Here is a 114,602-nt window from a genome sequence, read left to right as displayed (position 1 = left end):
CCGCGCCGTTTCAGCACTCTGTTAAAATGATCCAGCTGATTCTGATAGTATTCTTCCCGATCCATATAATCTTTGGAAGGATGATAAAATCCTGCAATACCTGACATAAATACATCTCCTTATATGTTTGTTTATTTCTGAAAAAAGCGTTTCCCGCAGAGGGAGTATGGCCGTAGAACCGGCCGCGCTCCGAAGCGGGAGTTCCGCAGGGGAACTCTTTGTTCCAAATGTCCTAGAGAAGGAAGCAGGCGACGATGAAAGCGGCTGTGAATCCGATAAATACAGGAACCAGATTCTTCCTAGCCAGTTCCAGCGGGCTGACATTGCAAATGGCTGCTACAGGGATAATGCCCCAGGGAACAATCGTGCCTCCTCCTACGAAGATGGCGGCAATCTGGCCGAGAGAAGCGAGCACCGGTACGGAAGCCCCAACGGCGGAACCGAAGGTGTTTGCGAGAGAACCGGTAAGCGGCAGCCCTGAGAAGCCGGAGCCGTCCAGGCCGGTGAGGCCGCCTACGATCAGTTCGATCAGGGCAGCCATATATTTGTTCATAGGCGCGTTGTGAGCCAGCCATACGGCCCAGTCATTCATGATTCCATTTCCGGCAAATGAATCGCCCATGATCTGGCCGATGCCTTCGCCGCCTAAAAAGAAAAATGCTCCGATAACGATAACGGGAGCAAAGATTTTGATAGCGAACAGAAAACCGTCGGTCAAATAATCCGTTACCTTTTCCAGAGCTCTTTTCTGGAACCCGAGAACTGCGCCTGCGCACATGAGCAGTACGGCAGTTCCTGATACGATACTCGTAGCATCACCGCCGTTTAAGTGGAAGACAACCATGAAGATGATGTCGCACAGGAAAGCGGCAGGAGTGAGAATGGCCAGAATGACAGCAGCTTTTTTCAGCCTTCCGGAGTCTTCCGGAATATCCGGAATTTCCTCCTCTTCATCGGCTGTCAGAGCGTGAAGAGCCGGATTTTCTTCTGAGAAAGCCATGGATTTTCTGTTGAGAAGAAAGGCTGAAATGACGGTTACGGCGCCCATGGCCCAGAAAATGTATTTTCCTTCACTGAGAATCTGCGAAGCGTCAATCCCTGCAGCGCCGGCAGATATAGCGGGAGCTCCCTGAATGACGAAATCATAGCTCAGCGCAATTCCGTGGCCGAAGAGATTCATGGCCATGGCAGCAGCCAGCGGCTTCAGGCCGGCCCTCACGGCAAATGGGAGCATAATGGCTCCGACGAGGGCGACAGACGGGGAAGGCCATAAGAACAGGGAGAAGATGAGCATGGTCAACCCAAGGATCCACCATGTGACCTGCGGAGTTTTCATTACCTTGGACATGGGGGTCATGAGCAGATAGTCGCTTCCAAGATCCATAAGGCATTTTGAAAGAGCTGTGACGAGGGCGATTGTGGCAATGATTTCCATGAACTGAATCGCGGCGTAGAGGATGGAGTTGAATACAACCTGAACGCCGCCGATAATGCTTCCAAGTCCGACTGCACCGATGAGAAACAAAAAACCGATGCAGACGGCCGGCGTGTCCTTTTTGAGAATCATGACCGTAAGGATGACAATAACGCCAATTATATACAAATAATGAAGCGGAGTCAGCGTAATGGCAGTTTCCAGCATGATGATTGCTCCTTTAGAATAGGATATATTTTATATATATGTTCAGAACGAAAATTGGGGATGTAAAATCGCAAAAAATACCTGCTATTGATAACGTCGGAAAAACGCGATATAATAACCGGAAAGAAAAAGGGGGTGCTGAATGGATAAGACAGAAACTGTGCTGGTGAGCGCGTGCCTTCTGGGACTGCGCTGCCGGTATGACGGAAAAGCGAAAAAATATGATGGTATTGAAGAGATCGGAAAACTGTGCCACCTTGTTCCGGTCTGTCCGGAGCAGCTGGGAGCCTTAGAACGCCCAGGGATCCGGCTGAGATTCGCGACGGCAGAGTGATCACGTGCAGCGGCTGCGATGTCACGGAGAGCTACAGGAAGGGCGCAGAGGAGGCTTTGAAGGCAGCTGAATTCTTTGGATGCAGGTACGCTCTGCTGAAAGAGCGCAGTCCGTCCTGCGGCTGCGGACAGATCCATGACGGCACCTTCGGAGGACGGCTGGTGCCAGGAAACGGAATTACGGCAGAACGGTTCCTCAAGAAGGGAATCGAAGTGGTGGGAGAAAGCAGCATCTCCCTCCTGAAAGAGAAATTAAGAAAGTAAGAAAGGATTAAAACCAATGAAAAAAACAGCAGTTACAAGAGAAGCAGCGATGGCGCTGGTAAAAAAATATAATCAGGAGCCGTTCCATATTCTTCATGCTCTGACGGTAGAGGCGGTTATGAGATGGTACGCCGGAGAGATGGGATATGGCGAGGAAGAGGAGTTCTGGGGGCTGGCAGGCCTTTTGCACGATGTGGATTTCGAAAAATATCCGGAAGAGCATTGTAAAAAGGCACCTGAACTTCTGGCGGAAATCAATGCGGAAGAAGACCTTGTCCACGCAGTCTGCAGCCATGGATATGGAATATGTTCCGATGTGGAGCCGGAACATGAGATGGAGAAGGTGATGTTCGCAGCGGACGAGCTTACAGGACTGATCGGTGCCGCAGTAAGAATGCGGCCTTCGAAAAGCGCGGCCGACTTGGAGGTATCCAGCCTGAAAAAGAAGTTCAAGGACAAGAGATTCGCAGCAGGATGTTCCCGTGACATCATAAAGACAGGGGCAGACCGTCTTGGATGGACGCTGGAAGAGCTGATGGAGAAAACGATTCTGGCTATGCGTTCCTGTGAGAAACAGATTGAAGAAGAAATGGAACGGGTGTAGCTGCTGTGCGGACAAGTGTCGCTTTGTGATGGAAAAACTCTTGACAGCCGGAACAAAATACGATATGATTTCCCGTAAATTGTCCTGACTTGTGTAAAAACCTTATTTTCAGGCAGATTTTGGCAATATGGGCAAAAGTTATGGATCTGAGGAGAGAATAGTATGAAGACGGTTGTGAAATTTGGCGGCAGTTCCCTTGCCAGTGCGAGACAGTTTAAAAAAGTAGGCGATATTATCCGTTCGGACAAGAGCAGAAGATATGTAATTCCTTCTGCTCCTGGAAAGCGGAATGACAAAGACGAGAAGGTTACGGATCTGCTTTACCAGTGCTATGATGCTGCAAGCGAAGGAAAAAGCTATAAGAAGATTCTGGATAAGATAGCCGGCCGTTATCAGGAAATCATCGACGGGCTGAATCTGAACCTGAATCTGGACCACGAATTCCAGACGATCGAAGAGAACTTTACAGGCAGAAAGGGAAGAGATTACGCGGCTTCCCGCGGCGAATATCTCAACGGCATCGTGATGGCCAGCTATCTGGGCTACGAATTTGTAGACGCGGCAGACGTCATTTTCTTCGATGAAAACGGCAATTTCCTGGCAGAAGAGACGGACAGAGAACTGTCGGAACGGCTGGAGAATACGGACAGGGCAGTCATTCCCGGCTTTTACGGTTCGGCTCCTGACGGAAGCATCCGCACATTTTCCAGAGGCGGTTCCGATATAACAGGCTCCATCGTCGCACGTGCAATTCATGCTGATTTGTACGAGAACTGGACCGACGTATCGGGATTCCTGGTAGGTGATCCAAGGGTGATTAAGGATCCCCAGGTAATTGAGACGATTACGTATAAGGAGCTGAGAGAGCTTTCCTATATGGGAGCCAGTGTACTCCATGAAGACGCCATTTTCCCGGTGAGAAAGGAAGGAATTCCAATTCACATCCGCAATACGAATAAGCCGGAGGACAAGGGGACTCTGATTGTAGAGAACACCTGCAGAAGGCCGAAATATACCATTACAGGCATTGCCGGAAAGAAGGGATTCTGCTCCGTATACATCGAAAAAGCCATGATGAATGCGGAAGTAGGCTTCTGTCGCAAGGTTCTGGAAGTGTTTGAGCATCAGGCATATCCTTTGAGCATATGCCGTCCGGCATCGATACGATGACCGTTTTCGTACACCAGACGGAATTTGTAGAACATGAACAGTCCGTAATTTCCGGTATCCACAGAGCGGTACAGCCGGACTTCATCGATCTGGAATCCGACCTGGCCCTGATCGCCGTCGTTGGCCGCGGGATGAGGGGCAACAGAGGTACAGCCGGAAGAATTTTTTCGGCGCTGGCACATGCCAGGGTCAACGTAAAGATGATTGACCAGGGCTCCAGCGAGACCAATATTATTGTAGGCGTTAAAAACTCTGATTTTGAAAATGCGATCCAGGCGATCTATGACATTTTCATCACGACAGAACTGTAGGAAACATACTGGACTTTTAAGAGGCATCCGTTTATACTATAACGCAGAGGTTTGATCGGAAAGCTTAATTCAGAAGAGGGTGTTGTAAAGTAAAGTAAGACATGCCCCGATACCGGATTCCGTTCCAAGGCAGTGGCCAAGTCACTGCAGCTGGTATCGAGGGCGCTGCTCTTTTCTTTTTGCAACAGCCTCTTTCTTCATTCCGCCGGGTCAAACATATAAAAGAAATATTACAAAAAAAACAAACCAGGAAAAGGAAACGAAAAATGGGCAGAATCGTAATTATAGGAGCGGCGCCGCCGGAATGGCGGCTGCAGCAGCCGCCGCCGGATGCGGCCATGAGGTTCATATATATGAAAAAAATGAGAAGCTTGGAAAAAAGATCTATATTACCGGCAAGGGCCGTTGCAATGTGACCAACAGCTGTGAAACAGAGGACCTGTTTTCCAACATGGTGACGAATGGGAAATTTCTTTACAGCAGCATTTACACCTTTACAAACAAAGATGTTATGGACTTTGTGGAAGCGGCAGGCTGCCCGCTCAAGACGGAGCGGGGTAACAGGGTATTTCCCGTGTCGGATAAATCTTCAGACGTGATCCGCGCATTTTCCGGGAAACTCCGGGAACTTTCCGTAGAAATCCATTATCACGAAGAAGTGGAAGGGCTGATCCTGGAAGACGGAGAATGCAGGGGAATCGTGCTTTCCGGAAATCACAAGAAAGTATACGGGGACGCGGTGATCGTTGCGACCGGCGGACTTTCTTATCCGACCACCGGATCTACGGGAGACGGCTACCGTTTTGCAAAAGCGGCCGGACTCGCCGTAACAGAGCTGTCTCCCGCTCTCGTGCCTTTTGAAACGGCGGAAAGCGTGGTGAAGGAACTTCAGGGACTTTCGTTAAAAAATATAGAAATCAAACTGTACAGGGGGAAAAAGGTGCTGTACCGGGAATTCGGGGAAATGCTTTTTACTCATTTCGGGGTCAGCGGTCCTGTGCTCCTTAGCGCCAGCAGCTATGCGGCCAAAGCGTTGAAAAAGGAGAACCTGGTTCTCTCTATCGATTTAAAACCGGCTTTGACGAAAGAACAGCTGGATGCCAGACTTCTGCGGGAATTCGAGCCGCTGCTCAACAAGCAGTTTAAAAACTCACTGGGAGGTCTGTATCCGTCCAAGATGATCCCTGTTATGGTGGAACGGTCGGGAATTGCACCGGAAAAGAAGGTCAATGAAATTACGAGGGAAGAACGCCAGAGGCTGATTGAGGCGACGAAGGATTTCCGGCTGACCGTCACCGGTCTGCGGGGATATAATGAAGCGATCGTCACACAGGGCGGCGTATCGGTTAAGGAGATCAATCCGTCTACTATGGAAGCGAAGAAAGTCCCCGGCCTTTATTTTGCGGGAGAGGTTCTGGACGTGGATGGAGTAACGGGCGGGTTTAACCTGCAGTTTGCATGGTCTACGGGATGGGCGGCTGGTCTGGCGGCAGGAAACAAGTAAAAAAACATATAAAATGTATAAAACAGAAGAGTCAGGAGAATAAATGGTCATGGGCAAAACATATAATATTGCAGTCGATGGTCCGGCAGGTGCCGGAAAGAGTACGATTGCAAAAAAGGTGGCAAAAGAACTGAATTTTATCTACGTGGATACGGGGGCGATGTACCGTTCCATGGCTCTGTATTTTCTGAGAAAGAACATTTCTGCGGACGACGAGGTTTCCGTAGCCGCGGCATGTGCAGAGATCGCGATCACGATCAGCTATGAGGACGGCGTGCAGCAGGTGTATTTAAACGGGGAAAATGTATCCGGGCTGATCCGCACGGAAGAGGTGGGGAATATGGCTTCGGCCGTATCCGCGTACCGTCCGGTCAGGGAAAAGCTTCTGGAGCTTCAGCAGGATATGGCGGCCAGAGAGAACGTCATTATGGATGGAAGGGATATCGGAACCTGCGTATTGCCTCATGCGGATACGAAGATCTATCTGACAGCCAGCAGCAGGGTACGGGCCGAAAGGCGCCATAAAGAACTGATTGAAAAAGGAATCAGGTGTAATCTTGAAGAAATTGAGCAAGATATAATAGAAAGGGACCGCCGTGACATGAGCAGGGAGATCGCTCCTCTCAAACAGGCAGAGGATGCAGTCCTGGTAGACGCCTCCGAGATGACGATTGAAGAGGTTGCGGCGAGGATTGTGGAAATAGCAAAAGAACACGGTCTCGGGGAATTGGGCGTATGAGTGTTACGGTAGCGAAAACCGCCGGATTCTGCTTCGGAGTAAAAAGGGCGGTTGACAGGGTGTACGAGCAGATCGAGGCGGGAAAAGCAGACGGAAAGAAGATATACACATTCGGCCCGATTATTCACAACGAAGAAGTCGTGCGCGACCTGGAAGACAAGGGAGTCACGGTGATCGATACGGAAGAGGAGCTGAGCAGCCTTTCAGAAGGGACGGTGATTATCCGTTCTCACGGCGTGAGCAGGCGCATCTATGAACTGCTGGACAGGGACGGAATCGAAGTGGTGGATGCCACGTGTCCCTTTGTAAAAAAGATCCACAGGATCGTAGAAGAGCAGAATGCCGCCGGAAGGCGCGTAATTATCATCGGCAATGAGAACCATCCGGAAGTGGAAGGAATTAAGGGATGGGGCGACAGACGGACATTCGTAGTAGATTCTCCGGAAGCGGCGGACAAATTAAGTTTTCCCGACGGAGAAAAGCTGTGCATCGTTTCACAGACGACATTTAATTACAATAAATTTCAAGATTTAGTTGAAATATTTTTGAAAAAGCGTTATGATATATGTGTTTTAAATACGATTTGCAATGCAACACAGGAGAGACAGGTGGAGGCAAAAGAAATTGCTTCGAAAGTAGATGCCATGATAGTCATCGGTGGAAAGAACAGTTCCAACACCCAGAAGCTTTATGATATTTGCCGGAAGGAATGTAACAATACGTACTTTATTCAGACACTAGGCGATTTCAATCCTGAATGTTTAAGTTCTGTGCGCAACGTAGGTATAACAGCGGGGGCGTCTACCCCAAATTATATTATCGAGGAGGTTCATACTGTTATGTCAGAATTGAGTTTTGAACAAATGTTAGAGGAATCATTAAAGACTATACGTTCAGGAGAGGTCGTAACTGGTAAAGTTATCGATGTTAAAGAAGATGAAATCGTTTTGAATATTGGATATAAATCGGACGGTATCATTACACGCAGCGAATATACGACAGATTCGAACGCAGACTTGACCAAGCTCGTTTCCGTAGGCGACGAGATGGACGCAAAAGTTGTAAAGGTAAATGACGGAGAAGGCCAGGTTGCTCTGTCTTACAGAAGACTTGCAGCAGAGAAGGGCAACAAGAGACTGGAAGAAGCTTTCAATAACCAGGAAGTTCTTACGGCTAAGGTGGCTCAGGTTCTGGACGGCGGTTTAAGCGTAATCGTGGAAGAGACCAGAATCTTTATCCCGGCAAGCCTTGTATCCGACTCTTACGAGAGAGATTTATCCAAGTACAAAGATCAGGAGATCGAATTCGTTATCACAGAGTTCAATCCTAAGAGAAGAAGAATTATCGGCGACCGCAGACAGCTTCTCGTAGCTAAGAAGGCGGAACTTCAGAAGGAATTATTTGAGAAGATCCAGGTTGGAGATACGGTAGAAGGTACAGTTAAGAACGTAACAGATTTCGGTGCATTCATCGATCTCGGCGGCGCAGACGGACTGCTTCATATCTCTGAGATGAGCTGGGGAAGAGTGGAGAGTCCTAAGAAGGTATTCAAGAGCGGAGATAAGGTTAAGACTCTGATCAAGGATATCAACGGAGACAAGATCGCTCTGAGCCTTAAATTCCCGGAAACAAATCCATGGGTAAATGCAGCTGAGAAGTATGCAGCAGGCAATATCGTTTACGGCAGAGTTGCACGTATGACTGATTTCGGCGCATTCGTTGAGCTGGAGCCAGGAGTGGATGCCCTGCTTCACGTATCCCAGATTTCCAGAAATCACGTAGATAAACCATCCGATGTTCTTTCAATCGGACAGGAGATCGAAGCACAGGTTGTTGACTTCAACGAAGCTGACAGAAAGATCAGTCTGAGCATGAAGGCACTGGAAGCTCCGCAGAGAGATGACGACGGAGATACACAGAAGAGAACTAATTGTATTTTTTTAAAAGCAATTGATACGTACGCAAAAAAATACTTGTATGCTTTCTAATCATATTTTATGATGGAAAAGGCTGCCAGAAGGCTCTGGCAGCCTTTTGCGTGTTACTGAACGAAATGATAGATAATGGGAGGATATGAGTAATGAAAGGATTAACACCGCAGCTGTTTCTGTCAATGAAAGGATATTCAGGGGAACAGTTTGCAAAGGATCTTGTTTCTGGTATTATTGTGGCGATTATTGCACTGCCGCTTTCCATAGCTCTTGCGCTGGCATCGGGAGTGACGCCGGAGCAGGGGCTTTATACGGCGATCGTAGCAGGATTTGTGATTTCATTCCTGGGGGGAAGTAAAGTACAGATTGCAGGGCCGACGGCCGCATTCGCATCGATTGTAGCAGGAATTGTAGCAAAAAACGGAATGGACGGCCTGGCTGTAGCCACTGTCCTGGCAGGAATCATTCTCGTTCTGATGGGCATTCTTAGAATGGGAAGTATGATTAAATTTATTCCATACACGATTACAGCCGGATTTACGGCCGGAATTGCCGTAACAATTGCTATTGGACAAATTAAGGATTTTTTAGGACTTACATTTTCCGGCTCTCCAGTGGAAACGATGGAAAAGCTGAAAGAAGTCATCAGCTGTATCGCCACATGGAATGTACAGGCATTTCTGGTGGGAATCCTTTCCCTGGCGATCCTGATCGTCTGGCCGAAGTTTTTTAAGAAGATACCGCCGTCCCTGATCGCGGTCATCGCAGCCGCGGCTCTTGTAAAAGGCGCAGGTATGAAAGTCAATACAATCGGGGATTTATATACGATAACATCGTCGCTGCCCTCCTTCGCCCTGCCGGAGATTTCCTATGATGTGGTCAAAAACGTACTGCCGGACGCATTTACCATCGCAATCCTGGCAGCGATTGAGTCCCTGCTTTCCTGCGTTGTGGCAGATGGCATGATCGGTGCAGAACACAATTCCAACATGGAACTCGTAGCGCAAGGAGTGGGCAATACGTGTTCCGCGCTGTTTGGAGGAATACCGGCAACAGGAGCGATTGCCAGGACGGCAGCTAATGTAAGAAACGGAGGCAGAACGCCTGTGGCCGGTATAGTGCACGCCGTTGTTCTGACAATGATTCTCGTGCTGTTAATGCCGTATGCCGCGCTGATCCCCATGCCGGCCATTGCGGCTATCCTGTTTATGGTGGCTTACAATATGAGCGGTCTGTCCACTTTTCTGGGAATCATTAGGACCTCTCCGAAGAGCGATACATTTGTCCTCCTTCTGACATTTGTTCTCACCGTTGTTTTCGATCTTGTAGTGGCGATCGGCGTAGGACTGATTCTGGCGTCGCTGCTGTTTATGAAGCGGATGTCAGATGTGTCCGATGTACGGGAATGGGAGTATCTGGACGATTATGAAGAAGGAAAAGATAACAGGGACTTAAAACATGTGCCGGATCACGTCATGGTATTTGAGATAACAGGCCCCATGTTTTTCGGTATTGCGGACAAGATTGGAAAGCTGAAATTCGACAGCGGAAAGCGGGCGATGATTCTCAGGATGAGAAGTGTGCCGGCTATGGATATCACAGCGCTTAACAGCCTGAAAAAACTGAGAAATGAGTGTATGAAGGAAAATGTCGTACTGATCTTTTCGCATGTCAATGCACAGCCGATGTCCGTCATGAAAAAGGCGGGATTCTGCCATGAGGCGGGAGAAGAGAATTTCTGTTCGTGTATCGACGAGGCCCTGGCAAGAGCGGCAGAAATAACAGCATGACAGATCACATGTGAATAAGAGGGAATGAAATACAAGAAAAAGGAGATTTATCATGAAAAGCAGTAATTGTATCTGGATTACAGGCGCAGGCGGCCAGGTGGGACAGGCCATTATTCAGGAACTGGACTGTGTGGAAAATGAAGTGCTGACTTCGGATCAGGATATTGACGTCACCGATCTGGAGGGAGTAATGCGCTATGCGGACATCAGCCATCCTGATATTATTATCCACTGCGCCGCGTATTCCGACGAAGGGCTTTGTGAGGAGAATGTGGAAACTGCGTATAGAGTCAATGCTCTCGGGGCCCGTAATATCGCGACCGCGGCCAGAAGAGTCAATGCAAAGCTGATCTATCTTTCAACAGATGACGTATTTGGAGGCGGAGGGGAGAAACCGCTGACGGAGTTTGATATGGTACAGCCGGAAACGGTCTATGGAAAGAGCAAGTATGCCGGAGAACAGTTTGTGCGGGAACTCTGTCCCAAGCACCTGATTGTGCGTTCTGCATGGATTTATGGAAACTCTCCGAACAATTTCCTGCGGCGTTTTATTCAGCAGGCAAAAGAAAGCGGCGCAGTTCAGGTGCCTAACAATGAAATCAGCTCTCCGACGAGTGCAAGGGAGCTGGCCCGCTTCATCGTCCGCCTGGCAGACAGTTTCGAATATGGAATCTATCATGCGTCCTGTGAAGGAATCTGTACCAGGTATGAATTTGCATGCGAGATCGCACGTCTGGCCGGACTTTCCGTAAAGGTGGAGCCTGTCGTAGGCAAACGTTCTTCGTATACGATGCTGGATAACCTGATGATGCGGCTGACCGGTATCTATACCATGCCGGAATGGAAGAAGGCGCTGGAAGAATTCATGAAAGAAAAGGAGAACCGGTAATCGATGGAAAAAAACAAAAAGAAAAAAATTGGTCTTACTACATGGATTTTCTTTGCTCTTCTTTTAGGAGCGGTTACCGGGTTGGGACTTCATTATGGCATGCCGGCCGGCCATCTGAGAGATGATATCCTGATGAACGGAGTATTTTACGTCATAGGGCAGGGATTCTTACGGCTTATGCAGATGCTTGTGGTGCCCCTCGTGTTCTGTTCTATCGTCTGCGGTTCTGCAGCGATCGGGGATACGAAAACACTGGGAAAAGTGGGGGTTAAGACGTTGGCTTTCTACATGGTTACGACAGCCATGGCGATCAGCGTTGCCCTTGGAACGGCGAGAGTAATCAATCCTGGAAGAGGACTGGACATGACGCACGTCATTACCCAGGATGTAGGCGAGGCCATGGCTAAGACCTCGCTGGCCGATACGCTTCTGAATGTAATTCCGAAAAATCCCATCGGCGCCCTGGCAAACGGAGAAATGCTCCAGATAATCGTGTTTGCTCTGATCGTGGGAATTATACTGGCAAAGCTGTCTGAGAAGACGGAGACGGTGCTGAACTTTCTGCAGCAGGGCAACGATATTATGATGGAAATGACGATGATGGTTATGCGGCTGGCTCCTTTCGGCGTATTCTGTCTGATTGCGAAGACATTTACGCAGATCGGCTTTGACGGATTTAAGCCGATGCTTCTCTATATGGCCTCTGTTTTCCTGGCGCTGGGAATTCAGTGCTTCGTCGTATATTTGGGCATGCTGAAACTGTTTACAGGATTAAATCCCATTATATTTATTAAAAAATTTATCCCTGTTATGGGATTTGCGTTTTCGACGGCCACGTCAAATGCGACCATTCCTCTTTCCATTGATACGCTGGCCAAGAAAATGGGTGTGGCCAGAAGAATTTCTTCCTTTACCATTCCCCTTGGCGCTACGATCAATATGGATGGTACGGCGATCATGCAGGGAGTAGCCGTCGTTTTCATTGCCCAGGTTTACGGCATCACCTTGTCGCCTGCCGCCTATATCACTGTAATCGCCACGGCTACCCTGGCGTCCATCGGTACGGCAGGTGTTCCGAGCGTAGGCCTCGTCACCCTGACTATGGTGCTCAATTCCGTCGGCCTGCCGATCGAGGGGATCGGCATTATCATGGGAATCGACCGTATTCTCGATATGACCCGTACGGCTGTCAACATCACAGGCGACGCCGTCTGCACGACAATCGTGGCATGTCAGGACAATTCCTGCGATAAGGACGTATTTTACGGAAAGAAGACCTTGCCGAACAGTTAAATTTTTGCTATAATAATCCAACGTATATCCTGAAAAGGATAATTACAGGATATCTTGGATGGAGGAACGGATATGGAAGAGAAAAAGCCCGCAGCTGAGGCCGGAGAGAAAGAAGTAGTATCTAAAAATTTTATCGAACAGGAAATAGAAAAAGATTTGGCAGAAGGAGTCTATGACCACGTACAGACGAGATTCCCTCCGGAACCGAATGGCTATCTCCATATTGGACATGCCAAGTCAATTCTGCTGAACTACGGATTAGCCAAAGAGTACGGCGGGAAATTTAATATGAGATTTGACGATACGAATCCTACGAAGGAAAAGGTGGAATTCGTAGAATCCATAAAAGCGGATGTGGAGTGGCTGGGGGCTGATTATGAGGACCGCCTGTTCTTCGCTTCCGATTATTTTGAGACGATGTATGAATGCGCAGTGCTCTTGATTAAGAAAGGGAAGGCGTTCGTCTGTGACCTGACGGCGGAAGAGATCAGGGAATACAGAGGAGACTTCAAGACCCCTGGAAAGGAAAGCCCTTACAGGAACAGAACTGTGGAAGAGAACTTAAAGCTCTTTGAAGAGATGAAGGAAGGAACGTATCAGGACGGGGAAAAGGTTCTTCGGGCGAAAATCGATATGGCCTCTCCGAACATTAACATGCGCGATCCTGTCATTTACCGTGTGGCTCACATGACTCACCACAATACAGGCGACAAATGGTGCATATATCCGATGTACGATTTTGCCCATCCGATTGAGGATGCAGTAGAACACATCACCCATTCTATCTGTACGCTGGAATTTGAGGACCACAGGCCGCTCTATGACTGGGTGGTAAAAGAGTGCGAATTCCCGAATCCTCCCCGCCAGATTGAATTTGCAAAGCTCTATCTCACAAATGTCATTACAGGAAAACGATATATCAAGAAACTGGTAGAAGACGGAATCGTGGACGGATGGGATGATCCCCGCCTTGTGTCCATAGCCGCTCTGAGGAGAAGAGGATATACGCCGGAATCGATCCGCATGTTTGTGGATATGGTCGGCGTTTCCAAGGCCAACAGCTCCGTAGATTATGCGATGCTGGAATACTGCATCAGGGAAGATCTGAAGCTGAAACGTTCCAGGATGATGGCTGTTCTGGACCCGGTCAAGCTGGTGATCGACAATTATCCGGAAGGTCAGATAGAAGAGCTGGATGTGCCGAACAACCTGGAGAATCCGGAATCCGGCGACAGAAAGGTTCCGTTCGGCAGGGAACTCTACATTGAGAGAGAAGATTTCATGGAAGAGCCGCCTAAGAAGTATTTCCGCCTGTTCCCAGGCAACGAAGTCCGACTGATGGGAGCTTATTTCGTAACATGTACCGGCTGCGAGAAGGATGAGAACGGCAATGTGACGGTCGTACACTGTACCTATGATCCGGAGACGAAGAGCGGTTCCGGCTTCACGGGCAGGAAAGTTAAGGGTACGATTCACTGGGTAGCCGCAGAGACGGCCGTTCAGGCAGAATGCCGCCTGTATGAGAACATCATAGATGAGGAAAAGGGCAAGCTGAACGAAGACGGAAGCCTGAATTTGAATCCGAACTCACTCGTTGTTTTAAAAGAATGCTATGTGGAACCGGCGCTTGCAAACGCGAAGGCATACGACAGCTTCCAGTTCGTAAGAAACGGATATTTCTGCGTAGACTGTAAGGACAGTTCTCCGGAGCATATGGTGTTTAACAGGATCGTGTCTTTGAAGAGCTCCTTTAAGATCAATAAATAATTAATGAATAGCAAATAATTAAGCAGCAATCAATAAGCAGCATATGGATAAAGAGTGCAGAAACAATCTGCCGGAAAGCCGCAGGACGATGACGTTTTGCGGCTTTTGCTGTATAATTGCAGAGACAAATACAGAATGGAGGAACAGCGCATGGAACTGATGATACCGCTGAACGTCAGAGCGCCTCAGCCGCTCTATGAACAGATCTACGAATACATAAAATCAGAAATAAAAAGCGGAAGCCTGAAATCCGGAATGCGGCTTCCGTCTACGAGGACGCTGGCAGAGCATCTGAAGGTGAGCCGCAGCACGACGCAGCTGGCGTATGACCAGCTCTGCTCGGAGGGATATGTGGAATCCGTGCCGTGCAGGGGATATTTTGTATCGCAGATTGACGATCTGCTGATCATGAGACACGAACACATGCCGGAAATACTGATTCCGCCAGTGGAAGAAAAGGATGGATGTGAGATCGATTTTTCTCCAAGAGGAATCGACCTGAACAGCTTCCCCTTTCAGACATGGAGAAAAATATCAAAAAATACGCTGATTGACGACAACAGGGAGATGTTCGCAGCCGGAGACAGACAGGGAGAAGGGCCGCTGAGAGAGGCCATCCGTGATTATCTTCATTCAGCCCGCGGCGTAAACTGCAGTGCGGAGCAGATTGTTGTTGGAGCTGGAAGCGAATACCTTCTCATGCTGCTGGGGCAGGTGCTGGATGACAGAAAAATTATAGCCATGGAAAATCCCACATACAAGCAGGCATACAGGGTCCTGGAAAGCATCGGCCGGAATGTGGTTCCGGTAGCTATGGATTCCCAGGGAATGAATCCGGAGAAGTTGGAAGGGACACAGGCCCAGGTGGCCTATATCATGCCGTCCCACCAATATCCCACGGGAATTGTCATGCCGGTCAAACGCAGACAGGAGCTTCTGTCCTGGGCCTATAGGGAAGAAGGGAGATACCTGATTGAGGACGACTATGACAGCGAATTCCGCTACAGAGGAAAGCCTGTACCGGCCCTTCAGGGCATGGATACGGGGGAAAGGGTCATCTATCTCGGAACCTTTTCCAAATCCATTGCTCCGGCCATTCGAATCAGCTATATGGTGCTTCCTGTGCCTCTATTAAAGAAATACAGGGAAAAAGCCGGATTTTACGCTTCTACGGTATCCAGAATCGACCAGAACATCCTGTACCGCTTTCTGGTGGACGGTCATTATGAGCGTCATTTAAACAGGATGCGGGCGATTTACAAGTCTAAGCACGACCGTCTTCTGGCGGAGCTGAGACAGCTGGAGGGAACATTTGAAGTCAGAGGTGAATTTGCCGGGCTTCATATCCTTCTGACTGCCAGAAACAAGCCGGATGGCGATATAGGAAATCTGGAACAGGATCTGACTGAGGCGGCTCTGAAGGCGGGGGCCCGGGTATACGGCCTGTCCTCCTGGCTGATCGGTGATGGAGAGGTGCCAAAGGAGTGGCAGGGAACGGTGGCACTTGGATATGCCAATCTGACGGAGAAAGAGATCGAAAGAGGAGTAGGTCTATTGAAAAAAGCATGGTCGTATCAGGCTTCATAGTCTGTCAGACCGGTCATAAAGGATAACGAGGTGTTGCCAAAGTATAATCAGCTATGCCCCTGATATCAGATGATGTGACCTGGCTAACGCCTTGGAACGGGATCTGATATCAGGGGCATAGTTTTAGTACCTTCATCTTTTTATGTATTACGCCTCTGCCCCGGTAAATGTGACAGATAAACAGCGCAAAACGAGAAGAGCATGTGAGAACGCACCGTTCTTTCGGCAGGTTATGGAAGGAAAAGACAGTGCACAGACGGAGCTTTAGGAGAAGAGACTGTATAAAGAGTATGAAGATAAGCAGTGGTTTTATGATTCAGCCCCAGCCTATCAGTCCGCGCACGTCAACGATGGAAACCTGCTTAATATCCAGGAGTATATTCCGTGTCTGCTATTATCACATGGACGCCGGCTTTTTCCAGGGCGGTAATATACTCTTTCTCCAGCGCGGCATCCGAGACCACATGCTGTATCTCGTTCAGTTCCGTCACCTTGTTAATATACGGCCGGATATGGAACTTGGTAGAATCGGCCAATATATAACGTTCTTTGCCAATCCGGCATACGGCGGCCTCAGTTCTGGGATCGAAATCTACGGAGGTCATTCCGAACTCCGGGTGGAGGGAATCCGTGCCGCAGTAGGATTTGTCGACGGCACTCAGGCCCTTAAAGAAATTTTCGGCATTAATTCCGCGGCAGGCGCTGTTACGGTGCATAATCCATCCGCCGCATACATACAAAGTGATCTGTTCGATACCTCTGAGTTCATAGGCGATCGGAATGGAATCCGTGACAATCGTAAGTTCCTGCTTATCGTGAAGCAGCGTGGACATTAAAAATGTGGTCGTTCCGCTGCCCAGCGCAATAAAGTCACCATCTTTAACCGTCTTGGCGGCTGCGGCTGCAATCTGCATTTTCTTTTCTCTATTCTCAATATGTTCATAATCCCTCTGATGCTTCGGAGGGGCGGCCTGATTTACCATGACTGCGCCTCCGTGCGTTCTCTGGAGCAGCCCCCTGTCATCCATCTTCTGAAGCAGCAGACGCGCGGTGGACGGCGAGATCCCTAACAAATCGATCACTTCCGATACGCGAATCTTCCCCTGCTTTTGTAAGAAATCCATGACAATCTGTTCCCGCTCTTCCGGAAACTGTGTAATTGCTGTTTTTGACATTTGCCAACTCCCTTTCTCTATTGTCTGCCTGCACAAACCACTGTTTTAATTAAACTTTACCGCGCGAAGCGCGCCGGCCCGAAGGGCCTGAAATACGGGGGTACCCTCGGGTAAACCTTATCGCGCGAAGCGCGCCGGCCCGAAGGGCCTGAAATACAGACTGCCCTACGAGTATCATTATAGACGATACGGAGGAATAAAACAAGTGAAAAAGCAGAAAAACGATTATAAACGATGAATGATTGGCGATAAATCACAAATAATGATTGAAAAAAGGAAAAACAAAGTGATTTTACACAAAAAAATGGATTATAAGTTGTCGATAATAACTGAAAATAATTAAAACGATCAAAAACGATTGTAAAAAATAATTAAAACGCTTATAATCGGATTATCAGGAATTACAGAGAGGAGAACAAGAGAGATGAATCCAGAGATCATTATCATGCTGACAAACAACGATATCACAGTCTCCGATGCGGAAGCGGTTTTTGACTCCTGCAAGGACCTTCCGGTTAAGAAGTGGGGGTTTAAGGACGTCGGCCTTGAAAAAGAGAAGATGAAAGCTCTTGCCGAAAAGATGAAAGGCGCGGGAAAAGAGACATATCTCGAAGTTGTCACCTACACCGAAGAAGGATGCCTGGAGGGAGCGAAGCTCGCTGATGAATGCGGATTTGATTATCTGACGGGAACGTTGCCATTTGACTCCGTATTTGAATTTGCGAAAGCACACGATTTAAAATACTATCCTTTTGTCGGAAACGTAGGAGGCAGTCCGGTAGCGCTTACGGGCACGATCGATTCCGTAATCGAGTCGGCAAAAAAAGCGGTTGCAAGCGGAGCGGACGGCGTAGATCTTACGGCATACCGTTATACGGACGGAGATCCCATTGAACTGACCAAAGCGCTGGTACAGGCTGTCGGGGCGGATAAAGTCTGCATCGCCGGAAGTATCGGCAGTGAGGAACGGATGGATCTTATGAAAGAGATCGGAGTGGCCGAATATACCATGGGCAGCGCACTGTTTAACGGAAACTTCGTAAAGGGCGGTACCTTCCGTGAAAATCTGGAATTTGTTCTGAACTATATCAATCACTGACACGATATCAATCCCAGAATAAGGTCAAAACCAAATAAGAGGAAACCAGATAAGGTCAACTCCACTCCAATACAAGAGGAAACCAACATTGAAATCACATCAAAATCACAGGAATAAGAAAGGAAAATAAAACGATGAAAAGAGAAGATATGAGCAAATTTACCCATGTATTTCCGGCAATGGTCACACCGATGTACGAAGACGGAAGTTTTAACTACGAAGCGGCAAAGAAGCACGCGGACTGGATGATCGAGAACGGAATCGGCGGGATCGGCGTCCTGATGGCAGCCGGAGAGTATCAGAGCATGTCCTTAGAAGAGCATAAGGCGTATGTGAATGAGATGGTGCCGTACATAAAGGCAAAGGGCGCCTCCGTAATCATCGGCGCTCCAGAGAACGCGTGGAGGATGTGGTAGAGCTGATGGAAAATGCCCGGGAAGCGGGAGCGGACGCGGCTATGGTCCTTCCGTCCTTCTACTACGGACAGTCTCAGAGTGAGATCATCGACCACTACACCTATATCAACGACCACTCCGGGCTGGACATCATGGTCTACAATAATCCGACGTCACATCGGGGATTACCACGGAAACGATGCGGGAATTATATAAACTGGAGCATGTGCGGATCGTAAAAGACGCCTCCATGGAGATCGATATCATGACTGACTTTATCTTCGAGGCTGATCAGACGGAGGATGTGGGCGTGCTCTGCGGCTGTGATTATCTCCTGTATCAGGCGTATGCGACAGGCGCAATCGGATGGATCAGCATGACGGCAAACATTCTGCCGAAATTATCAGCTATGTTCCATAACGCGATGATTGTTGAAAAGGACTATCAGAAGGGACTTGAACTGTATAAGAAGTTATATCCCGTAGTCAACATGACGGAACGTTTCCCGAAACCGACTCAGGCCGTGAAATATATCCTTCAGGAGGTTTATGGATTTGAGGAGGGCATATGCCGCCGTCCCCGCCGCGGACTGACGGAGGAAGAAAAGAAACTTGTGCTCAAGTGGAGCAACATTGCTGCGCTGTCAAAGGAGTAAAAAGGAGGAGTTTCTCGTGAAGCAAGCAGAATATTTGATTATCGGCGCGGGAATCGTGGGCTGCAGCGCAGCGTATTTTCTCGCAAAAGATAATAAGAAGGTAATGATTGTAGACAGGACGTATCCGTGTAACGAGGCGTCGGGTGTAAATGCAGGCGGGCTGGAGCTTCTCCAGCAGCCGCCCCGCTCCCTTCCCCTGCATAAACTGTCTGCAGAATTGTGGGATCAGTTTCAGAATAAAGAGGGAATTGATGTGGGGTACCACCGCACCGGCGGGTTATTCTGCATTTTGCGTGAGGAAGATCTCCATCTTCTGGACGAGCAGGAGGAACGATTTGCGTTAAACGGGCTTCCGGTAGAACGCCTGACTAAAGAACAGGTGCACGAAAAAGTCCCTTACATATGTGAAAATGTCATCGCGGCAAACTTCAGTCCCATGTCAGGATACTCGAATCCGCTGAAAGCGGGAGTCAATATCCTGATGGCGGCAAAGAAGCTGGGCGCAGAATTTATGGATCACCAGGTCATTACAAAGATCGAACCGGCAGAGGACGGAAAGGGGTATTTGGCATATTCCGACAATGAAGCGTTCCGGGCCGACAAGGTGCTTATTACCTGCGGCATCCGTTCTCCTAAATTATTAGATCCGCTGGGCGTACATATCGAACTGGAAGAAAAACACAACATGATCACGGTTACTGAGAAAGCGCCCCATTTCATCGACTATACCATTACGACTCCGACACTGACGATGAAGCAGACGGCCGAAGGCTCCTCCTGATCGGCGGAGGAAGAGAAGGATACGGCGACCTGGAGACCAGCGACAGAAAGGATGTTTCCATCAACGGACTTTGCTTCAACGTGAGAGAAGCGCAGGACATCATTCCATCCATCAGCAAACTCAATATATTGAGAAGCTGGTCCGGTTTTGAAGGATTTACTCCGGAGAGACTTCCGTACATCGGGGAGGTTGAAAACCATCCGGGAATTTACTATGCAGTTACCGGCTTCTGCGGATATGCCATCGGACCTGCGGCAGCTGCGCATTTAATCAAATGTATCAAAGGAGAGGAATACTTTAATGTTGCGAGCACGTAATGCCTGTCCTCTGGGCGCTTACGTACGATACATGAAAAATAGTTGGCAAGGCCCTTTCGAGCCTTACTATTTTTAAAAGTTCACGGATAGGGATATTGATACGGGAAATTTGGAGGAAATGAGATGTCCAGAATAGAAAATCATATTATATTAGGCGATCTGGAAGAGGCAAGAGAGGTCCGGATCACGGTAGACGGAAAGGAAATATCCGCAAGGGAAGGAGAACCAATTCTGGCTGCGCTTCTGGCGGCCGGGATCAAGGTTCAGAACATCAGTGCAAAAAAACATGAGCCGCGGGGATATTTCTGCGGAATCGGGCGGTGCACCAACTGTGTCATGACGGTGAACGGAGACCCGAACGTCCGCACATGTATCACTCCTGTGGAAGACGGAATGAGGATAGAGACACAGGATGGTCTTGGAAAATGGGAGGGGTCGAAATGAAGGACGTAATAGATATTCTGATCATCGGCGCAGGACCGGCAGGACTTTCCGCAGCCATTGAGGCGGCAAAATGCGGCGCACAAGTGCTGGTGGTGGATGAGAACAGCAAACCAGGCGGACAGCTTTTTAAGCAAATCCACAAGTTCTTCGGCTCCAGAAGACATAAAGCGGGAGTCAGAGGCGTGGATATAGGGACGGAACTTTTGGAGGAAGTACAGAAACTCGGTGTTGAGGTTATGCTCGACACGGTAGCCTACGGGATCTATCCCAATGATGAGGGCGTGGCGCTTGCGGTACATGGGGAAACAGGTGTAATCGTACATCCAAAGAAAGTAATTATGGCGACAGGGGCTTCAGAGAACCCGCTGGCATTTCCAGGATGGACCCTGCCGGGTGTGGTAGGAGCGGGGGCGATCCAGACGATGATTAACGTGCACCGGGTGCCGGTGGGAAAAAAAGTGCTGATGATCGGCTCCGGCAATGTGGGCCTGATCGTGACCTATCAGCTTCTTCAGTCAGGAGCGGATGTGGCGGGGGTTGTCGAAGCGGCGCCGACCGTAGGCGGGTATGGGGTACATTCTGCAAAGGTGAGAAGAGCGGGAGTTCCCATGTATACAGGGCATACCATTTTGGAAGCGGTTCCGAATGAGGATTTGAGCGGAATAAAGGGAGCTGTGATTGCCAAGGTGGATGACAGATTTCAGCCGGTAAAAGGTACGGAACAGTTCATAGAATGTGACACGATCGGTATAGCAGTGGGTCTTACGCCGGATATCGGCCTTCCGTCTATGGCGGATGTAGTGTTTGTAAATGGAGGAAGACTGGGCTCCCAGGTTCCGATGCATGACCGCGATATGATGACGACGAAAGACGGCATCTATGTGGCAGGAGATTCTTCAGGAGTGGAGGAAGCGTCGTCCGCGATTGAAGAGGGCAAACTTGCAGGTATCGCGGCTGCAGAGGCTCTCGGCCTGATGGACGAAAACGAGGCAAAAGAGGCAAAGCAAAACGTCTGGAACTCTCTGAATCAACTGAGAACCGGCCCGTTCGTTTAGCCGCGCGGAGGCCAAGGAGGAGATTATCAGACAGATGGAAGAATGGAAGGTGAGAAAAAATGCTTGCTAAAACCGGTTATTTAGAGATGGAGGAGGTTATGGATATTCCGGGTTTTCCCGGAAACGATACCCTGGCCCGTAAGAAATGCGTCGTGATCGAGTGTCGGCAGAATATTCCCTGTAATCCGTGCGAAGCGGCTTGTCCGCATCATGCGATCACGGTGGGGGAACCGATTACCAATCTTCCTGTAATCGATACGGAAAAATGCATTGGCTGCGGCTTATGCGTGGCGCTGTGTCCGGGGCAGGCAATCTTTCTGGTGGATCAGAGCGGGGAGCACTTTGACACGGTCACCCTGCCTTATGAATACTATCCGCTCCCGGAAAAAGGGCAGGAGGTATACTGTTTAAGCAGAGCGGGAGAGTTTCTTGTGATGGGGACCGTACAGCGGATTGTGATGACCAGAGCAAATGACCGTACAGCGGTGGTAGAAGTGAAGATTCCGAAGGGGTACGGAATGAAGGTCCGCAACTTTTCTGTAGATAAGAAACGAATGGCGGAAGAAAATCAGGAAATAATTTCCAGTCCGGTTACGACAGACGACGTAAAAGATGATACGATGTATGTATGCCGCTGTGAGGAGATCACAAAAGAGGAAGTAATCGAAGCGGTCAGAAATGGGGCCACCAGCGTCAATGAGGTGAAACGTCTGTTGAGAGCGGGAATGGGACTCTGCCAGGGGCGAAATTGTGCAAAGACGATCGAGCGGATTATTGCACAGGAATTAAAGACAGCTCCGGCGCAGATTCCCCAGGCCACCAAGAGGGGACCGGTGCGTCCGATCAAACTGACGGGGTATACTTCTCTGGAGATCGAGGCCGACGAAGAGTTCTTTGAGCATGATTGGTGATATGGTAATCGTTACGTAAGCGGTACTTCCTGCCGCTGAAAGGAGAGACAACATGGAGGGGTTAAGTAATCTATTTGTAACATTAAATAATCTGGTATGGTCGAACCCGATTATATTTCTGATTCTGGGGTCGGCGATCTATTTTACGATCCGGCTGGAAGGGGTACAGGTAAGAAATATCGGGCATCAGATTCATCTTCTGTTCAGTTCCGGAGGTTCGGATACAGGGATTTCACCTTTTGCCACGTTCTGTACGGTAATCGGATACCGTGTCGGGACGGCGAATGTAGCCGGCGTGGCGGTGGCTGTATGGAGCGGCGGTCCGGGAGCTATTTTCTGGATGCTGATCACATCGATTCTGGATACGGCGATTTCCTACGCAGAATGCGCTCTCGGACAGGTTTATAAGATTAAACAGGATGGAGAATACAGAGGCGGAGCTTACTATTATATTCAGAGGGGGCTGGGATTTAAACCGCTGGCTCTGATCTATGCTGCCATGACATTAATCTGCGTGCCGATTCTCACCGTTGCACCGCACGCGTTTTCCATCACCAGCGGATTTAAGAACAGCCTGGGTATCTCCCAATACATCACCGGTGCGATTGCGGCGGTCCTGCTTTTTATCGTTATCTCAGGCGGGATCCGCAGAATCGCCAAGACGGCGGAGATGGTAGTTCCCTTTATGACGATAGGATTTGTCATTCTTACAATTATTGTTTTGATTATCGATGCCAAAGAACTTCCCGCAGCGCTTTCCACGATCGTGACCAGCGCGTTCGGCGTGGATGCTGTGTTCGGAGGCATGCTTGGAACGGCGGTTCTCTGGGGCGTAAAACGAAGCGTAAATTCATCGGGAGCCGGTATGGGAGAAGCAGTTCCCGCAGCTTCCGCAACCGAGTGCAGGCATCCCGGAGTACAGGGCCTGGTAAATTCTTTCAGCGTATATATTGACGTGTTCGTGTGCATCTGTACAGGACTGATCATCATTCTGACAGACTGTTTCAATGTAAAAGGGGTGGATGGGACCATACTCCACCTGGGGCAGGGGTCTGCGATTATGGCTCAGCAGGCCGCAGAAGATTCGGCCGGAATCATCTGGGCGCAGGAGGCGCTTAATACGATCTTCCCAGGGGGAATCGGCGCGACAGTCCTTGCATTCTTTTTGTTCTTCTTTGCATTTACCACTCTGCTGAATTATTATTATCAGGGAGAGACGGCAATCGCTTATCTTCTTTATAATAAAACGCAGAATATCAGAAAGCGGATGATATGGGTGCTTAGAATAGCGATGCCTCTGGTATTTTTCTATTTTGCGGTTCAGAAATCATCCACCAGTTTTGCGTCGGGAGAACTGGGAGTAGGACTGATGGTATGGTTCAATGTGATCATTCTTTTACTGATGTCACCCACGATCGTCAAGGTCTACAGAGACTATAAAGAACAGAGGCGTTCCGGAGTGGAGCCGGTATTTAATCCTGAAAAACTGGGGATAAAAAACGCGGACATCTGGATGGAAATTAATGCGGATGTGATCTCGTCTCAGGCAGAGTCAGGCGAAGGCAAAAGCGGACAAGGCTGAAGCGGACAAGACACGGAACCGGGGATTGATGCGGCAGCCGTGCCGGCAATCAAAGAGAAGAGACGAAACAGGGAGAGGAGATGTAAGAAGGAGAAGAGATGAAATATATTCTGGGAATAGATATAGGAACCACCGCGATAAAAGGCGCGGTTATCGGAGAGGATGGGAACATATACGGCAGCAAAACCAGTGAATATCCGCTCACAACGCTTCCTACAGGAGAAGTGGAGGCCGATCTTCAGCTATATATTGACGCTTTTACAAATTCGGTCAGAGGAGCGATTCTGGACGCCGGGGTGGATGTAAAGGATGTAACATGTGCCGGTTTTTCATCGACGGCGGAGACATGTGTATTTCTCGATCAGGATCAGCGGCCGCTCTGCAAGGTAATCGCATGGATGGATACCAGAGCGACAAAAGAAGCCGAATACTTGTCGTCAAAATTCAGCAAAGAGGAGGTCATCCGTAAAATCGGTTTCGACGGAATTTATGCGATTCATCCGGTGAGCAAGATTCTGGCTGTCAAGAATCAGATGCCGGAGGTGTTTGAACAGACCAGAATGTTTGCTCAGATCAAGGATTACTTTATCTACCGGCTGACGGGAAAGTATGTGACCGATCATTCCACTGCCAGCGACCACGGGTATTTTGACATCACGAATCGATGTTACTGGCAGGAGATGCTTGATTTTGTGGGAATCAGGAAGGAGTATCTTCCGGAGCTTGCCGCCCCAGGTACGGAACTGGGCGTCATTACCCCAGAGGCGGCAAAAGAATTCGGCCTTGATCCAAAGACAAAGATCAACGTAGGGGCATTTGACCAGGGCTGCGGCGCCATTGGGGCGGGCAACGTGAAGGCGGGAGTGGCGTCGGAGAGTACGGGATCCGCTCTTGTGACCGTCGCAACCATCGACAGGCTGAATGAGGATTCGGACGGTTCGGTTCCGGCGCTCTGCAGCGGTATTCCGGGAAAATATCTGTATCAGCCATATTGCACAGGCTCTATCATTGTAAAATGGTTCAGAGATACATTCTGCGAGATGGAAAAGGAGATCGAGGAGAAGACGGGACTGAATGCCTACACGCAGATGGATGAACTTGTAACAGCGACGCCTCCCGGCGCGGACGGGCTGATTATGCTCCCCTATTTTCAAGGTTCCGGAATACCGGAACTGAATGAGAATGCAAATGGAGTCTATTATGGAATCCATGCAGGGCATACCAGGGGACATTTCATCAGAGCCATTATGGAGGGACTGGCCATCGCCCTCAGACGGATGCTGGAATGCGAAGCAAAGTTGGGCGCGTCGGCGACTGAGATCCGCTCGCTGGGCGGCGGGTCTCAGTCGAAAGCGTGGTGCCAGATCAAGGCGGATATCCTGGGGATTCCTGTTAAAGTGATTCATAACAGTGAAAGCACCCCGTGCATGGGATGCGCGATTCTGGCAGGTGTGGCAAACGGAATATGGCCGTCTATCGAGGCTGCTTCGGAAAAGTTTGTAACCATAAAGGAGACCTATTATCCCAATCCGGAGAATGCGGAAATATATGATAAGGTTTATAAGAAGTATGTTGAAATAACAAAAGCGCTGAATCCGACGTTTAAATGAAGTGACGCGGAGTAAAAAAGAATGCAATAGAAAATGAAAACATCCCTGCTAGAAAAGTGAAGGCTGTAAAAACCTCGATTCTAACAGGGATGTATTTGTTTTTATATTCTTACCATGACCCTTCTTACTATGATTCTTCCGTAATCGTAGCCGTCACCTTTTCGGCCTCTTTCGCCGCTTCCGTCACCCGCTCTACGACATCGTCCGCACTGTCTGCGGCAACTCTTGCAGAATCGGCAACCGCTTCAGCGATATCTCTGGCATCTTCAGAGATTTCGTCTACGGCCGTAACAGTCGCTTCCACCGCTTGATCCGCCGCCTTTTCCGCCTGCTCTTTTACGAAATCAACGGTATCTTCGAATTCATCTTCGGCTTCATCGAATTCATCGTCCATGTCTTCCGAAAAAGCGCGTTTCTTCGTATAGAATTTTTCCTTTAATTCATCTTTCTTTTCTGAAACCTTCTCGTGGATTCTGTCCTTGGCAACGACCGCCTTATCCTTGGCTGTCAGTGCGGAATCCTTGGCTATGGAAGCCACATCGCGGTAGGTATCGCTGACGATGGAAGAGGTATCTTTCACCATATCCTTCGCTGCGTGCACCATGTCCTTGGCGGCCACGACAAATTCATCTTTGTCGGAGCTGAGAGATACGTACTTGCGCTCAGATGCCATGGATTCAGAAGCTTCTACAGAAGAGTCGTCGTCCTCATCTTCGAAGTCATGAAAATCTTCCTCCAGCTCTTTGTGGAATGATTTATATTTTGTAAAATATGATATTCCGGCAGCAGCAGCCCCCGCAAGTGTTGCCAAAGCAATCCATTTTCCAACATGTTTTCCCATAATTCGTGCTCCCTTCCTGAAACTGTCTTAATGAATGTTCAATGATTCATTAACTTTCTTTCATTTTAATACGAAACGTATAAAAAAGAAAGGTATAAGTTGAGAAAATTTTTATAAACTAAGGAGTGGAGAGGAAAATTTGTAAAAAATGTGTAAAATTAGCACTCGACTATTGACAGTGCTAACAAACGGTGGTATAACATTACTTGTGAAGAAAAGGAAAGCCGGTTGGCAGGAACAGCATACCGGATAAAAAAGATTAGATTACAAGGAGGAATATCTCATGAAGTTAGTACCATTATTTGACCGGATCGTATTAAAACAGTTAGTGGCAGAAGAGACAACAAAGTCCGGAATCGTATTGCCTGGTCAGGCAAAGGAAAAGCCACAGCAGGCAGAGGTAGTTGCAGTTGGTCCTGGCGGAGTCGTAGACGGCAAGGAAATCACCATGCAGGTTAAGGTTGGCGACAAGGTAATCTATTCCAAATACGCAGGCAGTGAAGTAGAAGTTGATGAAGAAAAGTTTGTAATTGTAAAGCAGAGTGACATCCTGGCAGTAATCGAGCAGTAAGAACATTGACAGTTCTGAACAGAAGGATACCGGCAGTGAAAAGTAAATTAAGATAATTGAGACTGGAGGAGATTCATCATGGCAAAGGAAATTAAATATGGCGTAGAAGCCAGAAAAGCATTGGAGTCAGGCGTTAACCAGCTGGCAGATACCGTACGTGTTACATTGGGACCGAAAGGAAGGAACGTAGTTCTGGATAAATCATTCGGAGCACCACTGATTACAAATGACGGCGTTACGATCGCAAAGGAAATCGAATTAAAAGATCCATTTGAGAATATGGGAGCACAGCTTGTTAAGGAAGTTGCAACGAAGACAAACGACGTTGCTGGTGACGGTACGACGACAGCGACAGTTCTGGCTCAGGCTATGATCAACGAAGGTATGAAGAACCTGGCGGCAGGCGCTAATCCGATCGTTTTAAGAAAAGGAATGAAGAAAGCGACAGAGGCTGCTGTAGCTCAGATCGCAGAGATGAGCAAGCCAATCGACGGAAAAGCTCAGATCGCAAGAGTAGCGGCAATTTCCGCTTCCGATGACGAAGTAGGCGAGTTAGTTGCAGATGCGATGGAAAAAGTGTCAAAAGACGGCGTTATCACGATCGAAGAATCCAAGACAATGAAGACAGAACTGGACCTTGTAGAAGGTATGCAGTTTGACCGCGGATATCTCTCCGCTTATATGTGCACAGATATGGATAAGATGGAAGCAGTTCTGGATGATCCATACGTGCTGATTACAGATAAGAAGATCTCTAATATTCAGGATATCCTTCCTGTTCTGGAGCAGATCGTTAAGACAGGCGCAAAGCTTCTCATCATCGCTGAAGATGTAGAAGGCGAAGCTCTTACAACTCTGATTGTTAATAAACTGAGAGGAACATTCAGCGTTGTAGCTGTAAAGGCTCCGGGATACGGCGACAGAAGAAAAGAAATGTTAAAAGATATCGCAATCCTGACAGGCGGCACCGTGATTTCAGAGGAACTTGGACTGGATCTGAAGGATGCGACTATGGATCAGTTAGGCCGTGCAAAATCAGTTAAGGTACAGAAAGAAAATACAATCATTGTAGACGGCTGCGGCGAGAAGAGCGAAATCTCTGCAAGAATTTCACAGATTAAGGCTCAGATCGAAGAGACAACATCTGATTTTGACAGAGAGAAGCTCCAGGAAAGACTTGCTAAACTGGCAGGCGGCGTAGCAGTAATCCGTGTAGGAGCTGCAACTGAGACTGAGATGAAGGAAGCAAAACTCCGCATGGAGGATGCTCTGGCAGCTACAAAGGCAGCAGTTGAAGAAGGAATTATCGCAGGCGGCGGTTCTGCTTATATCCATGCGGCAAAGGCTGTTGCAAATGTAGTAGCAGGAATGGAAGGCGATGAGAAGACAGGCGGAAAGATTATCCTTAAGGCACTGGAAGCTCCGCTTTACCACATCGTAGCGAACGCGGGACTGGAAGGCTCCGTAATCATCAGCAAGGTAGCTGAAGCAGCAGTAGGCGTAGGATTTGACGCTTATAAAGAAGAGTATGTGGATATGATCAAAGCTGGTATCCTCGATCCGGCAAAGGTTACAAGAAGCGCTCTTCAGAATGCAACCAGCGTGGCTTCCACACTGCTGACAACCGAATCCGTTGTAGCTGATATCAAGGAACCGGCTCCAGCTATGCCGGCAGCTCCAGGCGGAATGGGCATGATGTAATATAGATCAATACTTCAGCAGCATGAAGGCTTAAAAAGGCTCCCGAACCATGTCAAAACGGTTCGGGAGCCTGTATTTTACTTTCCAGGAAAGCCTTCCGTACTGTTTTGGACCACAGAGAGGGATACATATGAAAAAGCTGTACCGTTTTGTTATTTACGCCGCAGGATTGCTCATACTGGCGCTGGGAATTACACTCAATACAAAGACAGGGCTGGGAGTGTCGCCGATTATTTCCGTTTCATACAGCATTTCCTATGTGTGGAATCTGAATTTTGGAGATACGACACTCGCGCTGTATACGCTGTTCGTAATAGCGGAATTCGTGATGAGGGGAAGACGTGCGCGTCCGGCGGATGTTCTTCAGATTCCGCTGAGCATCGTGTTTACCAGATTTCTCAACCTGTTTGCCGCAGTCCTGCCTGATGGGCCTCAGGTGTTGTGGCAGCAGTTCCTGCTCCTTCTGGCGGCGATTGTTCTGACGGGAATTGGAGCGGCGATGTCAGTGAATATGCGGTTGATTCCTAATCCGGGTGACGGGATCGTACAGACCATATCCGACTGTACCGGCAGGGAGATGGGACTTGTAAAAAATGTTTTCGATGTAGGAAATATTATGATTACGGCATGCGTCGGTTTTTTCAGCGGCCATCCCTTTGTGGGAATCGGAGCGGGAACCGTGGTGGCCGTGATTGGTGTCGGCCGCGTCGTATCCGTCTTTAACCGCTGCTGTAAGTCACAAATGGACGAGATGGCCGGAATTTCTTATTCGAAAGGGAATGGGGAAAACGTGGATGCGGACGAGGAGTTCGCTTAGAAGGGGCTTCGGTTCCATCTATCTCAGAAAAGAGAGTGCTGCATAAAAGTAATGATTTTTCTTTTATGCAGCACTCTCTTTTTATAGAAAATGATGTTGTAAATACCTGGTCAAGGCATTACCGTTTTGCATGGATTAATTTAAAACAGCATGGATTTCTTCCCAGATATCGTTAATTTCATTGAGTTTTTCCAGCCGTTCCTTCTGAATGCCGTTCTGAGCTTCCAGGGATTCCAGGGCCTCGTCATAATTTTTCTGCTTTTTATTCTCCTTTACAGAAGCCCGTTCGTTTTTCAGTTCAGCAGACGATGATTTCAGCGAGACGCGGAGTTCTTTAATCTTTTTATTCAGTTCGGCAGCCTTCTTGAAGTCTTCTTTTTCTACCGTGGTACTGCCTTCTTTTCGAGCCTTTCTGGCCTCTTTCAACTCAGCCTGATAAGATTTGTTTTCCTTCTGAACGGCTTTGATCTGAGCATTCAGTTCGCTCAGTTCATCTTTGATCTCAGAAGCGGACTCTCTGTATTCTTTCGCTTCCGGTGAAGCCTGTGCGGCGAATGAAGTCATAGTCATGCATCCGAGGAATGCGGCTGTAAATAATGCGGTTGTCAGTTTTTTCATATAAGCACCTCTTTCTATTTATTTTCAGAAACGATTTTGTTTCTGTGCCTATATGGTATCATATGGAACTGGCGAAATAATACGGAAGGAATGTGGCAAATGTGTGGCAGATGTTTACGAAAAAATTGCGGGATGATATACTGGGAGCACTTGGTGATGTGTTTTCGGTTCTGATGAATCGGGTATGATGATGAAAAGAATGAGCAAAGGAGAATATCATTGGACAGAAAAATATATATTGCAGATGATGAAGAAGCGATCCGAAAGCTGATCCGAAGCTTTCTTGTCAATGAAGGATATGAGGTTTGCGATTTTCCGGACGGTGTCAGTCTCATGGAAGCTTTCGAAAAAGAGGAGCCAGACCTGGTAATACTGGATGTGATGATGCCAGGTGTGGACGGATTTCAGATATGTGCGGAAATCAGGCAGAAAAGCACGGTGCCCATCCTGATTGTTTCGGCAAAGGACAGCCCTCTTGACAGAGTTACAGGAATAACACTGGGCAGTGACGATTACATGGTAAAGCCGTTTCTTCCGCTGGAACTGGTTGCCAGGGTCAGGGCCCTGTTCCGCAGAATGGATATGGGAAAGAGACAGCAGAACACGGAGGAAGAGATCAGGCTGGAATATGGAGATTTGTGCCTGGACTTAAAAACGAGACTTGTCTTTTTAAAGGGCGTGGAATTCCCGCTTACGCCGACGGAGTTTGACTTTATCGTCTACATGGCGGAGCATCGCGACAGGGCGGTGGAAAAGAAGGAGCTTTTGAAAAATATATGGAAATTTGACGGATATGAGACGGATACAAGGGCGGTGGACGATATGCTGAAACGCCTCGGAAAAAGCTGAGGGATAACGGCAGCCTCGTTCGGATCGAAACGGTATGGGGATATGGTTTCCGTCTGTCGGTTATGGAGGAATGAGATGAAAAACAGTATACGATTTCACATATTTCTGCCTGTCGGCCTTCTGCTGGTGCTGTTTCCCGTGATGACCTGGCTCCTGTTCGGAGCTATATCAGAGAGATACGTCATATCCGTGGCTGCAAAAGAGCTGGACAGCCTGCTGATCGATACGGACCAGATGATTCAGAATACGGAACAGGCGGCGGAGGAGGAGCTGGCCGGAACAGAAGCAGATGAGAGGCAATTGGAAAAAGAAAGGTCAAAACGCCTGCTTAGCGCTTTGAAAAGCTATATGAAGGACAGTACAAATCAGGCGGATATGATGGTATTCAACACGAAGCTCAAGAGGACGTATCCAAAACAGGAGGAAGAAGATAAGCTGACGGAGCTGGAAAACGGAATACGTAACCTGATCGAAAACAGTCCGCCGGAGGGCGGGAAAAGCATTCCGGCAAAACTGAATGCAGGAGGAGAAGAATACATTGTCGTAATCAGAGAGGGGACGGGAGAGGGAAACGTCCGGGCAAAATATCTGGCTGCATATGCGGCCGTGCTGGATGAAAAACAGCTTTTAGTGATGGCAGGCAGAATGGTCTTCTTTATTACGGCTCTTCTGGCTGTCTGTGCGGCAGCAGCAGTCTGGACGGTATCGGGCAGCATTTCCAGGCCGGTAAAACGGCTGTGCAGACGGGCGGAGGAGATCGGAAACGGCTGTTTTGAACGGGAAACGGGAGTATATCCGGTCAGGGAAATCAATGCGCTTCATCTTTCCATGGAGCAAATGGCTGGAGAACTGGAGCAGAGCGACCGGCTGCAGAAGGAATTTTTTCAGAATGTCTCTCATGAACTCAGAACGCCGCTCATGTCTGTGTGCGGATATGCCCAGGGAATCCAGTGCGGCGTATTTAAAGGAGAAGAGATGGAAAAAGCGGCTTCCGTCATTATGTCGGAAAGCTTGCGTATGAAGGAACTGGTGGACGGAATTCTTATGATCTCCAGAATTGACAGCAGGGAACAGAATCTGTGTATGGAAGAGATATGCCTGGGCGAATTCATCGAGGAAAGTCTGGAAAAGCTGAACGGGCTGACAGTGGGAAGAAAGACGGAAATTCATCTGGATAAGGAAGAGCAGGAAATCATGATAGAAGCGGACGGCTCTCTGCTGTTTCAGGCTTTTTATAATGTGGCGGCCAATGCCGTTCGGTATGCAGAAAAAGAGGTGTGGGTCCGTCTGAAAGAACCTGGCACGGTCATCGTAGAGGACGACGGGCCTGGCATTGCTCCAGAGGACAGAGACCGTATATTTGAGCGGTTTTACAGGGGAAAATCAGGAAATCATGGAATCGGCCTCACCATTGCGAAATCTTCTCTCGAATATATGGGAGGGAGCATAGAAGTGGAAAACCGGGAGAAGGGAGCCAGATTTATTCTTAAACTTCCCGGGACTATTTCATAAACGAACGGCAACTATTAAAGGAGATTAAATTAAAGCGCCAAAAGACGGGATATAAGCCTTCTGTGTTCAGTACCGGAAAATTAACCGGCTGTCTATGGAAAAAAGATGTGGGACATGGTACAATGACCGCAGAGAGGTCAATCATGGATATGGAATAAACATAGAGGAGGCATGGCTGATATGCAGAGAAAGATATGTCCGATATGCGATACGAAGCTGGCGGCGGGGAATTTCTGCCCGGTGTGCAGGCGATGGGTGAGGAAACCGTTTTATATGGATGTAGATTATTACCTGAATGAAAGGCATCCGGAATATGAAGACAAATGTGAATACCACAACGCTGGGGCGTACGAGAAAAAAGAAGATAGAAGGAAGCCTGCCCGCCTGTCCGCCGGTCCGGGCCGTACAGAAGGCCATTCGAGCCATTTAGGCCGCGGGGCAGATCGTCCGAATCGTACGGCAGTCCATCAGAACCAGACCGCAGACCGCCCGAGCCGTATGGCGGGTATTCCCACCCGTCCAGCGGAGAACGGGAAACGAAAAAAGAAGAGTTCAGCCGGGAGTCTCTTTATCGTTATCGCTGCAGTTATGATTATTAACGTCGTGGTGGGGCTGTCCGGCTCGATCCGGGGACTGTTGGAGGATTTTGGGGAAATGGTGCACGCCGGGGGAATGAAGGAAACGACGGAAAAGGTAGAACTGATAGAAGACCCGGTGATCGGAGATGAGCGGTGCAATGGATTCAATCATTTTCCGGCAGTTCTGGAAGACGTGCACCCGGCCGTTGAGAGCTGGCTGAAGGAACATGGATATGAAATTGCGGAAATGAGGACGGATGTATCAAATCAGGAGATGAGAACAGAGAGCCATACGACGACTTATTATGCCTCAACAGACCAGTTTGTTATTCAATCCGACACAGAGTCGCTTGATTCTTATGTAGAGATTGCTTACGATTCTGTGACAGAAGAGATCCACGCCCTGCGCAGCGTTCTGAAAACGAGAGAAGAGGCAGAATCCTTATGGGAGGCGGTAGGCCCTGTTCTGGGCATTTCTCTGAATATGGAAGAAATCAGAAACAGAGAACCAGATGAGGACGAATGGATCTGGACAGAAGGCGATGGGTATACCACGCTTCTTTACTACATAGGAGAAGAGGACGACGCGCTGTACGGAGTGGTTCAGCCCTATTAAAGCGTTTAATAAGTTTGGATAAGTAAAATTAATGATTGTATGTTTGACAAGAGAGGGAAATTCTGTTAAATTAAGTACTAATAACCTTAAAGTATTTATTAAAATATTTAATAATAAACACAGGAAAGTGAGGAAATTCTAATGAGTAAAATTATTGGTGACGGCATTACTTTCGACGACGTGCTGTTGGTGCCATCTTATTCTGAGGTAATTCCAAATCAGGTTGATGTGACTACACATCTGACTAAGAAGATTAAACTAAATATTCCTCTCATGAGTGCAGGAATGGATACCGTAACGGAACACAGAATGGCAATTGCCATGGCCAGACAGGGCGGAATCGGTATTATCCATAAAAATATGACAATTGAAGAACAGGCGGAAGAGGTAGATAAAGTAAAACGTTCTGAAAACGGCGTTATTACGGATCCATTTTATCTTTCGCCGGAACATACGTTAAAGGATGCAGATGAACTGATGGCGAAGTTCCGCATATCCGGCGTGCCGATTACAGAAGGAAGAAAGCTGGTCGGAATCATTACGAACCGGGATTTGAAGTTTGAAGAAGACTTCAGCAAAAAGATCAAGGAGTGTATGACTTCCGAACATCTGGTAACGGCGAAGGAGGGAATTACGCTGAAGGAAGCAAAGAAGATTCTGGCAAAGGCCAGAGTGGAGAAACTTCCGATCGTAGATGATAATTTCAATCTGAAGGGTCTGATTACGATTAAGGATATCGAGAAGCAGATCAAGTATCCGTTGTCTGCAAAAGACGAGCAGGGAAGACTTCTCTGCGGCGCAGGAGTAGGCATTACGGCAAACGTACTGGACAGAGTGGACGCTCTGGTAGAGGCAAAGGTGGACGTTGTGGTGCTGGATTCGGCCCATGGCCACTCCGTCAATGTCGTGAACTGTGTGAAGATAATCAAGGAAAAATATCCGGATCTGCAGGTGATTGCAGGCAACGTGGCAACAGGCGAGGCAACGGAAGCTCTTATTAAAGCGGGAGCCGATGCGATTAAAGTTGGAATCGGGCCAGGCTCCATCTGTACTACGCGTGTAGTGGCGGGAATCGGCGTTCCTCAGGTTTCAGCCGTTATGGATTGTTACGATGTAGCGAAGAAATACGGAATCCCGGTTATCGCCGACGGCGGAATCAAGTATTCCGGAGATGTGACAAAGGCCATCGCCGCAGGCGGAAGTGTCTGCATGATGGGCAGCATGTTTGCCGGATGCGATGAAAGCCCTGGAACATTTGAATTATACCAGGGTAGAAAGTACAAGGTTTACCGTGGTATGGGATCGATCGCTGCCATGGAGAACGGAAGCAAGGACCGCTACTTCCAGAGCGATGCCAAGAAACTGGTGCCGGAAGGCGTGGAAGGCCGTGTGGCTTATAAGGGATCCGTAGAGGACACCGTATTCCAGCTCCTCGGCGGTCTGCGCGCAGGCATGGGATACTGCGGGGCAAAGGACATTCCTACACTTCAGGAGACGGGCCGCTTCGTAAAGATTTCTGCAGCGTCCTTAAAGGAGAGTCATCCTCATGATATCCATATCACGAAGGAGGCTCCGAACTACAGCATTGACGAATGATGGAGAAAATGGTATTATAGATATAACTGAATGGAGAAATCCGGAGATACGGCTTTGGCCGCAATCCGGATTTCTCTTTGGTTGAAGGCGGTGACATGCGAGCGGAGCGTACATGTTATGCCTGGTTAGACAAAAGAATTCAGAATGGAGAATGGATATATGGACAGAAAAGAAATACCAAAGACGGAAAATAAAATGGGTACCATGCCGGTGCCGAAACTTTTGATCAGCATGTCCCTGCCGATGATGATTTCCATGCTGGTACAGGCCCTGTACAATATCGTGGACAGCATGTTCGTCGCAAGGCTGAATGAGAATGCACTGACCGCGGTTTCACTGGCATTTCCCGTACAGAACCTTATGATTTCCGTGTTTTCAGGAACAGGAGTAGGTATCAATGCACTGCTTTCCCGAAGCCTAGGAGAAAAGAATACGGAAAAAGCGAACAGCGTGGCAGACCACGGAGTTATTCTTGCAGGAATCAGCTATATCGCGTTTCTGGCATTCGGGCTGCTGTTTGCAAATTCCTTTTACACGATCCAGACAGCAGATACACAGATCATCGAATACGGCCGTGATTATCTGCTGATCTGCTGCGTTTTCTCGTTTGGAATGGCATTTCAGATGACGTTTGAACGCCTTCTTCAGTCAACAGGAAAAACAATCTATACGATGGTAACGCAGGGAACGGGAGCGATTATCAATATTATCCTGGACCCGATTATGATTTTCGGACTGTTTGGCTTCCCGAAGATGGGCGTCTCAGGCGCTGCTGCAGCAACTGTAACGGGACAGATGGTAGCGGCTGTGATGGCATACTGGTTCAACAGGGAGAAAAACAGGGAAATCCATGTTTCTCTGAAGGGATTTTCATGGTCCGGCCACACGGTGCGGGGAATTTACAGCGTGGGGATACCATCCATCATAATGATGTCCATCGGCTCTGTCATGACATTTGGAATGAACAAAATTCTGATCGCATTTACATCTACGGCAGCGGCAGTGTTCGGCGTTTATTTCAAAATACAGAGCTTTATATTTATGCCTGTATTCGGAATGAACAATGGCCTCGTTCCGATTATTGCATATAATTATGGAGCGAGAAAGGGAAAGAGGATCAAGCAGGCGATTTTTTCCGGTATTGTCTGTGCAATGGTGATCATGGTTGCGGGATTTTCTGTTTTCCAATTGTATACAGGCGGTCTGCTGGCCATTTTCAATGCCTCCGACAACATGATGGAAATTGGAGTTCCGGCACTCAGAATCATCAGCATCAGCTTTCTGCTGGCCGGTTTCTGTATTATCTGTTCATCCGTTTTTCAAGCTATGTCACATGGCTTTTTAAGCCTGATCGTTTCGATCGTGCGTCAGCTTCTCGTACTGCTTCCGTCAGCGTATATCCTGGCTAAAATTGGAGGGCTCTCTGCGATCTGGTGGTCTTTCCCTATCGCAGAACTGTTTTCCTTCGGCTTGAGCGTGCTGTTTTTAAGGAGAGTAGTGAAGCGCCAGGTGAATACGTTGGAAGAGAAAATTCCGGAATCAAATTAATCCTGCCGGTTTCTCTCGTAATAGAATATGTATTGCTGCATGACGCCGGCATAGCCGCGGTAGCGTCCGAAATGCTCCTGAATGATCGTATCATATACTTTGCATTTTGGAAGCTTGTCATATTTTTTTAAATAGTATTCCCGCTGAAGGATCTTCTGTATCCATGTATCTACAGGAAAAGCGTCGATATGATGAAGGCCGAAAAGGCAGATGCAGTTGGCGACCTTCCGGCCGATTCCGTAAAAGCGGGAAAGATAGTCCATAGCGCTGTCATAATCCATGGTGGAAAGAGAGGCGATGTCGAGAACGCCGTCTTTTGTATCGCGGCACGTCCTGTATATGTATTTTGCCCGGTAACCCAGTTTCAGGTCCATCAGATCCTGGACAGAAGCAAGTGACAGTTCCTCAGGAGTGGGGAAGGAATAGAAGGTGCAATCCTGCACCTTCTTTTTCTTTCCGTAATGCATGCTCAGCTGCTCCACTGCTTCCTTGATTTTCGGAATGGTCTTTTGCTGGGAAATAATAAACGTGATGATCATTTCCCAAGGATCCTGCTTCAGAATGCGTATGCCCTTTCCAAATTCAGCAGCCTGTTTCAGGTAATGGTCATGAGGCAGGACAGAAGCGGCCATCCGGCGGTAATCACCGTTTAAATCGAAATATTCATGCCAGAAAGGGACGTCTTCTTCCGGGCAGTCGAAGGTAATGGAAGTTCCTTCCTGTGAAATTTTCAGGAAACGGCCGCAGCTGATTACCGAATAGCCGCCTTCCGGGAGGGGATTCATGCGGAAGCACTGGCCGGAATCGGCAATCTGGTCAATCTGGAAATAATCGGTTGTTATTTTAATCATATTCAGACCTGTCTTTCTTATCAGAATGTGTATAATCGGTTTCTCTTTTTACGTAGTATACTGTATCTGTAAAAGTACGTCAAATCGATTTCCACAGCTGATTTGAGCGCCTGTCCGCTGAAGCTTTAAGGCGCAGCAGGAATATCCAGGGCTTTTAATTAATGAGAGGCCTTGTCGGTATGAGGCAGACGCCCGCGCAGAAAACGCTTGCGTATTTCATTCCAGCTGAATGGCATAATCGGATATATATAGCTTTTTCCTGCTATGGTTTTGTTAAAGACGACGGCACATACGGATAAAATTACTCCGGCCGCAAATCCCCATACGTTGAAAACAGCTGTGAGGATCAGGATGATTACGCGCATGAATTTCAGCGCATAGCCCAGTTCAAAGCTGGACTGGGAATAGTTGGCAATGGTCACGAAGGCCATATAGAGCATGGTTTCGCTGTTGAACCAGCCGGATTTCACCGAGTATTCACCCAGAACGATACCGGCGATAACACTCAGAGGCGTAGTCAGCATGCTGGGAGTGTTGACGGCCGCCAGCCGAAGGCCGTCGATGGCAAATTCCAGGATCAGAAGCTGCCATATGATCGGCACGTGCGTTTCGTCGGCCAGCTGTATGAATTCCAGCCAGGATGGAATATAGTCGGGATTCTGGATTAAAAGCAGCCAGATCGGGGTCAGCAGCAGGGAAAGCAGGGATATTGTCATCCTGGAAAGGCGCAGATAAGTACCTGTCACAGGAGGAAAATAGTAATCGTCTGCTTCCTCGATAATATCGAATACAGAGGAAGGCAGGATCATGGCGGCAGGAGAATTGTCCACCAGTATGATGATATTGCCTTCCAGAATGGAGGCAGCTGCCGTATCGGGCCGTTCGGAAAATTTGAATTTGGGGAACGGATTGTACCATTTGTGCGGATAGATGCACTCGGCAAGGCTTTCCTGGTTCATTGTCAGGGCGTCCACATGAAGGTTTTCGATCCTGGTCTTAATCATGTAGAGCAGGTTTTCGTCGACCCTGTTTTTCATATAACATATGGCGATATCCGTATGGGAGCTCTCTCCGGCTGTCATAATTTCCATCGTCAGTTTTGGATCACGGATACGCCGCCGGATCAGCGCCGTATTAAAAATCAGAGTTTCCACAAAGCCGTCTCTGGAACCCCGCAGGACCTTGTCTTTTTCTGGTTCGCCCACACTGCGGGCAGGATATGTTCGGCAGTCAATCGTCAGGCAGGAATCATATCCGTCAATGAAAAGGCAGGTGATGCCCATAAGCAGCTGGGTAACCATGGTATTTTCATCTTTAATCAGTCCCACTTCACCATAGGGAAGATATTTTTTGGAAAATCCGTGGGCATCTTCCGGCATATCATCTGGTTTCAGGCTGGTAAAGCCCTGAATCAGGCGGAGCAGGACCTCATCCTTTGTAAAGCCGTCTACAAAATACAGACATGCTTCCCGGCCGCCGATCTGAATGGTACGATAGACGACGTCGAAGTTGGTATCCACCTGCAGGGTTTTCTGTAATTGTTTCATATTTTCAGATAAGTTCTTCGAAAACTGCATAATAAACTCCTTTTATAAACTTGGCATAGAAGAAGTATGTGCAGTTTTGGAGAAATTATGAAAAATGAATTTATAAATAAAAAACAAAAAAGTATATTCTGAATACCAATATTTGTGCAAAAATCACAATGAAACGGTTGACAAAAGCAGGTAAAAGAGCTATATTATTACACAGGAAACACAATGCTGAAAATTGTGTTTCACAAATTCGGGGTAACAAATATAGTGTTGTTGGGTTGTTCGTGACTAAGGGAGTGCTTTTTGGGGGAAAAGCGCTTCCTTTTTTAATTATATCTTATATAAATTATATGTTGTTATTAATGCGAAAAAAGGGTAGAATGTGAGAAGAGAAATCCTTTACGGAGAAATAAATATGTATAATGAGGCAGGAACATTTTATGCTGGAGAGATGGAAGAACATTAAAAAAGATATCCGTGTTCGATATACGATTACTTTATTTGCAGTGATTATTTCCGCAGTTCTGCAGACGTATGTGATTCAGGCATTTATTAATCCTGCGGGACTGCTGTCCGGCGGATTTACTGGGATTGCCATACTGCTGGACCGTGTTGCAGAGCTTCTTGGATTCCACTTTTCCACATCGCTGGGCATGGTGCTCCTGAACCTTCCTGTAGCAATTCTCTGCAGCCGAAGTATTAATATGAAATTTACGGTGTTTTCCCTTGTTCAGGTATTGCTGACGAGTGCGCTCTTAAAAATATGCGATTTTCAGGTGATGTTTCAGGATCAGATCCTGAATGTACTGTTCGGAGGCGTGCTGATGGGATTTTCCATCGTGATCGCCCTTCGCGGCAACGCCTCTACAGGAGGAACCGATTTTATTGCACTTTACGTTTCCAATAAGACAGGAAAATCGATCTGGGGATACGTATTCGCGGGCAATGTGCTGATTCTCTCGATTTTCGGGCTGATTTTCGGCTGGAAGTATGCAGGCTATTCCATCCTGTTCCAGTTCGTGTCCACAAAGATCATATCGTCCTTCCACCACAGGTATGAGAGGGTGACGCTTCAGATTACTACCCGGAAGGCAGATGAAGTAATCCGGGCATATGTGGGGAAATTCAGGCATGGAATTTCCTGTGTGGAAGCAGTGGGCGGATACAGCAGGAAAAAGATGTACCTGCTCCATACGGTCGTCTCTTCTTATGAGGTGGCGGATATCGTACATCTGATCCATGAGACGGATGAAAATGCAATTATCAATGAGTTTAAGACGACTAATTTTTATGGGAAATTTATCAGGCGCCGATCGAGTAGGCGCCTGATTCTTTTGTTACATAGGAAAGTTCTCCGAATTATCCTATGTAACAAAAAAACCCTCCGGGCAGGATCGCCCTGCGGCGGTAAGGAATGATGTCGCTGAAGCGACCCTCCGCAGGCGGAGAATCCCGCGAGCGGGATTCTTTCTTAATTATTCAGATAGCGGAACAGGACTGTCAGCCTGTAGCTATGTTTAAAAGGCTGCAGGTCCGTCAGTACAGTTCATCATGCATTACGTTATTTCAAGAAGACCGCGTATGACTTCTCCTGCGATCATCAGGCCGGCGGCCGGAGGAACGAAGGAAATGCTGCCCGGAACGGCACGCTTACCAGGAGAAGCAATCTCTTCTGATGAGTGGGGTTTTAACGGCAGTTCTCTGGAATATAAGACCTTTAAAGATGGAATGCCTCTTGACTTCAGTTCCCTGCGCATGACACGGCACAGGGGACAGACAGAAGTTTCATAGATATCGGCGATCTCAAACATCTCCGGATGGAGCTTGTTGCCGGTGCCCATAGATGCGATGAGGGGGACGTGATGCGAAGAGGCATATTCTGCGATCGCAAGTTTGGCCGATACAGTGTCTATGGCATCTACGATATAGTCTGCCGGATCATGTTCCGGCCGGTTAAGGAACATCGCCGCCTCCTTAAGCAAATCTTCCAGGTTGTCCGCAAGGATAAAGGACTCAGATGTAAGAACCCTGGCTTTGGGATTGATCTCCAGGATGATTTCTTTCATGACTGCTGTCTTTTTCCGGCCGATTGTGGAATGGTAAGCAACAGCCTGCCGGTTCAGATTTGTGACGGCGACTTCGTCATTGTCCACGAGGACAAAGCTGCCGACGCCGCAGCGGGCCAGCGCTTCTATGCAATGAGAACCGACGCCTCCGACTCCGAATACGATGACAGAGGAGCGGAAAAGCTTTTCCATATTTTCCCTGCCAAGAAGGAGTTCGGTTCTGGAAAATTCATAATCCATCATACAACTCTCCATTACTCCATAAATTTGTTTTACAATTGTTCTATTTCTGTTCTATTCCTGCGGACGGGAATTCTGTTCGTCTAGGAGATCCTGGAGGGTGATGCCGTCTACGACGCCGTTGATAGCCGATTCCAGTTTCCTCCATACACTGACGGTAGCGCAGCAGGATGAGCGTCCGCACTGGTTCACCTCGTCTTCCAGACACGGTACGGGAGCAAGACTGCCTTCTGTAAGCCGTAGAATCATGCCTACCGTATACTCAGACGGGGCGCGGGAGAGGCGGTAACCCCCCTGGGAACCGCGTATGCTCTTAACATATCCCGCCCTGGTAAGGACGGTTACAATCTGTTCCAGGTATTTTTCAGAAATCTGCTGGCGTTCTGCAACCTGATTAATTTTCGTATATTCGTCGGGATGAAGAGCGAATTCCAGCATCATCCGCAGGGCGTACCGCCCTTTGGTGGATATTTTCATGAAAATCATGCTCCTTCCTATTATTCTTATCTGTTTAGTAGGATATAGAACCATTTTACACGATACCGATGTAAATGTAAAACAGTTTCGTAAGAAAATGTAAAAGATTTGTAATTTCATTTTGAATCCGTTTGTGATATTCTTTATTTAGACAATATTCTAAACGTCTAAATATACATCTGTTCGGATCGTGAAACTTCCTTCACAATCATGTGTCCGAAATTTTGCCGTCCGAAACAGCTGTATTAATATTAAGAAAACGAGGTGACACCATGGGATTTGGAGACAAATTTAAAGCACTGTCTGATCCTACGAGGCGGGAAATCCTGATGCTCCTGCGAAAAGGCCCCATGTCGGCTGGTGAAATAGGAGCCTGTTTTTCCATGACGGGTGCGACCGTTTCCCATCATCTGACCGTCCTGAAGGGCGCTGGAATCATAGATGATGAAAAACGTGGGAAGTATATATACTATACGCTGAATACTTCCGTAATCGATGATATTTTAAACTGGGTTCTGGAACTGAAAGGAGAAGAAGGACATGAAAAATAAGAAATTGAGAATTATAAATTATATGATGCCGGTTCTGGCTACAGCCGTTGTAGGGATAGTATATGGCAGCCTGCCTGCAGAAATACCTCTCCAGTGGAGCGTTGACGGGACGTGCTCCTACGGCTCAAAAATTCAGATCTGGATGATGGTAGGGATGATGGCTGTGCTGGCGGCTACATTTGACGTGCTTCCGCATATAGACCCGAAACGGAAGAATTATGAGAAATTCGGCCGCTTTTATGATGTTTTCTGCCTTTTGATCCAGGCTGTGATGATATTTGTCATTTCCATAGTAATCAGCGAATCGTTTCATCCGGGAAGAATTTCCGTGGGAAAGTGGACGAGCGTTGTGATCGGAGCACTTCTTATGGTGATCGGAAATTATATGCCTAAGATCAAAAGTAATTTCTATATGGGAATTAAGACGCCCTGGACGATTTCCAACGAAGAGATATGGAGAAAAACACACAGGCTGGGAGGAAAGATGATGTTCTGGGCAGGCCTCATTATGGCTGGTTCGATGTTCATTCTACCGGAACCTGCGGCATTTGCCTGGGGATCACGGCGGTGATGGCTTCGGCATTCGTTCCATGTATCGCCTCTTATCTGTGGTGGCGTAAATTATTTTAGTTTTACAATTATAGAAAATATGATATTATGTAGCTACAGGAAAAACGGATACGAAAGAAGGCGATGACTTGACACAGGGGGGAACGGCATCATCCCAGCAGGGCATGAATATGACGGAAGGGGTGATATGGAAACAGCTTCTGGCATTCTCCCTGCCGCTTCTTGTGGGCAATCTTTTTCAGCAGCTTTACAATACGGTGGATTCCATCGTGGTAGGAAACTTTGTAGGCAAGCAGGCCCTGGCGGCTGTAGGGACAAGCAATCCGATTATCAACCTGGTGATCGGCATGTTCCTCGGGACGGCGACGGGAGCCGGGGTTATTATTTCACAGTATTACGGAGCGGGAGACGATAAGAAGCTTTACTGGGCGGTTCATACGTGTATGGCCTTCAGCATCATCGGCGGGATTGTGCTTACGGCGGCGGGATATTTCCTGGCACCGGTGATTTTGCGGTGGGTGAAGACTCCGGCAGATGTGCTGGACAGCTCCATCCTTTATTTTCAGATATTTTTCTGCGGTTCCCTGTTTAATCTGGTCTATAACATGGGCGCAGGAATCCTGCGCGCGGTGGGGGATTCCAAGAGACCGCTGTACTATTTGTGTGTGTCTTCTGTTGTAAATATCATTCTGGACCTCGTATTTGTAATCTGGTTCCGGATGGGGATAAGCGGTGTAGGTTATGCGACGGTCATTGCCCAGGCTGTTTCCGCAGTTCTGGTGATGAGGGCTCTTGTCAGATCACAGGGCCCTTACCGGGTCGTGCTGTCGCAGATTAAAATCGACAGGCGCATGATGAGGCGGATTCTGGCAATCGGTCTTCCCAGCGGCCTGCAGCAATCCATTATCAGCCTTTCCAACGTAATCGTCCAGGCAAACGTCAATGTCTTCGGCTCTGCGGCCGTGGCTGGATACGGGGCTTATTCCAAGGTAGACGGCTTCGTGCTCCTGCCCCTTCAGAGTACGTGTATGGCTGCGACCACCTTTACGGGACAGAACATCGGGGCCGGCAGGGTCGACCGGGTAAAGAAGGGAATTATTCAGAATATTATTATAAGCGCGTCCTATACGCTGGCTGTTTCCATAGCCCTTTATTTCGGAGGCAGGCAGATTATCGGCATTTTTACAGACGACGTGGAAATCATTGAATACGGCTGTAAAACCATAAGGATTATTTTGGCGTTTTATGTGACTATGGCTGTACATCAGGTGCTCATGGGAGCGTACCGCGGAGCGGGAAGAACTTTTGCAGCCATGATGATCGGAATTGGGAATATGTGCGTGCTGCGCATGATATATATTAATTTCTTAGTACCTCATTTTCCAAGCTATGAAGCGGTTATGTGGTGTTACCCGATTACATGGATCACCACGGTGCTCATGGATTTCGTATACTGCTGGAAAGTGCACTGGCTTCCGAAAACGGAGGATGGCATGAGGGAACAAACAATACAGAGCAGGAGTTAATCATATGAAAGACGGTTTTATAAAAGTTGCTGCGGCAACTCCGAAAGTTAAAGTGGCCGATCCTTCCTGGAACAGGGAACAGATCAGCATAATGATGAAAGAAGGGCAGGAAAGGCATGTCAAGATTATGGTGTTTCCGGAGCTGGCCCTGACGGCATATACATGCGGAGATCTGTTCGGACAGAAGGCGCTGATCAGAAAGGCAAGAGAGGAGCTGCTTTTGCTGGCGGCAGAGACGAAAGGTTCCGATATGATATCGTTTGTAGGCCTTCCATGGGAAGAAAACGGCAAGCTGTACAACGTGGCGGCAGCCTTGCAGGACGGAGAAGTCCTCGGGCTTGTGACGAAGCGCAACCTTCCGAATTACGGAGAATTCTATGAGGCCAGAAATTTCGAGTCGGGAGAGGGAAAAGTCAGGCTGGTCAGCTGCGGCGCAGGAAAAGTACCTTTTGGCGGCAATATCCTTTTTACGTGCAGGGAAATACCCGATCTAGTGATCGGTGCGGAAATCTGCGAGGACGTATGGGTGGCATGTCCGCCCAGTATCGCTCATGCCCAGGCGGGAGCTACAGTGATTGTCAACTGCTCGGCAAGCGATGAGACCACGGGAAAGAGCAGCTACCGGGATACTCTGATCTGGGGGCAGTCCGCGAGGCTGGTATGTGCCTATGTTTATGCCAATGCAGGTGACGGTGAGTCCACACAGGATCTTGTTTTCGGCGGCCACAATATCATTGCGGAGAATGGAACGTGCCTCTCTGAATCGAAGCGGTTTGAGACGGGCATTCTGACGGCTGATATCGATCTGGAACGGATTGAATCAGAAAGACGGAAAATGAGCACATTTAAGATAAAGGGCAGGGAAGAATACTGGATGGCAGAATTTTCCCTCCATGTGGAAGATACAGTGCTGGAGCGGTTTATCGATCCGGCCCCCTTCGTGCCGGACAATCCGGCTGAACGGTCAAAACGATGTGAGGAAATTCTTTCCATCCAGGCGATGGGACTGAAAAAGCGGCTGGAGCACACCGGATGCAAAACTGCTGTTCTCGGGCTTTCGGGGGGACTCGATTCCACCCTGGCCCTCCTTGTGACAGCCAGAGCCTTCGACCTCTGCGCCATTCCCAGAGATCAGATTTTATGTGTTACCATGCCCTGTTTCGGAACGACGGACAGGACATATCAGAATGCATGTGTCATGGCCGAAAAGACGGGTGCCAGACTGCAGGAGGTGGATATCAGAGAAGCCGTTACCCTGCATTTTAAGGATATCGGACACGATATGTCAAACCATGATGTCACATATGAGAATTCCCAGGCCAGAGAACGGACGCAGGTACTCATGGATATAGCCAATCAGATGGGCGGAATGGTCATCGGCACCGGAGATATGTCGGAACTGGCTCTTGGATGGGCGACGTACAATGGAGATCACATGTCCATGTACGGGGTCAACGCATCGGTTCCAAAAACACTGGTACGCCATCTCGTCCGCTACTTTGCAGATACATGCGGAGAGAAGGAACTGGCTGCGGTACTGATGGACGTACTGGATACGCCGGTGAGCCCGGAACTGCTTCCGCCGGAGGACGGCGATATTTCGCAGAAAACAGAGGACCTGGTGGGACCATATGAGCTTCACGACTTTTTCCTCTATCAGATACTGAGGTACGGCTATACGCCGTCTAAAGTCTATCGCCTGGCGCGGACAGCCTTTGACGGTTTATATGAGAAGGAAACGGTTCTGAAATGGCTGAAGGTGTTTTACCGCCGCTTCTTCACACAGCAGTTTAAGCGTTCCTGTCTGCCGGACGGACCAAAGGTTGGTTCGGTGGCAGTCTCACCGAGAGGTGACCTGCGCATGCCAAGCGACGCATCGGGAAGGCTCTGGATGGAGGAAGTGGAAGAACTGGAGAAATAACGGAGAAAAGATAAGCATATGATAACGAGTACAGCAAACAGTCAGGTAAAGCAGGTAAATGCGCTGGCAAAGAAAGCAAAGCTCAGAAAAGAAACAGGGCTTTTCCTGGCGGAAGGCCCGAAGATGTTTGAAGAGGCCCCAAAAGAATGGATCGAAAAGGTATATGTTTCAGAGAGCTTTCTGAAAAACCACGAATCGGTTGTCTCAGGATACAGGTATGAGACGGTCTCCGGAGAAGTGATGAAGTACATGGCCGATACGCAGACGCCTCAGGGAATCCTGGCGCTGGTCCGGCAGCCTTCCTGGAAAATGGAAGATCTGATACGGAGAAAGCAGACCGGTCCGGCTCTTGTCATCGTATTGGAGACGCTTCAGGATCCGGGAAATCTCGGTACGATTATCCGGGCAGGAGAAGGGGCAGGAGTTACAGGAGTTGTGATGAACCGGGAAACGGCGGATATATTCAGCCCAAAGGTAATCCGTTCCACGATGGGAGCAGTTTACCGTGTCCCGTTTATCTATACAGATGATCTGAAAGAAACGGTGAATTCCATGAAAAGAGAAGGAATTCGCTTCTATGCAGCCCATTTAAGGGGAAAGAGCGACTATGACGAGGGAAATTATGCGGCGGATTCAGCGTTTATGATCGGCAATGAGGCAAAAGGGCTTTCGGAAGAAGCCGCTGATTTGGCGGACTGCTGCATAAAAATACCGATGTTGGGAAAAGTAGAATCCCTGAATGCGGCTGTAGCGGCTTCCGTTTTAATGTTTGAAGCCGCAAGGCAGAGAAGGAGGAGGTAGCAGATGACGACCATTTACTGGCTGATTGGTTTTGTAATCTTAGTCGGCATTGAAGCGGCTACAATGGCCCTAACGACCATATGGTTTGCAGGCGGCGCGCTGGCAGCATTTTTCTGTTCCCTGGCGGGAGCAGGCATTAAGGTCCAGCTTTCCGTATTTGTGGCAGTATCATTTATCCTTTTGTTTTTTACAAGGCCGTTCGCTGCAAAGTATATTAACCGGGATACGCCTAAGACAAATGCCGACAGCCTTGTGGGAAGAAAGGCAAAGGTCACGGCGGACATTGACAATGACGCCGGAACAGGAACAGCCGTAGTGGATGGCCAGGAATGGACGGCCAGGGCTGCGGACCCGATGAAGAAGTACAAAGCCGGAGACATGGTGAAGATCATGGAAATCAAAGGCGTGAAACTGATGGTAGCTGATTTGACAGATCAAGGAGGAAAAGAAAGATTATGATGGGATTTTTTGGAGTAATTGTTTTATTTATTATTGTTTTGATACTGTTGGCTTCCTGCATAAAAATTGTTCCGCAGGCGCATGCCATCGTCGTGGAAAGACTGGGAGCATATCTGGCGACATGGCCGGTAGGACTGCACTTTAAAATGCCGTTTATCGACAGGGTAGCAAAGCGGGTGGTTCTGAAGGAGCAGGTTGTAGATTTTGCTCCGCAGCCTGTTATTACGAAGGACAATGTCACCATGCGAATTGACACGGTTGTATTTTTCCAGATTACAGATCCAAAATTGTATGCATACGGCGTCGAAAATCCAATCATGGCCATTGAAAATCTGACGGCTACAACGCTTCGTAATATTATCGGTGACCTGGAACTGGATCAGACACTCACTTCCAGAGAGACGATCAACACGAAGATGAGGGCTTCGCTCGATATGGCAACAGATCCATGGGGAATTAAGGTAAACCGTGTAGAGCTGAAAAATATCATTCCTCCGTCGGCAATTCAGGATGCAATGGAGAAGCAGATGAAGGCGGAGCGTGAAAGACGAGAGGCGATCCTGATTGCGGAAGGCCAGAAGAAGTCTACCATCCTTGTGGCAGAAGGTAAGAAAGAATCGGCAATCCTCGACGCGGAAGCGGAGAAACAGGCGGCGATCCTTCATGCAGAGGCAGAGAAAGAAAAGCGGATTAAAGAGGCGGAAGGCCAGGCAGAAGCGATTCTGAAGATTCAGCAGGCGAACGCAGACGGTATCCGTATGATTAAAGAGGCGGGAGCGGACAGCGCCGTTCTTCAGATCAAGAGCCTGGAAGCATTTGCAAAGGCTGCGGACGGTAAGGCCACGAAAATCATTATTCCTTCCGATATTCAGGGAATTGCAGGCCTTGTGAAGACAATCGCAGAAGTAGGCGGAAAAGACGATCCGCAGTAGACCGGCCGATTTAAGAAGCAGATTATAAAAATATTCGATTCATTAAGATAAAAGGAAAGAGGGTAATCATCATGAACTTAAAGGGCAGAAATTTTATAACACTGAAGGATTATACGCCGGAGGAAATTGAATATCTGATCGAACTGGCAGCAAAGCTGAAGGCTGACAAGAAGAAGGGCATTACGGGCAGTTCCCTGAAGGGAAAAAATATTGCGCTGATCTTCGAAAAGCCGTCAACGAGAACGCGGTGTTCCTTTGTAGTTGCATGCGTGGACGAGGGCGGCCATCCGGAATATCTGGGAAAGGATGATATCCAGCTGGGCCATAAGGAGAGCGTGGAAGATACGGCGCGCGTTATGGGAAGGCTTTTTGACGGCATCGAATTCCGCGGCTTTAAGCACAGCACCGTAGAGGCGCTGGCCGAATATGCAGGCGTCCCTGTGTGGAACGGCCTGACTGATGATTACCATCCGACACAGATTCTGGCTGATCTGCTCACCTTGAAAGAACATTACAAATATCTAAAGGGCCTGAATTTCGTTTATGCAGGGGACGGACGCAACAATATGGCCAACAGCCTTATGATCGGCTGCAGCAAGGTAGGCGTTAACTTTACCATTCTGGCGCCTAAGTCCCTGTGGCCGAAGGAGGAGCTGGTAAACCTTTGCAGAGGTTATGCAAAAGCGGCAGGAAGTACGGTTGCAATCAGTGACGATATCGATGATGTAAAGGGAGCAGATGCCATTTATACGGACGTGTGGTGTTCCATGGGAGAAGAGGATAAGGCTGCGGAGCGTGTGGCTCTTTTAAAACCGTTCCAGGTGAATGCAGAATTGATGGCCAGAACGGGAAAGGATACGACTATCTTCATGCACTGTTTGCCGGCAGTTAAGGGAAATGAAGTAACAGAAGAAGTATTTGAATCGAAAGCTTCCGTAGTATTTGACGAAGCGGAAAACCGTATGCATACCATAAAAGCAGTCATGGTTGCTACGTTGGGAGATCAGTAATGTTTGTTCAGGATAAGAAAAAAAATCCCAGGAATACGACGATGTTTCTGGATATCCTGCATATTGTCATTGGAGCCGTAATCGTTATCCTGGCAGTGATTTCGTTTCTGAATCCGGAAGATCACATGGTCATGTTCCCGGCGATTTTTTTGCTGGGAGCGGTTCTGAATCTCACGACCGGCGTTTGCCATATAAAAGGCGGAGGCCATGACAAGCGGTCCAGAAGAGGCGGCTATGCGCAGATATCCGTCGGCATGCTGCTCATTATCATCAGCATTGTGAGTGCTGTCAGCATTTGGGGGTGATGGCTTGAAAACAGAGATATTAAAACTTTTAAGGGAGACGGACGGATATGTATCAGGACAGGAGCTGTGTGAGCATTTCCAGGTTTCCAGGACAGCCGTGTGGAAAGTCATCAACCAGCTGAAGGAGGAAGGCTATCAGATTGAAGCCGTCAGAAACAGAGGGTATCATCTGCTGGAAGCGGCTGATGTCATGACGGAAGCGGAATTGGAAAGCAGGATGAAAGGCCAGTGGGCAGGAAGAAATCTCGTCTATTATCAGGAAACGGATTCGACGAATGACAGAGGAAAGAAGCTGGCCGAGGATGGATGCCCCCACGGTACGCTCGTAGTGGCCGACTGCCAGAACGCGGGAAAAGGAAGGCGTGGAAGAAACTGGACGTCTCCCTCCGGAGAGGCCGTTTACATGAGCCTTGTGCTTCGTCCGGAGATTCTTCCGTCCTGCGCTTCAATGGTGACGCTAGTAGCGGCTATGGCGGTAGCGGAAGGAATTCGTCAGGTTACCGGCCTTGATCCGATGATTAAATGGCCCAATGACATCGTGGTAAATGGAAAAAAAATATGCGGCATTCTGACAGAGATGAGCGCTGAAATGGACTGTATCCATTACGTCGTAATCGGGATCGGAATCAATGTAAATCAGAAAGAATTTCCGGAGGATATCCGTGATAAGGCGACTTCTCTGCTGCTGGAAAAGAAAGAGAGCCTTTCGCGGAGCGAGATCGCCGCGGCGGTCATGGAATCATTTGAGGAATTTTACAGCCGCTATGAGAAAACGGGAGATCTGACCCTGCTTATGGAGGATTATAACAGGATGCTGGTCAATACCGGCAAAGAAGTGCTTATTATGGCGCCGTCCGGAAATTATTCCGGAACTTCCCAGGGCATTGATCGAAACGGAGAACTCCTGGTTCAGATGGACGATGGTTCCGTACGCAGGGTGATATCCGGAGAAGTCTCAGTCAGAGGGATTTATGGCTATGTGTGATATTCGCAGGAAAAGTGACGTCATGGAAGGGATTACGGCCGGCCTGTACGACAGGATCCAGGTGCTTGCCGAAGATTCTTTTACGGCAGAAGACAGGCTGCGGGCGATGGAAAAACCTCTGCTGGCCTGGTACAAAGAACATGCGCGAGTTCTGCCTTGGAGGGAGAATCCCCAGGCTTACCGCGTATGGATATCGGAAATCATGCTGCAGCAGACCAGGGTAGAAGCAGTGAAACCATATTTCGAACGGTTTATGAAGGAACTGCCTGCGGTTAGGAATCTGGCAGAAGTGGAAGACGACCGGCTGATGAAACTGTGGGAAGGCCTGGGATATTACAGCCGGGCCAGAAATTTAAAAAAAGCGGCAATTGAAATAATGGGGCGCTACGGCGGAGAAATCCCGTCTTCTTATGAAGAATTAATAAAACTTCCTGGGATCGGAAGCTATACGGCGGGAGCGGTAGCGTCAATCGCCTATGGAATACCTGTCCCGGCTGTGGACGGCAACGTCCTCCGGGTGGTCTCCAGAGTGACTGGGAGCAGAGAAGATATTGCGAAACAGTCGGTGAAAAAGAAAATTGAAGAAATGATCGGGAAGGTTATGCCGCCCCATTCCGTTTCTTCCTATAACCAGGGCCTTATTGAGATTGGAGCTGTCGTCTGTGTTCCGAACGGCGAACCGCACTGTAAAGAATGTCCTCTGCTTTCCGTATGCGAAGCTGCTGAAAAGGGACTTACGGGAGAGATTCCGGTAAAGACGGGAAAAAAGGCCAGAAAAATCGAAGAGATGACCGTTTGCCTGATCGAATGGGAAGGAAAGTATGGAATACGAAAAAGGAGCAGTCAGGGACTTCTCGCTTCTCTCTACGAACTGCCGAATACAGGAGGATACCCGGAAGGAAATGAACTTCTTAAGGGATTCGGCCTGGATGAAGAAACAGCGGTCATTACGGAGAGGCTGCCGGACGCAAAGCATATATTCTCCCATGTGGAATGGCATATGAGAGGGTATAGGATCGAAATATCAGGCAGAAAGCCGAATGGCTTTATTTTTGCAGATAAAGACGAGCTGAAAACAGAATACCCCCTGCCAAATGCATTGCAGGTATATGAAACTGATAAAATGAAAATAATGAGATGGTGAAGGCATGAAAAAACTCTTATTTATCGTCAATCCCCGCTCCGGGAAGGGAAAGATACGCAGCAAAATGCTAGAAATTCTGGATATCTTCATCAAAGCAGGCTATGAGGTGCGGGTTTACATTACCCAGCAGCCCCTGGATGCCAAAAATGTGGCTGCCCAGAAGGGAAGAAAAATGGATCTGATTGTCTGCAGCGGAGGCGATGGGACGCTCAATGAAACGGTTTCCGGTCTCATGGAACTAAAGGATCCGCCGCCGCTCGGATATATTCCCGCCGGTTCGACCAATGACTATGGTACGAGCCTGAATATTCCCAAACAGATGCTTCAGGCCGCAAAAGTTGCCGTCACAGGCGAGAATCAGATGGCAGACGTTGGAAAATTCTGTGATGAGAAGTATTTCGTCTATATAGCAGGCTTCGGAGCGTTTACAGAAGTCTCCTATCTCACGCCTCAGGATAAGAAAAATGTTCTGGGCCATCAGGCTATATGATCGAAGCCGTTAAGAGGCTGGCCGCTCTGAAAAGCTATCACATGAAAGTAGAATGGGATGGGGCGGAGGAAGACGGGACGGAAGGCGGAGAACTGGAGGGAGATTTCCTGTTCGGGATGGTGACAAATGCGATCAGCGTAGGTGGCTTCAAAGGCCTTGTTAAAGAAGAGGTAAAACTGGATGACGGTATTTTCGAAGGACTGTTCATCCGCATGCCGAAGACTCCGCTGGAGTTAAGCAATATTGTTTCATATCTGCTTGTCCATGACGGAAAGGAAAACGAATGTGTGAAACGGATTCGTTCCGGAAGAATCCGCGTACACAGCGAAGAGCCGGTCGACTGGGTCCTGGACGGTGAATTCGGAGGTACAAAGACGGATGTGATCATTGAAAATCTTCGTGAAAAGATAGAAATTCGCAGAATTCCGCTAAAAAAGCGCTAAAACATGTTGAAATCTGTAATTCAGTGTTATATAATGACTCAATGTGTAGATTTCTATGCGAAAGGACGTTAACGAGTGGGAAAAGAAAGTAATGAAGTTGTTAACAACAACAAAAATGTGTTTCTGGAAAAGCTTCACAAGCTTGTAGAGCTGGCGCGGACGAAGCATAATGCGCTGGATGTGACGGAAATCAATGATTTCTTCGCAGGTGCACAGCTGTCTCCCGAACAAATGGACAACATTTATACTTACCTGGAGAACCATAACATCGATGTGGTTCCGGTAATTGACGATGCCATACTGGCAGAAGAGCCATTGATTCTGGAAGATGTGGACGAGGACGGCTTTATCAAGGAAGCGGAAGCAGAAGAAGACATTGACCTGGACGCCATCGATTTGCTGGAAGGAATAGGAACAGAAGACCCGGTCCGCATGTATTTGAAGGAAATCGGGACTGTACCGCTGCTGTCGGCAGATGAAGAACTGGAACTGGCAAGACGAAAGGCAGAAGGGGAAGAGTATGCAAAGGAACGCCTGATTGAAGCAAACTTAAGGCTGGTAGTCAGCATTGCAAAACGATATACCGGCAGAGGCATGAGTTTCCTTGATCTGGTGCAGGAGGGAAATCTCGGCCTTATTAAGGGTGTCGAAAAATTTGACTACACAAAAGGATATAAACTGAGTACATATGCGACTTGGTGGATTCGTCAGTCCGTGACGAGGGCGTTGGCCGATCAGGCAAGGACGATCCGTGTACCGGTGCATATGGTTGAAACGATTAATAAGATGTCCAAAATGCAGAGAAAACTTACGCTTGAACTGGGGTATGAACCATCGGTAGCCGAACTGGCCGGCGCACTGGACATGACAGAGGATAAGGTCATGGAAATTATGCAGATTGCGCGGGAACCGGCGTCTCTTGAAACTCCTATCGGTGAAGAAGACGATTCCAACCTGGGGGATTTTGTCGCAGACAACAATGTGGTCACTCCGGAAGGCAATGTGGAATCCGTCATGCTCCGGGAGCATATCGATGCGCTTCTCGGCGATCTGAAAGAGAGGGAAAGACAAGTGATTGTCCTTCGATTTGGGCTGGAGGACGGCCATCCCAGAACGCTGGAAGAGGTGGGCAAGGAATTCAATGTAACGAGAGAGCGTATCCGCCAGATTGAGGCAAAGGCTCTAAGAAAGCTGAGAAATCCTGTCAGAAGTAAACGTATAAGAGATTTCCTGTAGGAAAAGGGAGAGATGCCCTGTTTTATTCCGCGGCAGCCGCCGGGTAAAACAGAGCATCTTTTTTCATTACATAGGAAAGACCTTGTTATTGTAAAGTGATAAAGCGTATGATTTCCTAGAAAGCAAAAACGCTCCGCTATGGATGCGCACTCGCGCAAAAGGAATGATGTCGCTAATGCGGATTCCTTTTGCAACACCCCCTTTATTCTATTTCATACATTTCATGCAAACGGAGGATTCGATGAACCGGAGAAATTATCAGAAAGAACTGGATCGTACAATTGAAGAGAACCAGAGGCAGGGACGCATACCGCGCCTTCTCATTCACAGCTGCTGCGCACCGTGCAGCAGTTATGTTCTGGAGTACCTGTCTGAGTATTTTGACATTACCGTATACTACTACAATCCCAATATATATCCAGGCAGGGAGTACCATAAGCGCGTGAAGGAGCAGGAAATGCTGATCCGCTCTATTCCTCATAAAAATCCGATTCATCTGGTCGAAGGAGCATTTGAACCGGAAGAGTTTTACAGCGTTGTCCGCGGCCATGAGAATGACAGAGAGGGAGGGGAACGCTGCTTTCTCTGCTACCGTCTCCGCCTCTCTGAGGCTGCAAAAGTTGCAGCAGCAGGTAAATACGATTATTTTACTACAACATTGTCCATAAGCCCGCTTAAAAATGCGGATAAACTGAATGAAATCGGTGAAGAACTGGCGGAGGAATTCGGTGTGGCATACCTGTCCTCTGATTTTAAAAAGAGAAACGGTTATAAGCGTTCTGTGGAGCTTTCTGAAAAATACGGACTGTACCGCCAGGACTACTGCGGCTGCGTATTTTCCAGAAGGGAAAGGGCCCCTGAAGCACTTGACACCAATAGTCGTTTGTAATAAAATTTAAGATAACAATTCCGGACGGCGGGTGTGAGGGCGGCATGCGGAGTCAAGCTGGCTTGTAAGCAGCAGGCCGCCCTCACACCCTCATCGGAGGAATCTCCGATGCTTCCTGCATGACAAAAGGCCATGCAGGAAGATAAGCCGTCCAGGAAAAAGGAGAGGTGAATATGGTATCAAAGAATCTGACTGTTGTAAATCCGTCAGGGCTGCATTTAAGGCCTGCCGGGGTACTGGCCCAGACATCCATGAGGTATAAAAGCAACATCGTCATTGAATGTGGTGATACGAGGGTAGTAGCGAAGAATGTGATCAATGTCATGGGGGCAAGAATCAAACAGGGAGCCAGAATCCGTCTGATGTGTAGCGGAGTGGATGAAGAAGAGGCGCTGAAAGCCGTTTCTGAAGCGATTGAAAGCGGACTTGGTGAGAATATTGAAACAGAATGAGAGCCTCATGGCTCTCTTTCTTATTTTCCGGAAAAGACCTTGTTCTTATAAGGGGTTAAAGTGCTTGATACCTAGATAGGAAAAAGCGTTCCGCTATGGACAGCGCGCCCCGCATGATCGGGTAGGCACATTCGCGGGAAAGGATTTATGTCGCGGAAGCGATTGCATGCCCCGCTTTATCGGGTACCGCGCTTGCGGGAGAGTTCGCTTGAGAACTCTTTGCTCTATCTGCAGGGGAAATTCTTCTAGGGGGTTTGAAAAACACGAAATTTGTGATATACTGCAACGAGTGGATGCTGATTGCAGCCATAATAATTTAATAAGAGCAGAGTAGGTGTATGTGCGTTAAGTGCTGGCTGTACAGGGAGTTGACAGCCGGACGAAAAGAATTTCTTGCGGTACATATGCCGCATCCCGCTGCAACGGAGGACATAAGGTGTCTCCAGTGTAGAGGTCTGCAAAGGAGGTAAGCTTATGTTTAAAGAGTCACTTGGCGAATTCAGGCATGTGAGGAACATTACCACCGCAGCCATGTTTGCCGCAATATCCGTAATTATGGGATATTTTACGGTACCGATCGGAGATTTTATCAAAATCGGCTTCTCGACCCAGGTAAACCAGATCGTATATTATCTGTTCGGACCGGTCTTTGGAGGATTTTTCGGCGGACTGCTGGATATCCTCAAGTACATCATCAAGCCTACAGGCGCATTCTTTCCGGGATTTACTCTGGGAGCTATGTTGGCAGGCGTATTATACGGCTGTTTCTTTTATAAGAGAAAGATTACGCTGCTCAGAGTTTTTGCTGCGGAATTTACGGTTTCCCTGATCTGCAACGTGCTGCTGGGTACCTTATGGCTGTCTGTGATGTATGGAAAGGGATTTGCAGTGCTTCTGCCGCTCAGGGCATATAAAAACCTGATCATGTGGCCGATTAATTCCGTGCTGTTTTACAGCGCGTGGAAGTCACTGGAGGCTTCAGGCCTGTTCAAAATGGTAAGGCAGGCAAAATCTGTCCGCATATGATGAGAAGCGGAAGAATGACAGAGATTAGATGGAAGATATATAAAGGAGGACAATCATGAGCGAAGGCTGTACACATAACTGTTCCAGCTGCGGAGAAAACTGCAGCAGCAGGGCAGCAGAACAGACAAGTTTCATTGAGCCGCTGAATCCGGCGAGCTCTGTAAAAAAAGTAATTGGCGTTGTAAGCGGAAAGGGCGGAGTAGGAAAATCACTCGTTACGTCTCTTCTGGCGGTTAAAATGAGGTCAAAAGGGTATAAGACGGCAATTCTGGATGCCGATATTACGGGGCCGTCCATTCCGAAGGCATTTGGACTTACAGATGAAGCGTCGGTATGTCAAAGGACAATTTAATGATTCCTGCTACAACATCGACGGGAATTGAAATCATGTCCGCAAACCTGCTTCTGGATCATGATACGGACCCGGTCATCTGGAGAGGTCCGGTTATTGCAGGTGCGGTAAAGCAGTTCTGGCAGGAAGCGCTATGGGAGAATGTAGACTACATGTTTGTAGATATGCCTCCTGGAACGGGAGACGTTCCGCTGACAGTATTCCAGTCACTTCCGGTAAATGGGATTGTGATCGTGACATCTCCGCAGGAGCTGGTATCCATGATTGTGGCAAAAGCGGTCAATATGGCTAAGAAGATGAATATTCCGATCATCGGACTTGTGGAAAACATGAGTTATCTGGAGTGTCCGGATTGCGGAAAGAAGATTTCCGTTTTTGGCGAGAGCCATATTGACGACGTGGCTAAAGAATACGGACTGCCGGTTCTGGCGAGAATTCCGATCAGGCCGGAAGTAGCAGGCGCTGTCGACGGGGGAACGGTTGAATACGTCGAAGCACCATGGATGGATGAAGCGGCAGGAGCTGTGGAAGAAATATAAGGATGAGAGAATACCAATGAATGTAAGTATGAATCCAAACAGCGAATTAGAACAGTCGATTGTCAGTGTTCCTGATCTGGTGCAGGTGCCGGAGCGGTTAATTTCAGAGGCGCGCCAGTTTCAGGAAGCCATGATGATGTATACGTGTGCAATCCGCGAGGTGAAGACAAAGCTGGAAGTCCTGAATGATGAACTTTCAGTAAGGAATTCCAGAAATCCAATCGAGATGATTAAATCGAGAGTAAAGAAACCACTCAGCATCGTAGAAAAGCTGCAGCGGAAGGGATTGGATGTGTCCCTGGAGTCTATGGTTAATTCCCTGGACGATGTGGCGGGGATACGTGTGATCTGTTCATTTCTGGACGATATCTATGCAGTCGCAGATATGCTTGTGCGTCAGGATGATATCAAAGTAATCACGGTTAAGGATTATATTAAGAACCCGAAGCCGAACGGCTACAGAAGTTACCACATGATTATTGAAACACCGGTATTCTTTTCCGATAGGAAAAAGCCGATGAGAGTGGAAGTACAGATTCGTACCATTGCCATGGACTTTTGGGCAAGCCTGGATCATCAGCTGAAATATAAGAAAGAGATCGGCAATTCTTCTGAAATTGGCGATGATTTGAAGGAATGTGCAGAAGTGATTGCACAGACAGATAAAAAGATGCTGGAGATCCGGCAGAAAATAGAAGCCCAGGGAATCCAGGTCAGAAAATAATGCTTTGCAGCAGCGGTATCATATCGCCCTTAAAAGGGGGAAGAATATGATACCGCTGTTTTTGGGAATACTCCAGTGACAAGAGTTCTTTTACAGAATCTGTGGAAAGCATGGAAAGTATGCCTGCGGTTCGGTCCTAGTACAGATAATAGAGGATAGTCCGCGTGATCTGGAAACCGGATTTCTTATATAAGGAGATGGCCGGCAGGTTATCTCCGTCTACATGGAGAAGGACGGTTTTATAAGTTTTAGAGGAGAGATCATTCAGAACAGAAACAACAAGTGCCGTTCCAAGGCCTTTTCTGCGAAAAGCTTCTTCTACGAAAACACCCCAGATGCAGGCGGAGCCGCCGGTGGAAAACACGCTGCATTCTCCTGCGGGAATAGAAGAGCAGCGGACGGTGTAGCAGACGCCGGCCCCGTCTTCCGAATCTGCCTTTTCCAAAGTATAACCGGATGGCAGGGAGGAGAGAGGGAGATTTTTTGACGGGATCGCGGAAAGATCCTGCTCCATCAGGCAGTCGCTGTGCTCCAATTCACAGCCCAGATGAGAGAGAACCAAGGCGGCCGAAGGAGAGCAGCCGTCCGTAAGAAACAGAAAATCTGTGTCTGGAAAATGATCTTCAGCTTCCGAAAGCAAGGCGCTGAACCGGCCTTTTTTACGTTCGGAGGGCGAGGTGGCTGCAGTGCATTCATAAAACTGGCCGGCCCTGTAGAGAGCGAGGGCGGATATCAGCAGGCCGTCTTCATACCCCAGAAAGTAAAAACTGTCTGATTCGGAAAGGCTGAACATGAGATGAGTGGGCTCATCCGCTTCGCAGAGCCGGATCAATTCCAGAAGTTCGGCAGACTGTCTGCTGTTTAACATTTGGGAAAATAGGATGTTCATATGGCTGACCTCCGGATTCGTATTTCAGGTAACCGTCGGGACGGTGGGAAAACTGGTGCAGAAGCGGTGTTGAGCTGGTTTATAAAACAGGTTCTGCTCTATATTTTCACATCAGATGTCCGAACGTAACCATTTAAGAAGTATAGTACAAAAATCGGATTGTTTTCAACAAATATTTCAGAAATTTTTTGACTTGTCTTTCGAAATGACAGGTGGTAAAATTATTAGCATGTTTGAGAGGAGAATCGCACAAGATGAAATATGTGAAAGAAATAGGAATTATTTTTGGTGTTTCCCTGGCCGGAGAATTCTTAAACAGCACCCTTCCTCTTCCTGTTCCGGCAGGTGTCTACGGGCTGTTTATACTGCTGGTCTGCCTCATGACAGGCATAGTTAAGCTGGGACAGGTAGAGTCGGCAGGAGGATGGCTGCTGGAGACAATGCCGCTGATGTTCGTACCGGTTTCGGTTGGACTGATGAACAGCTTTGGCGAACTTAAAACCGTGCTGGTTCCATTCGTAGCGATCTCTTTTATCTCTACGCTTGTAGTCATGATTATAACAGGTCTTTTATCCGATCTGGTTATCAGAAAGAAAAACAGAAAAGAGGAAACGGTATGAGAGAGGCGCTGGCTGGATCCCTTTATATGGGATTTGTACTCAGTATTGCCGCATATGAAGCGGGCATGTGGCTGAAGAAAAAAACAGGATTTCCGCTGTTCAACCCCCTTCTCGTGGCGGTTGTTCTGATTATACCGATTTTAAAGATCATACATGTCACTTATGAGGAATATAATGAAGGTGCAAAATACATCAGTTACCTGCTGACTCCTGCAACGGTCTGCCTGGCCATTCCGCTGTATAAACAGCTGCATCTTCTGAAAAAACATATGGCAGCCGTCGTCTGTGCCATAACGGGGGGAGTGATTGCGAATGCAGTAACGATTTTTTCCATGTGTCTTGCATTTCGCATGAGCCATGTCCACTATGTGACCCTGCTTCCAAAGTCCATTACGACAGCGATCGGTATGGGCGTCAGTGAGGAAGCTGGAGGGATTGTGACACTCACCGTAGTGAGCATTGTCATTACCGGTATATCAGGCAGTATTCTGGCAGAGACCATATTTAAGGCGTTCCATATCAGCCATCCGATATCCAGAGGACTTGCTCTTGGAACGAGCGCCCATGCGATCGGTACGGCTAAGGCGCTGGAACTGGGAGAGATTGAAGGCGCCATGAGCAGCCTTTCCATAGCGGTGGCAGGCCTTCTGACCGTGGCGATCGTACCATTTATTGCAAACTGGATTTAATGATGTTGTATATTGGCCGCTGACTGCGGCCGGGAGGTCGTTTCATGAATTTGTACGAGGCAATCAGAAACAGAAGATCGGTACGGACATACAGGAATGTGAGAGTTTCTGCAGAGCTTTTGCGCACATTGAAATTGTATGCGGCAAAAGTCATGCCTCTTGATGAAAGGATAAAAACGGAATTTGTGTTTCTCGGTCCTGAGGATAAGGGAGTGAAGCTGAAGGGGATGTTTCAGGCGCATGCCCCTTACTGTCTCGCTGTTTATTCGGAAGAACGCCCCGGATGGGCTTTGAATGCAGGCTTTATGATGGAACAGATGGCGCTTTATATGGTGACGAAGGGTCTGGGGAGCTGTTATCTCGGCGCTGTAAAGGCCGTCGGTCTGGAACGGGAAGGAATGAGGCAGGTCATGCTGCTGTCCTTTGGCTTTCCCAAAAGGGAGCTTTGCCGGGACCAGGAGCAGGCCAGGCGCCTGCACTGAAGGAACTTTGCGTATATCCGGAGGGAACGGCAATATCTCCCGACATCGCAGCCATCCTTCAGGCGGCACGTCTGGCGCCTTCTTCATTTAACTCCCAACCGTGGAGATTTGTGGTCCGCCATGACAAAATTCACGTTTTTGCCTGTCACAATAAGATAGCGTTTTCCGATCTGGGCAGATTCCAGGAATTTAACATAGGAATCGTACTGTCCCATATCGTGCTTGCGGCAGAGGAACAATGGGTAACGGCAGAGACGGTAAGAGAGGAAGGACTTTCAGAAAAAGAATATAAAAACGGAAAATACATCTGTACGGTAAGGCTTCACTGAGCAAGCGGATCACGTCCGCCGTTGAGTTGGAGCCTTTTTCATATTTAAAATTCCATGTGCTTTCAAATCAGTGGATGTATCAATGATGTGTGTCCATTCATACAGATACAGTTTTAAAAATAATTCTCTCTTTCTTGAAACACTGCCATATATATGCTAGAATGGGAAAGAATAAGATGAGAATATAAAATGCGATAGTTTGCGATAAAGGAGGATATTATGATTAACCAGTTGATCCAGAAGATCCAGAAGACAAAGGCGCCTGTATGTGTGGGCCTGGACCCTATGCTGAGCTACATTCCAGATCATGTGATAAAGAAAGCGTTTGATGAATACGGCGAGACGCTGGAGGGAGCGGCAGAAGCCATCTGGCAGTTTAATAAGGCAATTATTGACAGTACATGGGACCTGATTCCGTCTGTTAAGCCTCAGATCGCCATGTATGAACAGTTTGGAATTGAAGGGCTTAAAGTTTATCAGAAGACGGTTGACTATTGCCAGGAAAAGGGGCTGATCGTCATCGGCGACGCGAAGAGAGGCGATATAGGTTCCACTTCCGCAGCCTATGCGGTAGGCCATCTCGGTTCCGTGAAAATCGGCAGTTCAGTCTGCTCAGGATTCCACACGGACATGCTCACGGTAAATCCTTACCTCGGTACGGATGGTGTGAAACCGTTTGTGGACGTATGCAGGGAGAACGACAGGGGCATTTTCGTGCTGGTTAAAACTTCCAATCCTTCCAGCGGAGAATTTCAGGACAGGCTGATTGACGGCAGGCCGTTATATGAACTCGTTGCAGAAAAGGTCGTGGAATGGGGCAGCGAATCCATGGACGGCAGCTACAGCAATGTAGGCGCAGTTGTAGGAGCTACTTATCCAGAAATGAGCAGGATTTTGAGAAAGCTTATGCCTCATACATACTTCCTCGTTCCTGGATACGGAGCACAAGGGGGAACGGCTGAGGATCTCCGTTTCTGTTTTAATGAAGACGGACTCGGTGCAATTGTCAATTCCTCCAGAGGAATTATTGCAGCATATAAGAAAGATACGTACGCGAAGTTCGGACCTGAGAATTTTGCAGAAGCTTCCAGGCAGGCAGTGATCGATATGGTAGCTGACATCAGCAGCGTACTTTAAGGGGAAGAGGGAGGAATTATGGCACAGACAAAGTTAACTGCAATTGTAGTAGAACAGAACCAGCTGTCTGACGATATCTTCAGCATGTGGATTGAGGCAGAAACGATGGCAGAGCAGTGCGTGCCCGGCCAGTTTATAGCCGTATATCCCAAGGACAGGACAAAACTGCTTCCTAGGCCGATCAGCATTTGTGAAGCAGATAAAGAGAATGGCAGAATCAGAATCGTATACCGTGTAGTCGGCGGCGGCACGGAAGAGTTTTCCGGATATAAGGCCGGCGATACGGTTGAAATCATGGGACCGCTGGGAAACGGATTTCCGTTAAAGGATAAAAGGGCGTTTCTCATCGGCGGGGGAATCGGAATTCCGCCGATGCTGGAACTGGCAAAGAATCTTTCTGCTGCAGGCGGGGAGCAGGTGACCATGGTATTGGGATACCGGGATACCCTCTTTTTAAATGAAGAGCTGGAGCAGTACGGAAGGGTATATATCGCTACAGAAGACGGAAGCGCCGGTACGAAGGGTAATGTGCTGGATGCCATCCGTGAGAACGGCCTGGAGGCTGATTTGATCTATGCCTGCGGCCCTACTCCAATGCTCCGTGCTTTGAAAGCATATGCTGCGGAAAAAAACATGGAATGTTACCTTTCGCTGGAAGAGAAAATGGCCTGCGGAATCGGCGCATGTCTGGCCTGCGTATGCAAGTCGAAGGAAGTGGACGGTCATTCCCACGTGCACAACAAGAGGATCTGCAAAGACGGTCCTGTATTTGCGGCAGAGGAGGTAGAACTCTGATGAATACGAAAGTGAATCTTGCAGGAGTTATTCTTAATAACCCGGTTATGACGGCATCGGGAACCTTTGGTTCCGGCCAGGAATACGGGGAGATGGTGGATTTAAACAGACTGGGAGCCGTTGTGACGAAAGGCGTTGCCAGCGTTCCGTGGCCCGGCAATCCGACTCCGCGAATCGCGGAAGTATACGGCGGTATGCTGAATGCAATCGGCCTTCAGAATCCGGGTATCGATGTTTTCATCGAACGGGATATTCCATATTTGAAACAGTATGATACGAAGATCATCGTCAACGTATGCGGAAAGACGACGGATGAGTATATAGAAGTGGTGGAGCGCCTGGGGGATACGGCTGTGGATATGCTGGAGATCAATATTTCATGTCCGAACGTAAAAGAGGGCGGAATCGCTTTCGGCCAGGATCCAAAGGCGGTGGAAGCGATTACGAGAGAAGTGAAAAAGTATGCGAAACAGCCGGTTATCATGAAGCTGAGCCCCAATGTCACGGACATTACCGTGATGGCGAAAGCGGCAGAAGCGGGTGGAGCCGATGTCCTCTCACTCATCAATACGCTGACAGGCATGAAGATCGACATTCATAAACGCTGCTTTGCAATTGCCAATAAGACAGGCGGTATGTCCGGCCCTGCCGTAAAGCCCGTGGCCGTCCGCATGGTTTACCAGGTGGCAAATGCGGTAAAATTGCCGATTATTGGTATGGGCGGCATTATGAATGCAGAAGATGCCATGGAATTTATTCTGGCAGGTGCAACTGCCGTTTCCGTGGGAACAGCCAACTTCATCAATCCGAATACGACGGTTGAAGTGGTTCGGGGAATTGAAGACTACATGAAGAGATATCAGATCGAGGACATTAACGAACTGATCGGTGCAGTAAAGTAACGAGATAAAAAGGAGATATGACATGGAACAGTATAAGCAGGAATTTATTGAATTTATGATCGACTGCGAAGTATTAAAATTTGGAGATTTTGTAACTAAGAGCGGAAGGAAGACGCCGTTTTTTGTAAATACAGGCTTTTACCGTACGGGCGCGCAGCTGAGAAAGCTGGGAGAGTACTATGCAAGGGCGATAAAAGAAGCATTTGGCACTGATTTTGATGTGCTTTTCGGACCGGCCTATAAGGGGATTCCGCTTACGGTCGCTGCAAGTATGGCGCTCAGCGAGCATTATGATGCGGACATCAAGTACTGTTCCAACCGGAAAGAGGTAAAGGATCACGGAGATAAGGGAATCCTTCTCGGAAGCCCGATTCATGACGGAGACAAGGTGATAATTATTGAGGACGTTACTACTGCAGGAACATCCATTCATGAGACTCTGCCGATTATCCGCGCGCAGGGAGATGTGGACGTTCTGGGACTCGTAGTTTCCGTAGACCGGATGGAGCGTGGACAGGGAGAAAAATCGGCTCTCGCTGAGATTCAGGAAAATTTCGGTTTCAAGACGACGGCGATCGTCACTATGGAAGATGTGGTGGAACATCTGTATAATAAAGAATATAAGGGAAAAATTATTATTGACGATAAATTAAAAGCGGCTATTGACGCATACTATGATCAGTATGGAGTAAAATAGGAGAGACTGTGATGGAAAGAATCTATAAGACCATGAGAAACACAGGAATATGCAACATTGTCATTGGTTCCGTAATTCTCGCTGCAGGGATTGCAGTGGGGGTAATGGCCATTGTCAGCGGAGCGGTTCTTCTGAAACGAAAGTCAGAGATTACATTTTGACAGAAGCCGCCAAAGATGCCGGGGCAGCGGCGCCTGAACGCAAAGTGCTGCCCCGGCTGGAATAAAAAAGGATAATCGGAGAACCGAATGATTAGAAATACGACAAAAAAACAGAAACTGGGCTGGGTACTGTTTATCATGTATCTGGTTCTTTTGGTATACTTTATGTTCTTCGCCGAGTCTTTTGGCAGGACAACCCATGCCCAGGATGAATATGCATACAACCTTACGCTGTTTAAGGAAATCAGGCGATTTTATACGTATCGGAATCAATTGGGAATGGAGGCATTCTTTTTAAATATATTCGGTAATGTGATCGGTTTTCTCCCGTGCGGTTTTTTCCTGCCGGTGGTGAGCAGAAGAAGCAGGAAATGGTATAATACTTTTCTGCTGAGTTTTTGTTTAAGCCTTGCCATTGAAACGGTGCAGCTCGTTTTCAAAGTGGGCAGCTTCGACGTGGATGATCTCTTTTTGAATACGATGGGCGGAATCCTGGGCTATTTCCTGTACCAGGCTGTCCAGATGGTGAGGAGGAAGCTTCGTGCGCGTAAAAAAAAGTAATAAGGTTTCTTATATCCGCAAGCCTCTGGCCAGGCATAGCTTCGCGGCGCTTTTTCTGGCGGCGGCGGGGGTGATTTTTACGTTAGTGGGAATCTGGCTTGCTGTCAGAAGCAGGGGAGAGGCAGGAGTCAATGCCGCCGCCTGCGGCTTCAGCAGTGTGCTGGTGGGTCTGGTCGGCCTGTTTTACTGCTGGAGATCATTTGCGGAGCGGGAAAAAAACTATATTCTGGCCAGGATTGCACTGGCAGCAGACGGTATTGTTCTGCTGTTCTGGGTATGTATGATTGTTGCAGGATTATTGTGAGGTGATGACGGTGGATTATTGTGAAATTTTAAAAGAAGAGAATGACAACGCTGCCGAGAGGTTCGCTCTGTCTCTGGAAAGGGCAGAAGAGATTGTCCACGAAAGGGAAGTAAACGAGCCGTTTCGGGACTATTTCATACGGACCGCGCAGTTTATTGTGACGGCCGGCCGGTTGTGGAAGAAACTGAGGTCGGAAAAACCAGGGGATTTATCCCTGGAAGAATTAAAGAAAAGGAATGATATCCTCTATGAGGATGTGCTTCCTGAACATTACGGGGAAAGTTATGGAAATCCTTCTTATGCAGTGGAGAGGCTTGGAGATGGGTATGGCCAGCTGCTTTCCTTTTTATATGTGGAAATTCGCGGAGAAATCGTGTATGCGTATGAAGGGCGCCTGAGCGATATCGCTGCCCTGAATGAAACCTTTCTGGAAGTTTACGGGCTCTTTTCGTCCGCAGGACGGGAAAATGGACCGCTTCCGGATAAAAAGGAAATACGGGATGTCCTCTATTGGTACGTAAGCGATTACTGCGATCAGACGGTCGTATATCGTATACGCGAATGCCTAGATCCGTCCCTTTCATTTGCCAGGGATATCATTATGGAGTCAGACCTCAATGATTTGAGGTATCTGTATGCATTCGGAGAGTATATTTCCAATGCGGAGCTGGAGATTGCTGGCTTTCTGAACAGCCTTCCACAAGAGACGATCGATACGATGGCGGATACTTATACGGAGGGATACAGAAAGGGCTTTGCCGTCATGGGCAGGAGCCTGGAAGGAAAGAAAACGGTCGTGATCCGTTATGAACTGGGATTTGAGCGCATGATAAAGAAAGCCATAGAGAATTTTGATAAGATGGGCCTCAGGCAATTATTTACCGCGCGCCGTCTCATACGGTCAATAAAAATATGAACAGAAAAGTAGGCTATTACAGCGCCGGTCCCAATAAACAGTATGAGTATGACCACCGCCAGGACAGCGCCGTATATATGGATAAAGCGTTTAAAGACAGGAAACTGGGCGTGATGAAAGTCGCCTATGAGGAATATAAGAAAGAGGCTTCCTGGTATGCAGGTCCGGCCGTAGTGGAAACGTTCGGTGAAAGGCCGTTTGAACCTGTCAATAAGAAAGAGGCCCTTTCCCTTACGGATAAACAGGAAAAACTTACGGTTGCCTGTACGGGAGAAGCGGCGCAGATCGGTCAGGAATATATCAGAGGGGATGAAACAAGTTTTACGATCATCGCCTTCCCGGTGCCGGAGATCGGACCGGATTTTCAGAAAATATTTAAAGAAACGATCAGGATTAATACTCTGGACTATGAAAAATATAAAGTGATACAGCAGGCGGTTATCGATGTTCTGGACCAGGCGGCATGCCTGGAAATAAAGGGTGCGGGCAGCAATGAAACACGTCTGAAGGTAAGCCTTCATAAGCTCAACGACCCTGAAAAAGAGACGAACTTTGAAAACTGCGTAGCAGATGTGAACATACCGGTGGGAGAGGTTTTCACTTCTCCGGTACTTCAGGGAACGGATGGAATTCTCCACGTGGAAAGCGTGTACATCGGGGATATCCGCTTTAAAAATCTGAAAATGACCTTTAAAGACGGTATGGTAACGGATTACAGCTGCAGAAATTTTGAATCGGAGGAGGAAAACAGGAAGCTGGTTAAGCAGGTAATATTGAAGAACCACGATACGCTTCCCATGGGAGAATGTGCGATCGGTACGAACACGACGGCATATGCCATGGCGGAGCAGTTTGGAATCATCGAAAAGCTTCCGATCCTAATTGTGGAAAAGATGGGCCCCCACTTCGCCGTAGGGGATACGTGTTACAGCTGGGCCGAAGACAGTGCCGTATATAATCCGGACGGCAAGGAGATAGTCGCCAGAGACAACGAGATTTCCATTCTGAGAAAGGAAGACGTTTCCAAAGCGTATTTCAGCTGCCATACGGACATTACGATCCCCTACAGAGAACTGGATGAGATTGCAGCCGTTCTTCCTGACGGAAAGCGCATTATGGTGATAGAGAAAGGAAGGTTTGCTGTAAAGGGAGCCGAGGCTCTGAACGAACCGCTGAATTCCTGCGGACAGTAAAGAATGGCAGGGACGTCGAATGGAGAATACAGAAGTAAAAACAGAAGATAATTTATATTTTCTCGTGCGCCATCCGTATGATGAGGAGGAAATCAGGAAACTGGCAGGAAAGACCATGAGAGCGGCCTTGTCCAGCAAAAAGAGTTTTACGGTAAAGAATACGGTTTCATGGATATTTATAGGTCTAATCCTGATGGGATTTCTTCTGAAAAAAGGACTGTTGGAATGGGTGCCTTACCAGGCCAGATACCTTACGATCGCCTTGTTTGGAGCGGCAGGAATAGTCGCAGGAAGGGTGCTTATATATATTCTGGTGATGATTACGGTTAGGAGGAATCTGAAGAAAAACGAAGGCAGGGATACGTGGCTGGAATTTTATGGAGACCGGCTGGTAATCCGAGGCACCGAATCGGCAGAGATTCCTTACCGTATTTTAAAGGCAGTCAGGGAAACTGAAGCTGGTTATCTCCTGGAAAAGAAAGAGGGAAAGGGAGTTCTTGTAAAGAAGGACGGATTTATTGAGGGACTGCCGGAACAGCTGCCGGAATTTTTGAATGAGGCGATGGTAACGTGCTCAGGGCGGCCGGAAAAAGTCAGACAGGATTTTCATGGTGAGAGTGAGCGGTTCCAGGCCGTTACCGTCTGGTCCGAGCGCATTTGCATAAATGCCGCCGTCGCAGAAGTGAAATACCGTAAAAAGAAAAGGAATGCATTTGCAAAATATTTTTTATCTATATTTATGTTTGTATTTACAGCCGCGCTAATTTTCCTGGTGGAAGGATTTACGGTACAAGGCGTTCTGATCATAATTGTGATCAATGCAATTATGATTCCGCTGATCTTGCTGGTTCAATACCTCTCGTTTAAGAACGGACAAAGAGCGGACGAGAAAAAAATTAGAAAATCAGGTCTTAAAATGTGGAAGACCATTCAGCAAAGCGGGGAAATACGCCCGGCTGAATCGGAGGCAAGGTTTTTTGATGAGGAATATCTGATTGCAGAAGGAGAAACGGTTTATCACCGGGACTACGGGCAGATCAAAGGCCTTTATGAGACGGGTGACTGTCTGTATCTGGAGTATTCAGGCATCATACCGAGGGAGCTCATTGATAAAAAAGGAATCACCGGCGGACAGACAGAAGAGCTGAAACAGTTTTTGGAAGAAACATGCGGAAAGAAGTTTCAATATCTGGATATGCCGAAGAGCAGGCGGAATGAATGGATACACGGGTCAAAAACTTTCTATTGACTTCATAAAGAAAACCCTGTATCATTACATATAAGTAAATGTTAGCTAATCTTGCCTTCTTATAAGCTGAACTAATGATAAAAAAGGGCACAGATTATAATAAACAATGAACTATTCAACGAGAGAAAAGGAGAGACATACGATGGCAAAAGTAGGTATTGTTATGGGAAGCGATTCTGATATGCCTGTAATGGCACAGGCAGCAGCAATTCTGGAAAAACTGGGTGTTGATTTTGAAATGACAGTTATTTCCGCACACAGAGAGCCGGACGTATTTTTTGAATATGCAAAGTCAGCAGAGGAAAAGGGATTTAAGGTTATGATCGCAGGCGCCGGCAAGGCAGCGCATCTGCCTGGAATGTGCGCCGCTCTGTTCCCGATGCCGGTTATTGGAATTCCGATGAAGACATCTGACCTGGGCGGAGTAGACTCTCTGTATTCAATCGTACAGATGCCGTCCGGAATTCCGGTAGCAACGGTTGCGATCAACGGCGGTATGAATGCGGGAATTTTGGCAGCCAAGATTCTGGCGACGTCCGATCCGGAACTTCTGGAAAGACTGAAAAACTATTCTGAAGAAATGAAGAACGATGTGGTAAAGAAAGCAGATAAGCTGGAAGAAATCGGATACAAAGCATATCTGGAACAGATGAAAAAGTAATGCAGTGAACATATAAGATAGAAATACGGAAGCAGGAAGCCGAGGAGGACATATGGATTACAAGAAAGCCGGAGTAGATATTGAAGCAGGTTATAAATCAGTAGAACTTATGAAAGATTTTGTAAAGAGCACCATGAGGCCGGAAGTCATGGGAGGAATCGGAGGATTCTCAGGCGCATTCAATGCAGCAGCGTTTAAGAATATGGAAGAGCCTGTGCTCCTTTCCGGTACGGATGGAGTCGGCACAAAGCTGAAACTGGCCTTTGTTATGGACAAACACGATACGGTAGGCATCGACTGTGTTGCCATGTGTGTCAATGATGTGGCATGCGCAGGCGGAGAGCCTTTATTCTTCCTGGATTATATCGCGTGCGGCAAGAACTTTCCGGAAAAGATCGCTACAATTGTAAAGGGCGTAGCGGATGGCTGCAGGCAGTCGGAGGCAGCGCTTGTTGGCGGAGAGACGGCTGAGATGCCGGGCTTTTATCCGGAAGATGAGTACGATCTGGCAGGCTTTTCCGTAGGCGTTGTGGACAAAAAGGACCTGATTACAGGCGAGAATCTGGCGTCCGGCGACGTTTTGATCGGAATGGCATCTTCAGGCGTGCACAGCAACGGGTTCTCCCTTGTCAGAAAAGTGTTTGAAAAAGAATTGACAAAAGAAGGGCTGAATACGTATTACAATGAGCTGGGCAAGACTCTGGGAGAAGCGCTGCTCGCTCCTACAAAAATTTACGTAAAGGCGCTTAAATCCATTAAAAAAGCAGGCGTAACCGTAAAAGCATGCAGCCACATCACAGGCGGCGGCTTCTATGAAAATGTACCGCGTATGCTGAAGGACGGCATGCATGCTGTGATTAAAAAGGACAGTTATGAAGTTCCTGCTATTTTCCGCATGCTGGCTGAAAAAGGCGAAATTGCAGAAGAAATGATGTATAATACGTATAATATGGGAATCGGCATGATCGTTGCCGTAGATCCGGCAGATGTGGAAACGACGCTGGAAGCAGTAAAGGCGGCGGGAGAGACGCCATATGTGATCGGTTCGGTTGAAGAAGGAGAAAAGGGAGTGACCTTATGCTGAGAATCGGTGTAATGGTTTCCGGCGGAGGAACGAACCTTCAGGCTGTTCTGGATGGGATTGACAACGGCAGCATTACAAATGCAGAAGTATCCGTTGTAATCAGCAATAATCCGGGCGCTTATGCGTTAGAGCGGGCGAAGCAGCATGGAATTGAAGCCGTATGCGTTTCCCCGAAATCATTTCCGGACAGGGAGGCATTTAACGAAGCCTTTCTCGAAAAGGTAAACGAATACCGCCCGGATCTGATCGTACTGGCAGGATTTCTTGTGACGATTCCTCCAAAGATGATTAAAGAATACAGAAACCGTATTATAAATATTCATCCGTCACTGATTCCCTCTTTCTGCGGCGTTGGCTATTATGGACTGAAAGTCCACGAAGCCGCGCTGAAAAGAGGGGTCAAGGTGACGGGAGCTACAGTTCATTATGTGGATGAGGGAGTCGATTCCGGCCCGATCATCCTGCAGAAGGCTGTGGAGGTACTGCCGGGAGACACTCCGGAGGTACTGCAGAGAAGAGTGATGGAACAGGCGGAATGGAAGCTTCTTCCCGAGGCGATCCGGATGATTGCAGACGGCCTGATATAAAACAGATAAGCAGTTACATACAGCCGCCGGAGATATCCTGGCGGCTGGAAGTGTTCAATGTACATAAATAGGAGGCAGGAAACCATGAAAGTATTAATCGTAGGCGGCGGCGGAAGAGAACACGCAATCGCATGGAAGGTGGCCCAGAGCCCAAAGGTTGACAAGATTTACTGTGCGCCTGGAAACGGCGGGATTGCCGAATGCGCCGAATGTGTGAATATCGGTGCAATGGAGTTCGAGAAGCTGGCGGCATTTGCCAAAGAAAAGGGAATCGATCTGACGATTGTAGGTATGGATGATCCGCTGGTTGGCGGAATTGTCGATGTTTTTGAAAAAGAAGGGCTGCGTGTATTCGGACCGAGAAAGAACGCGGCTATCCTGGAAGGATCAAAAGCTTTTTCTAAAGATTTGATGAAGAAATATGATATTCCTACAGCTGCATATGAGACGTTTGATACTCCCGAACAGGCGCTCGCATATCTGGAAACGGCCAAGATGCCGATCGTACTGAAGGCCGACGGACTGGCTCTTGGAAAGGGCGTTCTGATCTGCAGCACTCTGGAAGAGGCCAAGGCAGGGGTAAAGACTCTGATGATGGACAAGCAGTTCGGCTCAGCGGGAGATGAGATCGTTATTGAAGAATTCATGACGGGACGCGAGGTTTCCGTGCTGTCCTTTGTAGATGGGAATACAATAAAAATCATGACTTCTGCCCAGGATCATAAGAGGGCAAAGGATGGGGACCAGGGACTGAATACCGGAGGAATGGGAACCTTTTCCCCGAGTCCCTTCTATACGGAAGAGGTGGATCAGTTCTGCCGTGAACACGTATATCAGAAAACCATCGATGCGATGAAGGCGGAAGGCAGGACGTTTAAAGGAATTATATTCTTCGGTCTTATGCTGACAGAGGAAGGTCCAAAGGTGCTGGAATACAATGCCCGCTTTGGCGATCCGGAAACGCAGGTTGTGCTTCCGAGAATGAAAAATGATATCGTGGAAGTTTTTGAGGCATGTGTGGACGGAACGCTGGACCAGATTGAACTGGAATTTGACGACAACGCAGCCGTATGTGTGGTGCTGGCTTCCGACGGATACCCGGAGCATTATGAGAAGGGATTTGAGATCACGGGCTTTGAGGCTTTCAAAGGAAAAGACGACTACTTCGTATTCCACGCAGGTACAAAGCTGGATGATAAAGGACGCATTCACACCAACGGCGGCCGCGTCCTGGGCGTAACAGCTACAGGTTCCGACTTGAAGGAGGCCAGAAAGAAAGCGTATGAAGCGACAGAATGGCTTTCGTTTGAGAATAAGTATATGAGACATGATATTGGAAAGGCAATTGACGAGATGATTGGATGAAATAGATATTTTATGGACAGCTGTGTTCTGATGAGCATGGCTGTCTTTTTTGTATATTGTGTAAAGTTCGCATCAGCAGCCAAAGCCACTTAGTAACATGACTACAATTATAGGACCGAGTGGAAATTCTCCGGGTGCAACAGAACCAATCAGTTTTGAACTGTATTACCGGGAGGCACCAAATACAACGCCAATAACTTATGAATTAATATTGCATTGGACAGAAATATGCGGCCTTATGTAAAGGAAGAGCGACTAAGATTCAAAGTAAACGGAATCGGCCGGCCAAGATCGCTGCTTTATCTACAAAACGGCGTGGGATATGCAGTCGAAGGGGATAAAGGAGGTAGAAATGATTTTATGAAAACCTTAAAGGACATCCAAACAAAGATTCCTGGAACTTTGAAACTATTTGCCTATTATACAGTAAGCAGCTTTTTGTAACTACTCATAGTCCTTTTTTCGTCAATTCTTTAATGCCGGAAGATGTATGGGGTTTTTCAAATGATTTGCGGATAGACCTGTGTGGATTTGATAAAAGTTTGCGTGGAATAAAAGCAGCCATCTTTATTGTACTGGATAATGATAAAAGGGAGACGGAGGTATTTAGGAAGCACTACTCACTTATTTTCCGGCAGAAGACTGTCGGACGTATTGCGGCTAGGTGATTGTAAATTGATGATTACGATTTGATGAAATTGTGGTATACTGAAAAAATAAAGGGATAATGAGAAGGAACACTGGCTGAGAATTTTATCAACACAGTTCACTTAAAGGACGGCATGCTCCCGCCTGTAATAGACGTGGAGTATTATGGGGATAAGAAAAATAATCCTCCCGGCCTTTTAGAGGTGCAGGAGCAGCTGAAGATCATGTTGGATAAGGTAGAAGAAAGAGCATTATCATGTGACTCCTGTGATCTATACAACGGAAGAAGTATGGGATACATATATTAAGGGGAGTTTTAGTGGGATGGAAAACGGTTCTAAAAACTGGTTTCCCCCTGCAACCATCATTTTACCCACCCATTAAATAATATATCATGACCACTACGCGGTCATGAGCCTCCGGCGGAATTTAGCGCCCGGCTTTCTTCGGTGAACGCAGAAACTGGTATGCGCGTGATATAATGGTCATTTTATGGTCATTATATCATGCATGATGGGAGGCTATATATAAAAAAGTGGATAAGGAGGCAGTGAAAATGAAGAGAAAAAAATTATTAATGTTTATTGCCATTGGCGTATTTTTGACGTTTTTCAGCATGGCAGTATACGCTGCAGAACAGGAACCTATAACGGGCAGTTATCACGCGGCCGACAATGGAGTCCGTCTGAACAGGGAAGAGCCCTCGGAAGGATATGATCCGGTTAAGGTGACGAGATTAGAGGTGCAGAAGCAGGATAATACATATAACTGGTGCTGAGCTTAGAAACGTTAAAATGGTCGGGAGAAGCATATGCGTCGGTAGACGGCCTGACCGGAAATAATGAATTTAGGGCAACGATTAAAGAAAGCCCGTTGGATCAATTGCCGGTGGGCACGAGCGTCTTGTTTACGAATGCAGGCGAAGGAACAATCGATCTTAGAAAGATTGATATAGCGGATGGCACAATCCTTTACGGTGGTAATTATAAGAAGGCTGTATACAGTGTAGACAGAAATCTTGGCGCCATGATGACCAGAGAAGAGGCATATGAAATTATTGATTATTATCTGAATTCCAATCAGGTAAGCGGTTACTGGCAGATGGACGAGGACGGCAATCAATCGGTTTTAACGGTATGGGAACACTGGCCTACGGGTTCAAAAGGAAAAATAACGATGGATCTGTTTTTGGGCAATTGTTATGAAGAGGCGCCTTATTGGGGAGTCGGTCTTCCATACTCCGATATTCCGCTGGAGAAAACTCTGTTATTTAACGCCTATGATTACTGCAGCCAGCTGAGGAGCAGGTAGGTTATCGCTGAAGGCGGTGGCCTGTACCAGTTAAAGAGAGCAACAGGAGAGAAGTTATGCCAAATATTATTAAGATAACTGATTTTTCTGCTCAGGAGCTGGATGTCTATGCCAGGCTGACGGAAAACCAGCTGTTAAACCGCCATGAACCGGAAAAAGGGATGTTCATTGCGGAAAGTCCGAAAGTCATAGAACGTGCGCTGGACGCCGGTTGTGTTCCCATATCCATGTTGATGGAGCAGAAACATGTGGAAAGCCAGGCCAGAGAGCTGATTGCCAGATGCGGCCAGATTCCTATTTACACGGCGGAATTTGACGTGCTTACACAGCTTACGGGGTTTCATTTGACACGGGGGCTGCTGTGCGCCATGAACCGCCCGTCTCTTCCGTCCGTGGAAGAAGTCTGTGCGGAGGCGCGCAGGATTGCAGTGTTGGAAAATATTATGAATCCGACAAATATTGGAGCAGTTTTCCGGTCAGCCGCCGCGCTTAACATGGACGGTATATTATTGACGCCTGCCTGCAGCAATCCGTTGTACCGCCGCGCGGTAAGGGTGAGTATGGGAACGGTTTTTCAGATTCCGTGGACGTTTTTGAGCGATCAGCCGGCCTGGCCGCGGCAGGGAATCGGCCTGCTGCATAATCTTGGCTTTAAAACTGCAGCAATGGCTTTAAATGACGATTCTATATCGATTGATGATCCTGTGCTGGCTGCAGAGGAAAAGCTGGCGGTTGTCCTTGGTACGGAAGGAGACGGACTGGCGCCGGATACGATTGCATGCTGTGACTATACGGTCCGCATTCCCATGGCACACGGGGTGGATTCGCTGAATGTCGCGGCTGCGAGCGCCGTGGCATTCTGGCAGCTGGGACTTAACCGTAAATAATAAAGTAAAATAACGAGGGTGTTGCAAAAGTCGAATCCGCATTGCCGTCGATACCAGATTTCGTTCCAGGCAGTGGCCAAGTCACTACATCTGGTATCGGCGGCAATGCTCTATTCCTTTTTGCAACATCCTCGTCTTCAATAAAAGAGGATGCAGTAAAACCGGCCGCATCTTCTTTTTCATGTCTTCTATAATTCTGAATAATTTTCTTCTGATACCTTTTCTAAGCTCCTTTTGTCAGATCTTTCACGCTGGCCCGGACCACGAGCCTTCCGGTGATCTGGGTTTTAACCGGCATGAACCTGGAATCCTCGATCAGCTGAAGCAATTGAAGCACCGACTGTTTTCCCATGATATTTCTTTGCACATGAATCGTGGTAAGCGTCGGGGAACTGATAGAGGAATAAGGGATGTCGTCAAATCCGATCAGGGAGACGTCCTGGGGAATTTTATAACCCATTCCCTTAAGCGCCTTTATGGCTCCCAGAGCGATCGTATCATTTTCGGCGAAAAAGCAGGATGGAAGCGCAGGCTTTTTCTCCAGAACTTTGACAAAATCATCGTGTGCACCGAGCATGGTAGGCTTTAGCCGAAATTCGTTTTCACTGTGAAACTGCAGTCCAAGTTCCTTAACGTATTTAATAAAAGCCTGATACCGTTCGGCAAAGTTCTCTGTTACCGTGTCGCTGCCTAAATAACCAAGTTCCGTATGGCCGCATTCTCTGCAGTACTGAAGGGCCATATATACATTTTCCGCATTGTTCATACATACGCTGCTGCAGCGATAGTTGGGAACGGTATTGTCCACGACGACGAACGGTATGGGGATCGAGTCGAGATAAGGAAATTCGTCTTCCATGACCTCCGTTGCAATCAGTATAACTCCGCAGTATTTGCTGTAATCTATGGATGCGAGCACAGATTTCAGAGATGTTTTCGCTACGGTCATGGTCATGCCGAGATGCTCAGCACGGAGTTGTTCTTCAATGGAATCAATAATCATGGAAATAAATCCCTGGTTCTCTTCTACAAACATACCGCTTTTCCAGTACTTCATTAAAAGGACGTTGCTTACATTTTTCGATTTGCGGGTGGACGGCGTGTATTCATAAAGCTTCACTGCATCCAGCACCTTCTGACGGGTTTCCTCGCAAATCCCCTTTTTTCCGTTTAAAACAAGGGAAATGGTCGAGGGTGAAACTCCGATCAGCTTAGCGAGCTCTCTGATGGTCATACAGCTCCTCCGATTTCCGGATTGTAAAAACGGACATCTTAAACGCCCTTAAACAATCCTGATATTTTACTAATCATACGATATAAAAAGTATAGCACAGACAAAAATCAGAGTCAACTTTTTACTGTCGAAAACATATGTTTAATAAACAAAATGCGGCAAAAAACGATTTCCTCTAAAAAGAATTCGAAATTGTATATATAAAATGCATAATAAAAACAGATTTGTAATATGATTAATAGTAAAATTGATGAAAAAACATTGACATTTTCAAAAAAAGGTTGTAATATTTAGTTAAACGCAGACAGGGCGAAGTTAATGATGTTTAATAAACAAAAAATAAATAAACAAGGAGGAAAAGGTAGATGAGAAAAATGAAAAAAGTGGTCAGTGTGATGGCAGCGGTAGCTATGACAGCATCATTGCTGGCAGGATGCGGCGGATCAGGAGGTTCAGGAAGTACGACGGCTGCTGAGACCAAGGCAGAAGAGACTAAGGCTGCAGAATCGAAAGCAGAAGAGACCAAGGCAGAGGCTGCTGGTGAAAAGGATAATGCGGCAGCAGCAGAGAACCCGGTAGCAGGCAAGAAGGTAGCGTATATCATGCAGCTGCCGTCAGCAACTATTTTCCAGATGTGGAAAGATTCCTGTGCAGAACTTTGTGAAGCACTGGATGTTAAATTTGATTTCTTCTTCTGTGACGGCGATTCTAACAAGTGGCAGGATACGATCCGTACATGTGCGTCGGCAGGTTATGACGGCTTGCTCGTCAGCCATGGCAACCAGGACGGCTCTTATGTATCCTGAAGGAAATCACAGAGCAGTATCCGGATCTGAAGATCGTTACATTTGATACACAGTTCTATGCGGACGGCGAGTATCAGAAACTTCCTGGCGTTACACAGATGTTCCAGCAGGATAAATCCCTTGTAACCGTTCTTCTCGACCAGATGATCGAAGAATACGGTGAAGGCGTCCGCCTGATTAAGGTTTGGAGAGGACCGAACTACAACAGCCCGTTTGACCGCCGTGAAGTAGGCTGGAAAGAATATGAAGAAGCAGGAAAGATTAAGACAGTAGGCGAGGTACAGCCGCTTCAGGATTCCGTTGATTCTGCAAACACAGTTACGGCTGCTTATCTGCAGGGCGTAAAGCGTGAAGATGTGGATGGAATTATCGCTTATTACGATATGTATGGCCAGGGCGTATACAACGCTATTATTGAGAACGACAACTTCAACGGCAAGAACGGCGACGCACTGCCGATGGCGTCTGTTGATATCGATCCTGTTGACGTAACAAACATGCTGACCCGTCCTGACATCTGGAGTGCGGCAGGTACAACTGACTGGACCATGAACGGCGAGATCGGAATGCGTATCCTGATGCTGCAGCTTGCAGACCAGTACGACAAGATTTATGATCCGGCAACCCAGAAGAGCGGTGTGGACGTAGTCGAGGTTCCAGGTACCGCAATTAAGGCTGACGCGCTCAAGGAAGATTCTACAGTAGAGAATTTAGGTACTATCGCAGGAGAAACATACGGAAATCTTGATTATCTGTCTGAAGCAGACTGGATGCCAAAGGATTTGATTCACAAATAAGCTGACTGCTTAAAACGAGGTTCGCTTTTGAACACAAAACCACAGGCAATCGTTTTTTGAAGGAAAGCGCCGGGTTTTGCCCGGCGCTTCTTCTATTCAATTAGAATAAAACGCTCCGCAAGGAGCAATCATCTTATAGATTTTATCACGGAAAAGAGGGACTCCATGGATAGAATAAAGCTTGAAACGAAACATGTTTCCATTGAATTCCCCGGTGTCAAGGCGCTTGACGACATCAATTTTGAAGTATCAACCGGCGAGATTCGTGCAGTCGTTGGAGCCAACGGCGCAGGAAAATCAACATTAATGAAGGTATTGGCGGGCGCCAATCCTACCTATACCGGAGAGGTGCTGCTCAATGGCAGTAAAGTGGAAGTCCGGACGCCGGTGGATGCCAAAAAACTGGGGGTTCAGATTGTTTATCAGGAAGTGGATACGGCACTGTATCCTACGTTATCGGTAGCAGAGAATATTGTCCAGAACGATATGGTCATGGGTAAGAGCGGCTATATCGTAAATTGGAAAAATGCATATAAGCAGGGGCGTGCAGCATTAGACAGACTGCATATCGGACGGGATCAGGTTGACGAGCGTGAGCTGGTACAGAATCTGTCTCTGGCACAGAAACAGATGGTGCTGATCGCCAAAGCCATACAGTCACAGTGCAGCTTTCTGATTCTGGATGAACCGACAGCGCCTCTCAGCAATACCGAGACGGAAGAGTTGTTCCGGGTTGTACGGCACCTGCACGAGACGGAAAATATCGCCATCCTGTTCATATCCCACCGTTTAAATGAAATTCTGGATATCTGCGAGAACTATACGGTCATGCGTAACGGTCAGCTGATTGACAACACGCCGATTACGAAGCAGACGACTACCAGGGAAATCGTGGAAAAGATGCTCGGACGTTCCTTCGAAGAAAACTTTCCAAAGGAAGCGTGCCAAATCGGAGATACGCTGTTTAAGACAGAACATCTGTCCGGTGCGGATGGAAAAGTGAAGGATGTTTCGATTCATGTAAGAAGAGGCGAGGTAGTAGGCATAGCCGGCCTGGTCGGCGCAGGAAAATCGGAGCTCTGTAAGACGCTCTTTGGCGCATATAAGAAGACAGGCGGAAAAATAATACTGAATGACAAGGAACTTAAAATATCCAATCCTTCCGGCGCGGTGAAATACCGCATGGCTCTGGTACCGGAGGAACGGCGTAAAGAAGGCGTTCTTGTAAATGAAAGCGTCAGCTTTAATTTATCGGCGGCGTGCCTTTCAAAATTCTGCACAGGATCGTTCATCCGCAGACGGCAGGTCGTTAAGAACGCAGAAAAATTCGTAAAGGACTTGGGAATTTCAACACCTACGGTAAGGCAGCAGGTCAAAAATCTTTCCGGCGGGAACCAGCAGAAGGTGGCTGTAGGAAAGTGGCTGGCAGCAGACTGTGATGTTTATATTTTTGATGAGCCTACAAAAGGAGTCGATGTAGGCGCAAAACAGGATATTTTTCATTTGATTAATGAAATTGCCAAAAAGGGCAATTGTGTTATTTACGCTTCCTGTGAGAACTCAGAACTGCTGTCTCTGACGGACCGCATGTACGTGATGTATAACGGAGAGGTAATGGCAGAACTGGAAACTGAAAAAGCCACAGAAGATGAAATCATGTACTACTCTGTCGGTGGAGAAAAAAATAAAAAACCGAATTTATAGACTGGAGGAATGCTGTAGCTATGAAAAGTCGTACAAGTGTTAAAAAATTTTTAGTGGATTGGGCCGCAGTCCTGGCACTGCTGGTTTGCTTTGTATCATTTACGGCGATCAAGGGCGGCTCCTTTATGTCAGGGAGCAATATGGTCAACATACTCAGGGCGATGGCTATCAATACGGTATTTGGAATCGCAGCGACCATCACCATGGCTCCTGACGGATTTGACATGTCTGCCGGTACGCTGGCCAGCTGTTCGGCATACGTATTTGTGTCTGCTTATCTTTGGCTTGGACAGTCATTAGGCATGTCAATTATTATTTGTATTCTGGTAACGCTGGTCATGTATCAGCTCACCATGTTCCTGATTCTTGTCTGCAAGATTCCGGATATGCTCGCAACATGTGCTCTGATGTTTGTCCATCAGGGAATCGGCCAGTGGTACATAGGCGGAGGCGCCGTATCTACAGGAATGAAGACTTCTTGGGGAGCAGCACCTGCCCGCACCGCTCTTTCAGAATCATTTTCAGCAATCGGACGTGCGCCGTGGATTATCATTATTATGCTGGGTTGTGTGTTTGCAGCATATCTGTTTCTGAATTTTACAAAACACGGACGTTATCTCTATGCGATGGGTGGAAATAAGGAAGCGGCAAGGCTTTCCGGTATTGATGTAAAGAAATATCGTTATCTTGCCGGTATGATTACGGCTGTATTTATTGCAATAGGCGGTATTCTGGTCGCATCCAGAGGCAGCTCCGCACAGGTTATGTGTTGTGACAACTACCTGATGCCTTCTCTGGCCGCTGTTTTCGTTGGACGTACCGTAGGCGGTGCGGAAAAACCTAACGCGCTGGGGACAATGATCGGCGCTATGCTGGTATCCACACTGGAGAACGGACTTACGATCTGTGCAGTTCCATTCTATGTTCTGCCGGCAGTAAAAGGCGCGGTTCTGGCGCTTGCCTGATCGCAGCATACGCATCTAAGAAAGAAAACTAAGAGTTCAGGAGGAATAGAAGAAATGTCAAGATTTGATCATTATTTTCAGATGGATGTAAACGATGTTATTGAGTATACGCTGGAAAAAGCGACGGAGATCCCGTGGGACCGTGATTCCATGGAGGCGCTCGTGCCTAGTTCCCACGGAAATCTAAACTATGTGTATCAGGTATGGGACGGAAAAGGACATTCCATCTATATTAAACAGGCAGGAACAGAGGCGAGAATTTCCAAGGATATGAAGCCGTCCAGGGACAGAAACCGCCTGGAATCCGAAATCATTATGCTGGAAGATCAGTTTGCGCCGGGAATGGTGCCGCGTATCTATTTCTTCGACACCATTATGTGTGCCTGTGGAATGGAAGACTGCTCCGACTATGCCGTCATGCGCGATGCGATGATGAGACATGAAACCTTCCCGCGGTTTGCAGATGATATTTCCACATTTATGGTTAACACGCTGCTTTTAAGCAGTGACGTCGTTATGGATCATAAGGAGAAAAAAGAACTGGTAAAGAAATTTATCTCTCCTGACCTCTGCGATATTACGGAAAAACTGGTTCTGATGGAGCCGTATAACGACTTGAATAAAAGAAACAATGTATATGAACCGAACGCTGATTTTGTGAAAAAGGAACTTTATGAGGATGAGGCGCTGCATTTGGAAGTGGCGAAGCTGAAATTCAAGTTTATGACGGACGCCCAGGCTCTGATGCAGGGAGATTTACATACAGGCTCCATCTTTATCCGCCAGGACGCTACCAAGGTGTTTGACTCTGAATTTGGCACATACGCACCGATGGGATATGATATTGGCAACGTTATCGCAAACCTGATTTTTGCGTATGATCACGGCCTTTCCACGGATGATGAGCCGTTCTGCGGCTGGATTCTCGATACCATCGAGCAGACGGTAGATCTCTTCGTTGAAAAGTTCAATAAAAAGTATGATGAGGCAGTAAAGGAACCGATGGCTAAGGTGCCGGGATTCAAGGAATGGTATCTGGACGGCATTCTGAGAGATACGGCCGGATATGCAGGAACAGAGTTGCACCGCAGAACCGTAGGCATGGCAAACGTCGTGGACGTGACTACAATCGCAGATGAGAAAAAACGCCTTCTTGCAGAGAGAATCAATATCTTCGCAGGAAAGGATTATATCATGAATCAGAGTTCCTTCCGGACGGGTGCAGATTATGTGGCAGCAGTGAAGAGAGCGAAGGAAGCAGCACAGGCGACCATTTGATAGAATAGAAGGAGGCGAAAGCCATGACTGTAGACGAATTTTTTGATGAAGTGATTACTGTCCGGATGAAAGAGGATAAAAGTGCACTGGATATTATTGACCAGACGCTTCTCCCCGGCACCATAAAGAGAATCAATATCAGCACGAAAGAAGAAATCTGGGAAGCAATTAAGAAATTAAGGGTCAGAGGAGCGCCGGCCATCGGCGCGGCGGCGGCCTATGGAATCGCCCTGCTGGCTTTCCGTATCCAGGCAGATCAGTATGACGGATTTTATGCAGAGTTTAAAGAACTGAAGGACTATCTGGCATCTTCCAGGCCGACGGCAGTCAATCTGTTCTGGGCTCTGAACCGCATGGATCATACGGTATCGGCCAATAAAGATCAGCCGGTTGACAGAATCAAGGAGATTCTGTTTGACGAGGCGGAGAAAATCCGTGAGGAGGATGTCCAGATCAGCCGCAGCATAGGAGAAATTGGATTTGGGCTGTTAGAGGAACTGAAAAAGGACGGAAAAGAGATTGGAATCCTGACTCATTGCAACGCCGGTACGCTGGCTACCGCAAAGTACGGCACTGCAACGGCCCCCATGTATATTGCCCTTGAGAAAGGCTGGCCGGGAACAGCGATGCACGTCTACTGTGACGAGACAAGGCCGCTTCTGCAGGGAGCGCGTTTGACTTCCTTCGAGCTGTATAATGCAGGAATTACAACCACTCTGCAGTGCGACAATATGGCCTCTATTTTAATGAAGTCAGGGAAGATTGACATTATATTCGTAGGCTGTGACCGTGTTGCTAAGAACGGAGATGCAGCGAATAAGATTGGAACAAGTGGTGTAGCGATTCTGGCGAAACATTATGGAATTCCATTCTATGTATGTGCTCCGAGTTCTACCATCGATCTGGAAACACCTACCGGCGATCAGATTCCGATTGAGATGCGCAATCCGGATGAAGTGACGGAAATGTGGTATAAAGAGCGCATGGCTCCGGAAGGCATCAATGTATTCAACCCCGCATTTGATGTGACTGATCATTCTCTGATTACAGGTATTATTACGGAGAAAGGCATGTGTCACGCACCGTTTGACAAAGCGTTTGAAGCTCTTGGAATAGGGAGGTGATCATATGTTGAAGGGAGTGCCTGCAGTCATTTCCCCTGAACTTTTAAAAGTGCTGCATGAGATGGGGCATGGAGACACACTGGTCATTGGAGACGGCAACTTTCCTGCGGCTTCGATTGCCGCCGCGGATCACCATATCAATATCCGCTGCGACGGTCACCGCGTAACCGAGATGCTAGACGCGATTCTGCAGCTGTTTCCTCTGGACGGATTTGTAGAAAAGCCGGTTACAATTATGGATAAGATGGAGATGCATCGTGACCTGGAGTGTCCCGTATGGGATGAGTTTAAAGATATTGTGGCAAAATATGATGAGCGTGGTGCAGATGCAGTTGGTTTTACGGATCGTTTTTCCTTTTACGACGTGGCCAAAAAAGCTTATGCAGTCGTATCTACCTCGGAAACGGCACTTTATGCGTGTATCATCATACAAAAGGGCTGCCTGTGAGAGCAGAACGATCTGGAGGTATGAACTATGCTTGAATTATTAAAAGAAAAAGTAGTTGCAGCGGCAAAAGAAGCGGACCGTCTTGGCATGTGCAAGCACAAATCCGGAAATTTCAGCATTTATGACCCGGATACAGGCTATGTTGTCATTACACCAAGTGGCGTGGCACGGGAAGTGCTGGCCGCAGAACACATCTGTGTTATGGATCTGGACGGGAAAGTGATTGAACGCAGTGCGGATGTAAAGCCTTCCAGCGAGGCGATGATGCATCTGTACATCTATAAAGAACGAACAGACCTGCGGGCAATCGTACATACCCATGCCTGCTATTCCACGGCATTTGCCATTATGAATAAGCCGATCCCGCCGATTGTATATGAGTGTGCATATTTAGGGGCAACGGGAACAGTTCCCGTGGCTCCTTACGGGCGGGCCGGTACGGTGGATTTAGCGGAGAAAGTAGCTGCGGTGATGAAAGAATATGACTGCTGTCTGATGGAAAGCCATGGCGCGATTGCTGCTGATGGGACGATGGACGGAGCATTCCTGAAAGCACAGTATGTAGAAGAAATCGCAGAGATGTATTATATTACACTTGCGGCAGGAAATGGAGCAGAGCCGCAAGCCCTGCCTGTTGAAGAACTGCAGAAATGGGCTTATCCGAAGGAAATCATTCTTTAAGGAGGATATTTATGAAAAAAATTATTAATGCTCCTGAAAATTATACGGACGATATGCTTCGGGGTATTTACGCTGCACATCCGGATATGGTAAAATATGTGGAGGATGACCTTCGCTGCTACTGCACGGCAAAGAAAAAGCCTGGTAAGGTTGCAATTATCACAGGCGGCGGAACAGGACACCTGCCTTTATTCCTTGGTTATGTAGGAGAAAACCTGCTGGATGGCTGCGGGGTAGGAGGTGTATTCCAGTCGCCGTCTTCGGAACAAATCTATAACGTCGCGAAAGAAGTAGAGGCAGGCGCGGGAATTCTCTTCCTGTACGGCAATTATACGGGCGACATTATGAATTTTGATATGGCTGCGGAGATGCTGGAAATGGATGATATTCAAACGGCCAGCATCGTCGGAGCGGATGACGTGCTTTCTAACAAAGAGGCCGGTGTCCGCCGCGGTGTGGCAGGAATCTTTTTTATGTATAAGTGCGCCGGTGCCAGGGCAGCGGAAATGGGAACGCTGGATGAGGTCCTGGCTGCGGCAGAAAAGGCAAAACGAGGCACCCGTACGGTAGGCTTTGCGCTGACGCCATGTGTAATTCCGGAGATCGGCCACTCTAACTTCACTCTTGAAGAGGATGAGATGGCATTTGGCATGGGAATTCATGGAGAGCCAGGCGTGTGGAATGGCCCCGTGAAGACTGCGGATGAGTTGGCAGGAGAGGCGGTAGAGGAAATATTAAGCGACATGCCGCTGGGTTCCGGAGAAGAGGTCTGTGTGCTGATCAACGGCCTTGGAGCTACCAGCCAGGAAGAACTCTATATTTTGTCGGGAAGCGTAAGAAAGCTGCTGGACGAAAGAGGGATCGGAACTTACAGGACATTTGTAGGAGAATATGCAACCAGTATGGAAATGGCAGGTGCATCGATTACGATCTGCCGTATGGAAGATGAAGAAATGAAGAGGTGGATCGATCTGCCGGTTCATACACCTTTTTATACGCAGGTATAGTTTAAAATGGTTTGTAAAGGAGAGCGTTCACTATGGACAGCATAAGTTACAATGAGCTTCCGGAGCTTTTTCAGGGTGTGGCTGATTTATTTGCGGAGAAGAAAGATGAGCTCTGTGAGATGGATGCCAGAATGGGAGACGGTGATCTGGGCCTGACCATGCAAAAGGGCTATGGAGCGCTTCCGCAGCTGATCCGTGAGAATGGGGAGACTGGCAACATCGGAAAGACTCTGATGAAGGCGGGGATGAAGATGGCAGGTCTTGTCCCTTCGACGATGGGGACTCTGATGGCCAGCGGTATCATGGAAGGCGGCAGGGCTCTGGCGGGAAAGGAAGAAATCGGCCCCAAGGAAATGGCTGAATTTTTGACTGCTTTTGCACGCGGTATCCAAAAGCGAGGAAAATGCCAGCTTGGTGACCGCACGATCCTGGATTCTGTGGACGCCGGAGCCAGAAAAGCTGAGGCGGCCAGTCAAATGGGAGAGAATATAGCGGCAGTGATCCTTGCAGCAGCAGCCGGCGCGAAAGAAGGTGTGGAAGCAACAAAAGAAATGCTTCCTAAATACGGAAAGGCTGCGGTATTTTCGGCAAAAGCCAAAGGCGTACCAGACCAGGGAGCAGTAGCGGGACAGTATTTTTTCGAAGGTCTGGCAAAATATTTCGACAGATAACAGGTGAATGATATGAAAGTTTTGAATTTTGGCTCGTTGAATATCGATTATGTATACAGGGTAGACCACTTTGTAGGAAAAGGAGAGACGCTTTCCTCCAAATCACTTCAGATTTTTACTGGAGGCAAGGGGCTGAACCAGAGCGTGGCTCTCGGCCGGGCCGGCGCGGAGGTTTCCCATGCCGGATGTATCGGCCAGGATGGGCTTTTTCTTCTGGATGTTCTTCAGTCTGCCGGCGTGGATGTGAGCCATGTGGCGGTTCTGGAACAGATACGGTCCGGCAATGCGATTATCCAGAATAATGAAGAAGGAGACAACTGTATTCTCCTGTATGGAGGTGCGAATCAGGCGGTCACAAGAGAGCAGGTGGACCGGACCCTTATGGATTTCGCCGAAGGAGATTATCTGATTCTTCAGAATGAGATCAATGAACTTCCTTATATTGTGGACCGCGCTCATGAAAAGGGTATGATTATCGTGCTCAACCCGTCTCCGATGAACGAAAAAGTCCTTGAACTGCGGCTTGAAAAAATTGACTGGTTTATTTTAAATGAGATTGAAGCCGGACAGATTACCGGCGTGAGGGAACGTGATCCGGATCAGCTTATTACGGCGTTGCTGGAACAGTTTCCCGGAGCGAAAATTGTGCTCACTCTGGGAGGAGACGGTTCCTGCTATGCCGATCAGGAACGGAGAATCACACAGGAAATTTATCCGGTGGATACCGTAGATACGACTGCAGCAGGCGATACCTTTACAGGATTCTTTATGGCAGAGGTACTGCATGGCAGTTCCGTAGAGAATGCGCTGGATACTGCGGCAAAGGCGGCGGCCATTGCAGTGTCCCGTCAGGGGGCGGCGCCATCGATTCCGACAATGGAAGAAGTGGCTGGCTGGAAATGAGAATGTATATGTAAGAAGAATAGACAGAGAGGGTGCTGAAAAATACAGCCCCTCTTTTGCTTTGGGAGAAATTCCGACAGTCCTTAAGGGGCTTAATTGTTTGAAAGATAAGAGGATTGCATTTTGAGATATTAAGTGGTAGGATAAAGCATATCGAGTTTTGAACAGCTGGTGCCGCACGTCTGCTATTGGTCAGACTGGGGGTAAAAGGGAAACAGGTGAAAGTCCTGTGCGATCTCGTCACTGTAAGCCGGGAATGCATAACCTATGTCACAGACAGCCACTGATCCGATTGAAGGCGGTGACCTGTGCGCGGAGCGCACGGATATCGTTTGGATTGGGAAGGCGGTTATGCGTAAGGATCGGCAAGTCAGGAAACCTGCCGCTGTTGGTACAGGAATATAGTTCCAGATCACGAGTAATTGGTTGTGCCGATTTACGGTGTTTAAACCGCAGATTTCTGACTCAGACAGTAGCAGATCATACGTTTCATAACAGGATTTAAGATGGAAATGAAACGACGCCCTGTGCAGATAGGCATAAGGGGAATTTGATGCTGCACTTTTTTGCGTAAAACTGCCTGTTTTGGATCGGATCAGATCTGCTGGATATTCCTTTGCCTTTTATGAACCGGTATCGTGTTGCATAAAAAGGAGGAAAACATGATGAAAATGAGCAAACTGACAATCTTATTTGCAGCAGCAGCGCTGACGGCCGCGATGACGGCAGGATGTGCCGGCGGTAAAAAGGAAGAGTCTGCGGCAGTTGCAGCAGAAGAGACAGAAGCGGAGAAGGCAGAAGCAGAAAAGCCGAAATCAGAAGAAACAAGAGAAAAATCTGCGCCTGACGAAGCAGAAGAAAAAGGCGAAGAAAACTATGATACAGGCGATGCCGCTCTTGATAATGCCAGAAATCAGGATGGAATCGGCGAGAAAGAGCTTTTGGTAGTCAGCTTTGGCACCAGTTATAACGACAGCAGGCGGCTTACAGTAGGTGCGATCGAGGATGCGATGGAAAAGGCATTTCCTGATTTCTCAGTAAGAAGAGGGTTTACAAGCCAGATTATTATTGACCATATAAAATCAAGAGATCAAGTATCGATTGACAATGTGGAAGAGGCGCTTTGCCGTGCGGCAGATCATGCAGTTAAAACCCTTGTAATCCAGCCGACCCATCTGATGAACGGACTGGAATATACGGACCTTGTCAACGAAGTGGCGGAGTATTCCGACGCATTTGAAAGAGTTGCCGTAGGAGAACCGCTGCTTACAACTGATGATGATTTTAGAGCTGTTATTAAGGCGATTACGGAAGCGACCGCAGAGTATGACGATGGAGAGACTGCGATCTGCTTTATGGGACATGGTACGGAAGCGGAATCGAATCACGTATACACAAAAATGCAGGAAATGCTGAAGGAAGCAGGGTACGATCATTATTACATAGGTACGGTAGAAGCATCACCCGGCGTAGACGACGTCCTGGCTGCAGTTAAGGAAGGCGGATATAAGAGAGCAGTTCTGGAGCCTCTTATGATTGTTGCCGGCGATCACGCGAACAACGATATGGCGGGAGATGAAGAAGGCTCCTGGAAGACAGCGTTTGAAGCAGCAGGTTATGAAGTGACATGTCTGATCCGGGGACTCGGGGAGATGGAAGGAATTCAGCAGCTCTTCGTAGAGCATGCACAGGCTGCGATTGACAGTCTGGCAGAGTAAACTGTCCGGCAGCCAGCTTCTGATGAATCAATAAGAAAGAAAACAGGCGGTCGGGAAATTTTGCTGATCGCCTTTTTAAAGGTGAAATATATGCATAATACAAATAAAGGAATATTCATACTGCTGCTTGTTATGAGCCTGACAGCCGCGGGCTGCGGAATAAAAACACCGTCAGGAACACTGCCTGAGCCGGAACGCACGGCGGCGGATCAGTCATCTGCTGCAGAAACGGAGGAAAGTTCCTCGGCGGACAGGCAGGAGCCGGTTTACGGGAGTGATGTGAAAGACGGAGTATACAGCATAACGGTGGATTCCAGCTCCAGCATGTTTCGCATTACGTCATGTGAACTGACGGTAAGGGACGGTAAAATGAGCGCTGTGATGGCTATGAGCGGCACCGGCTACCTGAAGCTGTATATGGGAAAGGGAGAAGAGGCAGAAAGAGCTTCCGAAGAGGCGTGTATCCCGTATACACAGGCGGAGAATGGCAGCCATACGTTTGAAATACCGGTAGAAGCGCTGGACATGGAGATTGACTGCAGCGCATTCAGTAAAAAGAAGGAAAAATGGTATGATCGCGTGCTAATATTCCGTTCCGGTTCTCTCCCGCCTGAGGCCTTTAAAGATGGAAAAATTACGACTGCAAAAAGCCTGGAGCTGGAGGACGGTTTGTATACGGCAGAAGTCGCGTTGAAGGGCGGCTCCGGCAGGGCTTGTGTAGAATCTCCTGCGGCGATCAGGATAGAAGATGGAAATGCCTATGCAGTGATTATATGGGGCAGCTCAAATTATGACTATATGAAAGTGAATGGAGAGAAGTATGAACAGATGGGAACAGAAGGGAATTCTGCCTTTGAAATTCCTGTCGGCCGATTCGACTGGAACATGCCTGTGATCGCCGATACGATTGCAATGAGCCAGCCCCACGAAGTCGAATATACCATGGTTTTCGATTCCTCTACGCTGAAGAAGGCGGAGTGATATGGGGAAAGGTACTTTTTTAATGGCAATTGCAGCGGCGGCACTGGTGGCTGCAAATGTCTGGGGCTGTTCTGCCGGCGGGTCTGCCGCTGCAGATTCAGAAACTGGAAATAAACAGGTAGAGAGACAGGCAGGAAAAGAAAGCTGGAGTCAGCTGGAGATAGATCACAGCATGGCGCTTGCCTATGCAGATCAGTTTTCAGTGGATTATTATGACGGCGGCTTTGCGATGATTACAATAAAGGATAGCGGGCGGTATCTTGCTGTACCGGAAAGGTCGGACATTCCGGATGGGCTGCCTGAGGATGTAACGGTCGTCAGAAAGCCGCTTAAGAATATTTATCTGGCCGCCACATCGGCCATGGATCTATTTTGCAGCCTTGACAGCCTTGACAGCGTCACGCTGTCTGGAACAGATGCTCTCGGATGGTACATTGAGGAAGCGAGACAGGCGCTTGAAGATGGCCGAATGGTTTACGCAGGCAAATACAATACGCCGGATTATGAATTAATCCTGTCGAAATCCTGTGATCTGGCGATTGAATCAACAATGATCGATCATTCTCCGGAAGTAAAGGAACAGCTGAGACAGCTGGGGATCCCGGTCCTTGTGGAGAGGTCCAGTTACGAAAGTCATCCTCTGGGAAGAATGGAATGGCTGAAGCTGTATGCCGTGCTGCTGGATAAAGAGGAGGCGGCAAATACCATTTTTGAGGAGCAGATGAACAAGCTTGAGAACGCCATGAGCCAGGAAAATACAGGTAAGACAGTGGCATTTTTTTATATCAGTTCCAACGGGGCTGTAAATGTGAGAAAGCCTGGGGACTATGTGGCTAAAATGATCGAACTGGCCGGAGGGAATTATGTACCCCGGAACATGATGGAAAATGAAAATGCGCTGTCTACCATGAATATGCAGATGGAAGCCTTTTATGCCGAGGCTAAGGATGCGGATTATATCATATATAACAGTACCATCGACGGGGAACTGAAATCCCTGGATGAGTTGATTGCAAAAAGCGGGCTTCTGTCGGATTTTAAAGCTGTGAAGGAAGGAAACGTATGGTGTACGGAAAAGAGCCTGTTTCAGGAAACCATGGGGCTGGGAACGATGATCCTGGATATTCATAAGATTCTGACGGAAGAGGAGCCGGATCAGTCGGAAATCACCTACCTTCACAGGCTGCGTTGAAACGGCGGATTTCCCGCCATTTAAAAGGAGTTGGCCCTATGGCGGAAAGAAAATATATGAGATACGGCATTTCATTCGCTGTTCTGGCGGCGATGATGTGCATTTTATTTTTATGGAACATCAATACGGGCAGCGTCCGCCTGTCCGTTCAGGAAATATTCGGAATTCTTTTTCATAAAGAAGGTGACAGCACATCGTATCACATCGTATGGGATATCCGTTTTCCGCGGATTCTTGCGGCTGTGATCCTGGGAGGAGCGCTGTCTGTATCAGGATTTATGCTCCAGACCTTCTTTTCCAATCCGATCGCAGGACCGTTTGTGCTGGGAATCTCATCCGGTGCAAAACTGGTGGTATCGCTGATGATGATTGCTCTGCTGGGGAAGGGAATTGCTATCCGCTCATCATTCATGATTCTGGCAGCATTTGCGGGCTCCATGATTTCGATGGGATTTGTACTGATGATTTCCGGCAAAGTGAAAAAGATGTCCATGCTGGTGATCTGTGGTGTGATGATCAGCTATATCTGTTCGGCAGTAACCGATTTTGTCATTACGTTTGCGGATGATTCCAATATCGTGAATCTCCATAACTGGTCGATGGGGAGTTTTTCCGGGCTGTCCTGGGAAAATGTGAGAGTTATGACGGCAGTGGTATTCGTTTCCCTGCTCCTTGCCTTTTTGATGGCAAAGCCGATCAGCGCTTACCAGATGGGAGAGGTTTATGCTCAGAATATGGGAGTAAATATCCGGCGTTTCCGTATGCTGCTGATTCTGCTGTCCAGCCTGTTATCCGCATGTGTCACTGCCTTTGCCGGGCCCATCTCATTTGTGGGTATTGCGGTGCCTCATCTGGTGAAATGCCTTTTTAAGACGGCAAAGCCGATTCTGGTGATCCCCGGATGCTTTATGGGCGGAGCGGTATTCTGCCTGTTCTGCGATTTAATCGCCAGGACGGTATTCGCGCCTACAGAGCTGAGTATCAGTTCGGTTACCGCTGTTTTCGGAGCGCCAATCGTCATTTATATGATGATAAGAAACAGGAAGATCATGCAGTAAGGAGGAGAAGATCTGTGGCGGATGACTACATATATGATGATTACATATATACAGAAAATATGACCGTTGGTTATGGGAAGGTCCCTTTGATCCGGCAGATCGAGATTCATGTGAAGCGGGGAGAGATTGTTACTCTGATCGGTCCTAACGGGGCCGGAAAGTCTACGATTCTGCGAAGCGTTATCCGGCAACTGGGCCTGATCGGGGGCGCCGTCTATCTGGATGGGACGCCTATGGAACACATGCAGGAAAAGCAGATTGCAAAGCGGATGTCCGTTTTGATGACAGAACGGATTCATCCGGAACTCATGACATGTGAGGATGTAGTGAGCACCGGGCGGTATCCATATACGGGAAGGATGGGAATCCTCTCAGAGAAGGACAGGAAAAAGGTGCGTGATGCGATGGAGCTGGTACACGCATGGGAGCTTGCGCAGAAAGACTTCGGAGAGCTCAGCGACGGCCAGAGACAGAGAATTCTGCTTGCCCGGGCAATCTGCCAGGAACCGGAGGCGATTATCCTGGACGAGCCGACGTCGTTTCTGGATATCCGTCATAAGCTGGAACTTCTGACGATTTTGAAAGAACTTGTACGTACAAGAAAAGTTGCCGTTCTCATGTCGCTTCATGAGCTGGACCTGGCGCAGAAACTTTCTGATTACATCGTCTGTGTGAACGGAACATCGATTGAACGCTGCGGAACGCCGGAAGAAATTTTTACATCTGCCTATATTAAAAAACTGTATGGAATTACGCAGGGAAGCTACCACGCGGAGCTGGGCTGCCTTGAGATGGAGCAGGTCAAAGGGGCCCCAAAGGTGTTCGTTATAGGTGGAAATGGAAGCGGAATCCCTATTTACCGCAGGCTGCAGCGTCAGGGAATTCCCTTTGCGGCCGGAGTTCTTCATGAAAATGATATCGACTATCCGATAGCAAAAGCGCTTGCGGCAGAAGTCGTTTCTGAAAAGCCATTTGAACCGATCAGAGAAGATACATACGAACGCGCAGCAGAAATTCTAAAGTCCTGCAGCCAGGTAATCTGCTGTCTGTCTGACTTTGGGACGATGAATGAAAAAAACAGACGGCTGGCAATACTGGGAAGGAACAGGAACCAGAATTTCTGTGAGAAGCCGAAATAAAATGAAGACGGAAACATGAGAAAACAGAGAATAAAATAGAAAATGAATCAAGAGAGGAATATGGAATGGGAAAACTGTATGGAATCGGGGTAGGACCGGGAGATCCGGAACTGCTGACGTTAAAGGCTCATCGGATTCTTGGTGAGGCGGATGTGATTTTCTGTCCTGAAAAAGAAACTGGCGCGGGCAGCTTTGCCTTCGACATTATCAAAGGACATCTGGCCGATACAAAAGCGGAGATCGTAAACCTGGTCTACCCAATGCATTACCACGGGGAAAAGCTCAGGGAAATCTGGAAGAGGAATGCCGGCTGTATTGCCGACTATCTGAAAGACGGCAGGACGGGAGCATTTATCACGCTTGGAGACCCGGCGGTCTACAGCACCTTTATGTATACGCTGCCGTATATTGAAGAAGCCGGTGTCGACGTAGAAGTTGTACCTGGCATCCCGTCATTCTGCGCAGTGGCCGATACGATGAAAATACCGCTGGTAGCCTGGGACGAGGATCTTGTGGTGGCTCCGGTACGGAAAAACAGCAGTGAAGATCTTGGAAAGATTCTGCAGGAGCATGACAACGTCGTTCTGATGAAGCCGTCTGCCAATCAGAAAGCGCTGATTGAGGCGATCAGAGAGAACCACATGGAAAATAAGTTTGTCCTGGTTACGAAATCAGGTACGGGAGAAGAGCGCCTTGTGACAGACTTCGAAGAGCTGAAACAGTATGACATCCCATACTTATCTACAGTTATTATAAAGAAGCGGGGAAGGTGAAGGGATGATAGAATGCCGCGAGCTGTATAAGAGCTTTGGAAGCGTCCAGGCTGTAAAGGGAGTTTCCATGAACGTGCCGGACGGGACATTCCTTGGCCTGCTAGGACCGAACGGGGCTGGTAAGACGACGCTTATGCGCATGATGACAGGGCTTCTTGTTCCGGATTCCGGTTCGGTAGCATTCGACGGGCGTCCGATGAACAGAAATGCCGTAGACGTCAAGCGGTCGGTCGGAGTAACGAGCCAGCATATAAATCTGGATAAAGAACTGACCGTGGAAGAGAATATGGAGTTTACCGGCCGTCTTTACCGGATGAGTAAGGCGGAAATTGCTGATTCTACAGACCGGCTGCTGACCTTTATGGGACTGGACAGCGTGCGAGGCCGCATTGCGCAGAACCTGTCAGGAGGCATGAAGCGCAAACTGATGATTGCGAGAGCGCTGATCCACAATCCAAGATATCTGTTTCTGGACGAGCCGACCGTAGGAATCGACCCGAACGCCAGGCGGGATATCTGGGATTTCCTCAGAATACAGCATAAGGAAGGAAAGACGATCCTGCTGACCACTCATTACATTGAAGAAGCACAGCACCTGTGCAGCGATGTGATGATGATTGATGAGGGAAAGATATTCCGGGAAGATACGCCGGAAGCTCTAATTGCGGAAATCGGTCCGTTTAAGGTGGAGTACGATACAGGTGAGCGGATGGAGTCGGAATTTTTCCGTGAGCTGGCTGCGGCGAAAGCACGGTCAGCCGAACTTGAATTTCCATGCAGCGTGCTTCCATCTACACTGGAGGATGTCTTTTTCCGCTATACCAGCAGGGGGGTGGAAGGATGGAAATAACGACAATCCTGTGGCGGGAGTGGCTGTTCCTGAAACGGCGGTTCTGGAGAGTCACCTTATCCCAGATGATCTCGCCGCTTTTATATTTCGTACCTCGGTATGGGGCTTGGCAGAGGGATGAGCGTCGATGGACGGCCGTATCTTTATTATCTGATTCCCGGCCTTCTGGCAATGACTACCATGCGGAGCAGTTACACGTCCGTTTCTACCAGAATCAGCGTTATGCGCCTTCATGAAAAAAGCTTTGAATGTTATTTTTATTCTCCGACGCGAATGTATCTGCTGGCAGCAGGACACATTCTGGCAGGCGCTCTGCGCGGGATGTATTCGGGCGTATTTATTGTACTGCTGGGATTTGGGGCAGGTGCAAGGCTGGTACTGAACGGATGGCTTCTGACAGCCGTTCTCCTGAATTCTCTGATATTCTCCGCAATCGGCTTTCTGGCTGCGATGATGATTGAGACTCATTATGATATGAACAACTTTACAAATGTGGTTATCACACCGATGTCGTTTCTGTGCGGAACGTTTTTTTCACTGGACGGCCTCCCGACGGCGTTTAAGTGGCTTGTAAACGCAATGCCTCTGACACATACCACACGGCTTATCAGGGAGATATCATTTGGGGAAGGCGTTAGCTGGATTTCGATGGCAGCCGCGGCCGCATTTGCAGCGGGACTTGCGGCATGCTGCGTGTGGAAGTGTTATCGGGAATGAGAAGGATATTCTTCCGTATCCTCCGGAAGATTCTGATCTCCGTAAAGAGCATATCCGTTTCCGCCCCGTCTTTTGATCGCATACAGGGCAGTATCCGCGTGGCGGTACAGTTCGGCGAAGGTCTGTCCGTCTTTCGGGTAAACGGCAGTGCCTGCACTGATGGAGAGCAGAGGAACACGGCTGTCTGACTGGGAATCACGGGCGATCTCTTCTGTCAGACGTTCCACTTTCCTGCGAATGATTTCTGTAGAGGCGGCATATGTGAGAAAGACAGAGAACTCGTCTCCGCCCATGCGTCCGACCAGATCATTTTCACAGAAGTGGCGCTTCAGATGAGAGGAAAGCCAGCGGAGCGCATGGTCACCGGCGGAATGCCCCAATGTGTCGTTGATTTCTTTGAAACGGTCGATATCGATCAGTAAGAAAATGTGTTGCTGTTCAGGTTCCTCAAAAAGGCGGCGTTCCACCAGCTTCTGCACTGCCATGCGGTTGAGCAGACCGGTGAGGGAATCGCGCATAACCTGTTTCTGCAGAACTGCATTTTCAAGCTTCAGATCGTTGATGTCAGAAAGCACGCCGATTACGTGAACAGGCTTTCCGTCGTCATCAAAGATGGTAGTCGTCTGGTTCCTGCACCACAGATAGCTCCCGTCTGCGCATTTGGCGCGGTACTCTGCAAAAGCCTGAGGGGAGCCGTTCAAAATAGCCTGAATCATCTGCTGTACCTGAAGTTTATCATCTTCATGGACAATATCAAATTCCGTCAGTGCGGTTATCGATATATTCTCAGGAGGACAGAATCCAAACATTTTTTCGTATGTGGGAGAAAATTGGATTCTGTCTTTTATAATATCCCAGTCATAGACGGTATCGCGGGTCTGCTCTGAAATAATACGGTACCGTTCTTCGTTCAGCGCCACTTTTCGCCTCTGTTCTCTTTCTTGAGTAATATCGGTGATAATCACCTGAAGGGCTGCCCCGTTTTCATCAAAATCCGTCAGCCTGGAGGCTTTTGCACACATCCATCTGGTGAGACCGTCCTCGTTATAATCCGGTAGTCGAGGGACGGGCATTCCTGCATATCCGAGATGTACTTCTTTGCCCTCTCCCATACCATACTGCGGTCATCGGGATGAACAATCGGAAGGTAGCGGCCCTTTCTTTCAATGCCGGTAAACTCTTCTGGGGTGAGGCCGATCTGCCTGTAAAATTCCCGGTTGGCATATGTAATTAGGATATCATTGCCAATGGAAGCTCTGACTACGCCTGCCGGTATGTTATTTAAAAGGCTGTCCAGAGCCTGTTCGGTCTTGTGAGTTTCAGTCGTATCGACAAAGAAAACGTCAATCGTGCGCTTCCCGTCCACTACATTTACATGAGAACAATATGCAGTATTCCAGGCAATCGAACCGTCGCGCTTGCGGATCCGGTAGCTTACACTGATCGGTTTGTTGGTCATGCAGAGCGTCTGAAGGACATCCTGCACGGAGGAACGGTCCTCTGGCAGAACAAGGTTGCCGCCCCGACCGAAAAAAGGGGCTTCTGCACTTTCTTCCTCCGTATATCCGGTCATGCGGTAATAACCTTCAGAAGCAGCAATGACTCTTAAGCCATCGTCCAGATCCATCCGTGCGGTGCCTCCGATTACAGCGTGAGATAACATTTCCAGATCCATTTGCGTTTTTTCCAATAGAGACAGCAGCTCTTTATACTGTCCTTCCGATATCAGTTCAGTTATAGTTTTTTCATTATAGTCCATACCTTCATAGACGTGTCAGCCGTACATAACGGATGCCGCGTTTCCTCCTTTCAGCGAAATACAGGGTGAATGGGTGTGAAACAGCAGTTTTTTATATAGAAGCTCCTGCCGTTTGCCATGCAGCAGCCTGGGAAATATTTCTATTTATTATAGCACAGTATTTCAAAAAACACTATTGTGAGCCTTATATTCCGTAAAAGAATCCAGCGGAAAGCAAAGTAGACTTTTTCATAAAACAATGATAAAATGATAAATATACAAAATGTGATAAATTGATAAAGGGTGGAGCGGAGTATATGACAGGAAATATTATGGGTCGGATATATATATTCCGCTTTCTTTCGCTGACCGTCTTAGAAGAGAGGTGAGAAACGGACATGGAAGGTATACCGAAGCAGGCTGCAATGCTGAGCCTGGCGCTGCTTTTATCCTGCAGCTGGGAACCGGCAGATGCATTTGCCGAAGATCAGGGAACAGAGACCGTTAAAGTGGGATATTATGAAGATGGGGATTACATGTCCTGCAACCCGCAGGGGGAGTATGCCGGCTATAACATTGAATTTCTGCAGGAACTCTCCAAACAGTCGGGACTCCAGTTTGAAATTGTAGACGCCGGGAGCTGGAATGCGGCATACAGCATGCTTGTTGACGGGGAAATCGATCTTCTGCCCTCTGTTTACTATGATCCGGAGAGGGCAAAAGAGGTTTCGTTTGTTGCACAGCCGATGTGCACGATTTATACGACCCTGAATGTAAGGATGGATGATGACCGGTATAATTACGAAGACTTTGAGGCTTTTTCCGGTATGAACGTAGGAATCATACGGGGAGGCATCGATGGAGAACGATTTAAGGAGTTTTGTCATGAGCATCAGGTGGAACTGAATATTGAGGAATATGACGAGACAGAACTGCTGTTGTCTGCCCTGGACGACGGCATATTGGACGGAGTGGCAATCACCCATCTTGGAAAAAACAGTACATTCCGAAGCGTTGCCCAGTTTGCTCCGAGTCCCCTGTTTTTTGCTGTAAATGCAGAAGATACAGAGCTGCTCAATGATTTGAACAGGACGATGGACAGCATTCTGCTCAGCAATCCCAGCTACGAAACGGATCTGTATGATAAATATCTTGCTCCAAGTTCCAATCAAAAGCCTGTTTTTACGAAAGAGGAGCTTCAGTATATTCAACAGGGAAAAACAGTAGTTGTGGCTTATGAGCCTTCTTTTGCCCCCCTGTCCTACAGAGAAGAAAAAACCGGGGAATTCAAGGGGGTAACGGCGGATATTTTCAAATTTATTGCAGAGAACAGCGGACTGATATTTCAGTTCGAAGCACATCCGCAGAATGAGGCTCTGGAACTTTTACAGCAGGGGAAGGTGGATGTTTTATGCCTGACTGACGGGGATTATCTGTGGGATCGAAAAAATAAATTCAATTCCACGCTCTATTATCTTCGAACGCCCACGTCCATGATTACGCGCTATGGAGCCGGAAAACCGGAAAAACTGGCTTTGCCTCAGGGATACCAGCTTTCAGAGACCGTGGCGAAAGACAATCCGGACTGCGAGATCCGTTACTATCCGTCTGCACAAGCGTGTTTGGATGCAGTGCAAAACAGAGAGGCCGATGCAGCGTATATGAATACACAGGTGGGCGGTTTCCTGATGGATGGGGCCCGTTACAGAGGGATGAATGAAGCCGCACTGGGACAGTACACGAATAAGATGTGCGCAGGTATTTCCCTTTCAGCGGATCCCAGGCTGTTTTCCATCATGAATAAATGTATCCAGTACCTTCCGGTGGAGCAGGTCGACGCATTCCTGGTGGCAAATTCTGTAAATGCCAAAAAGATCAGCCTTGCAGAATTTGCGGGACAGCATATCTGGGCAGTCGTCTGCGGAGTCTGCCTGATGCTGGGAATCGTTATCCTTCTTATCAGCTACAATTTGAGAAATGCCCTGCGCAGCAACAGGAGAATTCAGGAACTGCTTTATAAAGACGACCTGACAGGACTTGATAATATTAATGGATTTTATAAAAAATGGATGGCAGAAGCGGAAGACAGAAAGGGAAAGAACTTCGTTTTGCTCTACGGAGATATATGCCAGTTTAAACTGATCAATGATAACTTCGGCTTTGCAGCAGGGGATCAGGTGCTGTGTGCATGCGGCAGGACGTTTCAGGAAAAAGTGGAGGAGGTAGAGAACTGTATACGCGTATCGGCGGACAACTTCGTCCTGCTTTTACAGTACGATACTTGGGAAAGCCTGGTGAAACGTCTGAAAGCGGCTGTAGAGAATCTGGATATCTGGAGAAGAGAACATACAAAACTTCCATATAAAATTGATATGGTGTTCGGGGTATACCTGATTAATGAGACAGAAGATATGAAAATAAATCAGATGCTGGACTTTGCGAATTATGCGAGACGGCATGCAAAAGAGACCCCGGGCTGTTTTGCATGCCTGTATGATGAGCAGATGCGTAAGGACGCCATTCTGGCCCTGCAGCTGGAAGGGGAGCTGGAGGCGGCGCTGAACAGGAATGATTTTGTTGTATATTATCAGCCAAGGTTTCCATGAAAGACGGACACGTAGTGGGGAGCGAAGCTCTGGTCCGATGGAATCATTCCAAAAGGGGATTTTTAATGCCTGGTACCTTTATTCCGCTGTTTGAAAAAAACGGAGCCGTCAGAAAGATCGATTTCTGGCTGTTGGAAGACGTCTGTAAAACCATGAGGAAGTGGGAGGATCAGGGGATCGGACTGCTGCCTGTTTCGTGCAATTTCTCCAGGCTTCACTTTCAACAGCCGGATTTTCCAGAACGGATCTGTGAGACTGTGGACCGGTGGAAGATTTCTCACGATCTGCTGGAGATCGAAATTACGGAAAGCGCTCTCACCGAGGAGTCAGGAATCATCGAAAAAATGCTGACCAGGCTGAAGGAACTCGGATTTAAGATCGCAATTGATGATTTTGGCTCCGGCTATTCCTCTTTAGGCCAGCTCCGTCAGCTACCGGCTGACGTTTTGAAGCTGGACCGCAGCTTTGTATGCCACGCGTTGCCGAGAAGAGAGAGCAGATCGTCGTAGAACATACCATCCGCATGGCGGAGGAACTGGGGATGAAGGTCATATGCGAAGGTGTGGAGAATGAGATGCAGGTGGATATGCTCGGAAAAATCGGCTGCAGGTATGCTCAGGGCTTTTACTATTACCGGCCGATGAAAAGGGAGGATTTTGACAGAATCCTCAGAAATCAGGAGATTCTCCGAAGGGGGAAGGCAGCTGAGAGTCTATGAATCCGACCGATGGAAATAGATAGGAAATATGGCATTTTGACGGTTCCTGTGATATGATATCATCAGTGTTTGGACAAATCAGAAAATCAGAAATCTGCTGAAAACAGGAGGATAACAGGCAGTGGAGGAGAGCAGGGAAAAGGAAGTTATGGAGGCGGCGCTGCAGGCCGGTCATCTGCTGCTGGAAAACGGGGCGGAAATTTCCAGAGTTGAAGAAACGATGGAGAGAATCTGCAGATATTACGGTGTCCAGTCAGGAAGTACATTTGTGTTGACAAATGGGATTTTTGCAACAGTTGGAAACAGAAATGAACCATTTTTTGCAAAAGTTGAGCATATACCGGTCAGTGGAACCCATCTGTATAAAGTAGCCGCTGTCAACCAGCTTTCCAGAGAAATCGAGGAGGGCAGATATACGGTTAAAGAGGTCGCGGAAAGGCTGGAAGAAATTAAGGTGATGCCAGGGAAAACAAAGCCTATGCAGGTGCTGGCGTCCGGCTGTGGAAGTGCAGCCTTCTGTTATCTGTTTGGAGGAAATCTGCGTGACAGCGGGGCGGCCTTTGCAGCAGGTGTGCTTTTGTATATATATGTACTGTTCGTCAGCGGCCCCCGCCTTTCAAAGATCGTGGGAAACATAAGCTGCGGAGCGCTTGTTACCGTCATATGCTGCGTGCTGTATCTGATAGGCGCCGGGAATCATCTGAACTACATGGTGATCGGCTCCATTATGCCCCTGATTCCGGGGGTGCCCTTTACGAATGCGATCAGGGACATTGCTGACGGCGATTATATATCCGGTTCTGTCCGAATGATGGATGCCCTGCTCATATTTTTTTCCGTCGCTATTGGAGTCGGCGTAGGATTTTCCGTGACCGGATGGATGACAGGAGGAATATCGCTATGATCCTTCAGATATGTGCAGCCATGGCAGGCACCGTTTCATTTTCGCTGCTCTTTGGCGTGCCCAGGAAATTTTACCCGTGGTGCGGCCTAATTGGAGGTGCCGGATGGGCTGTCTATGTACTGTTTTCCAATGTGTGGGAAGCGGCCGCCGCCTCCTTCGCCGCTACGGTAGCTGTTATTTTCCTTTCCAGAGCGGCTGCTGTGAAAAACAGATGTCCGGCCATGATCTTTCTTATTTCGGGAATTTTTCCGCTCGTTCCAGGTGCGGGTATTTACTGGACCGTTTATTATCTCGTTACGAACCAGCTGAGCTGGCTGTTTACACGGGATATGAGGCGGTGAAAGCAGCCGTCGCCATCGTGCTTGGAATCGTATTTGTATTCGAACTGCCGCAGGGAATGTTCCAGTGGCTGGCGGATAGGAAATGAATATCAGGAACAGAAGCGGGACAAGGGTTCCTGCCTGTGAAATGTAAAATTAGAATGAAAAACCGTCGTATTGAATAACATATCAATACGGCGGTTTTTTGCTTTCCAGGAAAGACCTTGTTCTATATAGAAGATGGATGGGCCGGAAACCGGAAAACGGAACCGGAAGGCTAAACGGTTACGGAATGCATGAACAGGTAGTCGCATATTTTTTTATCTTCTTCCAGAAGAAAATTGTTCAGCATGCTGATAAAGGTAGTCATATGCATAAGCGGCTGGGCATCCCGGTGGGTAATGATGTCTACGCTCAGTTTCTGGTCGAAGTTCTTTATTGGGAAAACATGCATTTTCCGCTCATCGGGAAGAGACTGATTCATCTGGATCAGCTGACGGATGTGAAACCGGGGGGAAATCGTAGCATATCGTCCGGTGCGGCATAGTTCTATGAGAATGCCGAAATCGCTTACGGAAATAGGCATTTTCAGTTGTATGTTATATTTCATCAGAAACTGGCTGATGGCATATGTAGTTGTACTGAAATTGTGCCCCTGCACAAAGGGAACCTCCTGGAAAAGGCTGAGATCGGCTCCTTTCAGAAAATCGGTGACGGATTCATGATACGTATCAGAAAAATGTGTGCGCAGCAGAATGTCGGAGATTACCAGATATACGGAATCGCTGCATACATTCTGACGGTTGAAGAGGACGTGCTGGCTGGAATCTACGCCTAGAAATACATCCAGCTTGCCATTGATGAGCAGTGGTTCCAGCGCTCTCGTATCGTTTAAGTGAACCTGAATATCCACATTGGGAAACAATTCCTGATAATGAGGAAACAGGTGCGGTATGATGATGAAACCTCTGGTGGAACTTACGCCGAAATTGATCGTTCCCCGGATCCCTTCGCTGATGTCGCTGAGTTCGTTGAGCATACTGTCTTCCAACGCCTGTATTCTGGAGAGGTAACGGAGCATGGTGGTACCCTCCGGTGTCAGCTTCAGCTTCGGCTTTCTCTGAAACAGGGTGACGTGATACATTTCTTCTAGCCGCCTGATATGATCGCTCAGACACTGCTGTGTAACAAATGCCCGGTCGGCCGCTCTGGAAAAGTTCAATTCTTCTGCAGCGAGCAGAAACATTTTAAACCCGTTTGTCATGGGACAACCCCCTTTTTTGTAGTGAAACAACCCCTTTATCTGGTCATCGTATCATAAACAAATCCAATACACAAGAAAAAACTTGTGATGTGATGTATATTTAACTGTTTTTCTTTTGTGTGAAAATTATATATAATCAGAACTATCTTAAAAAAAAACAGAGAGGAGAAGAACAAATGGCAGAGTGGAAGAATCCCAGGGTGGAGAATCCGCAGGAAGCCTACTATGTAGGGCTGATGAATTCCTGTGGGTACCGGACCAAGGACCTGGAAAAACCGATCATCGGAATTGTAAATTCCTATACTGATGTGAATCCGGGACATAAAGCGTTTGGTGAACTTGTGAAGTATGTAAAAGAAGGGGTGTGGTGTGCAGGAGGGACACCGGCAGAGTTCAACGTGCCGGCACCGTGTGACGGAATGTCCCATGGAGAAGGAATGCATTACATACTTCCTCAGAGAGAGCTGATTGCAGGTTCGGTAGAAGCCATGGTCAACGCAAACTCATTTGATGGTCTTATATTCTTATGTTCCTGCGATAAAATCGTTCCGGGAATGCTGATGGCTGCGGCTTCACTGAATAAACCGTGTCTGTTCCTGACGGCCGGCTCCATGCTCCCGTATGAAGGGGAAGAAAAGACGTATGTGACACCTGATCTGAAAGAATCCATCGGCCAGAAGAACGTAGGAACGATTACAGATGAGGAATTTACGGATTTTAAGGAAAACATCTGCTTTTCCTGTGGAACGTGCTCTATGTACGGGACGGCCAATACGATGGGGATATTTGCAGAGGTGATCGGACTGGCGCCGATTGACTCGACCACGATGCTTTACTGTTCTGCAGCAAAATACAGACAGGCCAGAGAAGTAGGTGAGCGCATTGTGGAGATGACAAAAAACGGGATTAAATTTTCTGATATCGTAACAGAGAATTCCATGATCAACGGTCTGAGGCACATATCGGCCACAGGCGGTTCCAGCAACGCTCAGCTTCATGTCTGTGCGATAGCAAAGGTGATGGGCATTCATATCGATATCAGCCGCTTTGATGAAATTCAGAAGGATGTGCCATGTATCGCAAAGTTCAAACCGTCTTCCAAATACAATATTTACGACTACTATAAAGCCGGAGGCGTCGGCGCTACGCTTAAGAGCATAAGGCGTCATTTATACCTGGATGAAAAGCTGGCAATGGGGGGGACGCTCAGAGAATATCTGGATCGCTTCAGCAGAAAGGTAAACAAAGAAGTAATCCACGATGAGGATGATCCGCTGTACCCGGACGGCTGTTTTGCAGTTCTGAAAGGAAATCTGGCTCCAAAGGGATGCGTGGTGAAGAAGAGCGGTGTGGAGCCGTCCATGTTCTATCACAGGGGTCCGGCGGTCTGCTTTGACTCAGAAGAAGATTTGAGGGATTATATGGTCAATAAGACGATCGAACCAGGCTGTGTTCTCGTGATCCGTTACGAAGGGCCTAAGGGAGGACCTGGTATGAGAGAACTTTCCATTCCGGCTGCTATGCTGGTAGGTATGGGCCTTCATACGTCGGTTGCAATGATTACGGACGGCAGATTTTCCGGAGCTACGAGGGGACCGTGCGTCGGCCATATTACGCCGGAGGCCTGGGATGGAGGTCCGATTGCGGCAGTAAAGGACGGGGATATGATAACGATTGACCTGGATCAGAGGACGATCCATCTGGAAGTATCCGACGAAGAAATAGAAGAGCGCCTGAAAGAAGTCAGGAGACCGGTACATCCGGCAAAAGGCGTGGTGAAGGCATTCCGTTCCATGGTCACTGGGGCGGATGAAGGGGCAGTCTGGCTATACAGGGACGAAAAATAGTTTCGCGCAGAAAAGCGTAACGTGTGGAATAAATACGAACAGACATTAGGAGAACAGACATTAGGAGACATTACAGGAGGGGTTCAATATGCAGACTATAATAATATTTCTGGTTGGTTTGGCAATTATGCTGTTTCTTATGATAAAGACGAAGCTGGGGCCGTTTATGAGCATGCTTTTCGGCGGACTGATTATCGGAATCGGCTGCGGAGTTGGAACGAGTGAAACGATCAGCACCATTACGGGCGGTTTTGGAAGTACGTGCAAGAGTATTGGTCTTGTCATTATATTTGGTACGATTCTCGGTACGTATCTGGAGAAGTCCAATGCATGTCAGAGGATAGCGACCTCGCTGCTGAAGCTGACAGGGGAGAAAAATGCCAGCGTTGCACTGGGGGCCACAGGATTTCTCGTATCCATACCGGTATTTTCCGACGTAGCTCTGATTATGCTGTCGCCGATCATCAAAGCGATATCCAAGAAAACAGGCAAAGTCGTATGTGTTCTGGCAACATTGACAGCCAGCGCCCTGCTCTGTACGAATGCGTACGTAGCGCCGACGCCGGCTCCGCTGGCCGTAGTGGCCGTACTGGGTGTCGATGTGGGAACCTCCATCGTATACGGCCTCGTCGTGGCAGCCGTATCGACGGTAGCAGCATGGGTGTTCTGTATGATGTTTATGGATAAGAAGCCGGCCGGTTATTTTACGGGTGATGAAGGGAGAGAGGAAAAGGAAGCGGTCAGCGTCTCTGAAGATCAGATGCCTACGTTTCTGGAAGCAATTCTTCCAATACTTCTTCCGATAGTTCTCATTATTGCAAATTCCGTATGTTCCATGATTCTGCCGGAAGATTCCGCAATTCTTATGGTAGCAAAGTTTATCGGAGATAAAAATATAGCGCTTGTGGTAGGCATTATTTCCGCAGTAATGCTTTTGAAGAAAAAGCTTCCGCAGGGAGAGACGTTTACGGCGATGAACGACGCTCTGAAAACGGCCGGTCCTGTTATTTTCATTACAGCGGCAGGCGGGGCTCTCGCAAAGGTAGTAGACGCTACAGGAACAGGACAGATTTTTGCAGACGCGCTGGCGGCCAGCCCGCTTCCTGTGATCTGTATCCCATTTCTCATCACGGCGCTGTCAAAATTCGCTCAGGGCTCCGGTTCCGTTGCAGCTCTCCTTGGAGCATCTTTGACCCTTCCGCTGATTGAAGCGGGACTGATCGATCCTGTCGTAGCATTTATCTCTATTTCGGCAGGTTCCCACTGCGGTTCTCATGTAAATAACAGCTTTTTCTGGGTATTTGCAGAATTCTTTGGATATGACACAAAAACAACATTGAAAACACTTTGCGTATCTCAGAACGTCGTACTGGCAGGAAGCGGTTTGCTGTGCGCATTTGCAGTAAGCCTGATCCGATAAGGCAGATTAGTGGAAAACGGAGGAAATTGGAATGAACAAGCTGAAATTAAAAGGCGTACTTCCGCCGGTGGTGACACCGTTTACAGAAGGCGGAGATGTGGATTATGACGCATTTGTATCAAATATTGAAAAATGGAACGAAACAGGGCTGACCGGATATCTGATCCTGGGGTCCAACAGCGAAACATGCTATCTGAGCCGGGAAGAAAAGCTGGAACTGATCAGGCTTTCCGCAGAACACAGAAGCGAAGGAAAACACATCATGGCAGGTACCGGACTGGAATCCATCAGGGAGACCATTGATCTGACAAATGATGCGGCAAAGCTGGGAGCGGAGAGCGCTCTGATCCTGACGCCCAGTTTCTTCGACGCCAGTATGGACAGTGCAGCGCTGATCGATTATTTTACCCAGGTCGCTGACCATTCGGATATCCCGGTTCTTCTCTACAATGTGCCGAAATTTACTCATGTAACGATTGGCATGGACGCGGTACAGAAGCTTATGGAGCACCCGAATATAGCAGGAATGAAAGACAGCTCCGGCAATGTTCCCCAGCTGGCTGCCATGAAACATGTGGTTCCTGAAGAGTTTAACCTGATGGTCGGAACTGCCGGCGCGTGGTATTCAGCGCTCACGCTGGATATAAAGGCAGGCGTTCATGCACTGGCAAACTGCTGTCCCGATGAATGCGTAAAGATTCAGGAACTGTTTGAAGCAGGAGACTGGAAAGCGTCCAGAGAGCTGTACCAAAGAGTCCTTCCGGTCAATTCGGCGGTAACAGGCGCTTTCGGCATAGCAGGGCTCAAATACGGATGTGATCTGATGGGATACAGAGGCGGATGGGTGAGAAGCCCGCTTCAGCCGCTTTCGGAAGAGAAGAAGGCCGCTCTGAGAAAGATATTTGAAAAAGCAGAGCTGATCTAAGGCCGTAGAAAGAATATGAATGGCAATAGAATCCGAAGAAAAGTAAAAAACACGCTTTTTCATTTACAATAACGCCTACCGGACGGTCTCAAAGGCAGGGAGAACTTAGGAGGCCGGTGCGGCAGAAGAAGAGAACTGCTCTGTAAGCTTGACAAGAAGCTCGTGAGCCGTATTCCCCTGTTTCTTAATGTATTCTGCCTCGGGGACCTCGATGTCGTGAATCAGTACGTTTCTCAGCTTCCTAAGAGAAACGATCTGGTTCAGACAATCCCTGTCCAGCACATTCATACGCTTCAGCGTGTTAATATTGAAAGCTCCCTTAGTCCGGGGGGAATTCCTGTATGTAACACGATTCAGAAGGTGTTCGAGGGGAACCCAATGTTCGAAGAAACTGTCCACAGCCTGTCTGACAGCCTCGTCCATGATGTCGCTTCGGGAACGGAGGTTCCGGTAGGTCTGGTAACGTTTTTCATTTCCGGTAATAATGCGGTCAATAATCTGCTGGGAAATATTTCGGCGGTCTTTTTCAAATTTTACAGATTTGAGGACCGGCTCTACTTCCTTGACCCCGTTCATCTTCAAACGGCTCATGAGCTTGTAGAGCAGTTCAATGTTGCCCATGCGCAGCTCGATATCTTCAGGACGGAAGTTGCTGCTCAGATAATTGTACAGATAAGAAGCGAGCTCGTATTGGCTGCTGAAGGACGCATTCTTACTCTGGATTCGTTCATTTCCGGCGCTCTGAAGGCGTTCCAGAGCGATTTCCCCAGCCAGTACAAGACCGTTTAACTCGTCCAGAATCGCAAGCTCTTCTTCGGATAATGTACCCTGAAGAGGCTTGTAGATCAGGTCGTGCTCCACCTCGGACCAGGCATGCATGAGCACCGAAGCGACTTGGATTTCTATGCGCGCGCCAGCAAATTTCCGGCTGGTGCGGTCCAGATAATCTTCGCGCATGAAAGCCCGGTAATGATTGGCCCAGTAGCCGGAAAAACGTTTATTGTAAGACGGCGGCTTGGACTCGTCAGGAAACTGCTTCGTTTCAATGATCGTAAAGAGATCGCTGATCAGGCTGTTGGCCTTGTCCCGGTCACCTGGGAAATACAAGGAGACTCTTATGCCGGACAAATCAGCAATGTCTTCATAGATTTCCTTCATATTCTTATATGGAACCGGCCGTTTTGCATTTCGATGTACGACCTTGCTTTTCAGCCGTCCCGGATTCTTGGCTCTGGATGTTACAATGGCCCGGATACCTGCTGCCTGCATTGCAGATTCCAGCTGTGCTGCAGCCAGACGGCCAGCTGTTTCATAAAAAGTTAGCTTTTTCTTATAGTTTTCTATAAATTGATTAATTAAATCCATGTAATTTACACACTCCCATACATTCTTCAAATCATTATAACTGATTGTCCGGCAGGAAACAACCATATTCCTTCTCCCACAGCCATTCCGCTCCAATTGTCCGCGGCAGTATGCGAAAGCCGGGTAAAACAGTTTTAAGCCGCCGCATGCTTGTTAAAAAAATGTTTTGTAATTGAAAAAAATGATTGACATTTGAGTTAGTTGGTGCTAATCTAAGGGTGCAGTTAGGATTCCATAACTTTCCAAACTGCATTTTAAAAATATGTTAGTTAGCTCTGACTTACTGAAAGGGAGTGATTATGATGCCTTTGACTATGTCTAAAGAAGGTGAAACAACATCAATTAAACGTGTCGGCGGTAGGGAAGAGGTACGGCGCCACCTGGAAACCATGGGGTTTGTACCGGGTGCGGATATTACGGTTGTCTCCGTCAACAGCGGCAATGTGATCGTCAATGTGAAAGAAGCCCGGGTTGCAATCAGTAAGGAAATGGCAAATAAAATCATGATTTAAAGTCATGAGTATGAAAAAGAAAGGAGCAGCAGGATGCATACATTAAAGGATATAAAATGCGGGGATACGGTATCCGTTGTCAAACTTCATGGAGAGGGAGCCATAAAGCGCCGTATCATGGACATGGGAATTACGAAGGGCACGGATATATTTGTAAGAAAAGTAGCGCCTTTGGGGGATCCGGTAGAAGTAAATGTGAGAGGATATGAGCTTTCCCTGAGAAAAGCAGATGCGGAAATGATCGAAGTCCGGTAGAAGGGTGCTGCAAAAGCTGAATCAGCGCTGCTGCCCATACCAGATTCCATTCCAGTCAGTGGCAAGTCACTTCATCTGGTATGGACAGCAGCGCTTTATTACTTTTTGCAATACCTTCAGACCGCATAATGTAGAAATTTATTTTTTTCTCATCAAGTTAGTTAAAACTAATTTGCGGGAGAGGTTTCTCAATAAGCCAGAAAATGAGGAGGATATGAAAATGGCAATCAAAATTGCATTAGCCGGCAATCCAAACTGTGGAAAGACCACACTGTTTAACGCTTTGACCGGATCGAATCAGTTCGTGGGCAACTGGCCCGGCGTGACGGTAGAAAAAAAGGAAGGTAGACTGAAAGGGAATAAAGATGTGATCATCATGGACCTTCCGGGAATCTATTCTCTTTCCCCGTATACACTGGAGGAGGTTGTTGCGCGTAATTATCTGATTACAGAGCGTCCGGATGCGATTCTGAATATTGTGGACGGAACGAACCTGGAGCGTAATCTTTATCTGTCGACTCAGCTGATGGAACTGGGGATTCCAGTCGTCATGGCAGTGAATATGATGGACGTGGTACAGAAAAGCGGCGATGAGATCCATATAGAGCCGCTGAGCAGGGATCTGGGCTGTCCTGTCGTGGAGATTTCAGCTCTCAAGGGAACCGGAGTCATGGATGCGGCATCAAAGGCGGTAGAGCTTGCAAAAGAAAAGAGAGACGCAGTTCCGGTACATAAATTCAGCAGCGAAGTGGAAACAGTCCTGGAGGAAATCGAATCATATCTGGGAAATGAGATACCGGATAATCAGAAACGGTTTTTCGCAGTCAAGCTTTTTGAGAGAGACGACAAAATTACGGCACAGATGAAAAAAGTCCCCCATGTGGAAAATATCATCAAAGGTGCGGAAGAGTCTATGGACGACGATTCTGAAAGCATCATTACAAATGAAAGATATACATATATTGCTTCGATCATCAAGGATAGCTACAAGAAGAAAAACAAGCAGAAGCTGAGTACATCCGATAAGATTGACCGGGTGGTTACAAACCGGTGGCTGGCGCTCCCTGTATTCGCAGCTGTTATGTGGCTTGTTTATTACGTATCCGTAACGACAGTCGGAACGTGGGCGACGGACTGGGCAAATGACGGCGTGTTCGGTGAAGGATGGAGCCTGTTCGGAATGGAAGTTCCCGGCATACCTGCACTGGTGGAAGGCTTCCTGACAGCAGTAGGCTGTGCAGACTGGCTGTCCAGCCTGATCTTAGACGGCATTGTGGCAGGCGTCGGAGCTGTCCTGGGCTTTGTTCCTCAGATGCTGGTGCTTTTCATTTTCCTTGCATTTTTAGAAGCGTGCGGATATATGGCGAGAGTCGCGTTCATTATGGACAGAATCTTCCGTAAATTCGGCCTTTCAGGAAAATCCTTTATTCCTATGCTCATCGGGAGCGGCTGCGGCGTACCGGGAATTATGGCGTCGCGTACGATTGAAAATGACAGAGACCGCAAGATGACCATCATGACAACGACTTTTATCCCATGCGGAGCGAAACTGCCGATTATCGCATTGTTTGCAGGCGCTCTGTTCGGAGGTGCATCATGGGTGGCTCCGAGCGCTTACTTCGTAGGAATTGCAGCAATTATCTGCTCCGGAATCATGTTAAAGAAGACAAAGATGTTTGCGGGAGAACCGGCACCATTTGTAATGGAGCTTCCTGCTTACCATATGCCTACCGTATCCAATGTATTAAGAAGCATGTGGGAAAGAGGCTGGTCTTTTATCAAAAAAGCAGGCACCGTTATTCTCTTATCTACTATTTTCATCTGGTTTACATCCAGTTTCGGCATTACAGACGGTCATTTTGGAATGGTTGAAGATTTATCAGATGGAATCCTGGCTGCAATTGGAAGAGGCATCGCATGGATATTCGTTCCACTCGGCTGGGGCGACTGGCAGGCAGCAGTGGCCGCGATTACAGGTCTTGTGGCAAAGGAAAATGTAGTCGGAACTTTCGGAATTCTCTATGGATTCGCAGAAGTGGCAGAGGACGGAGCCGAGATATGGGGAACACTGGCAGGCAGCTTTACAGCAGTGAGCGCATACTCCTTCCTTGTATTTAACCTTTTGTGTGCGCCGTGCTTCGCAGCAATCGGTGCAATTAAAAGAGAGATGAACAATGCGAAATGGACCTGGTTTGCAATTGGATACCAGACTGGTCTGGCTTATTGCGTATCCTTATGCATCTATCAGCTTGGAACCTGGTTTACAACAGGCGTATTTAGCATCGGCGCAGTTATTTCCGTTATCATACTCATCGGTTTTGTCTATATGCTGGTAAGACCTTATAAGGAGACCGGTATTCTGAAAGTAAATGCAGTGGCTTAAACGGTTCATTCGCAGGTCAGACAGGAGGAATTCATGAATATATCTACAATCATCATTTTATTGGTGTTAATTACAGTTGTGGCTTTCATCGTACGGGGAATGGCAATCGACCGGAAAAACGGGAAATCCTGCAGCGGCTGCGGCGGAAACTGCGGCGGCTGCCATGGAGGATGCCATTCCAATCCCGCGGCGAAAGGCTGACAGAATCAGTGAGGAGTGTTGATATGTGGCAGAAAGAACAGATCATTTGTGAGCTTCAAAAGAGAGGAAAACGTATTACAGAACAGCGGAAAATCCTTCTGGATGTAATCCTGGAAGGAAACTGGGAATCCTGTAAGGAGATTTACTATGAGGCTTCCAAAAGAGATTCTTCCATAGGACTGGCCACGGTCTATCGCACGATGGCCACTCTGGAGGAAATGGGAGTTCTCAGCCGCTGTTATAACTACTCTTTTCCGCCGGCAGAGAAGGGAGAAGGAACATGTCGACAGCAGTCATATGTTTAATTCTCATCGTTCTGGCAGTGCTGGGAGTTAGAAGCTATATAAAAAGACTGGCTTCCGGCTGCTGTCAGACGGGTTCGGGAAAACAGGCAAAAAGAATCAAGGTTGCAGATAGAGACAAAGACAATTATCCTTACCATAAAATTCTCAGGATAGATGGCATGGTCTGTGGAAACTGTGCTGTAAATGTCGAAAATGCGCTGAACCGGCAGGAGGGCGTTTGGGCCAGGGTGAATCTGGAGGCAGGAGAAGCAGATGTCTACCTGAAGAAGGACATGGGAGATCAGGAGCTTAAGGATCTGGTCAGAGAGGCAGGATATATCCTGTTCGGGATCAATACAGTACAAAAGAACTAAGATAGATGAAACAGGAGAGGGCTGTGGGTATGACCATTATACAGCCTTCTCTTTTTCACTTTCTAGGAAAGACCTTGTTATTGTAAAGTGATAAATATTATCAATGTGCCGTATGGACAAAGAGATCAAAAAACTGTATAATTATTACATAGTTAGTTTAAACTAACAATAGAACGGAAACTAATATGTCAGGTCAGGAGGCTTCTTATGAGCGTAGTAATTATAGGCGGGCATGACCGTATGGTCAGCCAGTACAAGAAAATCTGCAAATCTTACCAGTGCAAGGCAAAGGTCTTCACACAGATGGAGGCAAAGCTGGATAAACAGATTGGATGTCCCGATCTGCTAGTGCTTTTTACGAGTACGGTGTCCCATAAAATGATCCGGTGTGCGTTGGACGAAGTGGATGAAAATAAGACGGATATCATCCGCTGCCATACCAGCAGCGGGAGCGCTCTGATGGAAATACTGGAAAAAAGGTGTGTCAGCTGAAACGTAGCAGACAGAATAAAAAAAGATAAACAGAAAAAAGATAAATAGAAAAAAGATAAATAGAAAAAAGAAGAGGCGGCTGTCAGAGAGAAAAAGCAGCGCCCCAGGTATCAGATTCCGTTCCAAGGCGGTGGCCAAGTCACTTCATCTGATACCTGGGGCGCTGCCTGGTTTTACTTTGACAGTATCCCCTTCTTTTTTTACTGCCTGCTATTCTTTGATGAATTCATTCATTTTTGCGATATGGCTTTTAATCGCCTGAAAGCTTTCGTCACTTACAACGTGTTCGATGCGGCAGGCATCTTCAACGGCCGTCTTTTCATCAACACCTAAGTACATCAGCCACTGAGACAAGGTTGTATGGCGCTCATACATCGTTTCTGCGATTTTCATGCCCTCGTTTGTCAAGGTAATAAAACCGTTCTCATCTATTTTTATATAGCCGTTCTCACGCAGATTCTTCATGGCAACGCTGACGCTGGGCTTGGAAAACTCCAGTTCGTTTGCAATGTCAATGGATCGTACGTTTGGCTTCTTCCGGCTCAGCATGAAAATTGTCTCCAGATAATTTTCAGCAGATTCCTGTATTTTCAATGATAACCCCTCCTGTTTTACATGTGCATATAGCGCGGGCCGTTCAGCACAAAGCAATATGGTACCAGTTTATCATATCCAGATAAAAAGGTCAATTTCAAGCCGCAGGGGCGGATTGTAACCTAAAATGAAATTTTAAATTCCGCTCCCATATTCCCCAGTGGAATTTACTTTCGCACAGTTGATATTTACTCTTTCATATATTAGTGATACGGTTATGTCTCCTTCTGACAGCAGTAGAAGGACATTTTATGAGCAACTATATTCC

General features: G+C 47.9%; 120 protein-coding genes, 2 pseudogenes and 2 riboswitches (1 of these 124 running past the window's edge). Of the genes and pseudogenes, 106 read left to right on the top strand and 16 right to left on the bottom strand.

Annotated elements, in window-relative coordinates:
- Positions 1-107, bottom strand: the 5' portion of a protein-coding gene (asnB, locus tag DXA13_RS07580) for an asparagine synthase (glutamine-hydrolyzing) (RefSeq protein WP_118243040.1). Its footprint begins 1,762 nt before the window's first position; the window shows 107 of its 1,869 coding nt (coding positions 1-107); its start codon is at positions 105-107; the stop codon falls past the left edge of the window.
- Positions 108-232: 125 nt separating this feature from the next.
- The gene (locus tag DXA13_RS07575) at positions 233-1,642 is read right to left on the bottom strand and encodes a citrate transporter (protein ID WP_118243038.1); all 1,410 of its coding nucleotides are present in this window, start codon (positions 1,640-1,642) and stop codon (positions 233-235) included.
- A 142-nt stretch (positions 1,643-1,784) separates the two neighbouring features.
- Here DXA13_RS07575 and DXA13_RS22910 point away from each other — a divergent pair, with 142 nt between their 5' ends.
- From DXA13_RS22910 to DXA13_RS07525, 12 genes and pseudogenes are all read left to right on the top strand, one after another.
- Complete coding sequence (locus tag DXA13_RS22910; RefSeq protein WP_347559756.1) at positions 1,785-1,976, top strand: DUF523 domain-containing protein; 192 nt, start codon at positions 1,785-1,787, stop codon at positions 1,974-1,976.
- Positions 1,892-2,239 (top strand): DUF523 domain-containing protein, encoded by a 348-nt coding sequence (locus DXA13_RS07570; RefSeq protein ID WP_347559755.1) that lies wholly within the window; start codon positions 1,892-1,894, stop codon positions 2,237-2,239. Before DXA13_RS22910 ends, DXA13_RS07570 begins: the two co-directional genes overlap by 85 nt.
- 16 nt (positions 2,240-2,255) lie before the next feature.
- Complete coding sequence (locus DXA13_RS07565; RefSeq protein ID WP_118243036.1) at positions 2,256-2,843, top strand: HD domain-containing protein; 588 nt, start codon at positions 2,256-2,258, stop codon at positions 2,841-2,843.
- A 162-nt stretch (positions 2,844-3,005) separates the two neighbouring features.
- Positions 3,006-4,324: pseudogene (locus tag DXA13_RS07560) on the top strand (aspartate kinase).
- A 304-nt stretch (positions 4,325-4,628) separates the two neighbouring features.
- Positions 4,629-5,828, top strand: coding sequence for an NAD(P)/FAD-dependent oxidoreductase (locus DXA13_RS07555; RefSeq protein ID WP_118243034.1), 1,200 nt, complete (start codon positions 4,629-4,631; stop codon positions 5,826-5,828).
- Positions 5,829-5,877: 49 nt separating this feature from the next.
- Positions 5,878-6,567 carry a (d)CMP kinase gene (cmk, locus tag DXA13_RS07550; RefSeq protein WP_118243032.1) on the top strand — a complete coding sequence of 230 codons (690 nt, stop codon included), beginning with the start codon at positions 5,878-5,880 and terminating at the stop codon, positions 6,565-6,567.
- Positions 6,564-8,555: a bifunctional 4-hydroxy-3-methylbut-2-enyl diphosphate reductase/30S ribosomal protein S1 gene (locus tag DXA13_RS07545; RefSeq protein ID WP_118243030.1), complete on the top strand. Its 1,992-nt coding sequence runs from the start codon at positions 6,564-6,566 to the stop codon at positions 8,553-8,555. The genes cmk and DXA13_RS07545 overlap by 4 nt, the downstream gene beginning before the upstream one ends.
- Before the next feature lie 92 nt (positions 8,556-8,647).
- On the top strand, positions 8,648-10,288 hold the full coding sequence (locus DXA13_RS07540) for a SulP family inorganic anion transporter (protein WP_118243028.1): 1,641 nt from the start codon (positions 8,648-8,650) through the stop codon (positions 10,286-10,288).
- Between the two features lie 52 nt (positions 10,289-10,340).
- Positions 10,341-11,177 carry a dTDP-4-dehydrorhamnose reductase gene (rfbD, locus tag DXA13_RS20945; protein WP_181995565.1) on the top strand — a complete coding sequence of 279 codons (837 nt, stop codon included), beginning with the start codon at positions 10,341-10,343 and terminating at the stop codon, positions 11,175-11,177.
- Positions 11,178-11,180: 3 nt separating this feature from the next.
- On the top strand, positions 11,181-12,470 hold the full coding sequence (locus DXA13_RS20940; protein ID WP_181995564.1) for a dicarboxylate/amino acid:cation symporter: 1,290 nt from the start codon (positions 11,181-11,183) through the stop codon (positions 12,468-12,470).
- Positions 12,471-12,542: 72 nt separating this feature from the next.
- Complete coding sequence (locus DXA13_RS07530; protein WP_118243025.1) at positions 12,543-14,237, top strand: glutamine--tRNA ligase/YqeY domain fusion protein; 1,695 nt, start codon at positions 12,543-12,545, stop codon at positions 14,235-14,237.
- Between the two features lie 150 nt (positions 14,238-14,387).
- Positions 14,388-15,824, top strand: coding sequence for a PLP-dependent aminotransferase family protein (locus DXA13_RS07525; RefSeq protein ID WP_118243023.1), 1,437 nt, complete (start codon positions 14,388-14,390; stop codon positions 15,822-15,824).
- Positions 15,825-16,186: 362 nt separating this feature from the next.
- Here the strand turns inward: DXA13_RS07525 and DXA13_RS07520 are convergent, their stop codons facing one another.
- Positions 16,187-16,999 carry a DeoR/GlpR family DNA-binding transcription regulator gene (locus tag DXA13_RS07520; RefSeq protein WP_118243021.1) on the bottom strand — a complete coding sequence of 271 codons (813 nt, stop codon included), beginning with the start codon at positions 16,997-16,999 and terminating at the stop codon, positions 16,187-16,189.
- Between the two features lie 424 nt (positions 17,000-17,423).
- Here DXA13_RS07520 and DXA13_RS07515 point away from each other — a divergent pair, with 424 nt between their 5' ends.
- The 11 genes from DXA13_RS07515 to DXA13_RS07465 all read left to right on the top strand — a co-directional run bounded on the left by DXA13_RS07515 (position 17,424) and on the right by DXA13_RS07465 (position 25,848).
- Positions 17,424-18,098, top strand: coding sequence for a hypothetical protein (locus DXA13_RS07515; protein WP_118243019.1), 675 nt, complete (start codon positions 17,424-17,426; stop codon positions 18,096-18,098).
- Between the two features lie 134 nt (positions 18,099-18,232).
- Positions 18,233-18,514, top strand: coding sequence for a dihydrodipicolinate synthase family protein (locus tag DXA13_RS22385; RefSeq protein ID WP_118243016.1), 282 nt, complete (start codon positions 18,233-18,235; stop codon positions 18,512-18,514).
- Positions 18,508-18,732 (top strand): dihydrodipicolinate synthase family protein, encoded by a 225-nt coding sequence (locus DXA13_RS22380; RefSeq protein WP_118243014.1) that lies wholly within the window; start codon positions 18,508-18,510, stop codon positions 18,730-18,732. The genes DXA13_RS22385 and DXA13_RS22380 overlap by 7 nt, the downstream gene beginning before the upstream one ends.
- A complete protein-coding gene (locus DXA13_RS22375) occupies positions 18,693-19,148 on the top strand; it encodes a dihydrodipicolinate synthase family protein (protein WP_118243012.1) in 456 nt (151 codons plus the stop codon). Before DXA13_RS22380 ends, DXA13_RS22375 begins: the two co-directional genes overlap by 40 nt.
- Before the next feature lie 16 nt (positions 19,149-19,164).
- Positions 19,165-19,929 carry an FAD-dependent oxidoreductase gene (locus DXA13_RS07495; protein ID WP_181995563.1) on the top strand — a complete coding sequence of 255 codons (765 nt, stop codon included), beginning with the start codon at positions 19,165-19,167 and terminating at the stop codon, positions 19,927-19,929.
- Complete coding sequence (locus DXA13_RS22370; RefSeq protein WP_181995567.1) at positions 19,926-20,246, top strand: FAD-dependent oxidoreductase; 321 nt, start codon at positions 19,926-19,928, stop codon at positions 20,244-20,246. The genes DXA13_RS07495 and DXA13_RS22370 overlap by 4 nt, the downstream gene beginning before the upstream one ends.
- Before the next feature lie 123 nt (positions 20,247-20,369).
- Positions 20,370-20,690 (top strand): (2Fe-2S)-binding protein, encoded by a 321-nt coding sequence (locus DXA13_RS07485; protein WP_118243006.1) that lies wholly within the window; start codon positions 20,370-20,372, stop codon positions 20,688-20,690.
- Positions 20,687-21,745 carry an NAD(P)/FAD-dependent oxidoreductase gene (locus DXA13_RS07480; RefSeq protein ID WP_243009020.1) on the top strand — a complete coding sequence of 353 codons (1,059 nt, stop codon included), beginning with the start codon at positions 20,687-20,689 and terminating at the stop codon, positions 21,743-21,745. Before DXA13_RS07485 ends, DXA13_RS07480 begins: the two co-directional genes overlap by 4 nt.
- A 98-nt stretch (positions 21,746-21,843) precedes the next feature.
- Entirely contained in the window at positions 21,844-22,656 is an 813-nt protein-coding gene (locus DXA13_RS21615) for a (2Fe-2S)-binding protein (protein ID WP_181995562.1), read from the top strand.
- A 52-nt stretch (positions 22,657-22,708) separates the two neighbouring features.
- A complete protein-coding gene (locus DXA13_RS07470) occupies positions 22,709-24,238 on the top strand; it encodes an amino acid carrier protein (RefSeq protein ID WP_118242999.1) in 1,530 nt (509 codons plus the stop codon).
- 98 nt (positions 24,239-24,336) lie between these two features.
- A complete protein-coding gene (locus DXA13_RS07465) occupies positions 24,337-25,848 on the top strand; it encodes an FGGY family carbohydrate kinase (protein WP_118242997.1) in 1,512 nt (503 codons plus the stop codon).
- 127 nt (positions 25,849-25,975) lie between these two features.
- Here DXA13_RS07465 and DXA13_RS07460 read toward each other — a convergent pair whose 3' ends face one another.
- A complete protein-coding gene (locus DXA13_RS07460; RefSeq protein ID WP_181995561.1) occupies positions 25,976-26,689 on the bottom strand; it encodes a hypothetical protein in 714 nt (237 codons plus the stop codon).
- Between the two features lie 283 nt (positions 26,690-26,972).
- Here DXA13_RS07460 and DXA13_RS07455 point away from each other — a divergent pair, with 283 nt between their 5' ends.
- From DXA13_RS07455 to DXA13_RS07445, 3 genes are all read left to right on the top strand, one after another.
- Complete coding sequence (locus tag DXA13_RS07455; RefSeq protein WP_118242995.1) at positions 26,973-27,260, top strand: co-chaperone GroES; 288 nt, start codon at positions 26,973-26,975, stop codon at positions 27,258-27,260.
- A 78-nt stretch (positions 27,261-27,338) separates the two neighbouring features.
- Entirely contained in the window at positions 27,339-28,961 is a 1,623-nt protein-coding gene (gene groL, locus DXA13_RS07450) for a chaperonin GroEL (RefSeq protein ID WP_118242993.1), read from the top strand.
- Between the two features lie 130 nt (positions 28,962-29,091).
- A complete protein-coding gene (locus tag DXA13_RS07445; protein WP_118243091.1) occupies positions 29,092-29,778 on the top strand; it encodes a DUF6198 family protein in 687 nt (228 codons plus the stop codon).
- Positions 29,779-29,913: 135 nt separating this feature from the next.
- On the opposite strand, the gene DXA13_RS07440 is transcribed toward DXA13_RS07445, so the two are convergent.
- Positions 29,914-30,396 (bottom strand): hypothetical protein, encoded by a 483-nt coding sequence (locus DXA13_RS07440; protein ID WP_118242991.1) that lies wholly within the window; start codon positions 30,394-30,396, stop codon positions 29,914-29,916.
- Positions 30,397-30,615: 219 nt separating this feature from the next.
- On the opposite strand from DXA13_RS07440, the gene DXA13_RS07435 reads away from it, so the two are divergent.
- From DXA13_RS07435 to DXA13_RS07415, 5 genes are all read left to right on the top strand, one after another.
- A complete protein-coding gene (locus DXA13_RS07435) occupies positions 30,616-31,245 on the top strand; it encodes a response regulator transcription factor (RefSeq protein WP_347559753.1) in 630 nt (209 codons plus the stop codon).
- 75 nt (positions 31,246-31,320) lie between these two features.
- The gene (locus DXA13_RS07430; protein ID WP_181995560.1) at positions 31,321-32,757 is read left to right on the top strand and encodes a HAMP domain-containing sensor histidine kinase; all 1,437 of its coding nucleotides are present in this window, start codon (positions 31,321-31,323) and stop codon (positions 32,755-32,757) included.
- Between the two features lie 180 nt (positions 32,758-32,937).
- The gene (locus DXA13_RS07425) at positions 32,938-33,951 is read left to right on the top strand and encodes a hypothetical protein (RefSeq protein ID WP_118242987.1); all 1,014 of its coding nucleotides are present in this window, start codon (positions 32,938-32,940) and stop codon (positions 33,949-33,951) included.
- Between the two features lie 141 nt (positions 33,952-34,092).
- Complete coding sequence (guaB, locus tag DXA13_RS07420) at positions 34,093-35,547, top strand: IMP dehydrogenase (protein WP_118242985.1); 1,455 nt, start codon at positions 34,093-34,095, stop codon at positions 35,545-35,547.
- 159 nt (positions 35,548-35,706) lie between these two features.
- Positions 35,707-37,095 (top strand): MATE family efflux transporter, encoded by a 1,389-nt coding sequence (locus DXA13_RS07415; RefSeq protein WP_118242983.1) that lies wholly within the window; start codon positions 35,707-35,709, stop codon positions 37,093-37,095.
- Here the strand turns inward: DXA13_RS07415 and DXA13_RS07410 are convergent.
- Together DXA13_RS07410 and DXA13_RS07405 are read right to left on the bottom strand one after the other, a co-directional pair.
- Complete coding sequence (locus tag DXA13_RS07410; RefSeq protein ID WP_118242981.1) at positions 37,092-37,946, bottom strand: DNA glycosylase; 855 nt, start codon at positions 37,944-37,946, stop codon at positions 37,092-37,094. The genes DXA13_RS07415 and DXA13_RS07410 overlap by 4 nt on opposite strands.
- Before the next feature lie 158 nt (positions 37,947-38,104).
- A complete protein-coding gene (locus DXA13_RS07405; protein ID WP_118242979.1) occupies positions 38,105-39,523 on the bottom strand; it encodes a spore germination protein in 1,419 nt (472 codons plus the stop codon).
- A gap of 398 nt (positions 39,524-39,921) precedes the next feature.
- On the opposite strand from DXA13_RS07405, the gene DXA13_RS07400 reads away from it, so the two are divergent.
- Complete coding sequence (locus DXA13_RS07400; protein WP_118243089.1) at positions 39,922-40,899, top strand: YitT family protein; 978 nt, start codon at positions 39,922-39,924, stop codon at positions 40,897-40,899.
- 138 nt (positions 40,900-41,037) lie between these two features.
- Here DXA13_RS07400 and DXA13_RS07395 read toward each other — a convergent pair whose 3' ends face one another.
- Positions 41,038-41,787, bottom strand: coding sequence for a tRNA threonylcarbamoyladenosine dehydratase (locus tag DXA13_RS07395; protein WP_118242976.1), 750 nt, complete (start codon positions 41,785-41,787; stop codon positions 41,038-41,040).
- A 54-nt stretch (positions 41,788-41,841) separates the two neighbouring features.
- Positions 41,842-42,264: an RrF2 family transcriptional regulator gene (locus DXA13_RS07390; protein ID WP_118243087.1), complete on the bottom strand. Its 423-nt coding sequence runs from the start codon at positions 42,262-42,264 to the stop codon at positions 41,842-41,844.
- A gap of 272 nt (positions 42,265-42,536) precedes the next feature.
- Here DXA13_RS07390 and DXA13_RS07385 point away from each other — a divergent pair, with 272 nt between their 5' ends.
- From DXA13_RS07385 to DXA13_RS07300, 19 genes and pseudogenes are all read left to right on the top strand, one after another.
- On the top strand, positions 42,537-42,815 hold the full coding sequence (locus tag DXA13_RS07385) for an autorepressor SdpR family transcription factor (RefSeq protein ID WP_118242973.1): 279 nt from the start codon (positions 42,537-42,539) through the stop codon (positions 42,813-42,815).
- Positions 42,805-43,386: an SdpI family protein gene (locus DXA13_RS07380; protein ID WP_118242971.1), complete on the top strand. Its 582-nt coding sequence runs from the start codon at positions 42,805-42,807 to the stop codon at positions 43,384-43,386. The genes DXA13_RS07385 and DXA13_RS07380 overlap by 11 nt, the downstream gene beginning before the upstream one ends.
- Before the next feature lie 127 nt (positions 43,387-43,513).
- Positions 43,514-44,911 (top strand): MATE family efflux transporter, encoded by a 1,398-nt coding sequence (locus DXA13_RS07375; RefSeq protein WP_347559752.1) that lies wholly within the window; start codon positions 43,514-43,516, stop codon positions 44,909-44,911.
- A 4-nt stretch (positions 44,912-44,915) separates the two neighbouring features.
- The gene (locus DXA13_RS07370) at positions 44,916-46,832 is read left to right on the top strand and encodes an NAD(+) synthase (protein WP_118242968.1); all 1,917 of its coding nucleotides are present in this window, start codon (positions 44,916-44,918) and stop codon (positions 46,830-46,832) included.
- Between the two features lie 18 nt (positions 46,833-46,850).
- Positions 46,851-47,633: an RNA methyltransferase gene (locus DXA13_RS07365; protein WP_118242965.1), complete on the top strand. Its 783-nt coding sequence runs from the start codon at positions 46,851-46,853 to the stop codon at positions 47,631-47,633.
- Between the two features lie 3 nt (positions 47,634-47,636).
- Positions 47,637-48,092, top strand: a complete 456-nt coding sequence (locus DXA13_RS07360; RefSeq protein WP_118242963.1) for an NfeD family protein — start codon at positions 47,637-47,639, stop codon at positions 48,090-48,092.
- Complete coding sequence (locus DXA13_RS07355) at positions 48,092-49,024, top strand: SPFH domain-containing protein (RefSeq protein ID WP_118243083.1); 933 nt, start codon at positions 48,092-48,094, stop codon at positions 49,022-49,024. Before DXA13_RS07360 ends, DXA13_RS07355 begins: the two co-directional genes overlap by 1 nt.
- A 71-nt stretch (positions 49,025-49,095) precedes the next feature.
- Positions 49,096-50,034: an ornithine carbamoyltransferase gene (gene argF / locus DXA13_RS07350; protein WP_118242961.1), complete on the top strand. Its 939-nt coding sequence runs from the start codon at positions 49,096-49,098 to the stop codon at positions 50,032-50,034.
- A complete protein-coding gene (locus tag DXA13_RS07345; RefSeq protein ID WP_118242958.1) occupies positions 50,034-50,339 on the top strand; it encodes a DUF6637 family protein in 306 nt (101 codons plus the stop codon). Before argF ends, DXA13_RS07345 begins: the two co-directional genes overlap by 1 nt.
- A 4-nt stretch (positions 50,340-50,343) precedes the next feature.
- A complete protein-coding gene (locus tag DXA13_RS07340) occupies positions 50,344-51,324 on the top strand; it encodes a biotin--[acetyl-CoA-carboxylase] ligase (RefSeq protein ID WP_118242956.1) in 981 nt (326 codons plus the stop codon).
- Positions 51,311-52,468 carry an A/G-specific adenine glycosylase gene (gene mutY, locus DXA13_RS07335; protein WP_347559751.1) on the top strand — a complete coding sequence of 386 codons (1,158 nt, stop codon included), beginning with the start codon at positions 51,311-51,313 and terminating at the stop codon, positions 52,466-52,468. Before DXA13_RS07340 ends, mutY begins: the two co-directional genes overlap by 14 nt.
- A 4-nt stretch (positions 52,469-52,472) precedes the next feature.
- A complete protein-coding gene (locus DXA13_RS22905; protein ID WP_347559750.1) occupies positions 52,473-52,958 on the top strand; it encodes a YegS/Rv2252/BmrU family lipid kinase in 486 nt (161 codons plus the stop codon).
- On the top strand, positions 52,955-53,401 hold the full coding sequence (locus tag DXA13_RS22900) for a hypothetical protein (protein WP_347559749.1): 447 nt from the start codon (positions 52,955-52,957) through the stop codon (positions 53,399-53,401). The genes DXA13_RS22905 and DXA13_RS22900 overlap by 4 nt, the downstream gene beginning before the upstream one ends.
- A 75-nt stretch (positions 53,402-53,476) precedes the next feature.
- Positions 53,477-54,637, top strand: a complete 1,161-nt coding sequence (rpoD, locus tag DXA13_RS07325; RefSeq protein ID WP_118242951.1) for an RNA polymerase sigma factor RpoD — start codon at positions 53,477-53,479, stop codon at positions 54,635-54,637.
- A 241-nt stretch (positions 54,638-54,878) separates the two neighbouring features.
- A complete protein-coding gene (locus DXA13_RS07320) occupies positions 54,879-55,526 on the top strand; it encodes an epoxyqueuosine reductase QueH (RefSeq protein ID WP_118242949.1) in 648 nt (215 codons plus the stop codon).
- A gap of 173 nt (positions 55,527-55,699) precedes the next feature.
- Positions 55,700-55,978, top strand: a complete 279-nt coding sequence (locus tag DXA13_RS07315; protein WP_118242947.1) for an HPr family phosphocarrier protein — start codon at positions 55,700-55,702, stop codon at positions 55,976-55,978.
- 324 nt (positions 55,979-56,302) lie between these two features.
- A riboswitch (THF riboswitch) is annotated at positions 56,303-56,400 on the top strand.
- A gap of 52 nt (positions 56,401-56,452) precedes the next feature.
- The gene (locus tag DXA13_RS07310) at positions 56,453-57,004 is read left to right on the top strand and encodes a folate family ECF transporter S component (protein WP_118242945.1); all 552 of its coding nucleotides are present in this window, start codon (positions 56,453-56,455) and stop codon (positions 57,002-57,004) included.
- Positions 57,005-57,059: 55 nt separating this feature from the next.
- Positions 57,060-57,895, top strand: a pseudogene (locus tag DXA13_RS07305) (Mrp/NBP35 family ATP-binding protein).
- 16 nt (positions 57,896-57,911) lie between these two features.
- Positions 57,912-58,619: a GTP pyrophosphokinase family protein gene (locus tag DXA13_RS07300; protein ID WP_118243080.1), complete on the top strand. Its 708-nt coding sequence runs from the start codon at positions 57,912-57,914 to the stop codon at positions 58,617-58,619.
- Between the two features lie 136 nt (positions 58,620-58,755).
- On the opposite strand, the gene DXA13_RS07295 is transcribed toward DXA13_RS07300, so the two are convergent.
- Positions 58,756-59,508 carry an N-acetyltransferase gene (locus DXA13_RS07295; RefSeq protein WP_118242942.1) on the bottom strand — a complete coding sequence of 251 codons (753 nt, stop codon included), beginning with the start codon at positions 59,506-59,508 and terminating at the stop codon, positions 58,756-58,758.
- Between the two features lie 254 nt (positions 59,509-59,762).
- Here DXA13_RS07295 and DXA13_RS07290 point away from each other — a divergent pair, with 254 nt between their 5' ends.
- The 21 genes from DXA13_RS07290 (at position 59,763) to DXA13_RS07195 (ending at position 76,086) form a co-directional block, all read left to right on the top strand.
- Positions 59,763-60,128, top strand: coding sequence for a CidA/LrgA family protein (locus tag DXA13_RS07290; RefSeq protein ID WP_118242940.1), 366 nt, complete (start codon positions 59,763-59,765; stop codon positions 60,126-60,128).
- Positions 60,125-60,817: an LrgB family protein gene (locus DXA13_RS07285; protein ID WP_118242938.1), complete on the top strand. Its 693-nt coding sequence runs from the start codon at positions 60,125-60,127 to the stop codon at positions 60,815-60,817. The genes DXA13_RS07290 and DXA13_RS07285 overlap by 4 nt, the downstream gene beginning before the upstream one ends.
- Positions 60,818-60,861: 44 nt before the next feature.
- Positions 60,862-61,299 carry a nitroreductase family protein gene (locus tag DXA13_RS07280; RefSeq protein ID WP_118242936.1) on the top strand — a complete coding sequence of 146 codons (438 nt, stop codon included), beginning with the start codon at positions 60,862-60,864 and terminating at the stop codon, positions 61,297-61,299.
- On the top strand, positions 61,263-61,628 hold the full coding sequence (locus tag DXA13_RS07275) for a nitroreductase family protein (protein ID WP_181995558.1): 366 nt from the start codon (positions 61,263-61,265) through the stop codon (positions 61,626-61,628). Before DXA13_RS07280 ends, DXA13_RS07275 begins: the two co-directional genes overlap by 37 nt.
- Positions 61,629-61,847: 219 nt before the next feature.
- Positions 61,848-62,765 carry an orotidine-5'-phosphate decarboxylase gene (pyrF, locus tag DXA13_RS07270; protein ID WP_118242932.1) on the top strand — a complete coding sequence of 306 codons (918 nt, stop codon included), beginning with the start codon at positions 61,848-61,850 and terminating at the stop codon, positions 62,763-62,765.
- An 18-nt stretch (positions 62,766-62,783) separates the two neighbouring features.
- On the top strand, positions 62,784-63,560 hold the full coding sequence (locus DXA13_RS07265; RefSeq protein ID WP_118242930.1) for a dihydroorotate dehydrogenase electron transfer subunit: 777 nt from the start codon (positions 62,784-62,786) through the stop codon (positions 63,558-63,560).
- The gene (locus DXA13_RS07260; protein ID WP_118242928.1) at positions 63,560-64,462 is read left to right on the top strand and encodes a dihydroorotate dehydrogenase; all 903 of its coding nucleotides are present in this window, start codon (positions 63,560-63,562) and stop codon (positions 64,460-64,462) included. Before DXA13_RS07265 ends, DXA13_RS07260 begins: the two co-directional genes overlap by 1 nt.
- Positions 64,463-64,484: 22 nt before the next feature.
- Complete coding sequence (gene pyrE / locus DXA13_RS07255) at positions 64,485-65,159, top strand: orotate phosphoribosyltransferase (protein ID WP_118242926.1); 675 nt, start codon at positions 64,485-64,487, stop codon at positions 65,157-65,159.
- Positions 65,160-65,170: 11 nt separating this feature from the next.
- Entirely contained in the window at positions 65,171-65,320 is a 150-nt protein-coding gene (locus DXA13_RS20935) for a hypothetical protein (protein WP_181995557.1), read from the top strand.
- Between the two features lie 87 nt (positions 65,321-65,407).
- On the top strand, positions 65,408-65,881 hold the full coding sequence (locus tag DXA13_RS07250) for a VanZ family protein (protein ID WP_118242924.1): 474 nt from the start codon (positions 65,408-65,410) through the stop codon (positions 65,879-65,881).
- Positions 65,862-66,185 carry a calcium:proton exchanger gene (locus DXA13_RS07245; RefSeq protein ID WP_118242922.1) on the top strand — a complete coding sequence of 108 codons (324 nt, stop codon included), beginning with the start codon at positions 65,862-65,864 and terminating at the stop codon, positions 66,183-66,185. Before DXA13_RS07250 ends, DXA13_RS07245 begins: the two co-directional genes overlap by 20 nt.
- Before the next feature lie 10 nt (positions 66,186-66,195).
- Positions 66,196-67,101 (top strand): hypothetical protein, encoded by a 906-nt coding sequence (locus tag DXA13_RS22895; protein ID WP_347559748.1) that lies wholly within the window; start codon positions 66,196-66,198, stop codon positions 67,099-67,101.
- Positions 67,098-68,294 (top strand): aminopeptidase, encoded by a 1,197-nt coding sequence (locus tag DXA13_RS22890; RefSeq protein WP_347559747.1) that lies wholly within the window; start codon positions 67,098-67,100, stop codon positions 68,292-68,294. The genes DXA13_RS22895 and DXA13_RS22890 overlap by 4 nt, the downstream gene beginning before the upstream one ends.
- Positions 68,295-68,313: 19 nt before the next feature.
- On the top strand, positions 68,314-69,543 hold the full coding sequence (locus DXA13_RS07235) for a YcxB family protein (RefSeq protein WP_118242920.1): 1,230 nt from the start codon (positions 68,314-68,316) through the stop codon (positions 69,541-69,543).
- Positions 69,544-69,685: 142 nt separating this feature from the next.
- Complete coding sequence (purE, locus tag DXA13_RS07230; RefSeq protein ID WP_118242918.1) at positions 69,686-70,204, top strand: 5-(carboxyamino)imidazole ribonucleotide mutase; 519 nt, start codon at positions 69,686-69,688, stop codon at positions 70,202-70,204.
- Positions 70,205-70,256: 52 nt separating this feature from the next.
- The gene (gene purM, locus DXA13_RS07225; RefSeq protein WP_118242916.1) at positions 70,257-71,288 is read left to right on the top strand and encodes a phosphoribosylformylglycinamidine cyclo-ligase; all 1,032 of its coding nucleotides are present in this window, start codon (positions 70,257-70,259) and stop codon (positions 71,286-71,288) included.
- Positions 71,282-71,875 carry a phosphoribosylglycinamide formyltransferase gene (gene purN / locus DXA13_RS07220; protein WP_118242914.1) on the top strand — a complete coding sequence of 198 codons (594 nt, stop codon included), beginning with the start codon at positions 71,282-71,284 and terminating at the stop codon, positions 71,873-71,875. The genes purM and purN overlap by 7 nt, the downstream gene beginning before the upstream one ends.
- An 84-nt stretch (positions 71,876-71,959) precedes the next feature.
- Positions 71,960-73,240: a phosphoribosylamine--glycine ligase gene (purD, locus tag DXA13_RS07215; protein ID WP_118242912.1), complete on the top strand. Its 1,281-nt coding sequence runs from the start codon at positions 71,960-71,962 to the stop codon at positions 73,238-73,240.
- Between the two features lie 1,204 nt (positions 73,241-74,444).
- On the top strand, positions 74,445-74,666 hold the full coding sequence (locus tag DXA13_RS07205; protein ID WP_118242907.1) for a hypothetical protein: 222 nt from the start codon (positions 74,445-74,447) through the stop codon (positions 74,664-74,666).
- Positions 74,660-75,199, top strand: coding sequence for a hypothetical protein (locus DXA13_RS07200; protein WP_118242905.1), 540 nt, complete (start codon positions 74,660-74,662; stop codon positions 75,197-75,199). Before DXA13_RS07205 ends, DXA13_RS07200 begins: the two co-directional genes overlap by 7 nt.
- Positions 75,200-75,255: 56 nt before the next feature.
- A complete protein-coding gene (locus DXA13_RS07195) occupies positions 75,256-76,086 on the top strand; it encodes an RNA methyltransferase (protein ID WP_118242903.1) in 831 nt (276 codons plus the stop codon).
- Between the two features lie 223 nt (positions 76,087-76,309).
- Here the strand turns inward: DXA13_RS07195 and DXA13_RS07190 are convergent, their stop codons facing one another.
- Positions 76,310-77,320, bottom strand: a complete 1,011-nt coding sequence (locus DXA13_RS07190; protein ID WP_118242900.1) for a LacI family DNA-binding transcriptional regulator — start codon at positions 77,318-77,320, stop codon at positions 76,310-76,312.
- Between the two features lie 365 nt (positions 77,321-77,685).
- On the opposite strand from DXA13_RS07190, the gene DXA13_RS22885 reads away from it, so the two are divergent.
- The 19 genes from DXA13_RS22885 to DXA13_RS07100 all read left to right on the top strand — a co-directional run bounded on the left by DXA13_RS22885 (position 77,686) and on the right by DXA13_RS07100 (position 96,132).
- Positions 77,686-78,126 (top strand): hypothetical protein, encoded by a 441-nt coding sequence (locus tag DXA13_RS22885; protein ID WP_347559746.1) that lies wholly within the window; start codon positions 77,686-77,688, stop codon positions 78,124-78,126.
- A 98-nt stretch (positions 78,127-78,224) separates the two neighbouring features.
- Positions 78,225-78,923: a hypothetical protein gene (locus tag DXA13_RS22880; protein ID WP_347559745.1), complete on the top strand. Its 699-nt coding sequence runs from the start codon at positions 78,225-78,227 to the stop codon at positions 78,921-78,923.
- A gap of 165 nt (positions 78,924-79,088) precedes the next feature.
- Entirely contained in the window at positions 79,089-80,627 is a 1,539-nt protein-coding gene (locus tag DXA13_RS07180) for a sugar ABC transporter ATP-binding protein (protein ID WP_118242897.1), read from the top strand.
- A 20-nt stretch (positions 80,628-80,647) separates the two neighbouring features.
- A complete protein-coding gene (locus tag DXA13_RS07175) occupies positions 80,648-81,592 on the top strand; it encodes an ABC transporter permease (protein WP_347559744.1) in 945 nt (314 codons plus the stop codon).
- Between the two features lie 54 nt (positions 81,593-81,646).
- Positions 81,647-82,870 carry an S-methyl-5-thioribose kinase gene (gene mtnK / locus DXA13_RS07170; protein WP_118242895.1) on the top strand — a complete coding sequence of 408 codons (1,224 nt, stop codon included), beginning with the start codon at positions 81,647-81,649 and terminating at the stop codon, positions 82,868-82,870.
- A gap of 23 nt (positions 82,871-82,893) precedes the next feature.
- A complete protein-coding gene (gene mtnA / locus DXA13_RS07165) occupies positions 82,894-83,994 on the top strand; it encodes an S-methyl-5-thioribose-1-phosphate isomerase (protein WP_118242892.1) in 1,101 nt (366 codons plus the stop codon).
- A 4-nt stretch (positions 83,995-83,998) separates the two neighbouring features.
- The gene (locus DXA13_RS07160) at positions 83,999-84,442 is read left to right on the top strand and encodes an RbsD/FucU domain-containing protein (RefSeq protein ID WP_118242890.1); all 444 of its coding nucleotides are present in this window, start codon (positions 83,999-84,001) and stop codon (positions 84,440-84,442) included.
- A 27-nt stretch (positions 84,443-84,469) separates the two neighbouring features.
- On the top strand, positions 84,470-85,123 hold the full coding sequence (locus DXA13_RS07155; RefSeq protein ID WP_118242888.1) for a class II aldolase/adducin family protein: 654 nt from the start codon (positions 84,470-84,472) through the stop codon (positions 85,121-85,123).
- A gap of 11 nt (positions 85,124-85,134) precedes the next feature.
- Positions 85,135-86,130 carry a dihydroxyacetone kinase subunit DhaK gene (locus DXA13_RS07150; RefSeq protein ID WP_118242886.1) on the top strand — a complete coding sequence of 332 codons (996 nt, stop codon included), beginning with the start codon at positions 85,135-85,137 and terminating at the stop codon, positions 86,128-86,130.
- Between the two features lie 32 nt (positions 86,131-86,162).
- Positions 86,163-86,801: a dihydroxyacetone kinase subunit L gene (locus tag DXA13_RS07145; protein WP_118242884.1), complete on the top strand. Its 639-nt coding sequence runs from the start codon at positions 86,163-86,165 to the stop codon at positions 86,799-86,801.
- A gap of 12 nt (positions 86,802-86,813) precedes the next feature.
- Positions 86,814-87,704, top strand: a complete 891-nt coding sequence (locus DXA13_RS07140; protein WP_118242882.1) for a ribokinase — start codon at positions 86,814-86,816, stop codon at positions 87,702-87,704.
- 152 nt (positions 87,705-87,856) lie between these two features.
- Positions 87,857-88,106, top strand: a riboswitch (cobalamin riboswitch).
- 263 nt (positions 88,107-88,369) lie between these two features.
- Positions 88,370-89,422 carry a sirohydrochlorin cobaltochelatase gene (locus DXA13_RS07135; protein ID WP_118242880.1) on the top strand — a complete coding sequence of 351 codons (1,053 nt, stop codon included), beginning with the start codon at positions 88,370-88,372 and terminating at the stop codon, positions 89,420-89,422.
- Between the two features lie 90 nt (positions 89,423-89,512).
- On the top strand, positions 89,513-90,403 hold the full coding sequence (locus DXA13_RS07130; protein WP_118243078.1) for a hypothetical protein: 891 nt from the start codon (positions 89,513-89,515) through the stop codon (positions 90,401-90,403).
- A gap of 1 nt (position 90,404) precedes the next feature.
- Positions 90,405-91,595: an ABC transporter substrate-binding protein gene (locus tag DXA13_RS07125; protein ID WP_118242877.1), complete on the top strand. Its 1,191-nt coding sequence runs from the start codon at positions 90,405-90,407 to the stop codon at positions 91,593-91,595.
- 38 nt (positions 91,596-91,633) lie between these two features.
- A complete protein-coding gene (locus DXA13_RS07120) occupies positions 91,634-92,653 on the top strand; it encodes an iron ABC transporter permease (protein ID WP_118242875.1) in 1,020 nt (339 codons plus the stop codon).
- A 14-nt stretch (positions 92,654-92,667) separates the two neighbouring features.
- Positions 92,668-93,792 (top strand): ABC transporter ATP-binding protein, encoded by a 1,125-nt coding sequence (locus DXA13_RS07115; RefSeq protein ID WP_347559743.1) that lies wholly within the window; start codon positions 92,668-92,670, stop codon positions 93,790-93,792.
- 65 nt (positions 93,793-93,857) lie between these two features.
- Positions 93,858-94,565, top strand: a complete 708-nt coding sequence (cobI, locus tag DXA13_RS07110; protein ID WP_118242873.1) for a precorrin-2 C(20)-methyltransferase — start codon at positions 93,858-93,860, stop codon at positions 94,563-94,565.
- Between the two features lie 4 nt (positions 94,566-94,569).
- Positions 94,570-95,415 carry an ABC transporter ATP-binding protein gene (locus DXA13_RS07105; RefSeq protein WP_118242871.1) on the top strand — a complete coding sequence of 282 codons (846 nt, stop codon included), beginning with the start codon at positions 94,570-94,572 and terminating at the stop codon, positions 95,413-95,415.
- 117 nt (positions 95,416-95,532) lie between these two features.
- The gene (locus DXA13_RS07100; protein WP_243009019.1) at positions 95,533-96,132 is read left to right on the top strand and encodes an ABC transporter permease; all 600 of its coding nucleotides are present in this window, start codon (positions 95,533-95,535) and stop codon (positions 96,130-96,132) included.
- On the opposite strand, the gene DXA13_RS07095 is transcribed toward DXA13_RS07100, so the two are convergent.
- The gene (locus DXA13_RS07095; RefSeq protein ID WP_181995556.1) at positions 96,120-97,154 is read right to left on the bottom strand and encodes a sensor domain-containing diguanylate cyclase; all 1,035 of its coding nucleotides are present in this window, start codon (positions 97,152-97,154) and stop codon (positions 96,120-96,122) included. The genes DXA13_RS07100 and DXA13_RS07095 overlap by 13 nt on opposite strands.
- A complete protein-coding gene (locus DXA13_RS20720; RefSeq protein ID WP_147348003.1) occupies positions 97,130-97,891 on the bottom strand; it encodes a PAS domain-containing protein in 762 nt (253 codons plus the stop codon). The genes DXA13_RS07095 and DXA13_RS20720 overlap by 25 nt, the downstream gene beginning before the upstream one ends.
- A 377-nt stretch (positions 97,892-98,268) precedes the next feature.
- Between DXA13_RS20720 and DXA13_RS07085 the strand changes: the two genes are divergently transcribed.
- The 5 genes from DXA13_RS07085 (at position 98,269) to DXA13_RS07075 (ending at position 102,439) form a co-directional block, all read left to right on the top strand.
- A complete protein-coding gene (locus DXA13_RS07085; protein WP_243009018.1) occupies positions 98,269-100,476 on the top strand; it encodes a transporter substrate-binding domain-containing protein in 2,208 nt (735 codons plus the stop codon).
- Entirely contained in the window at positions 100,473-100,985 is a 513-nt protein-coding gene (locus tag DXA13_RS21610; protein ID WP_243009017.1) for an EAL domain-containing protein, read from the top strand. Before DXA13_RS07085 ends, DXA13_RS21610 begins: the two co-directional genes overlap by 4 nt.
- Positions 100,946-101,194 carry an EAL domain-containing protein gene (locus DXA13_RS21605; RefSeq protein ID WP_243009016.1) on the top strand — a complete coding sequence of 83 codons (249 nt, stop codon included), beginning with the start codon at positions 100,946-100,948 and terminating at the stop codon, positions 101,192-101,194. Before DXA13_RS21610 ends, DXA13_RS21605 begins: the two co-directional genes overlap by 40 nt.
- Before the next feature lie 121 nt (positions 101,195-101,315).
- Positions 101,316-102,098 carry a threonine/serine exporter family protein gene (locus tag DXA13_RS07080; RefSeq protein WP_347559742.1) on the top strand — a complete coding sequence of 261 codons (783 nt, stop codon included), beginning with the start codon at positions 101,316-101,318 and terminating at the stop codon, positions 102,096-102,098.
- Positions 102,095-102,439 carry a threonine/serine exporter family protein gene (locus DXA13_RS07075; protein ID WP_347559741.1) on the top strand — a complete coding sequence of 115 codons (345 nt, stop codon included), beginning with the start codon at positions 102,095-102,097 and terminating at the stop codon, positions 102,437-102,439. Before DXA13_RS07080 ends, DXA13_RS07075 begins: the two co-directional genes overlap by 4 nt.
- A 256-nt stretch (positions 102,440-102,695) precedes the next feature.
- Here DXA13_RS07075 and DXA13_RS07070 read toward each other — a convergent pair whose 3' ends face one another.
- Positions 102,696-103,682 carry a LysR family transcriptional regulator gene (locus DXA13_RS07070; protein WP_118242866.1) on the bottom strand — a complete coding sequence of 329 codons (987 nt, stop codon included), beginning with the start codon at positions 103,680-103,682 and terminating at the stop codon, positions 102,696-102,698.
- A gap of 176 nt (positions 103,683-103,858) precedes the next feature.
- On the opposite strand from DXA13_RS07070, the gene ilvD reads away from it, so the two are divergent.
- From ilvD to DXA13_RS07055, 3 genes are all read left to right on the top strand, one after another.
- Positions 103,859-105,529, top strand: a complete 1,671-nt coding sequence (gene ilvD, locus DXA13_RS07065; protein WP_118242864.1) for a dihydroxy-acid dehydratase — start codon at positions 103,859-103,861, stop codon at positions 105,527-105,529.
- Positions 105,530-105,617: 88 nt separating this feature from the next.
- Positions 105,618-106,949 (top strand): GntP family permease, encoded by a 1,332-nt coding sequence (locus tag DXA13_RS07060; protein WP_118242861.1) that lies wholly within the window; start codon positions 105,618-105,620, stop codon positions 106,947-106,949.
- A gap of 31 nt (positions 106,950-106,980) precedes the next feature.
- Entirely contained in the window at positions 106,981-107,874 is an 894-nt protein-coding gene (locus DXA13_RS07055; protein ID WP_118242859.1) for a dihydrodipicolinate synthase family protein, read from the top strand.
- A 105-nt stretch (positions 107,875-107,979) separates the two neighbouring features.
- Here the strand turns inward: DXA13_RS07055 and DXA13_RS07050 are convergent, their stop codons facing one another.
- On the bottom strand, positions 107,980-109,239 hold the full coding sequence (locus DXA13_RS07050) for a RelA/SpoT domain-containing protein (RefSeq protein ID WP_118243071.1): 1,260 nt from the start codon (positions 109,237-109,239) through the stop codon (positions 107,980-107,982).
- Between the two features lie 299 nt (positions 109,240-109,538).
- Between DXA13_RS07050 and DXA13_RS07045 the strand changes: the two genes are divergently transcribed.
- The 7 genes from DXA13_RS07045 (at position 109,539) to DXA13_RS07015 (ending at position 113,740) form a co-directional block, all read left to right on the top strand.
- Positions 109,539-109,751 carry a FeoA family protein gene (locus tag DXA13_RS07045; RefSeq protein WP_347559740.1) on the top strand — a complete coding sequence of 71 codons (213 nt, stop codon included), beginning with the start codon at positions 109,539-109,541 and terminating at the stop codon, positions 109,749-109,751.
- A gap of 33 nt (positions 109,752-109,784) precedes the next feature.
- Entirely contained in the window at positions 109,785-110,006 is a 222-nt protein-coding gene (locus DXA13_RS07040) for a FeoA family protein (protein ID WP_118242855.1), read from the top strand.
- Positions 110,007-110,226: 220 nt separating this feature from the next.
- The gene (gene feoB / locus DXA13_RS07035) at positions 110,227-112,389 is read left to right on the top strand and encodes a ferrous iron transport protein B (protein WP_118242853.1); all 2,163 of its coding nucleotides are present in this window, start codon (positions 110,227-110,229) and stop codon (positions 112,387-112,389) included.
- A gap of 33 nt (positions 112,390-112,422) precedes the next feature.
- Positions 112,423-112,590, top strand: coding sequence for a FeoB-associated Cys-rich membrane protein (locus DXA13_RS07030; RefSeq protein ID WP_118242851.1), 168 nt, complete (start codon positions 112,423-112,425; stop codon positions 112,588-112,590).
- A gap of 23 nt (positions 112,591-112,613) precedes the next feature.
- Complete coding sequence (locus DXA13_RS07025) at positions 112,614-112,895, top strand: transcriptional repressor (protein WP_118242849.1); 282 nt, start codon at positions 112,614-112,616, stop codon at positions 112,893-112,895.
- Positions 112,871-113,248 (top strand): heavy metal-associated domain-containing protein, encoded by a 378-nt coding sequence (locus DXA13_RS07020; RefSeq protein WP_118242847.1) that lies wholly within the window; start codon positions 112,871-112,873, stop codon positions 113,246-113,248. The genes DXA13_RS07025 and DXA13_RS07020 overlap by 25 nt, the downstream gene beginning before the upstream one ends.
- Before the next feature lie 207 nt (positions 113,249-113,455).
- Entirely contained in the window at positions 113,456-113,740 is a 285-nt protein-coding gene (locus DXA13_RS07015) for a DUF2325 domain-containing protein (protein ID WP_118242845.1), read from the top strand.
- A gap of 210 nt (positions 113,741-113,950) precedes the next feature.
- On the opposite strand, the gene DXA13_RS07010 is transcribed toward DXA13_RS07015, so the two are convergent.
- Complete coding sequence (locus DXA13_RS07010; protein WP_118242842.1) at positions 113,951-114,334, bottom strand: metal-dependent transcriptional regulator; 384 nt, start codon at positions 114,332-114,334, stop codon at positions 113,951-113,953.
- Positions 114,335-114,602 lie beyond the last annotated feature (268 nt).

It is taken from the genome of Clostridium sp. AM58-1XD (assembly GCF_003464085.1).
Lineage (GTDB): Bacteria > Bacillota > Clostridia > Lachnospirales > Lachnospiraceae > Lachnoclostridium_A.
Note: the sequence above shows the minus strand (reverse complement) of the source record. Positions and strands in the feature narration are given on the sequence as shown.

Bases quoted from the DNA above. Each gene is read 5' to 3' on its own strand.
- DXA13_RS07575 (WP_118243038.1), bottom strand. From the start codon at position 1,642: ATGCTGGAAACTGCCATTACGCTGACTCCGCTTCATTATTTGTATATA.
- DXA13_RS22910 (WP_347559756.1), top strand. From the start codon at position 1,785: ATGGATAAGACAGAAACTGTGCTGGTGAGCGCGTGCCTTCTGGGACTG.
- DXA13_RS07565 (WP_118243036.1), top strand. From the start codon at position 2,256: ATGAAAAAAACAGCAGTTACAAGAGAAGCAGCGATGGCGCTGGTAAAA.
- DXA13_RS07555 (WP_118243034.1), top strand. From the start codon at position 4,629: ATGGCGGCTGCAGCAGCCGCCGCCGGATGCGGCCATGAGGTTCATATA.
- cmk (WP_118243032.1), top strand. From the start codon at position 5,878: ATGGGCAAAACATATAATATTGCAGTCGATGGTCCGGCAGGTGCCGGA.
- DXA13_RS07545 (WP_118243030.1), top strand. From the start codon at position 6,564: ATGAGTGTTACGGTAGCGAAAACCGCCGGATTCTGCTTCGGAGTAAAA.
- DXA13_RS07540 (WP_118243028.1), top strand. From the start codon at position 8,648: ATGAAAGGATTAACACCGCAGCTGTTTCTGTCAATGAAAGGATATTCA.
- rfbD (WP_181995565.1), top strand. From the start codon at position 10,341: ATGAAAAGCAGTAATTGTATCTGGATTACAGGCGCAGGCGGCCAGGTG.
- DXA13_RS20940 (WP_181995564.1), top strand. From the start codon at position 11,181: ATGGAAAAAAACAAAAAGAAAAAAATTGGTCTTACTACATGGATTTTC.
- DXA13_RS07530 (WP_118243025.1), top strand. From the start codon at position 12,543: ATGGAAGAGAAAAAGCCCGCAGCTGAGGCCGGAGAGAAAGAAGTAGTA.
- DXA13_RS07525 (WP_118243023.1), top strand. From the start codon at position 14,388: ATGGAACTGATGATACCGCTGAACGTCAGAGCGCCTCAGCCGCTCTAT.
- DXA13_RS07520 (WP_118243021.1), bottom strand. From the start codon at position 16,999: ATGTCAAAAACAGCAATTACACAGTTTCCGGAAGAGCGGGAACAGATT.
- DXA13_RS07515 (WP_118243019.1), top strand. From the start codon at position 17,424: ATGAATCCAGAGATCATTATCATGCTGACAAACAACGATATCACAGTC.
- DXA13_RS22385 (WP_118243016.1), top strand. From the start codon at position 18,233: ATGAAAAGAGAAGATATGAGCAAATTTACCCATGTATTTCCGGCAATG.
- DXA13_RS22375 (WP_118243012.1), top strand. From the start codon at position 18,693: ATGCGGGAATTATATAAACTGGAGCATGTGCGGATCGTAAAAGACGCC.
- DXA13_RS07485 (WP_118243006.1), top strand. From the start codon at position 20,370: ATGTCCAGAATAGAAAATCATATTATATTAGGCGATCTGGAAGAGGCA.
- DXA13_RS07480 (WP_243009020.1), top strand. From the start codon at position 20,687: ATGAAGGACGTAATAGATATTCTGATCATCGGCGCAGGACCGGCAGGA.
- DXA13_RS21615 (WP_181995562.1), top strand. From the start codon at position 21,844: ATGGATATTCCGGGTTTTCCCGGAAACGATACCCTGGCCCGTAAGAAA.
- DXA13_RS07470 (WP_118242999.1), top strand. From the start codon at position 22,709: ATGGAGGGGTTAAGTAATCTATTTGTAACATTAAATAATCTGGTATGG.
- DXA13_RS07465 (WP_118242997.1), top strand. From the start codon at position 24,337: ATGAAATATATTCTGGGAATAGATATAGGAACCACCGCGATAAAAGGC.
- DXA13_RS07460 (WP_181995561.1), bottom strand. From the start codon at position 26,689: ATGGGAAAACATGTTGGAAAATGGATTGCTTTGGCAACACTTGCGGGG.
- DXA13_RS07455 (WP_118242995.1), top strand. From the start codon at position 26,973: ATGAAGTTAGTACCATTATTTGACCGGATCGTATTAAAACAGTTAGTG.
- groL (WP_118242993.1), top strand. From the start codon at position 27,339: ATGGCAAAGGAAATTAAATATGGCGTAGAAGCCAGAAAAGCATTGGAG.
- DXA13_RS07445 (WP_118243091.1), top strand. From the start codon at position 29,092: ATGAAAAAGCTGTACCGTTTTGTTATTTACGCCGCAGGATTGCTCATA.
- DXA13_RS07440 (WP_118242991.1), bottom strand. From the start codon at position 30,396: ATGAAAAAACTGACAACCGCATTATTTACAGCCGCATTCCTCGGATGC.
- DXA13_RS07430 (WP_181995560.1), top strand. From the start codon at position 31,321: ATGAAAAACAGTATACGATTTCACATATTTCTGCCTGTCGGCCTTCTG.
- DXA13_RS07425 (WP_118242987.1), top strand. From the start codon at position 32,938: ATGCAGAGAAAGATATGTCCGATATGCGATACGAAGCTGGCGGCGGGG.
- guaB (WP_118242985.1), top strand. From the start codon at position 34,093: ATGAGTAAAATTATTGGTGACGGCATTACTTTCGACGACGTGCTGTTG.
- DXA13_RS07415 (WP_118242983.1), top strand. From the start codon at position 35,707: ATGGACAGAAAAGAAATACCAAAGACGGAAAATAAAATGGGTACCATG.
- DXA13_RS07410 (WP_118242981.1), bottom strand. From the start codon at position 37,946: ATGATTAAAATAACAACCGATTATTTCCAGATTGACCAGATTGCCGAT.
- DXA13_RS07405 (WP_118242979.1), bottom strand. From the start codon at position 39,523: ATGCAGTTTTCGAAGAACTTATCTGAAAATATGAAACAATTACAGAAA.
- DXA13_RS07400 (WP_118243089.1), top strand. From the start codon at position 39,922: ATGCTGGAGAGATGGAAGAACATTAAAAAAGATATCCGTGTTCGATAT.
- DXA13_RS07395 (WP_118242976.1), bottom strand. From the start codon at position 41,787: ATGGATTATGAATTTTCCAGAACCGAACTCCTTCTTGGCAGGGAAAAT.
- DXA13_RS07390 (WP_118243087.1), bottom strand. From the start codon at position 42,264: ATGAAAATATCCACCAAAGGGCGGTACGCCCTGCGGATGATGCTGGAA.
- DXA13_RS07385 (WP_118242973.1), top strand. From the start codon at position 42,537: ATGGGATTTGGAGACAAATTTAAAGCACTGTCTGATCCTACGAGGCGG.
- DXA13_RS07380 (WP_118242971.1), top strand. From the start codon at position 42,805: ATGAAAAATAAGAAATTGAGAATTATAAATTATATGATGCCGGTTCTG.
- DXA13_RS07370 (WP_118242968.1), top strand. From the start codon at position 44,916: ATGAAAGACGGTTTTATAAAAGTTGCTGCGGCAACTCCGAAAGTTAAA.
- DXA13_RS07365 (WP_118242965.1), top strand. From the start codon at position 46,851: ATGATAACGAGTACAGCAAACAGTCAGGTAAAGCAGGTAAATGCGCTG.
- DXA13_RS07360 (WP_118242963.1), top strand. From the start codon at position 47,637: ATGACGACCATTTACTGGCTGATTGGTTTTGTAATCTTAGTCGGCATT.
- DXA13_RS07355 (WP_118243083.1), top strand. From the start codon at position 48,092: ATGGGATTTTTTGGAGTAATTGTTTTATTTATTATTGTTTTGATACTG.
- argF (WP_118242961.1), top strand. From the start codon at position 49,096: ATGAACTTAAAGGGCAGAAATTTTATAACACTGAAGGATTATACGCCG.
- DXA13_RS07345 (WP_118242958.1), top strand. From the start codon at position 50,034: ATGTTTGTTCAGGATAAGAAAAAAAATCCCAGGAATACGACGATGTTT.
- mutY (WP_347559751.1), top strand. From the start codon at position 51,311: ATGGCTATGTGTGATATTCGCAGGAAAAGTGACGTCATGGAAGGGATT.
- DXA13_RS22905 (WP_347559750.1), top strand. From the start codon at position 52,473: ATGAAAAAACTCTTATTTATCGTCAATCCCCGCTCCGGGAAGGGAAAG.
- DXA13_RS22900 (WP_347559749.1), top strand. From the start codon at position 52,955: ATGATCGAAGCCGTTAAGAGGCTGGCCGCTCTGAAAAGCTATCACATG.
- DXA13_RS07320 (WP_118242949.1), top strand. From the start codon at position 54,879: ATGAACCGGAGAAATTATCAGAAAGAACTGGATCGTACAATTGAAGAG.
- DXA13_RS07315 (WP_118242947.1), top strand. From the start codon at position 55,700: ATGGTATCAAAGAATCTGACTGTTGTAAATCCGTCAGGGCTGCATTTA.
- DXA13_RS07310 (WP_118242945.1), top strand. From the start codon at position 56,453: ATGTTTAAAGAGTCACTTGGCGAATTCAGGCATGTGAGGAACATTACC.
- DXA13_RS07300 (WP_118243080.1), top strand. From the start codon at position 57,912: ATGAATGTAAGTATGAATCCAAACAGCGAATTAGAACAGTCGATTGTC.
- DXA13_RS07295 (WP_118242942.1), bottom strand. From the start codon at position 59,508: ATGAACATCCTATTTTCCCAAATGTTAAACAGCAGACAGTCTGCCGAA.
- DXA13_RS07290 (WP_118242940.1), top strand. From the start codon at position 59,763: ATGAAATATGTGAAAGAAATAGGAATTATTTTTGGTGTTTCCCTGGCC.
- DXA13_RS07285 (WP_118242938.1), top strand. From the start codon at position 60,125: ATGAGAGAGGCGCTGGCTGGATCCCTTTATATGGGATTTGTACTCAGT.
- DXA13_RS07280 (WP_118242936.1), top strand. From the start codon at position 60,862: ATGAATTTGTACGAGGCAATCAGAAACAGAAGATCGGTACGGACATAC.
- pyrF (WP_118242932.1), top strand. From the start codon at position 61,848: ATGATTAACCAGTTGATCCAGAAGATCCAGAAGACAAAGGCGCCTGTA.
- DXA13_RS07265 (WP_118242930.1), top strand. From the start codon at position 62,784: ATGGCACAGACAAAGTTAACTGCAATTGTAGTAGAACAGAACCAGCTG.
- DXA13_RS07260 (WP_118242928.1), top strand. From the start codon at position 63,560: ATGAATACGAAAGTGAATCTTGCAGGAGTTATTCTTAATAACCCGGTT.
- pyrE (WP_118242926.1), top strand. From the start codon at position 64,485: ATGGAACAGTATAAGCAGGAATTTATTGAATTTATGATCGACTGCGAA.
- DXA13_RS20935 (WP_181995557.1), top strand. From the start codon at position 65,171: ATGGAAAGAATCTATAAGACCATGAGAAACACAGGAATATGCAACATT.
- DXA13_RS07250 (WP_118242924.1), top strand. From the start codon at position 65,408: ATGATTAGAAATACGACAAAAAAACAGAAACTGGGCTGGGTACTGTTT.
- DXA13_RS22890 (WP_347559747.1), top strand. From the start codon at position 67,098: ATGAACAGAAAAGTAGGCTATTACAGCGCCGGTCCCAATAAACAGTAT.
- DXA13_RS07235 (WP_118242920.1), top strand. From the start codon at position 68,314: ATGGAGAATACAGAAGTAAAAACAGAAGATAATTTATATTTTCTCGTG.
- purE (WP_118242918.1), top strand. From the start codon at position 69,686: ATGGCAAAAGTAGGTATTGTTATGGGAAGCGATTCTGATATGCCTGTA.
- purM (WP_118242916.1), top strand. From the start codon at position 70,257: ATGGATTACAAGAAAGCCGGAGTAGATATTGAAGCAGGTTATAAATCA.
- purN (WP_118242914.1), top strand. From the start codon at position 71,282: ATGCTGAGAATCGGTGTAATGGTTTCCGGCGGAGGAACGAACCTTCAG.
- purD (WP_118242912.1), top strand. From the start codon at position 71,960: ATGAAAGTATTAATCGTAGGCGGCGGCGGAAGAGAACACGCAATCGCA.
- DXA13_RS07205 (WP_118242907.1), top strand. From the start codon at position 74,445: ATGAAGAGAAAAAAATTATTAATGTTTATTGCCATTGGCGTATTTTTG.
- DXA13_RS07195 (WP_118242903.1), top strand. From the start codon at position 75,256: ATGCCAAATATTATTAAGATAACTGATTTTTCTGCTCAGGAGCTGGAT.
- DXA13_RS07190 (WP_118242900.1), bottom strand. From the start codon at position 77,320: ATGACCATCAGAGAGCTCGCTAAGCTGATCGGAGTTTCACCCTCGACC.
- DXA13_RS22885 (WP_347559746.1), top strand. From the start codon at position 77,686: ATGAGAAAAATGAAAAAAGTGGTCAGTGTGATGGCAGCGGTAGCTATG.
- DXA13_RS22880 (WP_347559745.1), top strand. From the start codon at position 78,225: ATGTTCCAGCAGGATAAATCCCTTGTAACCGTTCTTCTCGACCAGATG.
- DXA13_RS07180 (WP_118242897.1), top strand. From the start codon at position 79,089: ATGGATAGAATAAAGCTTGAAACGAAACATGTTTCCATTGAATTCCCC.
- DXA13_RS07175 (WP_347559744.1), top strand. From the start codon at position 80,648: ATGAAAAGTCGTACAAGTGTTAAAAAATTTTTAGTGGATTGGGCCGCA.
- mtnK (WP_118242895.1), top strand. From the start codon at position 81,647: ATGTCAAGATTTGATCATTATTTTCAGATGGATGTAAACGATGTTATT.
- mtnA (WP_118242892.1), top strand. From the start codon at position 82,894: ATGACTGTAGACGAATTTTTTGATGAAGTGATTACTGTCCGGATGAAA.
- DXA13_RS07160 (WP_118242890.1), top strand. From the start codon at position 83,999: ATGTTGAAGGGAGTGCCTGCAGTCATTTCCCCTGAACTTTTAAAAGTG.
- DXA13_RS07155 (WP_118242888.1), top strand. From the start codon at position 84,470: ATGCTTGAATTATTAAAAGAAAAAGTAGTTGCAGCGGCAAAAGAAGCG.
- DXA13_RS07150 (WP_118242886.1), top strand. From the start codon at position 85,135: ATGAAAAAAATTATTAATGCTCCTGAAAATTATACGGACGATATGCTT.
- DXA13_RS07145 (WP_118242884.1), top strand. From the start codon at position 86,163: ATGGACAGCATAAGTTACAATGAGCTTCCGGAGCTTTTTCAGGGTGTG.
- DXA13_RS07140 (WP_118242882.1), top strand. From the start codon at position 86,814: ATGAAAGTTTTGAATTTTGGCTCGTTGAATATCGATTATGTATACAGG.
- DXA13_RS07135 (WP_118242880.1), top strand. From the start codon at position 88,370: ATGAAAATGAGCAAACTGACAATCTTATTTGCAGCAGCAGCGCTGACG.
- DXA13_RS07130 (WP_118243078.1), top strand. From the start codon at position 89,513: ATGCATAATACAAATAAAGGAATATTCATACTGCTGCTTGTTATGAGC.
- DXA13_RS07125 (WP_118242877.1), top strand. From the start codon at position 90,405: ATGGGGAAAGGTACTTTTTTAATGGCAATTGCAGCGGCGGCACTGGTG.
- DXA13_RS07120 (WP_118242875.1), top strand. From the start codon at position 91,634: ATGGCGGAAAGAAAATATATGAGATACGGCATTTCATTCGCTGTTCTG.
- cobI (WP_118242873.1), top strand. From the start codon at position 93,858: ATGGGAAAACTGTATGGAATCGGGGTAGGACCGGGAGATCCGGAACTG.
- DXA13_RS07105 (WP_118242871.1), top strand. From the start codon at position 94,570: ATGATAGAATGCCGCGAGCTGTATAAGAGCTTTGGAAGCGTCCAGGCT.
- DXA13_RS07100 (WP_243009019.1), top strand. From the start codon at position 95,533: ATGAGCGTCGATGGACGGCCGTATCTTTATTATCTGATTCCCGGCCTT.
- DXA13_RS07095 (WP_181995556.1), bottom strand. From the start codon at position 97,154: ATGTGTGCAAAAGCCTCCAGGCTGACGGATTTTGATGAAAACGGGGCA.
- DXA13_RS20720 (WP_147348003.1), bottom strand. From the start codon at position 97,891: ATGGACTATAATGAAAAAACTATAACTGAACTGATATCGGAAGGACAG.
- DXA13_RS07085 (WP_243009018.1), top strand. From the start codon at position 98,269: ATGGAAGGTATACCGAAGCAGGCTGCAATGCTGAGCCTGGCGCTGCTT.
- DXA13_RS21610 (WP_243009017.1), top strand. From the start codon at position 100,473: ATGAAAGACGGACACGTAGTGGGGAGCGAAGCTCTGGTCCGATGGAAT.
- DXA13_RS21605 (WP_243009016.1), top strand. From the start codon at position 100,946: ATGCCACGCGTTGCCGAGAAGAGAGAGCAGATCGTCGTAGAACATACC.
- DXA13_RS07075 (WP_347559741.1), top strand. From the start codon at position 102,095: ATGATCCTTCAGATATGTGCAGCCATGGCAGGCACCGTTTCATTTTCG.
- DXA13_RS07070 (WP_118242866.1), bottom strand. From the start codon at position 103,682: ATGACAAACGGGTTTAAAATGTTTCTGCTCGCTGCAGAAGAATTGAAC.
- ilvD (WP_118242864.1), top strand. From the start codon at position 103,859: ATGGCAGAGTGGAAGAATCCCAGGGTGGAGAATCCGCAGGAAGCCTAC.
- DXA13_RS07060 (WP_118242861.1), top strand. From the start codon at position 105,618: ATGCAGACTATAATAATATTTCTGGTTGGTTTGGCAATTATGCTGTTT.
- DXA13_RS07055 (WP_118242859.1), top strand. From the start codon at position 106,981: ATGAACAAGCTGAAATTAAAAGGCGTACTTCCGCCGGTGGTGACACCG.
- DXA13_RS07050 (WP_118243071.1), bottom strand. From the start codon at position 109,239: ATGGATTTAATTAATCAATTTATAGAAAACTATAAGAAAAAGCTAACT.
- DXA13_RS07045 (WP_347559740.1), top strand. From the start codon at position 109,539: ATGATGCCTTTGACTATGTCTAAAGAAGGTGAAACAACATCAATTAAA.
- DXA13_RS07040 (WP_118242855.1), top strand. From the start codon at position 109,785: ATGCATACATTAAAGGATATAAAATGCGGGGATACGGTATCCGTTGTC.
- feoB (WP_118242853.1), top strand. From the start codon at position 110,227: ATGGCAATCAAAATTGCATTAGCCGGCAATCCAAACTGTGGAAAGACC.
- DXA13_RS07030 (WP_118242851.1), top strand. From the start codon at position 112,423: ATGAATATATCTACAATCATCATTTTATTGGTGTTAATTACAGTTGTG.
- DXA13_RS07025 (WP_118242849.1), top strand. From the start codon at position 112,614: ATGTGGCAGAAAGAACAGATCATTTGTGAGCTTCAAAAGAGAGGAAAA.
- DXA13_RS07020 (WP_118242847.1), top strand. From the start codon at position 112,871: ATGTCGACAGCAGTCATATGTTTAATTCTCATCGTTCTGGCAGTGCTG.
- DXA13_RS07015 (WP_118242845.1), top strand. From the start codon at position 113,456: ATGAGCGTAGTAATTATAGGCGGGCATGACCGTATGGTCAGCCAGTAC.